Here is a 112,928-nt window from a genome sequence, read left to right as displayed (position 1 = left end):
CCCTCTGACCGCCAGGCGGAGTAGGCCATGCACGATCTCCAGGCCAAGGCCATCCTCTCTGCTGACAATGGGATGAATCTCTACCGGGGCTGTACCCACGGCTGCATCTACTGCGATTCCCGCAGCACATGCTACCAGATGGGCCACGGCTTTGAGGACGTGGCCGTGAAGCGCAACGCCCCGGAACTCCTGGAGGCTGCGCTGCGCCGCAAGCGCAGCCGCTGCATGATCGGCACCGGCGCCATGTCCGACCCCTATCTGCCGTTGGAGAAGACAGAGCGGCTGACCCGGCGCTGCCTGGAGCTGATCGACCGGTACGACTTCGGCGTCACGCTGCTCACCAAGTCGGACCTGGTCCTGCGGGACCTGGTCCTGCTGCGCAGCATCCAATCCAAGACGAAATGCGTGGTGCAGATGACGCTGACCACCTCTGATGAGTCACTGTGCCGCATGGTGGAGCCCCACGTGTGCACCACGGCCCGCCGGGTAGAGGTGCTGCTGCGGCTACGGGACGAGGGGATCCCCACAGTGGTCTGGCTCTGCCCCATCCTCCCTTTTTTAAACGATACGGAGGAGAATCTCCGTGGCCTCCTCTCCTGCTGCTTTGAGGCCCGGGTGGTGGGAATCGTGTGCTTCGGCATGGGCCTCACCCTGCGCTCCGGCAACCGGGAGTACTTTTACAGCCGGCTGGACGCCGATTTTCCCGGCCTGCGGCAGCGCTACGAACGCGCTTTCGGCGACAGCTATTTCTGCCCCAGCCCGCGCCACGGCTCCCTGATGCGCCTCTTTCACACCGAATGCGCCAAACGCGGCGTCCTCCACACACCGGAGAGCGTCTTTCAGTACCTCCGCCGGTTCGAGGACCGGCGGGATCAGTCCCAACTGCGGCTCTTTTGAATGGTCAAAAAAAAGAAGGAGGATTTTACCTCCTTCTTTTTTTATTTATCTTCCCATTCGCGCAGGCGGTCCAAAGCCCTCCTGCGCATCAGGAACACATAGAGAAGCTTGGATAAAAATGCCAACATATCAATCTGTTCCTGTGTCCAGAGCCGGTGGAGCACGCAGTCATCAAAGCCCACAAAGCCGCGGAACTTGCCGTCCTCAATGATGGCGCACTGCAGCATGGACAAGATGCCCTGGCTTTTCAGCTCATCCCGCTGACCTTCCGGCAGTTTTTTGATGTCCGGGCAGTAAAATATGCCGCCCTCGGTGAAGTTGTCCCGGTAGTCTGAATCCCCCTCCACATAGGGGTAGTTCTGAAGCTTCTCCTTCTCCGGCCGGATCCCCTCATTGCACCACTCGTAGGTATTGTTGCAGTGAAGCTCGTCGCCGCTGGTCTCAAAGATGTATACCCGGCTGACGTTGAAGGCCTTGCCCACGGTCGCCAGAATGGATTGAACCGCGTCGTCAAAATCTGCGGCGCTGTACAGCTTTTCAAAGGCACCTAAGATCAGATGATCCAGGTTGACGCCGGAGTACCCCTCCGAATCTATGCGGGTGCGGGCCACCAGCGGCTCGCAGGCGTCAGGCCACGTAGGCATGGAATCGCTGTAAACCTGCCAGCAGTTCTTCCCCGCGGCCTTTGCCCGGTAGAGCGCCTGGTCGGCATGGCCGAAGAGCGTGTCAAAGTCCTCACCATCCCCGGGAAAATAGGCGATTCCAATGCTGTAGGACAGCCGGACATCCTTGGTCTCCTCCCGCATCAGGGAGCGGATGGAGTCGATGATCTTCTGTGCCCGAACCTGGGCCACCTCCTTGGAGGGGATGGAGGGCATAAAAGCCAGGAACTCGTCACCGCCGATGCGGGAGAGCACATCTCCCTCCCGGAACAGCCCCGTGATGCGTTCAGCCATCCGGGCCAGCACCGCGTCGCCAAACATATGGCCAAACCGGTCGTTGATCTGTTTAAAATCGTCCACATCGATGATCAGCATGGCTGAGCTGTCCGTGGGTTCGCTGTGGTCAATGCTCCACTCCACCCGCTTGCGTCCGGCCTCCTTGTTATAGAGCTTGGTCAGCGTATCCCGCTCCGCCCGGTCCATCAGCTTTTGGGTGGCCCGCTTTTCATTGTCGATATCGGTTATGACGCCCACCACCTTCACCGGGTGGTGCTTGGCATCCAGCTGGGTGGTGGCCCGGACCCGGCACCAGCGGTACCGGCCGTTGGCCTCGGCAAAGCGCAACTCCGCCTGGATGTATCCCTCGCCGGCACAGGCCGCCTGAACCAAGGTGGAAATCTGCATGACGTCGTCCGGGTGGATGTGGGAGACAACCGGCAGCATCCGGCTGGCGTTCTCTGTGATGGGCTGGTAGCCAAATCGCTTCTCCCAGTTGGCCGAGACCATCATGCTGTCGGTGGCCACGTCCCATTCGAAGATGATGTCGTTGCTCTGGTTGAGAATGATCTCATGGCGATCCAGCGAGAGCCTCAGCTCCTCCTGATACTTCTTGGACTTTGTGATATCCAGCAAAATGGAGTAGAAGCACTCACTGCCATCCGCATCCACGGCAAGCAGGCAGTGGTCCAGTACCCAGATCAGCGCCCCGTCCTTTCGCACCAGCCTGTATTCGCCCTTATAGACCTTGCTGCTGTTGAGCTGTTCTTTCACCTGCGCGGCCATGGAGTCCCGGTCCGGTTCATACACCAACTCTATGTATCGGTTGTGGAAGCGCTCTGCAAGCTCCTGTTCCGTGTACCCCACCAGGTTCAAAAGGCCCTGGTTGAAGTAGCGTAACGTAAACCACTTGTCATTTTCACACTGATAGATACCCTCCAAGAGACAGTCGTAAATCTGGTTCTGTGTGAATTTCATCTGGGCGTAGTCGGCCTGAGTGTGCTCCGCCCTGCGCCAGATGATCAGCGCCTTGCGCTGGCGGGGGCTGTTCAAATCCACCCGGACCATCGTCGCCTCGTACCAGTCATAGGCCCCGGTGGCCCGGTTGAGCACCCGGTATCTTCTGGTCCGCTTCATTCTCCCCTCTGCAAAGAACTCCCGCCCGTAGGGCCCAAGGAGCTCCAGTACCATGTCCCGCTCCTCCGGATGCACAGCCGTCTGCGCAAAAGCGCGGATGGAGTCCTCGAACTGGGTACCGGAGCGCAGAGAAACAAAGCTGTCGTCCGAGAGATAGACCACATGGTAGACCCCTGTGTTGAAATCCACCTCCATCACTGTGGACCCGAGATACCGCAGCAGGGAAAAATACTTCAACTGCCCCTGCTCCAGCGTGTTGATCTCTGTGGTAAACTGCTCCCTCTCCGGTGAAGCCATCATGTCCTCCGAGGTCTCGGCAGGGCGGCCGTCGGCATACTCCCGGGAAAGCTGGGCAAAGGCGGCCTGGGCATTTTTAAAGCACTCCAGCAGGCGTGGCGAAAACGCGCCGCACTCCCCGTTGATAATCATGGTAAACGCCTGGGCCGGGGGAATGGCCTTTTTATAGACCCGATCCGTGGTGAGCGCGTCATAGCAGTCGGCAATGGCCACCACTTGGGCGCAGATTGGGATGTTGTCGCCCTTCAGCCCATCCGGATAGCCTCTGCCGTCCCATCGCTCATGATGATAGCGGCAGATGTTATAGGCATACCCGAGGTACTCCTTATCCTGCATCCGTTCCAGCCCGGCCAGGATTTCGCAGCCTTTGGTGGTGTGGGTTTTCATCACCTCAAACTCCTCCGGAGTCAGCCGGCCGGGTTTATTCAAAATGGAATCCGGTATGGCAATCTTGCCGATGTCATGCATGGAGGCCGCGTCGGCAATGATGGCAATTTCCCGGTCATGAAGGTCATATTCCTGATAGCTCCTGGCCACGTCCTCCAGCAGGATTTTGGTGAAGAGGCGAATCCGGCGGATGTGCTGCCCGGACTCCAGGCTGCGGGACTCGATGACAGAAGACATGGCGTCGATGAGCACGGAATTGGCCTGGCGCAGTCGGACGGACTGCTCTTCCACCAGCTCCTCTAACTGCAGCTTGTGGCGGCACAGCTCCACCACGTTGTTGACACGGCGCCGGACCACGTGGATCTCAAATGGTTTGCGGATGATGTCGGAAGCTCCCAAATCAAAGGAGCGTACCTCGCTTTCAGGCCGCTCCTCCGAGGTGATGACAACCACGGGAATCCGGGAGATCAAATCGCTGCGGTTCATCTCCTCCATCACCTGGTAGCCGTCCTTGATCGGCATCACAAGGTCCAGCAGGACCGCCGTGATCTGTTGCTGGTACTGCCGCAGAAACAGCAGTGCCCGTTCGCCATTTTCCGCCTCCAAAATATTATACTCATCCTCAAACATGCCGCGCAGAATCGCACGATTGATCTCCATATCGTCTACAATCAAAAGCGTGTCCCGTTTTGCCATTATCCATCCACCTCTTCTTCTCATTGCGGGAGCACTGTTTGCCCGGCATGTTTTCAGACCAATGATCTATTTCATTGTACCGCATCTTGCTGTAAAACACAATCGTCTCCAGCGATTTCCATACAGTCTTTTCCAGTTTCTTCACGCATTACACAAAAAAAGCCCGGCGCCGCAGCGCCGGGACGCAGGGTTCCCCGCTTATTTTCTGCCCTGACGCGGCTGCATGGGATAACAGTGATGCAGGAGGCTGCCTGACCAGAGATCCAGTGTCCGATAAAACACATCGGAGATCCGCTCGGCAATCCCTTCCGCCTGCGACGAATCCGAGTCGGAAACCATTACCAGAAACTGGCAGCTCGTATATTGGGTAAATACATCGCCGGACCGCAATGAGTTCTGAATGCTCTCCTGCAATACGTGCATCTGGGCCTCCCGCTGATGAAGGTCGGGAAATTCGCCCTTCCCGTCGGTGAGGGTGAAAAGCAAAATACACACAGGCATATTGACCCGCCGCATCCGGCGCTCCACAAACCGATAGATGCTTTTGAAGGTCTCATAGTCCTGGCAGTAGGCGCCGGGAATCATCTCCTGCTCAGACAACTCCTCCCGGATCCGCTCCATGTCAATGGCGATTCCCTTTTTGCTCATACCTTTATGCTCCTGTACAGAAAGAGTGGAAAACCGTTTTCTGGCCCGTTTCTTCTCCAGGAGGATTTGATCCGCCCGATCAAACAGCGTCTGGTAATCGTCCCCCTGCTCCGCCAGGGCCCCGGCCACAGTTACAGAGAGCTGGAACTCCTGGCCGTCCAGCTCCACAAACCGGAGCCGGTCCCGGATCTGAGCGCAGCGCTCCTCCACGAACCGCTCCTCCTGTGCAATGGGCATAAAGATCACAAACTCGTCTCCGCCCACGCGGCCCAATATATCGGTGCGAAACACCATGGACCTCAGCTTTGCAGCGATCTCCTCCAGCAGCCGGTCTCCCGTGATATGGCCGTACCGGTCGTTCACCTGCTTGAACCGATCCACATCCAGCACCAGCAAAACGCCGGCCTGGCGGTTGGACAATAGTTCATCCACGCATTCCTGGGTATATCCCCGGTTGCAGATTCCGGTCAGCCAGTCCAGGTGGGCCAGCTGCTCCAGGCGTTCATTCTCCTGTTTGAGTTTAGAAAGCTCCTGCTGCATACTGTCCTCCTTATCATCCGACTCTGTTCAGTTCCATTTTATTGCACGATTCGCCATTTGGCAAGAACCTCAAGAAAAAATCTCACATTTTGTTTTTCTCTTCCACCGATCCACACGGCCGGGTGAGCTCCAGGAAAAGTGACTGCGGATCGTCCACCAAAGCCGCTGGGTGCAGCGCCTCCAGCTCCGGCCGGTCCCGGAAGCCCCAGGACACCAGGATGCAGGGCAGCCCCGCGTTCCGCGCAGTCTGAAAGTCCACCTCCGAGTCCCCTACATACACCGTCCGATCCTTTGCGGCGCCCAGGGCCTTCATGGCCGCCTCCGCCATGTCCGGCGCCGGTTTGCGCCGCAGCCCCTCCTGCTGGCCCATGCAGACGGAAAGCCAGGGGAAAAACCGCCTGCCCAACTCCTCCACGGCCTCGTGGTCCTTGTTGGAGACCACCGCCATACGCAGCCCATGCCCCTTCAGCTGTTGCAGCAGCTCCTCCACCCCGGGATAGGGCCGGGTCTTCTGCTCACAGTGGGCCGTATAATAGACGCGGAACTCCTCAAACATCTCCTCGAACCCGGGATGCTCCATCCCACCGGGCACGGAAAGCTCCATCAATCGCCGCAGGCCGTTTCCCAGGAAGGACCGAAGCTCCCGCTCCTCCCAGGTGGGGCATCCATGGCGCTCCAGGATGAAGTTGACGCTGTCCTTCAAATCATCCAAAGTATTTAATAGTGTGCCGTCCAGGTCAAACAGCACAGTGTCGTATGCTCTCATAGGTTCCTCCCCTTTTTCGGCTTCTTTTATCCTACCATCGTCCCGCCGGCAGTGCAAGCCCTGCTGATAGAAAAGGCGCCGCCCGAAGGCGGCGTCTTTTTTAGATCAGGCGGCAGGCACATCCCCTCCGGCTTCAGCCGGAGTCTGGCCGGAATCACCGGATGGACCGCTGCTCTCGGGGTTCAGATAGGTTGCCCGGTAGATGGTGTAGATGGGCTCCTTTTCCAGGTTTGTAAACCGCTCAGGCTCCTGGAGGCGGTCATAGCCCAGCATCACCCAGTCTCCCACCTCCAAAAGGGCGGCGTGAGGGGCGTCTGCGGCGCTGATCCGGTAGTAGACCTGCCCCTGCTCCTCATAAGTCCCGGCGCCCAGGAAGTAGTTGGTGCTGCCGTCGATGACCGCGGTGCGGATGTCGGTGATCTCAAACTCCGCCGGACCCATGTCCTCTTCCCCTCCGGAAATCGTGGCGTCCTCTTTTTCAATGAGGTTGTTGTTCGCCAGCATCTGGCGGTAGTTGATCTCGCAGTCTGCCACCGTCTGCCCCGTGGCCACGATCTGATACTGCTCCACGTTGACCATGGCGTACATCTTCACGAGGCCCGCCGCATCCTTGAGCGCCATGAAATAGGTGGGCTGGTCGGCGATGTTCAGCAGCAGCGGGAACGTGGCGATATAGGACATCTGCTGGACCTGGCCCTCGGCGGAACGCATGGCGGATTCTTCGGTGGCGCCTGCCACAGAGTAAAAGCTCGTCTCCTTGGTCCGCTGGTTGCTCAGCAAAAAGCCGATGTTGGACTGATCCGAGGTGACGCTCGTCACGCCGGTGTACATATAGACGTCATCGCCGATGGCAATATAGTTGTAACCGTCTGTGGTGATGGTGACGTCCCGCTGGCCGAAGATGGAGTTGAAAAAGCCATTGTGGTACTGGCCGTAGTAGTCGTACTGCTGCATGATGAGCTCGGCCACATAGACCTGATCCACCCAGGAGGGAACCTCTTCATAATACTGGCTCTCCCCGGTGACCGCATTGACCAGCACGGCGCCCTTGATGTCCGTCCCGCCGAACAGCCCGATGCTCTTCACCATCCGGGGGCAGACCCACCAGGGCATCCCCTCCTCGTCGATTTCAAAGACCGGCTCGGCAAACATGAACGTAGGGTAGCCGAAACGCAGATGGCGGTACAAGTTGCGGCCCAGGTGCTCGGCCGTGGTGTATTTCATGCCCTCCTTCAGGCGCACCACCTCCACGTCCTGGCTCACCATATCCACGATCAGATAGGCGGGCAGCCCCTCGGACCGGTTGGTAAACCACTTGATGAGGTCTGCATACCCCAGGGAAGTCACACGGACGGGGCGGCCCTGGTAGTTGATCTGGGTGTAGTTGGGCAGCACCTCGAACTGGGAGACCATGTCGGCCAGCTCGCCCAACTTACGCGCACCCAGGCGGGCTGCGGAATCCCGGTCCACCATGGGGATCTGCCCATAGGAGATCTCGTCCACCTCCGCGGCAAAATCCCCGGTTTTAATCGGCAGCAGCTCACTGTAGCTGGCCGCGCGGAACACCACCCAGGAGGTCAGCGCGCCCACGGCAATGGTGGCCACCATGACAATGAGCACCAAAAAGGGTATGGTGCACTGTTTTTTGACAAAGCCAAAGTAGCCCTTTACCCCCTCTCCCTGGAAGCCGGAGGTAAAGAGGGCGCAGCCCACATACACCGCGCACAGCAGAAGCACGAACGTGTAAAACTCCTCCGCGTGGAGGTTCAGGGCCGGCAGGCGCAGGTAAAAATAGGCCGCCCCCACCACCAGGGTCACCACAATGTTGATGAGCACGCGGGTGGCCTTGTTGCCGATGGCCTTGCGGGGTTTGCGCTCTCTGGGCGGCGGCGGGGTAAAGCCCTGGCCGTCCGGGCCAAACCCACCATTCATATTGCCGAAATGAAAGTCAAAAGGCATTATTTTATTCCTTTCTATCTGGTTTTTTCAGTCAGGTATTGGTGAGTAGTATACGCTAATTTCCCCAAAAACACAAGGCATTTGCATTAACCTGAATCTCATTTTAATAGCAGGGTCGAAAAAGGCGCGAAATGCCGCCGGAAAGAATATCTCCGGCGGCTTCGCTTTTCACTTTTTCATACTGCTTTTTTTAGGTTGGCCTCTTTCTCTCCCTGGGCCTGAATGGCTCCGGAGCGGAACAGCGCCAGCTTGGCGCAGCCCGGCCCGATGAGCTCATAGAGTACCGAGGAGGCCAAAATTACGGTCAGCAGCAAATCGCCGATTCCCTCCGGCAGCACCCGCTTACCCAAAAAGGCAAGGCCGATGGCAACGCCGGCCTGGGGGATCAGTGCAAACCCCAGCCAGTCCCGGGTGCGGCGGTCTGTGCCGATGCAGCGGCATCCCAGATAAGCGCCCAGGTACTTCCCAAGGATGCGGATGACAAAGTAACCCACTCCCGCAAGGCCCACGGTCTTCAGCGCCATGACATCCAAGTTCATGCCGGAGACGATGAAAAACAAGCTAAGTACCGGAGGCGTAAATTCATCCACCTGGGCATAGAGGTCATGCTCTCCGGTGCGGTTGATATAGACCGCACTGCACACCATGCACGCCAGCAGCGGGGATACGTCGATCAGCGCACACACCCCGCACAGCGTCAAAAGCACCGCAATGGTCAAAATCAGGCGGTTCCCGCGGCTGCGCTTGGAGGTCAGAAGCACCGTCAGCAAAACCCCCAGCGCGGCGCCCATAGCCAGGGCCGCCACGTTCCACAAAATAGGCAGCAGCGCCGAGCGCAGGGAAATCCCCGCGCCGCCCATGGCATCCACCGCAGCGGAAGCGGCGCTGAAGGTCAAAAGGCACACGCCGTCGTCCAGGGCCACCACAGCCAGCAGCAGGTTGACAAAGGGCCCGTCGGCCCGGTATTGGCGGATGGTCATCAGGGTGCTGGCCGGCGCCGTGGCCGTGGCAATGGCGCCCAGCAGCAGGGAAAGCGCCATATCCTGATGGAACACGAAACGCATGGCCAGCGCCACCATTGCTCCGGGCAGCAAGGACTCCAGAAGCGTTACCAGGATCAGCCCCTTTCCCATGTCACACAGCGTCTCCCGGCGGAAGTACTGTCCCACTCCAAAGGCAATGAACGCCAGCGCCACGTCACTGACGAAGTCCATACGTTCAATGATCTCCGGCGGCACCAGGCCCAACAGATCCGGTCCAATGAGAATGCCCGCCAGAATATAGCCGGTCACGTCCGGCAGCTTCAATCTCTTGGTCAGTCGGGTCAAAACAAAGCCGGAGAGCAGAATGAGGGCCAGGCTCAGCAAAATGTCAGCCGGCTGCCGCATCACGATGTTTCCCATTTCTACTCCTCCTTGATCGCAGATTGATTTTTGTTCTGCGTTGTAGTATGATCTGTATACTCCAATATAGCTGCAATCACCTACAAGTCAAATTATAAAATATTCAGCTTCCATAAATTTTACTAATAAGGAGTGAGCCGCATGATTGACACCAAGCTTTACACGCTGCTGCGCGTATGCGAAACCGGCAGCTTTACCAAGGCCGCCGAGCAGCTGTCCCTGACCCAGCCTGCCGTCAGCCAGCACATCCGCCAGCTGGAACAGGAATTGGGCGTAAAGCTGTTTCATCGGGGCGGCGGCTCACTAAAATTGACAGCTGAGGGTGAAATAGCCACCCGTTATGCAAAGCGGATGATCGCCCTGGTCCATAACCTGCAGCGGGATATTCAGGACGAAAAGCAGCAGTTGACCCGGATTGTGGTGGGCCTGACCCACACCTCGGAGAGCAATCCGGTGGCCGAAGCGCTGGCCAGATATTGCAGCGAAAACCATGATGTAAAAATAATGCTTATTACTGATACCATAAAAAATCTTTATGCAAAACTGCGCACTTATGAGATTGACCTGGCCATTGTGGAGGGCCCGCTGACGGAACCTGGCTACAATTCCCTGCTGCTGGATACAGACAGCCTGGTGCTGATCGTGCCCAACAACCACTCGCTGGCCAAGCAGGGGATCGTGACTGTTGAGGAGTTGAAAAACCAGCGGATGATCCTGCGGCTGCCCAGCTCCGGCACGCAGAACCTCTTCCTCTCCCACCTGGAGAGCCGGGGCATTTCCATCGAGGAGTTCAACGTAGTGTTGGAAGTGGATAACATCGCCACCATCAAGGACTTGATCCGGCGTGGCTACGGTGTGTCCATCCTGGCCAAGAGCGCGTGCCTTGACGAGCTCAAAAAAGGAAAGCTCACCGCGCTGCCGGTGGAGAATTTGAGCATGATGCGGGAGATCAACATGGTCTACCACACAGACTTCGGCCATGACGACATCCTGCGGGACATCTCCCGCATGTACAACGACGTGGCCCGCCTCTATCTATAGTAAAAAAGCGCCGCCGGAGATTCTCCAGCGGCGCCTTTGCGTCTTATTTGCTGATGCACAGCTTGTTGTCTTCCACACTGAGGCGGGCGGTGTCGCCCTCCTTGAGGGTGCCCTCCAGCATCTGCTCGGCCACGGCGTCCTCCACCTTGCTCTGGATGCACCGGCGCAGGGGACGGGCTCCATAGATGGGGTCGAACCCCTCTTTGGCCAGCTCGGCGATGGCCTTGTCGTCGGCCTCCAGGCGGATGCCCATGGCCTCCATCCGCTTTGCCGTACTCTTGAGCATGCGGCGGGCGACCTCGGCGATGTCCTCCTGGCTCAGGCGGCGGAACACAATGGTCTCGTCGATACGGTTGAGGAACTCCGGCCGGAAGGTGCGGCGCAGCTCCTCCATCACGGCAGCCTTGACAGCCTCGAACTTTTTCTCCTCCCCGGCGTCCTTCTCCGGCGCAAAGCCCAGCCTGCCGGAATCGGCGTTGGTGATGGCCTTGGCGCCCACGTTTGAGGTCATGACGATCACCGTGTTCTTGAAATCCACGGTCCGGCCCTGGGAGTCGGTGATGCGGCCGTCCTCCAGGATTTGGAGCAGGATGTTCCACACATCCTCATGGGCCTTTTCGATCTCGTCGAAGAGCACCACGGAATAGGGCTTCCTGCGCACCTTCTCCGTCAGCTGGCCGCCCTCCTCATATCCCACATAGCCGGGAGGGGAGCCCACCAGGCGGGAGACGGTGTGCTTTTCCATATACTCGGACATATCGATGCGGATCATGGCCTTCTCGTCGCCGAACATGGCCTCGGCCAGGGTCTTGCAGAGCTCTGTCTTGCCCACGCCGGTGGGGCCCAGGAAGAGGAAGGATCCAATGGGGCGCTTGGGGTCCTTCAGGCCCACACGGCCCCGGCGGATGGCCCGGGCCACGGCCCGTACCGCCTCGTCCTGGCCCACCACCCGCTGGTGGAGTGTCTCCTCCATCTTGAGGAGCCGCTCCCCCTCGTCCTCCGTGAGGCGGGTTACCGGCACGCCGGTCCACTTGGACACAACGGCGGCAATATCCTCCTCGGTGACGGGGCGGCTGGTGTGCTGGCGGCGCTGCTTGTCCCGCTCGATCTCCATCTGCTCCTTGTAATCCTTTTCAATATCCCGCAGCTGGGCGGCCTTTTCAAAGTCCTGGGAGGTGACGGCCTCCTGCTTTTCCCGCTGGAGAACCGCCAGCTTCTCCTCCAGGGCCTTCAGGTCCGGAGAGACCTCCTCGCCCTTCATCCGCACCTGGGAGGCGGCCTCGTCCATCAGGTCGATGGCCTTGTCCGGCAGAAAGCGGTCGTTGATATACCGGGCGGACAGGCGGACCGCGGCCTCCAGCGCCTCGTCGGTGATGGTCAGCTTGTGATGCGCCTCATACTTGTCCCGCAGCCCCTTGAGGATTTCAATACTGGCCTCCTGGCTCGGCTCGCCCACCTGGACGGGCTGGAAGCGGCGCTCCAGGGCAGCGTCTTTTTCAATGTATTTGCGGTACTCGTTCAGCGTGGTGGCGCCGATGACCCGGATTTCACCACGGCCAAGGGCAGGCTTGATGATGTTGGCGGCGTCCACGGCTCCCTCGGCGGAGCCAGCGCCCACAATGGTGTGCAGCTCGTCGATGAACAAAATCACGTCTCCGGAGCGCTTCACCTCGTTGAGGGTGTTTTTGATACGCTCTTCAAACTCACCGCGGTATTTGGTGCCGGCCACCATGCCGGAGAGGTCCAGGGAGAGGATTTTTTTATCCAACAGCTCCTCCGGCACATCGCCCACCACGATCTTCTGGGCCAGGCCCTCGGCGATGGCCGTCTTGCCCACGCCGGGTTCCCCGATGAGCACCGGGTTGTTCTTGGTGCGGCGGGAGAGGATCTGGATCACCCGCTGGATCTCATCGTCCCGGCCGATGACCGGGTCCAACTTGCCCTCCCTGGCTGCTGCGGTCAAATCCCGGGTGAATTCCTTCAGCGTCTTGCTCTTGCCGTCGTCCTTGGTCCGGCTGTCGGCGGGGGGCTGCTGGCTGCGGGGCGCTTCATTCAGCTTCTGCATCACAGCGGAGTAGAGCTTCCGGGGATCCACGCCCGCGGTGCGCAGGATGCGGACCGCCATGTTGCTGCCCTCACGCAGCAATCCCAGCAACAGATGCTCCGTGCCCACATATCCGAATCCGCCCCGCATGGACTCCTCCACAGCGATTTCCACCGCCCGCTTTGCCCGGGGAGTCAGGCCCTGGGCCGGGTCGCTGCCGGGCAGGCCGGCTCCCACGCTCTTGCGGATCAGGTCGCGGACCATGTCCGCGGTCAATCCGGCGTCGGTGAGGCAGCGGTAGGCGATGCCCTCCTCCTCCCGGATCAGGCCTAACAGCAGATGCTCGCTGCCCACATAGCCGTGGCCCAGTTCGCCCGCTGCCTCCTGGGCATAGCGCAGGGCGTTTTCCGCCCGGGGGGTAAATTTATTTTCATTCATTCCGATTCACTCCTTTTTGGAAAGGAGAGGGGGAGTCCCCCCTCTCTTAGGTTTCCTGTTCCTTGGCGTGGATCTGATCCCTCAGCTCCGCCGCCCGCTCAAAGTTCTCGCTTTCAATGGCCTTTTGCATCTCCACCCGCAGGGCGTTCAGCTCCCGCTGACGGGATACCTGCTTCTGCTCCTCTTCGGAGACCAGGTGCTCGTTCTCCTGAGCGGCGGTCTGGCCGCTGCCCAGGGCCGGCATGGAAAAGAAATCCTGGAAAAAGCTGTCGCCCAGCAGTCCGCCGAAGCTGTCGCCAAAGAAGGACTCCCTTCCGCCGGCCAGCATGGGGGTGAACATGGAGGCAAAGCTCCTCTCAAACAGGTTCTGCATACTGGTGTAGCTGTCCTGGATCCTCCGGGTGTACCCTAACTTCTCCGCGCACTCCTGGCACAGATGCTTCTCTTCCACCTTGCCGTTGATATTGCTCTTATACACAAACGTAACTTCATTCTTGCCACAATTTTCGCACTTCATAATCCATACCTCCAATATATCATTACATATTGATTGACCAATTCATTTGACCTGCTACACAGCGTGCACCAGCACCTGTTTGACGATGGACGCCCGCAGACGGTCCCTGTCCTCCCGGGCCACGGACCGCAGCGCGTTGTCGCCGATGGCGATCAGCAGCGTCCGCCCCACGTCCAACTCCACCGCCCCGGATTCCACCAGGTTTCCCAAGATGGCCCGGGCCGATTTCAGATCCAGCTCGTCGCCGATGGAGTTGATGACCTGCATCAACAGCGTCTGGCGATCCACCCGCACTCGTGTGATGCGGATATACCCGTTGCCGCCCCTGCGGCTTTCCACGATATACCCGTGCTCCGGAGAAAAGCGGGTGGACATGACGTAGTTGATCTGGCTGGGCACACAGTTGAACCGCTGCGCCAAGTCGCTGCGCTGCAGCTCCAGTACGCCGTCGGCCTCCTCCAGACTGTCCTGGATAAAGTCCGCGATCAGATCGGAAATTCCCATTCGCTGTCCCGCCTTTCTGTTTCGGTCTTGTAATTTGACTTTGACTTTCTTTGACCTTGTTTCTGATTGTCAGTATACCACGTCGGCATCAAATGTCAAGGGGGAAAGTTTGACTTTCTTTGACCAATTTGAAAACAATTTGTGAATGGGTTTTTGTGAATCAAATAACGAAAACCGCTTGCAATTTTCAGGAATCATGATACAATTGAGAATACAAAAATTTATGGAGGTGCTTCCCATGGCTTACAAGATCACTTCTGCTTGCGTCAGCTGCGGTGCCTGCGCGGATGCCTGCCCCGCCGGCGCAATCAGCCAGGGCGATGATTCCTACATCATCGACGCCAGTGCCTGCTTGGACTGCGGTTCTTGCAGCGATACCTGCCCCAACGGCGCCATTGTTCCCGCTGAATAATCGGACAATACATAAAATACACCGTGGGGCTCCACGGTGTATTTTTGTTGCTTCCGCCTCTGTAATACTATATAATAAAGTAGTTTCATCCGCCGCCTCTGCCGATCCGCGGGGCGGCGATTCCAAATCCGGAGGGCTGCCATGGAGCGGATGGACCAGCTGTGGCCGGGAGGGCCGCGCTATTACTATGACGACGCATATTTTCCCCCGGGCACCGATTCCTTTCTGCTGGGCGCCTTCCCCCGCCTCCGCCCTGGAGAGCGGGTCTGTGACCTGGGCTGCGGCACTGGGCTTTTGGGGCTTTTGATGCTGGCCCGGGAGCCGTCCCTTCATGTCACGGGAGTGGACATCCAGCCTGGCCCCTTGGCCCTGGCCAGGAAAAGCGCCGCGGAAAGCCACTTCGACATGTCTTTTTTACAGGCCGACCTGCGCCATCCGGAACAGCTGCCGCCGGCAGGCAGCTTTGACCTGGTGGTCTGCAACCCACCTTACTTTAAACCGGACAGCGGCTTTGCCGCCCGGGGACAAGCCCGCCGGATCGCCCGGGCGGAGGAGACCGCCTCATTGGAGGAGGTCTGTGCCGCGGCGGCGCGGCTGCTGCGCTGGGGCGGGCGGCTGGCTCTGGTCTACCGGCCGGAACGGCTGTGCGATCTGATGTGCGCCCTGCGAGGCTGCGGCATTGAGCCCAAGCGGCTCCGGTGGGTGGAAAGCCGCATCGGCACCGCCCCTTCCCTGCTGCTTTTGGAGGGCCGGCGGGGCGGCGGGAGCGGCCTCACCACGGAACCGCCCCTGGTGCTCCGGGATCAGCTGGGCCGGGACACGCCGGAGGTAGATGCCATCTACTTTCGAAATCGAACAACGGAGGACGCACCCCTATGAGCGGAACACTGTACTTGGTCGCCACCCCCATCGGGAACTTGGGCGACTTCTCTCCCCGGGCCCTGGCGACCCTGCAGCAGGTGGATTTCATCGCCGCCGAAGATACCCGGGTCTCAGTCAAGCTGTTGAACCATTTCGGCGTCAAAAAACCCATGGTCAGCTACCACGAGCACAACCACATCAGCGCCGGGCAGACCATCCTCAACCGCCTTGTGGGCGGCGAGAGCTGCGCCCTGATCACCGATGCGGGCACCCCGGCCATCAGCGATCCCGGGGAGGACCTGGTCCGCCTTTGCGCAGCGTCCGGGGTCAGCGTGCTGAGCATCCCCGGCTGCTGCGCGGCCGTCAGCGCCCTGGCCGTCTCCGGACTCCCCACCGGGCGGTTCACCTTTGAGGGGTTTCTCACCACCAACAAAAAAAGCCGTCGGGAGCACCTCCAATCCCTGCTGAATGAGCGGCGCACCATGGTCTTCCACGAGGCGCCCCACAAGCTCTGCACCACCCTAACGGACCTGTGCGAGGCCTTTGGGCCGGATCGGAACATCGCCCTGTGCCGGGAGCTGACCAAGCTCCATGAGGAGACCATGCGCACCACACTGGGCGAGGCGGTCCGCTTTTACCAGGATCACGCGCCCAAGGGGGAATATGTCCTGGTCCTGGCTGGAGCGGAGCTTGCGCAGCAGCCGCAGTTTACCCTGAGCGACGGCGTGGAGCGGGTCATGGGCCTCAAGGCCCAGGGCGCGCGGATGAAGGACGCCGTCCGTCAGGCCGCCGAGGAGATGGAGCTCTCCCGCAACGAGCTCTATCAGGCCGTGCTGGAACGGGAGGGCAGTTGATTTCCCAGGGAATAATGTTCCTGCCGCAGCCGACATTCTATCAGAACGGGCCTGCCGCTTTAAATAAGCGGCAGGCCCGTTTCTCTTCAAAAAAAGCAGACGCCCAAGGCGTCTGCGATCTCACATATTCTTCATTTCTTTTAAACACTTCGGGCAAACATTTTTGCCCTTGAAAGTGGTAATCTCTTTCGTGCTGTCGCAGAAAATGCAGCTGGGTTTATATTTTTTCAGAATAACAGAGGACCCTTCCACATAAATCTCCAATGCGTCCTTCTCGGCAATGTCCAGTGTACGGCGCATTTCAATGGGCAGGACAATACGGCCCAGCTCGTCCACTTTTCTGACAATACCTGTCGACTTCATCCCTACGCTCCTTTCTCGCTCAACCGCGAATGCAAAACTCATACGGCCCTGTAAATTTGCATTAATGACAATATCATAGGCTGTCATATTTTGTCAACCTAAATCACGTAAAATTTGTAAAATATTCATATTTAGTTTTACATAACACAGGAGGAGTAATTTTATGGCAATGACCATTGTTTGGACTGGAATGGTCGTAATATCTTTAATTTTCGGAGCTTTTACAGGAAATATGAGTGCTGTCAGTGCAGCTGCTTTGGAAGGTGCAAAAAGCGCTGTGGAATTATGTCTTTCAATGTCAGGAATAATTTGTCTTTGGAGCGGGGTCATGGAGATTATGAACCAGGCGGGAATATCCGGCGCCCTCTCCCGGGCGTTCCGTCCGCTGCTGCGGCGGCTGATGCCCTGCGCCTGCCGGGATCCGGAGACCCTGGAGGCCATCTCCGCCAATGTCTCTGCCAACCTTCTGGGCCTGGGCAACGCCGCTACGCCCCTCGGCATCCGGGCGGCCCGCCGCATGGCGCGGGGAATGGAGGGAAAAGCCAGCGACGAACTGTGCCTGTTGGTGGTGATGAACACTGCCTCCATCCAGCTGATCCCGGCCACCATCGCCGGTGTCCGGGGCGCCTGCGGCTCCGCCTCGCCCTTTGACATCCTTCCCGCCGTGTGGCTGGCCTCCATCCTCTCGGTGACAGCGGGGCTCCTGGCCGCCAAACTCTTCTCCCGGTTCTGGAGGGCATGATGGACGTCTCTTCCTGGATTGTACCCTGCCTGCTGGCCTTTGTGGCCCTCTATGCGGCGGGCAAAAAAGTGGATGTCTACGGCGCGCTGACCCACGGCGCGGAGGAGGGGCTGGCCGTGACCGTCCGCATCCTGCCCGCCCTGGTGGGGCTGCTCACAGCCGTGGCCATGTTCCGCGCCTCCGGAGCCATGGAGTGCTTTGCCCAGGCCTGCGCCCCCCTGCTCCGGGCCATCGGCATCCCTCCGGAAACCACGCCCATGCTCCTGATCCGACCGGTCAGCGGCAACGGCGCCCTGGCGGTGGGCACGGAGCTGATGCAGACCTACGGCCCAGACTCTTACATCGGGCGGGTGGCCGCGGTGATGTTGGGCAGCACGGAGACCACCTTCTATACCATTGCGGTCTATTTCGGCTCCGCCGGCATTCATAAGACCCGCTACGCCATCCCCGCGGCGCTGGTGGCAGACCTGACCGGCTTCATGGCCGCCGCCTTTGCCGTGCGGCTTTTCTTCGGCATGTAAAAAAAAGAGGCGCGTACGCGCCTCTTTTAAAGCCTCTATCCAGCAAAGACCACCTGCACCAAAAGCATGTAGACCGCCGTTCCCCCCGCGATGGAGAGGAGCACATTGTTCTTCCAGCAGTGGAGCGCCACAATGGCGGCAATGGCAATCCCCTCCGGCAGGGCGTGGGGCGCAAGGCGGAGGGATACACCCTTCAGGCAGTAGACCACCAGAAGGCCCATCACCGCGGGCGGCAGCAGCTTCCCCAGGTCCCGCACCACGGCGGGGGGCTCCCGGTTCTCCGGGAACAGTAAAAAGGGCAGCCACCGGGTCACCTGCGTCCCGAGGGCCACAGCCAAAATGATGAGAAGCGTTTGAACAGGCGTTAAGTACACAGCTTTTTCCTCCCAATCAGCAGCGAGATCAGAATCAGCACCATGGCCGGGATCACCAGGTTGTCCGCGCCGAACACCACCAGGCTCACCGCGGTACAGAGCACGCCGATGACGGCGGAGGGCCGGTTTTCCCGCTTCTTCCACTGCTCTAAGAAGAGCACCACAAAAAGCGCCGTCAGTGCAAAGTCCAGCCCTGTGGTGTCAAAGGTCAGCAGCCCGCCCACCGCCGCGCCCAGCAGGGACCCGGCCAGCCAGTAGCCGTAGTCCAGCAGAGTGACGGAGAGGTAAAAATCCTTGGGCTCCACCCCTTCCGGCGGCTCCACCGTGGAAACGATGGAAAAGGTCTCGTCACAGAGCATGTAGACAAGAGGGAATTTAGCCTTCCCCAGGCCCTTGTACTTCTCCAGCATGCTCAGCCCGTAGAACATGTGGCGGGCGTTCACCATGATGCTCAAAAGGAAAGCCTGAAGCGGGTCGAACACCTGGGTCAGCAGCGTGATGGCCACAAACTGCATGCTGCCGCAGAAGGCCACCGCGCTCATCAGCCCGGTCCACAGCACCCCGTAGCCCCGGGTGGACATCAAAATGCCGTAGGCCACCCCCAGGCAGAGGAAGCCCGTCAACACCGGGATGGTGACGGGAAAGGCGGCGCGCAGCGCCTTTTGATACTGGGTTTTTCTCATAGTTCCTCCGAATAAGGCAGGGGATGTCTCCATCCCCTGCCGTTTTACTGGGTTTCCTCCTGCTCCCACACCACCGGGTTCCCCAGCTCCTCCACAAGGCGCAGAAAGTCGCACTTTCGGATGCCCATGGTGGCCGTGTTTCGGCAGGGGTGGAAATTCAGCAGTTCCTGTCCGTCCGCGTCCAGGACGGCGCGTTCCAGCACCAGGACCACGTCGTGCTCCCGGTTGTTGACGAGGCCCAGCGGGCTTACGGAGCCCGGCGTCAGCCCCAACTTCTCATAGAGCTCATCGGCGCCGGCAAAGGTGGGCCGGCGCCAGCCGGTGCTTTTTGCAAAGTGCCTGCTGTCCAGCTGGCGGTGGTCCTCCAGAACCACCAGGTAGAACCGGAGCGTCTTCTTATCCTTGATGAGAAGGCACTTCAGATTCAGCCCAGGCATCACCAGGCCCAATTGCTCCGCCTCCTCCACTGTGAAGAAGGCTTCGTGCTCATAGAGCTCATACCGGATGTTCAACCGCTTAAGCAGGGCCAGCAGTTCCTCCCCGCCCCGGTTTTTGCGCTGCTCCATAAAGTCCATTTACATCTTCTCCGGCGCGTCCACACCAATCAGCGCAAGCCCGTTGCGCAGGACGCTGCGGGTCAGGTCTGCCAGCTTCAGCCGGGCGGAAAGCACCCGGGGCTCCTCGCCCTTGATGCGGCAGGCCGTGTAGAACCGGTGGAAGCAGCCGGCCAGCTCCACCAGGTAACGGTTGATGTGGGAGGGGTCGTAGTCCCGGGCCGCCAGGCGGATTTCCTCACAGTAGGCAGAGAGCTGCTTGATGAGCGCGCGCTCCGTCTCACCGCTCAAAAGGCCCATATCCACATCCGCCATGGAGGGGACTTCCTCTCCCTCCCCTTTCAGCGCCCGCAGCAGCGAGCAGATACGGGCATGGGCGTACTCCACGTAGTAGATGGGGTTCTCCGAATCCTCCCGCACGGCAAGGCCCAGGTCAAAGTCCATCTGGGTGTCGGGCTTGGAGTTGAAGAACCAGCGGGCCGCGTCCACCGGAATCTCGTCCAGCAGGTCGCTGAGGGAGATGGCCTTTCCGGTCCGCTTTGACATGCGCACCACCTCGCCGTCCCGCAAAAGCTTCACCAGCTGCATCAGCACGATGTCCAGTTTTTCCGTCCCGTCCAGGCCCAGGGCGTCCAGTGCCCCCTTCAGCCGGGCCACATGGCCGTGGTGGTCGGCGCCCCAGACGTTGATGACCCGGTCAAAGCCCCGGACGGCAAACTTGTTGCGGTGATAGGCGATGTCGGCGGCAAAGTAGGTGTAGAAGCCGTTGGCCCGGCGCAGCACGTCATCCTTCAAGTCCAGCTTTTCAATCTCCGCCTCGCTTTTACCCGCCTTGCGGAGGTTTTCACGCATGATGTCGGCAGTCTTCAGCCACAGCGCGCCCTCTTTTTCATAGGTCCAGCCGGCGGCGCTGAGCTGCTCCGCCGTCTCAGCCACATAGCCGCTGTCGTGGAGGGAGGACTCATAAAACCAGTTGTCGTAGTGGATTTTGTAGCGCTCCAGGTCGGATTTCATCTTGGGCAGGTTGACGCTGAGGCCGAACTGGGCCAGGGTGTTGCGCCGCTCCTCCACATCCGCGCGGAGGAGCTTGTCCCCGTTCTGGTCATAGTACAGCTGGGCAAGCTCCCGGATGTCCGCACCCTGGTACCCGTCCTCGGGGAAGGGCACGTTCTCCTCCCCCTGGATGAGCTGGAGATAGCGGGCCTCCAGGGACTGGGCGAACTTGTCGATCTGGTGGCCGGCATCGTTGACATAGAACTCCCGGGTCACGTCCGCGCCGCACTTGGCAAGCACGGCGGCCAGCGTGTCGCCCAACACGCCGCCCCGGGCGTTGCCCATGTGCATGGGGCCGGTGGGGTTGGCGGACACGAACTCCACCATGATCTTCTGGCCGGAAAGCTGGCGGGAGGAGCCGTAATCCTCCCCCTCGCTCTCCACCGCCTTCAGGACATCCCGGTACCAGTTCTCACTGGCGCGGAAGTTCAAAAAGCCAGGACCAGCAATCTCCGCGGAGGTGAAATAGCTGCCGCTCAGGTCCATATGGTCCAGCAGCGCCTGGGCGATGTCCCGGGGCTTTTTCCGCAGTGCCTTGGACGCGGCCAGGGCAAAGGTGGTGGTGTAGTCCCCGTTGGCCGCGTCCTTGGGGATTTCCACCGGGGCCTCCTTCACCTCAGCTTCAGGCAGCGTCCCGTCCTCCACCGCGCTGCGGTAGGCCGCCATGGTCAGCTGGGCGATCTGGTCTTTCGCATTTTGAATCATATGAATCATTGGTTGCACCTCATTTGTGAATTTTCGTCCCTGCGGGACCGGTTATTTTTCCTTCACGGTGATATAAAAGCAGTTGCGTCCGGTGACGGAGTGCTCAATGGCAATGGAGTAGCGGATTTCCAGCGTCCCTCCCCGCTCGCTCATGCGGTTTTCCAACAAACTGGTGCTGATGTCCACGGTGAGCTCGCCGTAGAGCGTCTCATAGAGGGAGGTGTGCTGGACGCCCTGCTCAAAGACCATTTGGGAGTTGACGCTCCCGGACCGGGTCAGGATCACTTGCCTGCCCTTGATCTCAAAGGTGGTGGTGGTCCCGGTCATGCCGGTAAGCTCGCTTTCCTCATAACGGAGCACCAGTCCCTCCTCCGTTGGGAACAGCACGCCCTCCGTCATCAGCTCTGTGGCGTCCGGGTCCGCCTCTTCAAAATACTGCTCACCCCGGACGGTGATGAGTACCTCAGTACCGGTCGATGTCAATTCGGTTGGCTTCATGGTGCAGATCCTCCTGTAAAAACCAGGAGGCGATCTGTTCAAAGTCGTCCACCCGGTCGCTGACGTAATAGGTTGCCTCTCCCTGCTGACAGTCTCTCAGCAGGCCCCGGGCCTTCAGGGTGCGCTTGAGTTCAAAGGCGGACTCCTCGCCGGCGGAGATCAGCTCCACCCCATCCCCCATCACGCCGCGGATCACATCGCTCAGCAGCGGATAGTGGGTGCAGCCCAGGATCAGCGTATCGATCCCGCTCTCACGCATGGGTTCCAGATACTCCCTGGCCACCGTGTCGATGACCACGTCGCCCGGGCGGAAACGGCCGTTTTCCACCAGCGGCACAAAAAGCGGACAGGCCCTGGCCACCACCTCCACCTTTTTGTCCAGAGCCCCAATAGTGGTTTCGTAGACTCCGCTGCGCACGGAGGCGTGGGTGGCAATCAGGCCCACACGCCCGCGCCTGGTCACCTCGACCGCCCGGCGGCAGGTGGGCTCCACCACGCCAACCATCGGGAGGTCATTTTCCTCACGCAGCATCTCAAGCGACGTGGTGCTGACGGTGCCGCAGGCGATCAGGATGGCTTTCAAATCAAAGCTGCGCAAAAAGCGAACATCCTGCCGCGCGTACTTTAATATGGTCTCCCGGGACCGCCCGCCGTAGGGGACGCGGGAGGTGTCTCCAAAGTAAATGAGCTGTTCGCCGGGCAGGATCCGCCGCAGGGAACGGACCGCGCTCAGCCCGCCCAGGCCGGAATCAAATACGCCGATGGGTCGGTTATCCATAAGTCCCTCCAATGCCGGAAATATAGAGATCGCGGCATGGCCGCGCAACGCGTTCTGGCCAGCCGGCCTCCGGATAACCTGCATTCGCAGCCTCCGAAAGCCCTGCTGTTTCTTTTGTACCTTAAGTTCTATATTATACTATGTAGCTTTATCCCCGGCAAGTCAGATTTTAGGCTTTTTGCCCACTTTTTTATATGGCATTTTCCATGGAACTTTGCTATAATCATGTAATCATCCAACGACTGGTTCAATGAGGAGGTGTCCCAATGGAAATCAAGCTGACCGAAAAGCAGTACCGCTATCTGCTGGATTTGGTCTACATCGGCAACTGGGTCATGAACTCCACCCGGGAAAACGACCGCATCCGGGAATACGACGCGGTGGAGAGCCTGATTTTCTCCTATTGTGCAGAGCACAGGATGTCAAAGCTCATCGAGCTCTACGATGGGGAGATCATCCCCTCCAAAGCCTTTGCCGAGGGCGGTATCCACGAAGCCATCGCCAACTACGAGGACAACACGTTTTACGAGATTCTGGCGGAGGAACTGGCGCTGCGGGATATGGACGGCCAGCCTCTCACCCGTGAAAACTACAGTGAGCTGGTGGAGCGAATGGACGAATATCTGGGCGAGTTTGAGGAAAACGGAACGGATCACATCTCCGTGGATATGTGAAATCATTACATACAAAGGAGAAATCGAATATGGCAGAAAAGGCAAAAGTATATTTTGCGGATTTCCGGGCCGCGGACTTCCACGAAAATCTCCAGCAAAAGCTGTACCGCCTGATGAAGGCCGCCGGCTGCGGCGATATAGACTTTGAGGGCAAATATGTGGCCATCAAGCTCCATTTCGGCGAGCCCGGCAACCTGGCGTTCCTCCGGCCCAACTGGGCCAAGACGGTGGCGGACTTTGTCCGGGACCAGGGCGGAAAGCCCTTTCTCACCGACTGCAACACCCTCTATGTGGGCGGCCGGAAAAACGCGCTGGACCATCTGGACTCCGCCTACCTCAACGGCTTCTCGCCCCTCTCCACCGGCTGCCACTGCATCATCGCCGACGGCCTCAAGGGGAATGACGAGGCATATGTGCCGGTGGAGGGCGGCGAATACGTGAAGGAAGCCAAAATCGGCCGCGCCATTATGGACGCCGACATCCTCATCTCCCTCACCCACTTCAAGGGCCATGAAAACACCGGCTTTGGCGGTGTGCTGAAAAATATCGGCATGGGCAGCGGTTCCCGGGCCGGCAAGATGGAACAGCATAACGCCGGAAAGCCCTCTGTGGACAGCGACAAGTGCGTGGGCTGTGGCACCTGCCAGGAAATCTGCGCCCACGACGCGGCCGTGGTGGGGCCGGACGGCAAGGCCTCCATCGACCAAGGCAAATGCGTGGGCTGCGGCCGCTGCCTGACCCACTGCCCCATGGACGCGGTCTACGCCTCCAACGACGAGTCCAACGACATCCTCAACTGCAAGATCGCCGAGTACACCAAGGCGGTGGTGGACGGCCGTCCCTGCTTCCACATCTCCCTGGTGATCGACGTGTCCCCGCTGTGCGACTGCTACTGGCTCAACGACGCCCCCATCGTGCAGGACGTGGGCATGTTCGCTTCCTTTGACCCCATCGCACTGGACCAGGCCTGCGCTGACGCGGTCAATGCCCAGCCTCCGCTGCCCGGCTCCGCCCTGGACGGGGAAAACTTCCACGAGTGCGGCCACGACCACTTCCACTATATGCACCCGGACACCAACTGGGAGACCGCCCTGAACCACGGCGAAGCCCTGGGGCTCGGCACCCGGCAGTACGAACTTATCAAAATCTGAATCTCATGAAAAGAGGGCGGAGCGCCGGCTCCGCCCTCTTTTTGCCGCCATGGAATCAAACAAAACCTTCTTCTCTCATGTCCGGGTCAGTCCCGCAGCCGGGTCACTTCCCAGCGGCGGCCCCGGAACCGGAGCACAAAGGCCGCCATGCGCACCACCCAGTCGATGAACATGGCGTACCAGATGCCAAGCACGCCAAAGCCCCAGCTCCGGGCCATCACCACGCCGATGGCCACACGGAAAATCCACATGGACAGCGAAGAGGTGATCATGGTGAAGCGGGTGTCCCCCGCGGCCCGCAGGGCCTGGGGCAACGTGAAGGCCAGGGGCCAGATCGCAATACCCACCACGCCGTGCCAGATCAGGATGTTGGTGGCATAGGCCGAGGCCTCCGCCGATACGCCGTAGATGTCAATGATCAGCGGCAGCGCCGCAAGAATGGCCAGGTTTAAAAAGAGGCCGTAGATATAGTTCATCTTCAGCAGCCTCTTCGTGTAAAGCCGGGCCTGGTCGTAGCTGCCCGCTCCCACGCAGCGGGAGACCACCGTCACCATGGCAAGGCCCATGGCGTTGCCGGCGATGCACTGGAAAACGCCGATGGTATTTCCGATGGAGTTGGCGGTGATGGACGCGGTGCCGAGGCCCGATACGGTGGACAGCAGCAAAATCTTACCCAACTGGAACATGCTGCTCTCCACGCCGTTGGGCACGCCGAAGTGAAGGAAATTGCGGATCACCACGCCGTCATGGCTGCGGGGAATCCGCTTGACCTGGAGTGCGGAGCCCGGACGGCGCAGCAGCATCAGGATCATCCCGGCCGCCACCACCCGGGACACCAGCGTAGGGACAGCCACGCCCTCCACGCCCCGGTGCAGCCCGAAGATCAGCAATGCGTTGCCCGCCACATTGATGCCGTTCATCACCAGCGATACCTGCATGGAGATGTTGGAATTTCCCATCACCCGGAAAAGGGCAGCACCGGCGTTATAGAGCGCCAGGAAGGGGATGGAGGCCTCCACGATCAGATAGTAGGTGCCCGCGTAGGCGGCCACGTCCGCCTCCACCTGGCCGAACACCACGCCAAGGACGAACTGCTTGCACACATAGATCAAAACCGTCACCAACAGGGAGATTTCCAGCATAAAGAGCAGCAGCTGCTCGCCGGAGTGGCTGGCCTTATCCAGCTCCCTGCGGCCCATGTACTGTCCCACCACCACCGCACCGCCGGTGGCCAGGGCGGAAAAGGCGTTGATCAAAAGCACATTCACCGTATCCACCAAAGAGACGGCCGAAATGGCGGCCTCTCCCACCCGGGCCACCATCAGCGAGTCCGCCAGGCCCACGGTGATGGCCAGCAGCTGCTCAATGACCAGCGGGATAATCAGGTGGCGCAGGTCCGCCCTTGTAAAAAACGCGTCCTCCTGACGCAGTGTCTGTTCCATTGCTGTTCTCCCTTACCCGTTGAATTCCCGGGGGCTCATGTGGAATGTGCCCTGAAACGCCCGGAGGAATGTGGAATAGTCCCGAAACCCCGCCTGCTCCGCCGCCTTCATCACCGGCACGCCGGAGCGGATCATCTCCCCGGCCCGCAGCAGCCGCTTCTGGCTCACATACTGGTGGAGCGTGTAGCCCGTGGTCTCCTTAAAGCGGTGCATCAGATAGTAGCGGCTCATATAGAACCGGCCGGCAATGGCATCCACGGACAAATCCTCCTCCAGATGGGCGGCAATATAGCGCAGGATTTCCCCCATTTTGGGGTCCCGGCGGTAGCTGTCCGCCACCTCCACCGTCCGGTCCTTCCCCGCGTCCCGGTTGATGGCAACCAGCAGCTGGAGAAAGTAGGTGCTGGCCAGCAGCTCATGGCCGAACTCCCGGTCCCGCAGCGCGCCCTCTAACTCAGTCACCAGGCGCATATACTCCAGCCTCCGCTCCTTCCCCTCCCGCAGCAGGTGAAACCCCCGCTCCCGGGTCAGGTCAAAGCAGGCGGACAGGTCCTCCCCGCCATAGCTGTGCTGGGCCAGGTAACCGGCGTTGAGCCAGATCACAATGCGCTCATAGGGCTCATTGGGGTCGATGATGGGCACGTGGATCAGGTTGTGCTGCACCAGCAAAACATCCCAGGGCTTGAGGAAATAGGTGACGCCCTCCACCACATAAGTCACCTTGCCTCCAAGCAGCAAAATGATCTTGTCGAACTCATGGTAGTGGTAATCCAGCTTTTCCGCCCGGCTGTCCTTCAGGTGGAACAGCCGGAAGTTCTCATTGAGATAGCCCCGCTTTCCCACCTCGCTGCGGTCCAGCATCGCTGCCCCTCCCCTCGTCCGCCCCTTTGCCGCGGGCGGATGCTTTCCCATTCATCATATCGCACTCTTTGCAGGATTACAATCAGGCTTTTATCTAATTTTTACAAAAATACAGGGGGGTATTTAGTAAAAATGGGTTCAGGATTCATGGATTGTATTGCGGGTGCGCATCTGCTATACTGAGCAGGGAAGAAATTCGACAAGGAGCGTGAGTGCATGAGCCATGCCGACCAGGTATTTCTGGCCAACTGCCGGGAGATTTTGCAAAGCGGTGTCTGGGACACGGACCAGCAGGTGCGTCCCAAGTGGGAGGACGGAACGCCAGCCCACACCATCAAGAAGTTTGGCATCGTCAACCGCTATGACCTGAGCCGGGAGTTCCCCATCCTCACGCTGCGCAGGACCTACTGGAAAACCGCTGTGGACGAACTTTTGTGGATTTGGCAAAAAAAGTCCAACAACATCCATGACCTGAACGCCCACATCTGGGACGCCTGGGCCGACGAGAACGGCTCCATCGGCAAGGCTTACGGCTATCAGCTCGGCGTCCGCCACCGCTACCCGGAGGGCGAATTTGACCAGGTGGACCGGGTGCTCTACGACCTCAGGCACAATCCAGCCTCCCGCCGGATCATGACCAACCTCTACACCTTTGCCGACCTCCACGAGATGAACCTCTACCCCTGCGCCTACTCCATGACCTTCAACGTCTCCGGACGCACGCTCAACGGCATTTTGAACCAGCGCTCCCAGGACATGCTGGCCGCCAACAACTGGAACGTTGTGCAGTACGCGGTGCTGATGCATATGATGGCCCAGGTCTCCGGCCTGGAGGCAGGCGAACTGGTCCACGTCATCGCCGACGCCCACATCTACGACCGCCATGTGCCCATCATCCAGCGCATGCTGGACGCATCCCCCGCCCCCGCGCCTCTATTTCATATAGACCCGTCCGTCACGGACTTTTACGCCTTCACCCGGGACAGCTTTTCCCTGGAGGGCTATACGCCGTCTCCCTTTGAAGAGAAAATCCCCATTGCCGTATAAACCGTCTTTTATTCCACGGGAAGAATCCATACCGCCTGCCGTCCATCCGCGGTATATCAAAGGAGAGTCTCTATGAACGCAATTGTTGCAGTCAGTCAGAACTGGGCCATCGGCAGGGATGGCAAACTGCTGTTCCGCCTGAGCGAAGATCTGAAACACTTCCGCTCCCTGACGGAGGGCGGCACCGTCATCATGGGCCGCAAAACGCTGGAGTCCCTGCCCAAGGGGCAGCCCCTGGCCAACCGGGACAACATCATCCTCTCCGCCCAGCCCGATATTGAGGTGCCGGGCGCCGCGGTGGTGCACTCCTTTGACCAGGCGCTGGCCATGGTGCAGGGCCGGGACCGGGTCTTTGTCATCGGCGGCGGCTCCATCTACGCCAAGCTCCTGCCCTACTGCCAGCGGGCCTATGTCACCATGGTGGACGCCAAGGCCGACGCCGACACCTATTTCCCCAATCTGGACCGACACCCCGACTGGGAGCTTTTCAGTGCAAGCGAGCCTGTGGCCGACAACGGCTACACCTTCCGCTACCTGGAATATGTGCGGAAGGCTGGATAGCCCAGTTTTTGATCCGGAACGCAAAAGAGCGTGCAGCAGCTTGCTGCACGCTCTTTTTCCATTTTGGAACGGCTTTTAATCCCTGGCCGCCCAGCTGAGCTCATCCTCCGATGAGGCGTCGGGCAGCTCCATGCCCTCCTCCCAGAGGAGGACGGCGTCCTCACCCTGGCCGTACCAGGCCCTGGTGATCTCCGTATCATAGCCCCGTGAGCGGGCGTATTCATTCATGAGCGGCAGGTCCAGGACCAGGTCTGAGTCCCCTGTCTGGCCCACCATCATCCTCTTTTCCGTATAGAGCGCCCGCTTGGGCACAAAGTAGGCGTTGCCCTCCCCGTCAAACTCGAACCGGATCTCCCGGATCGCCTTGTCGTCGTTGACGGCCATGTGGTACAGCACCCGCCCGTCGGAGAGCTGGCGCACGTTGGTGATCGAAATGCTCTCCGGGTCCACCGGGAACCAGAACCCCTGCGTGGCCGCCAGAAAAGCCCCGGCTATCACGGCGCACACCGCCGCCGCGACAGCCGCCCCCCGCAGCTTTGCCTTCCACTTGCCCCGCTCCCACTCCCGGGAGATCGTCTTCAGCGCTGACGCCCCGTCGCCCGACCCGTGGCGCTTCTCCTCCGGCAGAGGCGAACGGAGCTCTTCCAGTTCCCTCCGGCAGCCGGCACATTCTTGAAGATGCGCTTCCACCGCCTCCCGGCTCTCGGGCGAGCACACATTGTCGCAGTACAGCGGCAGCAGGTCACGTACAATTTCACACTTCATTGCAGCCTCTCCTTTAATTTCCGCCGCGCCCGGAAATAGGTCACACGGGCCCAGCTCTCAGTTTTCCCGAACAGCTCGCCGATCTGGGCAAAGGGCAGTTCGCCGAAGGTGCGCAGGGAGAACACCTCCTTATAGGGCTCCTCCAAATCATGGAGCAGGCGGTGGAGCCTGCGGGCCGTGTCACGGTCGCACAAAGACTCCTCGATGCCCTCATCCCCCTCCTCCGCCCCCGCCTGCCGGAACCGTTTCTGCTCCCGGCAGGCGCTGAAATAGAGGTTCCTTGCGATCTGGCACAGCCACACCCGCAGCTGGCACTCCCCGCGAAAGCCGTCTATGGCGGTGAGAGAACGGAAAAAGGTCTCCTGGGTGATCTCCTCCGCCGCCGCCTCGTCCCTGGCCAGGGCCAGCGCATAGCGGTACACATCGGCAAAATACAGCCGGTAGACTTCTTCAAAATCCGGGATCTTCCTCACCGCCTTTCCTACATAAGAGCATCCAATGGGCCAAATGTTACAAAATAGTTTTGCCAAGTGCTGCAGGCTATTATATAATATCTGAAGCTGCTGTTCCAGCAGCTGAATCCCACAGGAGAAAGGAGTCACCCCATGGCCGACCTCAATACGGATGTGCGCTACATCAAGGGCATTGGCGAGCAGAAGGCCAAGGCCCTGGGAAAGCTTGGCATCTTCACGCTGCGGGACCTGATCTCCTACTTCCCCCGGGCCTATGAGGACCGCACCACCCTGCGCCCCATCAGCGCGCTGATTCCCGGGGAAACCGCCTGCGTCCAGGCCATGGTGGCCGCGCCGCCCACCCTTTCCCGCATCCGCCGGGGCCTGGAGCTGGTGAAGCTTCGGGCGGTGGATGAGACCGGCGCGGTGGACATCACCTATTTTAATCAGGCGTACCTGAAAAACAGCCTGAAAATGGGACAGACCTATGTGTTCTGCGGCCGGGTGGAGGGCACACTGCTGCACCGGACCATGACCAATCCGGTGGCGGAGCCGGAGGGCCGCCGGGAGCGGACCGGGCGCATCGTCCCCATCTATCCCCTGACCGCCGGTGTCTCCCAGCTGCTGCTGATCCGCGCCGTCCGCCAAGGGCTGGACGCCTGCGCCGGCAAACTGTCCGAGTTCCTCCCCGAGGAGGTGTGCCGGGAAAACGGGCTCTGCCCCATCGGCTGCGCCTATGAAAACGTCCACTTCCCCGCCTCTCAGGAAGCGCTGGAAGAGGCCCGCCGCCGCCTGGTGTTTGAGGAGCTGTTCCTGTTGGCCCTGGGCCTTTCCGGGCTGCGCAGCCGCCGCCAATCGCTCCTGGTGACACCCTGCCGCCCGGTGGATATGGAACCCTTCTACCGCGCCCTCCCCTTCTCCCTCACCGGCGCCCAGCGCCGCTGTGTGGAAGAGGCCCTGGCCGACATGTGCTCCGGCAGGCCCATGAACCGCCTGTGCCAGGGAGACGTGGGGTCCGGCAAGACCATGGTGGCCGCGGCCTGCGTCTACTTCACCGTACAAAACGGCGCCCAGGCCGCCCTGATGGCGCCCACTGAGATTTTGGCGGAGCAGCACTACCGGAGCCTCTCTCCCCTCCTGGAGTCCCTGGGCATCCGGTGCGTCCTGCTCACCGGCTCCGTCAAGGGCAAGGCCCGCCAGTCCATCCTTGAACAGCTTTCGGACGGGACGGCCCACTTTGTCATCGGCACCCACGCGCTGATCTCCGGGGATGTGGCCTACAAGGACCTGGGCCTGGTGGTCACCGATGAGCAGCACCGGTTCGGCGTTGCACAGCGCGCCGCCCTCTCCTCCAAGGGCCGCTCCCCCCACATCCTGGTCATGTCCGCCACGCCGATCCCCCGGACGCTGGCCCTCATCATCTACGGCGACCTGGACGTCTCCGTTATCGACGAGCTGCCTCCCGGACGGCAGAAGATCGATACCTTCGCCGTGGGCACCGGCTACAGGGAGCGGATCTACGCCTTTTTGCGCAAGGAGATCGCCCAGGGCCACCAGGCCTACATCGTCTGTCCACAGGTGTCGGAAAACGAGGAGATGCCGGACGACCGCAAGGCGGTGACGGAATACGCGCAGATGCTCCAGCAGGAGGTCTTTCCCGATCTGCGCATCGCCTTCATCCACGGCAAGATGAAGCCAAAGGAAAAGGAGGCGGTGATGTCCGGCTTCACCAGCGGGAAAACGGATATCCTGGTGTCCACCACGGTCATCGAGGTGGGGGTGGACGTGCCCAACGCCACAGTGATGGCGGTGGAAAACGCCGACCGCTTCGGCCTGAGCCAGCTCCACCAGCTGCGGGGCCGGGTGGGCCGGGGCAGCGCCAAGTCCTACTGTGTGCTGATCGCAGATCCAAAGACCGAGGAGGCCAGGCAGCGGCTGCGGGTCATAGCCAAAACCTCGGACGGCTTCCGCATTGCCGAGGAGGACCTGCGTCTGCGGGGCCCGGGCGACTTTTTCGGCCAGCGCCAGCATGGACTTCCCTCTTTGAAGATCGCCGACCTTTCCTGTGACATGGCCCTGCTGCTCAAGGCCCAGGCAGCGGCGGAGGAGCTGCTACGCGCCGACCCGGAGCTTACGCGCCACGGGGCCGTTAAGCGCCGGGTGCAGGAATTGTTTACCCAGAATGCGGACACACTGAACTGAAGATCACAGAAAGAAGCAATGCAATGAACAGACAAGTTTCCGAGAGCTACCCCATCGGCGTGCTGCTGGCCTTAGTCGGCGGTTTTTTGGACGCCTACACGTACCTCTGCCGCGGCGGCGTATTCGCCAACGCTCAGACCGGCAACATCGTTCTCTTTGGCCTGCACCTGGCCCAGGGGGAGTGGGGCCTCTCCCTATCCTACCTGGTGCCCATCGCCGCCTTCTTTTTCGGCGTATATGTGACCGAGTCCCTGAAGAGCCGGTACAAGGGGCGCAGGGGCAGGCTCCACTGGCGGCAGGTCACTGTGGCTGTGGAGTCCCTGGTGCTGCTGATCGTGGCCTTCCTTCCCCAGGGCGACTGGGACTCCCTGGCCAACATTTTGGTCTCCTTTGTGTGCGCCATGCAGGTGGAGAGCTTCCGCAAGCTCAGCGGCAGCCCCTACGCCACCACCATGTGCACAGGGAACCTGCGCAGCGCCACGGAGAACCTCTACCATTTCCGCCGCACCGGGGACGGTACGTTCCTCCGCCGGTTCCGGCAGTACGCGGGCATCATCCTCTTTTTCATCGCCGGCGCCGCCGTCGGGGCCCATGCCACCCGGCGCTTCTGCGCCGAGGCGGTGCTTTTCGGCCTCATCGGCCTGGCCGCCGTCTTCCTGCTGATGTTCCGGGAAGAGATGGATGAGACCGGGGAAGAGCAAAAATAGAAGGAAACGCGCCGCACAAACCGTTGGCTTGTGCGGCGCGTTCTCTTTAAAATACGCATTCGCAGGTGAAGCAGGGCTCGCCTGCCTGCCCCATCATGTAATAGCGGTCCTCCACCCGGTAGCCGGTGAGCCGCAGCTCCTCGCCCAAAGTGGCTTCGTGGTTGTAGTTGATGGAAAATTCCTTCAAGTCCCGCAGCTGGAGCTCCTCAGGCAGGAAGTCCCAGATGACGTTTCCGTAGTTGCCGCTGTAGAGATGCCCGTTCGCATCCAGGTCGGTAAAGCGCACCTTTCTTCGGCCGATCTCCTCCATGCCCTCCCTGGGCGCCAGCACCTTTTTACACTCCGGGCAGTCGATCTCCCGCTCCACCTCTGCGATGGGCTTTCCTGTAAAAAGGCCCGGCCGCAGGATTTTCCGGCTGTCCGGGTCCACCAGGATCCAACTGCTGCGCCCGGCGACGCAGGTCCGGCCCTCACGGTCGCTGAGATCGAAGCAGCGGCGCATATGCACGCCCCGCACTCCGTTTTCCCAGGTGGTCACCTTGAGGATGTCCCTGTTTTCCGGCAGGCGGTGGACTTTCAGCGTGATCCGGGCCAGCAAAAACACCTGGTGCATGTCCCGCAGCACCTCATAGGTCAGCCCCCGGGCGTCGTAGTCATAGCCGGCAATGCTGGCCATCATGCTCAGCATGGTGGAAAGCTTCATCTTTTTGCGCACGTCACAGCTGGCAAAGGTCAGCTCCTCCTCCCGGCTGAAGGTGGTTTCCGTCAATTCCTGTGTGAGATACTCCAATGTCTCTTCCTCTTATCCGTTTTTGTGCTGGGCATAAAACGCATCATAGTCCTTCAGCATCTCCTGAAGGAGGTTGGGGATGTCCAGCTCATAGGGGCAGCGGCTCTTACACACGTCGCAGTGGACGCACTCCTCGATCTTGTGCATCTTGGCGTACCACTCGTCGGTTATGTAGTTCTGATAGACCGCCCGGCGCAGCAGCATGGCCATCCGGGCCGCCTGGGGGATGTCAATGCCCACGGTGCAGGGCTGGCAGTACCCGCAGCTGCGGCAGAAGTTCTGGGCCAGTTCGGCGCGGTCCTTCTCAATCACCGCCGAGAGCTCCGGCGTCATCTTCGCCCCCCGCTCCCGCAGCTCCAGCCACTGGTCCAGCTCCCACTCATGCTGGATGCCCCAGATGGGCACCACGTTGTCGTACTGCTGCATGAAGGCAAAGCAGGCCTCCGCATTGGAGAGCATGCCGCCGGAAAGGCCCTTCATGGCGATAAAGCCCACGTCCTCCTCCCGGCAGCGGTTGACCAGCTCCACATCCTTGTCCGTGGCCAGATAGCAGAATGGGAACTGCATCGTCTCAAAGTTGCCGGAATCCAGCGCCTGGTGGGCCACGCTTAGGCGGTGGTTGGTGATGCCGATGTGGCGGACATACCCCTTTTGCTTGGCCTCCAGGGCTGCGGCAAACGGGCCGTCCGGGTCGTCGATATCCGGCAGCACCGCCGGGTTGTGGAACTGGAAGAGGTCGATATAGTCCGTCTTCATCCGCCGCAGGCTGGTCTCGATGTGCCGGCGCACCGTCTCCTTATCCGACCCGCCGCTCTTGGTGGAGATCACGATGTTGTGGCGGACGTCGGAGAGCGCCTCGCCGATCTTCTCCTCGCTGTCGCTGTAGGCGTTGGCCGTGTCAAAATAGTTGATCCCCCGGTCATAGGCCCGGCGCAGCAGCTTTTTGGCCGCGGCGTGGTCGATGCGCTGGATGGGCAGCGCGCCGAAGGCCGTCTTTGTCACCCAAAGCTCTGTTTTTCCCAATCTCACTTTTACCATAGTCTCTCTCCTCCCTCCGCCGCATTACTGCCGGCGGCTCAGCTCCTCTTCCTCCAGCTTTCGGTAGGCCACCTTGCCCACCAGGGTCTTGGGCAGTTCCTCCCGGAACTCGATCTCCGTGGGGATGGCGTATTTGGCGATGTGCTTGCGGCAGTGGGCCAAAATGGCCTGGCGGCAGGCCTCGGTGGGCTTGAAGCCCGGCTTGAGCATCACGAAAGCCTTGACCCGCTGAATCTTGATGGGGTCGGGCACGCCGATGACACAGCTCATCTGGACGTACTCCTGCCCGTCCAGGACGTTTTCAATCTGGGAGGGATAGACGTTGTAGCCGTTGGTGACGATCATGCGCTTGATGCGCTGGCGGAAGTAGACAAATCCGTCGGAGTCCATGATGCCCAGGTCGCCGGTGTGGACCCAGGTCATGCCGTCGGCGTGGGTGCGCAGCGTCTGAGCCGTCTCCTCCGGGTGGTTCACATACTCCACCATCACCGTGGGGCCTGCAATGCAGATCTCGCCCTCCTCACCGTAGGGCACCTCCTCTTCCGTCCCCGCCTTCACGATCTTATAGAACATGTCGGGGAAGGGCAGGCCGATGGAGCCCTCCCGGGCCTGGTGCATGGGCGTGAGGCAGCTGGCGGTAACGCATTCGGTGGTGCCGTAGCCCTCCCGAACCTGAACGGCTGCGCCGTGCTCGGCCAAAAAGGCGTCAAAGCGCTTTTTCAGTTCCACAGACAAGGAGTCGCCGCCGGAGAACACGCCCTTCAGACAGCTTAAATCCACGCCCTCCATCTGCTTCACCCGCAGCAGTGCCTCAAACAGGGAGGGCACGCCGGCGATGAGGTTGGGCTGGTACTTCTTCAGCAGCTCCGCGTAGGATTCCGGGGTGAACCTGGGGATCAGGATGCAGCGGCCGCCGTTGTACATCATGGAGTGGATGGATACGCCAAGCCCGAACCCATGGAACATGGGCATGATGGCCAGCATCTTGTCGCCGGGCTGGAAGAAGGTGTTGGTGGCGATGATCTGGGCCCCCAGGGCGTTGAAGTTCCGGTTGGTCAGCAATATGCCTTTGGTGGTTCCTGTGGTGCCGCCGGAATAGAGGATCACCGCCGGATCCTCGGCGTGGCGGTCTACCTTGTAAATCTCGATATAGTCCCCGCGGCGGAGGAAGTCCCTCCACTTGAGGACGTTGGCCCGGGCGGGGATGGGCTTGATCTTCCGCCCCTCTTTCAGATAGTAGCCAGCCCGGACCGCGCCGGGCAGCTCGTCGGCCGCACCGGTGACGATCAGGTTGGGCAGGTCCACCACCTTACGCAGCTTGGCAAACTTAGGGTAAAACTGATCCAGTGTGATAGCCGCCACGCTCTTGGAGTCCCGGAGGTAGAAGGCGATCTCGCTTTCGGCGGACAGGGGGTGGACCATGTTGGAAACAGCGCCCACCAGGTTCACCGCATAGAACATGACCAGCGTCTGGGGCATATTGGGCAGGCAGATCGTCACCCGGTCGCCCTCCCGGATGCCCATGGCCTTCAGCGCCCGGGCGCAGGTGTGTATCTTCTCCACAAGCTCCCGGTAGGTGCACTTGCTGCCCATATAGTCGTAGGCGATATAGTCTCCATAGCGGCGGGCCGTGTCCTCCAGGGCGCCCACCATGGTCTTTTCCGAATAGGTCAGCGTGGCCGGTACCTCTTCATCGTAGCTGCCGAGCCAGGGCGCTTTCACGCGGGGCACCTCCGCCCCTTTTTTCTCCCGTTTGGCTCCCTGGCCGGCAGCCTTGATCGCCGGTTCACTCATACTCTACTTCCTCCTTTGCAGGCCGCTCCAGAAGCTCCGGGTGCTGAAGCAGGTGTTTGAACAGTTTGATGGTTTTGGAATAATAATACCCGTCGGCAATGCGCTCATCCAGCGTAATGCCCACGTTCAGCGCGTCCCGCATCTCCACGTGCCCGTCGGCGTCGTAATAGGGGTACAGATGCTTTTCGCCGATGGTGACGAACACGGAGTTGGTTCCCCAGTTGTTCAGATGGTGGTAGGCGGCGTTGAGCTTGATGGAGCCCAGGTTGGAAATGAAAATGGTGGCGTAGTCCGGGTCCGTCTTCACCAGGCTCAACGGCGCCCTGCCGTGGTACTCCAACCAGTAGAGCATCCGGATCACGAAGCGCAGCAGCGGCCGGGGCAGCTTGCCCAAAAAATCCATACCGGCGGTGGAGTTGTCCACCGACTCCTCGTTCCGATAGGCCAAAACCTCCTTCTTGATCCGGTTATGTACATCGGTAACGGTGTCGTCCTCTTCGAATTTGATGAACAGCAGCGACTCCTTCGCCGTGTCGGAAAACTGCTTTTTCATCACAAAGGCGGCCGTCAGCTCGTTGCGCTGATACATACGGTTGCCGGAGATGAACCGGTTCATCCTGGGCCGCAGGGTGATCGTCTTCACCAGCGCCGCCAGGATCACATGGAAAAAGGTATATTTGAATTCCGGGTCCTCCCGGTTCTTTTGCTCCAAGAATGTGTTGACCTCCGTCAGGTCGATGAGCTCCTCGATAAACGCCTCGTTGTCTGCCCGGTTGGGCATCAGATAGGGGGTGAACACATGGAGCGGGTCAATGTCCCGCAGCCAGACGCCGTCCCGTCGATCGCCCCAGCGCACTTTTTTCTTCTCCACTGCCTCTCCTCTTTTCCCGCGCAATTCAATCTATTATTTGCGGTTGCTTTACACGCCCCGCCGGCGAATCGGATTTCCAGCGCTATGCGCCCTCGTCCGGACGGCCCTCCCGGCCTTCCGCCTCCGGCGGCAGCGCCTTTTCCTGCTCCGCCTTCAGGTAATCCCGCCCCTCTTCCTTGCGGCTGGGGATGAACTTGCTGGCCACCTTGCCTTTTCCCCGGCTCTTCACATAGAAATATCCGATGATGGAAAAGACCACCGCGCCGATAAAATTGACGAACAAATCCTTCATGGTATCCAGAAGGCCGATGTCCAGATAACCGCCCAGTCCCAGGGACTCCCCGTTGACCGCCGTGTCTGTGATCCCGGTGACGCCCACCACCGTATTGGTCCGGGTGGGGTCCAGGGCCACGGTGTAGATGGCGTGGAGGATGGTGTCCTTCTGCATGTCCGTGTGGAACACCAGATCCATGCCGCACTCAAAAAACTCCCACAAAACACCGATGGTCATGGAAAAGCAAAAGGCCACCACTGCCATAAACGCGGGAGACAAGTCGAAGGTCAGTCGCTCGTCGCTGTTGAGCAGCACCACCAGGGAAAATCCGATGGCGGCCGCCAAGAAGCCGTTTACCGTGTGGAGCATGGTGTCCCAGCCGGGAACCCGGACATAGAAGGAGCTGATCTCGCCTAAAATCTCCGCCGCAAAAATAAAACAGAGGATGATGATCTCCAGCGTGGTGGGCAGCTCGATGCGCAGGCCCACCTGCACGATGCTGGGCACATAGAGCAGCAGCAGCGTCAGCACGCAGAAGAAGACGCTTTCAAAATGCCCAAGAACGCACTGGCGGATCAGCGTTGCCACCACAAGCACGTGAAGAACCTTATAGGCGATGAAGGAGCTTTTGTGCTCCCGCAGCTCCATCTTGACCGCCGCTTTGAACTGTTGCCATCTCTTCTTCAACTGCGTGCTCCTCTCCCGTCCGCCGAGGCGTCATATGATTCAAAAATAATTAGGTGCCCCTCCCGTTCCGCCTTTCGCTGATCCTGCGGGGACCGGATGGTCCAGTTGACCTCCTGCACGCCCCGGCTGCGGCAGCACAGCCGGACCGCCCAACTGTTGCGGTCCTCAAACCGGTAGGACACAAAATCAGGGCGCGTCCGGAAATTGTACAGAAGGTAGCTCAGTGCAATGCGGCGCGTCCCGCTTAAGCCCGATGGGGATTTCATGAAATCCTGGGCCAGCTGGCCCCGAACCACCAGGGGCCGGTTCTCCTTCAGCCACAAAAGGCACCTGGGGTCAAAGCTCTCAACGCAGTAGGCCACGTGGAACCGGTCCAGCGTCTCGCAGGTCAGCCGCGTCAGTTCGTTCCAGTTGTCCCGGGCGCTCTTGAGCTCCACGATCAAGGGCGTCTTCCCCTCAAAGAGGGGCAGTACCTCCTCCAGCAGGGGGATCCGCTCCTCCGTACCCTCCAACCGGTAGCCTTTGAGCTGCTCCGCCGTCAGGTCTTCCACATCCGCCTCCACGCCGCAGGTCCGCTTCAGGGAGGAGTCGTGGATCACCGCCAGGCACTTGTCGCGGGTCAGATGTACGTCCAACTCAGCGCCAAAGCCATGCTCCACCGCCCGCCGGAAGGCCGCCAGGGAGTTTTCGGGGATCTCGGGCTTTTGATGATATCCCCGGTGGGCGTAGCGGAATTTCCGCAGGAGCTTCCACTGGGGGTGTCCCCGTCTTCCCTGGAGCAAAAACTCCAAAAGCAGCAAAACCGCCACCGCAGCGGCCACGACCCAGAACAGCTCTTTCACAGGCGCCTCCTCTTCCACGGCCAAACAGGCCGGAATTCAATACAGAGTGTATTGTACCCCAATTCTTCCAGTAATGCAAATCTTGATTGTTTCTTCCAAATAGGAAAAGAGAGAGCCGCTCAAAGGGCGTGCTCTCTCTTTTCATTGATTCAGTCCGCGTCAAATGCCTCTAACCCCAGCTTTGCCTCGGCCCGGGAGCAAGCGCTCAGCTGATATCCCTCAGCCTCTCCCAAATCTCCCGGATGTCCCGGTAGACGGCCGTGGGCCGGAGCTCCGACCGGGCCACGGTCTCCAATGTGGACTCCCCGGAGAGCACCAGTGCCGCGTCCACGCCGGCGTTTAACGCGCAGGCAATGTCGGTGTAAATCCGATCGCCGATGAGCAGGGTCTCCTCCGGCGCGTACCCAGTCCGCTCCATGGCCAGCAGGGCCATCTCCGGCTGCGGCTTGCCGATGACCTTTGGGCTGCGGCCGGTGGCCCGGCGGAGCATCTCACAAACGCTGCCGCAGTCAGGTACAGAGCCGTACCAGGTGGGGCAGACCCAGTCCGGGTTGGTGGCGATATAGTCCACTCCCCGGTTCAGCAAAATGCAGGCGTCCTCTAACTTTTGGAAGGTGAGCTCTGTGTCAAAGCCGCACAGCAGCGTATCCACCTCATCGCTGCGCACTCCGCTCACCTGGAAGCCCGCCTGACGCAGCTGAGACCGGAGCGACTCCGTCCCAAAGACGTAAAGCAGGCTTTGCTCCTTTCCCTGGCGGTGCAGGTATGCAATGGAGGCGTCCACCGAGGTGAGAAAATCCGACGGCGACGCATCCACGCCCAGCCGCGCCATCTTCTCCACATACGCCTCCACCCCCCGGGAGGAGTTGTTGGTCAAAAAAAGATACTTTCCCCCCAGGGACCGGACGCAGTCCAAAAACTCCCGCGCACCGTCAAAGAGGTGCTCATCCAGGTACAGCGTGCCGTCCATATCCAACAGGAACAGCTTCTTTTGGGATAGGTCCATGCCGTCCCTCCTTGCAATCAGTTGGTGTCAGCATACCATAAAGGGCCCTTGCTGACAAGCGGACACCAAATTCCTTGGAGATCTTCATGCTGGGCGGTAAAAAGGGCAGCGGCTTATGGTTTATTTGTGTCAGAAGGTACATACAGGCGGCAAGAATTTGGCACAGAGCCCGAGTACCTATGGGCCAGCCACCCCAGTTTCGCGGTTTTGCGGCACAGGGCAAAAGTGGTACGCGGTTATGATGGACGTCCGAAGGGAAAGCTGGGGCTGTTAGGGCTTCGCCGAAATCTTAAATGTGAAGTGCGCCCCGGCCTTAATTTGCTTTTTGCGCCAGCGCCCAGGGTTTCCCCCGGCTTACCATATGAACAAGGATCGCTGGGTCAGCATCCTGTTGGACAGTGCCTGAGGAGGAAGTGCGGGGCTCATTCAATTCAGCCACGAGCTGACTCTCCCAAAGGAAAAGAAGAGATAACATACTCCGCCCCAGCAGCCCACCGGTCACACGATTCTTTCGCGGCGGCCAACAGTGCCTTTATATTCTCTTGCTTTGCACGATTTTCACCGGCGATAAAATGCCTCAATGGCCTGGGCAAAAAACTCCGCCGCCCCATCTCCGTACCGTCCATCCACAGCCTGCCTGGTCCGCTGGTCCCGATAGAAGCGGGCCTGGGCCAGCATGGGCCCTTCCTCCTCCCTTGTCTGGGCGACCGTCTTCATAATAAGGGCGTATGCGCCAATGAGCCTGCGCACCTCCGGGGAGCCAGGACCGCGGCGCCGCTCCTGGATCAGCTTTTGCTGGAGTTCCTCCAATTGATCCTTGCAGCGCTCCGCCTCCTCTTTGCTGATGGGGTTTTTTACAGCGGAAAGGTACTCCTCTTTTCCCCCGTACCATTCCACCACCTTTGCATACTGCTGCTGCATAGCCTCTGAGGACAGGGCCGCTATGTAGCGATCCTTCCACTGCTCCACGCCGCCGAACTCACGGATGGAGTTTTGCCTGATGGGTTCGGGCATCCGGCCGAACATGGTTTGGAACAGCTCTGAGAGTTCCGCTTTGCTGAAAATTGTGAAGTCCATAGGATTCTCTCCCTCTAAAATCGTGTCAAGGCTGGAGATCAGCCGCTCCAGCCGTTCCTTCTTTGCCGCCAGCAGTTTCCGCTGCATGCGCAGGATTTGGTTCCGTTCCAGTTCCGGTGCTCTTAAAATGGATTGGATCTCCTTCAAAGGGACGTCGAACTCCCGGAAGAACAAAATCTGCTGCAAGGTCTCCAGGTCTTTCTCGTCGTAGAGGCGGTACCCCGCCCCACTTTTCACCGTGGGCGAAAGCAGCCCAATCTCATCATAGTAGTGAAGCGTCCGCACACTGATCCCCGTTCGCCCTGCCAGTTCTTTGACTGTCATCATTATTCCCGCCTCCTTTCCATCGATTTTAGACCATCACGCCCCGTGAGGGTCAAGTGTTTTTGAAACTTTTTTGTATGCGACCCTATCCGGGCGGCGGAAAAAGCGGCGGCACAGCGCTCCCGCCGTGCCGCCGCAAGGAATCAAAGAATTCATTTTTTGGCTACGTGTTTTTTCGGCTGATTGGCCGTCGGATCAGCAGCCCACGCAGGGCCTCCCAGTTGAAGGGGATCAGGGGATAGAGATACCCCGGCCCCACCAGGGGCTTGGTGGTGGCCACCAGCACCAGCGCACCTAAAAGCCCGAAGCCAAACCCCCACCATTCAAAAAGGGCGATCAAAACCAAGAGCACAAGCCGCACCAGCTTAAAGGCATAACCCAATTCAAAGCTGGGCTGGGCAAACGTGGCGATGGATACAAAGGCCATATAGACCAGCACCTCCGGCACCAGCCAGCGGGCCTGGACCGCAAAGTCGCCTAAGATCAGGGCGCCCAACATGGAAAAAGAGTTGGCCAGGGAACTTGGGGTATTGAGGGAGGCCAGCTTCAAAATGTCCACCAAAAACTCCACGATGAACAGCTGCAGCAGCAGCGATACGCCGCCGGGCTCCTCCACCTTCAAAAAGGCAAGGTACTCAGGAAGGTTCTCAGGATGGCTGGCCAGCAGATACCATACCGGCGTAATGATCAGGGACAGCAAAAACACCATGAACCGCACCAGCCGCAGATAGGAGCCGATCAGGGGCGGGAAATAAAAATCATTGGCCTCCTGGATAAAGTCGAAAAACGTGGTGGGCAGGATCATCACCGACGGTGAGTTGTCCACCAGCAGAAGGATCTCTCCCTCCATTACGCTGGCGGCTGCGGCATCAGGCCGCTCCGTATAGCGCACTTTGGGGAAGGGATTGTACCACTGTGGCGCCATCATGGACTCCGCCACGCTCTCCTGGCCCATGGAGATGGAGTTGACATCCAAGTTGGTCACTTTCTTCCGGATCTGGTCCAACAGTTTTTTGTCCACCCGGTCCTCCAGGTAGCAGAGGACTATATCCGTCTTGGAGCGGCCGCCCACCTTGTGATTTTCCATGGTCAGCCGCGGGTCCCGGATGCGGCGGCGGATCAGTGCCGTGTTGTGCAGCAGCGTCTCCACAAAGCCGTCGTGTGAGCCCCGGAGCACCTTGCCGTCCGCCGGCTCCTCCACGCTGCGGGCCGGATATTTTTTTGCGTCGATCAGCGCCGCGCCGCTGACCCCTTCCATGATAAGCAGCGTCTTGCCCAACAGCACCGACGTGACGATGTCGTCGTAGGAGAAGCTGACGTTGACCTCGCAGAACGTGACGAACCCGTCTGCAAATTCCTGCATCTCCTTGATGTTCTGAACCCGTTCCGGCGCAATATTAAGCCAGAAGGCACCCATCCGCTCCAGCACCGCGTCCTCGCCGTAGCCGTCCAGCACCCAGACCCGAACCCGGCGGCCGCCGATGATGAAGTCTCTTGAAACCATATCGTAGTTGCGCCCCACACCAAGAAGCTGATCAAAAATTTTCTGGTTGGCGGCAAAATCCTGTGAAAGCTGTTCCATCCGATCCCTCCCATTCAGGTTTAGTATGGAAACTCTCACAGGAATTATGCAAAAAAAGCGGCGTCCCAAGACGCCGCTTTCCCTTGATCTCCCTGCATGGAATCAGTCTTTCAAATCCCTTTGGAAGCAGACCTGGCCCTCCTTGCCGTACAATGCCACATCAAACCCGGCGTCGGACAGCAGCTGCGCCATATGTACAGCCTCCTCCAGCGCCGCGGTGGTATACACCACCTCCGGCATGGCATTCAGCACCTGGGCCGCACGGTCGGGGGTATACCCGCAGACCTCCCGCAGGGCGGCCACTGCTGTAGCGGCGCTGCTGTGCCGGCCCTGGACCGTCACCTTATACTCCTCCAGCACATAGCCACAGCCGGGGCAGGCCTGCACTGCATCCGGAATCTGTTTGCCGCATCTCGGACAGTTGTTCATAGCCATGATACCACCTCATCCTATTAGATTACTGCAAGTATATCACACTTTCCCTGCAAATAGCAATCCGAAGCTTTGAACTCCCTCTTACTTTTCGCAGACCCCGGTTCCCTTTCCAGCGCCTTCGTCAAACCAGACATCCTCTCAGGGGCAAAAACTATGATTTTGTCTCCTTCCGATACCAATGGATTTCCCGGATTGCAAGGCCCACAAACACAGCTGCCATCAAATAAGAGGCAAACGCAAAATCACCCAGCTTTGTCCTGACCCCAAACAGCCAGGCCCCAGCCATCGCCAGATCAAAGAGCACGGACATGCCATATACCCATTTATATCTGTAGCGCATAAGCATCCCCTCCCGTATGGCTCTTCACAGTATATCATCGGAGGTACCGGCAATCAACCGGACGGAAAGAAAAATAGATGCCGCCGTATCCTACGGCGGCATCTTCTCAAACCACTTTCTGGAAGTAATAAAACGTATCGTCCTGTCCGTTGGGCCGCATGCAGGCGGAAAGCATCTTCCGGGAGGCCTCATTCTCATGGAAGCACTTTGCTACAATACGCGCCAGGTGAACCTTATAGAGCCCCCACTCCGCCACGGCGGTAAAGGCCTCCGTCCCGTAGCCGTGGCCCGCGTACTCCGGGGCAATGCGGCATCCAAGTTCCGCGCCGCCCTGGTAGTCGAACCGGTACAAAATGGCCTCGCCGATCATCTTCCCATCCAGTCGCACGGCAAAATTGACGGCTCTGCGCTTTTCAAAGTCCGCCTGGGCAATGCGCAGGAAGCTGTCCTGACGCAGTTCCCCCTCCACGCCGGCAGGGTCGTCATAGCCCCACCAGCGGTTGCGGTCCCGGTCCATGCACAGCCTGTAGTAGGACTCCGCGTCCTCCTCCGTGATGGCGGAGAGCGTCAGCCGCTGCGTCCGCAGCTCCGGAATCTGGGGCACATGGATCAGTTCGTTGGTCGGCTCAAAGCAGTATTTCGGCGCCAGCTTTACCGGCAGGTACTGGAGCTTGGAGGTCCGCAGCCCCCGGTCGGCGGCGTCGTCCTCCCGGTTGATATAGCGCGCCCGTTCACTGTAGCGCGCACCGTCGGAAAAGGCCTGGGCAAAAGCCTGCACTGTGGCGGGATAAACCCCCTCATAGCCGTAGAGCGCCTTTTCGATGTGGACAATCAGCGTATCCCCGCAGCGCTCTCCCAGGGAAAGGGAGATCAGACGCCCATTCAGTTCCATGCCGCCCACACAGAACCAGGGCTTCCCCGCAAGGGCCATGGTCCGTTTGGCATAGCGCAGCTCGCTTTTCGCTTTCTCGTCCTCCTTGGTGAAGACTGCGTCGTAATCAGCCCAAAAGCCGTCGATGAGGGCGGAGTCGTCACGCGTCAGCACCCGGAAGGCGGCGTCGGGATAGGCAGCGCGGAATTTGTTGATGTGGTTGCGCTGGCCGGAGTACTTGCGGCCGGCAAACGTGCACAGCGCTTCCGCGTCATAGAGGTAGTCCCGCCAGGTCCGCAGGTTGCTGATCTTCACATAGGGATAGCGGGTCATCAGCCCCGCCGCCTTGCACTCCGGCACCACGGAGATCACCGGTGAGATTCCCTGTTCCAGGCACCAGGTCTCAATGGCCGTCAGCGCCGCCTCCTCGTCCCCCTCCGGGCCGGGCACAGGGTAGTCGAACACAGTCTGACCCTGGTGGAGGTTTTTCACAATCAGGCAGCCCGCCTCCTCCGCATACATGGGGTGGAGTTCGTCCCGCCACATCATTTTGGTTCCAACCGAGTATTCGCACAGCCCATAGAAGCAGTTGCGGTAATATATGCGGAGCTTGGCTCCGTCACTGTTCGTTACCTTCTTAAATATCAAAATAGTGCACCTTTTTCTTTCTATATTGCGCTTTCAAATCATTTCCTGACCGAAGGATGGATTTGCGCGGCAAGCCGCCGCCTCTTATCGGACTCAGCATACCATAAAGCCGGTGCTGAGCGAAGATGCAGCTGCAACAGTTAAAAATAACAATGCCCTTTTTCCATAGCATCCCGCATCCAGGGCAGAATATGCCCTTCCCTTTAACAGAGGCCTTCCAGGCAGCCATTCAGTTCAGCAATCATTATACCTCTGGCTTTACATCAAGTCAAATCTCCCTTGTTTTCCTGATTTTGTTGTTCTTTTCAGCCGGGAAATAGCCCAGCGGTTTAAAGGAACCAAGCACGGTCAACCGCAGCCCAGGGCATACCCATGGCTGAATCCAGAGGCGCGCAATCCTCCTCAGTCCACGGCATCCCGGAGCACTTCGTCCAAAAAAGCCCGCATGCGCGCAAAATCCGCTTTCGCTTGGGCGCCTCCCGCGAGGGCATAGCAGTGGCCCTTGTCCGGAGCCACCGTGAGATCACACCGGCCGCCCGCGTCTACAAGCCCCTGGCAGAGCCGCTCGGCGTCGGAGCGGAGCAGCTCCTCCCCGCCGGCAAAGAGCAGGGCGGGAGGCAGGCCGGCAAGGCCGCCGAAGAGGGGGGAAATGCTCCTCAGCACCCGCCCGCCTCCATATTGACCCGCCCACAGCGCCAAGTCCTCTCCGGACAAAAATCCGTCGAACCTTCCGGAGCAGCGGGTCAGGTCCACCCAGGGCGACAGGGCAATCCACCCCGCAGGCAGGGGAAGTCCGCTGTCCCGCAGCCGCTGGCAGAGGGCAAGGGCCAATCCACCGCCGGAGGAATCGCCCACAAATGCGGTTTTCTCCGGCGCAGTCCCCTCTTGCCAGAGCGCAAGACAAGCCTCCTCCGCATCCTCCAGCGCAGCGGGACAGGGATGCTCCGGTGCCAGGCGGTAGTCCACGCAGCGTACACGCCGGCCTAACTTGCCGGCCAGCAGTCCGGCCACCGACTCCATATAGGCTCCATCCCCGGACACGAATCCGCCGCCGTGGAGGTAAAGCAGGGTTCCCGTCCCCGCCTCGCTGACCGGCAGGAGATACCGTGATTCCCTCCGGCTCAGCCGCGCCAGCCGCCGGGCAACCGCCTGCTGGTGCGATTGCAGCGTGTCATTGCTCCAATTCATTCCGCCTCCCCCTTTTCCGATCCTTATTATATGCCAGAGGGCGCCTGCCCCGTCAAGATGGAAAAACGGGCTGCGGAATCCGCAGCCCGTTTCTTCATTTCATCCGCTCGATATAGGCCATGCCGTAGCAGCCCGGCCCGGCGTGGGTGCCGAGCACCGCGCCCAACTCATCCAGCACGCTGTTTTCAATATGGAAGGCTCTGCAGCATTTCTCCCGGTAGGCCGCCGCCGTCTCCAGCGCGTGGGAATGGGCAAAGGCCACGGGGTACTGGTAATCGATCAGATGGTGGTTCACAAAGCTGGTGGTGAACTCCAGAATCTTCTGCTTCCCCTTGACCTTTCCAATGGACTCCAGTTTCCCGTTTTCAATGGAGACCACCGGCGAAATGCCAAGCATGGTCCCGAATACCGCAGTGGAGGCGGGAATCCGGCCGCCCATTTTCAGATACTTCAGGGTGTTGACAAAGGCCACGAAACGCACCCGCCTTTTCAGCGACTCGATCCGCGCGGCAATCTCCCTGGCGCTGAGCCCCTGCTCCCGCATGGCGGCGGCCTGCCGGACCAGCAGCCCCAGCCCCACCGTCACATTCAGCGAATCCACCAGATGGATCTGCCTGCCGTCCAGCATCTCCCGGGCAATGCAGGCGGACTGGAAGGTGCCGCTCAGCTTGGAGGAGAGAAAGATGCCCACAATCTCATCCTCCCGGTTTTCCTCAAACACGTCGCAAAACTCCGCCGGGTTGGCCTGGGCGGTTTTTGGCAGCACCTTGACACTGGCCTGCTTCTCGTAAAAAGCCTCCTTGCTGATCTCCACGCCATCGCGGTAAATGCCGTCTTCAAAGATCACGCTGAGGGGGATCACCTCAATATTCAGTTCCTGCTGGGTCTTAAAATCCAAATCACAGGTGCTGTCGGTAATGATTCTGACTCCCATGGATACCTCCGTCATCTGCCGCTGCGTTCAGCGTGCAGGTACTTTGATTGTCAAACGATCTATCCCATCATAACAGGAAATGAAAAAAAATCAAGATATTTAGATTGACAAATTAATATTTTTTTGATTTAATCAGAATGTTATTTTGCAGGGAGACAGGAGGTGCGGAGTGTGGATCAGTTTGAACAGGAGTGCAATGACTTCCTGGTCAATGTGTTCGGCAGCATTTTAAAGGCGGAGGAGGAGATGATCCGCCGCAATCACGACGCGGACATCACCATCAGCGAGCTGCACCTGATTGCCGCGATGGGCCGCCGCCCGGGGGGCTGCACCGTCAGCGAGCTGGCCGCGGCGCTGGACATCACTGCCTCCTCCGTCACCATCGCGGCCAATAAGCTGATGGCCAAGGATTGTCTGCGCAAGCGGAAAAGCGAAAGCGACGGGCGTTCGGTCTACCTCACACTGACGCCCCGCGGCGAAAAGCTGTGCGCCTACCACGACAGCTTCCACCAGAAGATGGTGCAGGCCGTGGCCTCCCATCTGAATCAGGAGGAAAAGGCGGCGCTGATGTCCAGCATGGAAAAGCTCAGCGCCTTTTTTGAAGTTAAACACTTCCGGGCCCTTTTGGACGGGGAAGCTTAAAAAGCGCGGGACCGTACGGTCCCGCGCTTTTTTTCTTTTATCCTTTGAAGTGCAGGGTGAATGTGCTGCCCCGGCCCACCTCGCTCTCCACCTCCACGGATGCGCCCAAAAAGAGAGCGCCGTGCTTGACAATGGAGAGCCCCAGGCCGGTTCCTTTGCTGCTGCGGCTTTTGTCCACCCGGTAAAACCGCTCAAAAATTCGGCTTTGCTGGTCTTTGGGGATTCCGGTTCCGGTGTCGCTGACAGTGACCCTGGCGCCGTCCGCCTCTTTGCTCACCTCCACGGTGACGCTGCCGCCGGGGCGGTTGTAGGCCACGGCGTTGTCACAGAGGTTGTAGAGCATCTCCTCCACGATCTGGCGCACGCCGGGCACCGCCGCCGCTTCTCCCTCCACCCGGAGGGAAACCCGGGCGCGCTGTGCCGCGTCGGAGAGCTGCCGTGCCACCGACCGGCTCAGGGCCAGCAGCTCCACCTCTTCCCACTTGGCGCCGCTGTCGCCCTCATCCAGGCGGCTGAGCTTGATGATGTCTCCCACCAGGTCGATGAGCCGCTGGGCCTCTTTCCGGATGTTGCCTGCAAAATGGCCCACATCCTCGCTCTTCACCATGCCGTTTTCCAAAATCTCCGCCGTGCCCAGGATGGAGGTCAGCGGCGTTTTCAGTTCATGGGACACGTTGGCGGTGAATTCGCGGCGCAGCGCCTCCCGCTGCTCCTTCTCCGTCACGTCCAGAATCACCAGCACCGCGCCGGTGACCTGCCGGCCCTCCCGCACGGGGTTGGCGATGAGCTGCTCCACCCGGCCGTCCTGTTCCATGCGCTGCTCGCAGCGCCGGCCGGCCAAGGCGGATTCCACGGCGGAGCGCACCGCCCAGCTGCGGTTCAGCGCCAGGATGCTGGCTCCCTCCGGCGCCTGGGCCTCCAGAAGCCGCAGAGCCGCGGAGTTGTAGGACAGGATGTTGGTGGCCCGGTCGACGATCAAAAACCCCTCGCTCATGTTCTCCGTGATGGCAATGAACTCCTTCTGGCGGCGGCCCAGCTCCTCCATCTGCCTGCCGATCACCTCGTTCTGGCTGCGGATCCGGCCTAAGAGGGGCGCTAACTCGTCGTAGCATTCCCCCTCCCCGGGATGCTGGAGGTCCAGGGCGTTGATGGGCCGTATGATCTTCCGGGACAGCCGGGAAGCCAGGAACAGTCCCAGAACCAGCGCCGCTAAGAGAATGAACATGGCCGGCTGGAGCATTTGCAGCAGCAGCACCCACACGGTATACTTTTGGCTGGATACGCGCAGCACCGTGTTGTCGGAAAGGCGCTGGGCATAGTAGATGGTCTGCTGGGACAGCGTGTCAGAATAGCGGGAGGAGGAACCCGTTCCGCTCTCCAGCGCCTGCCGGATTTCCTCCCGGCCGGCGTGGTTTTCCATGGTGGAGGCGTCCTCCCGGTTGTCGTAAAGCACGCTTCCGTCGGCATCGACCCAGGTGATGCGGCTGTTACCGGGCTTCAGGCCCCGCAGGTAGCGTTCCCCCTCCATCAGCACGCCCTGGGCAATGTACCCGGTCTCCGTGGCCAGCTCCACCTCCAGCCGGGCGGTGAAATACTCATAGAGCACGCCCATAATCAGCGCCGTGGAGGCCAGCAAAACCGCCACGGAAGAGAGGACGATGGAGCGAAAGATTCGTTTTGTCATGCGCCTTCCCCTATTTTGTAGCCGAATCCCCGGACGGTCTCAATGTACGCGCCGCACGCTTTCAGCTTCTGCCGCAATGTGCGGATATGTACATCCACCGTACGGGTCTCCCCGTCAAAATCATATCCCCAGACCCGGTCGATGAGCTGGGCCCGGGTGAAGACCACGCCCCGGTTCTCCACCAGCAGGCAGAGGATCTGGAACTCCTTCTGAGTCAGCACGATGTCTTCCCCATCCACCCGGATTACATGCTTTTCCGGGCACAGATACAAGCTGCCCAGCCGGTATTCCCCAGGCGCCTTTTCCGTGCGGCGCAGGAGGGCCCGGATCCGGGACAGCAGCTCCAGCATGCCGAAGGGCTTGGCCACATAGTCGTCGGCCCCGGCGTCCAGCCCCACCACCTTGTCGTACTCCGTCCCCTTGGCCGTGAGCAGGATGATGGGCGTCTTCTCCGTGCCGGGCGCGGCGCGCAGCCGCTTGAGGATGTGAAGCCCATCCTCCTCCGGCAGCATCAAATCCAGGATCACCAGGGAGGGCGCTTTGTTCTCCACGGCCTTCCAAAACTTTGAGGGCAGGCCAAACCCGGCGGCCTCCATCCCCTGGCTCTTCAGCGTATAAATTATAAAATCCCGGATGCTCTCATCATCTTCCACCAGGTAGATCAATGACAAGCCCCCTTCCTTCTTGATCGCATGCTCAGATCAGCTGCTGGCCGTTGATCATCAGCTTAAACTGAAGCCCCAGCTTCTCCGCGGCCTTGCGGCAAAGGATCATGCGCTGCATGAAAATCTCAAAGTAATCCATCAGCGAGCCGTAGCGTGTGTCGACGCGCAGCCGCAGCCAGATGTAGGGCTGCTCGATCTCCAGCCGGGATTCCTCCACCGAGTAGTTCACCCGGTCGTGGATGTCAAACTGGGCCGGATCGGTGGCCCGGACACGGCTTCTGCGCACGTCCGACTTATCCGCCAGGATCAGCGCCGCTGCCACGGCGTTGACCGCCACGCCGGTCCCCTCGTCGTGGTTCCCGATGGCGGTGACGATGGTGGCGATCTCCTCCGGCGGGCAGTCCATGTGATCCAGGATGCGAAAGGCCATCACGGCACCGCTTTGGGAGTGGTCCGCCCGGTTGACCAGGTTCCCGATGTCGTGGAGGTATCCGGCGATCCGCGCAAGCTCCACCTCCCGGGCGGGGTAGCCCAGCGTCTCCAGGATATAGCGGGCCGTCTCGGCCACCTTGGTCACGTGGGCAAAGCTGTGCTCCGTAAAGCCAAGGGCAGCCAGGGACTCATCTGCCCGCTCAATATACGTGCGGATTTCCGGGTTATTTTTTACTTCTTCAAAGCTCAGCATGGAAGTCCTCCTCTACGCGGCGGAGCTTCCCCGCCGCCTTAACTTTTGGGATGGGTCCCAGTGAGGGAATACTCCACCCACTCGGCGATGTTGGTGGCGTGATCGCCGATGCGCTCCAGATATTTGGCCACCATCAGCAAGTCCAGCCCTAACTCCCCCTGGGAGCTGTCGGCGGCGATCAGGTCGATGATCTCCTTTTTGACCTCCAAAAACAGCGCGTCCACCTTATCGTCCTCGCCGTACACAGCCCGGGCAAGGGCCAGGTCCTTGTGGACAAAGGAGTCCACGCTGTCCGTCACCATGCGGATGGTTGCGCGGGCCATGTCGCCGATGTGCAGCCGACTGGAGGCGGACACCAGGTTCACATACCGGGTCAGCTCGGCGATGTCCTCGGCCTGGTCGCCGATGCGCTCCATGTCGGAGATCATCTTCAGCGCCGAGGAGATCACCCGCAGGTCCCGGGCCACCGGCTGCTGCTGCAAAAGGAGCTTCATGCAAAGGGACTCAATGGATCGCTCCTTGTCGTCGATCTCCCGCTCGGAAGCCTTGGCTGCCTCGGCCAGGGTTTCGTCGCCATCTAAGAGCGCCTTTGCCGCGGCAGAGATCGCCTCCTCGCAGAGGGCCCCCATGCGGATCAGCTCCACGTTCAGCAGCTCTAACTGCTGGTCAAATTGGTTCCTCATTATCCAAACCTCCCTGTGATGTAATCTTCGGTCCGTTTGTCCCGGGGCACGGAGAACAATTGTTCTGTCTCCCCAAATTCGATCACTTCTCCCAGGAGGAAAAAGGCGGTGCGGTCGGATATGCGGGCGGCCTGCTGCATGTTGTGGGTCACCATGACAATAGTGTAATCCTTTTTCAGCTCCAGGGCAAGGTCTTCTATCTTGGAAGTGGAGATTGGGTCCAGAGCGGAGGTGGGTTCATCCATCAGCAGCACCTCCGGCTGCACGGCCAGGGCCCGGGCGATGCACAGGCGCTGCTGCTGGCCGCCGGAAAGGCCCAGGGCGCTTTTTTTCAGCCGGTCCTTCACCTCGTCCCAGATGGCGGCGGAGCGGAGGGATTTCTCCACAATCTCGTCTAACTTCACCCGGGAGCGGATGCCGTGGGTGCGGGGGCCGTAGGCGATGTTGTCGTAGACGCTCATGGGAAAGGGGTTGGGCTTTTGAAACACCATGCCCACCCGCTTGCGCAGAGCCGGCACGTCCATGGAGCCATAGATGTCCTCGCCGTCCAATTCCACAGTGCCGGTGATGCGGCAGCCCTCCACCAAATCGTTCATGCGGTTGAGGGTCTTCAAAAGCGTGGACTTGCCGCAGCCGGAGGGGCCGATGAACGCCGTGACCTCGTTGGCCCGGATGTCCATATCAATGCCCTTGAGGGCTTTGAAATCGTGATAATAAAGCTCCAGATTCCGAATGGAGAGTTTATATTGATCCAAAGGAGTCACCTCTCTACTTTCTTGGCGGCGTAGGACGCCAGGGCGTTGATTCCCACCACCAGGATCAGGAGGACCACACCGGTGGCATAGGCGGCCTCCATGTGCAGCCCCTCGTTCCACAGCGCGTACATGTGGATGGCCAGAGTCCGGCCGGAGGAGGTCAGCCCCGCCACACCGGTGTCTGTGCCGGAGGTGAAGATCAGCGCCGCCGTCTCACCCACGATGCGGCCGATGGCCAGGATAACCCCGGAGGCAATGCCAGGCATGGCGGAGGGCAGCACAATGCGCCACACCGTCCGCAGCCGGCCGGCCCCCAGGCCGAAGCTCCCCTCCCGATAGAGGTCCGGCACCGCTGTCAGCGCCTCCTCCGTGGTGCGCATGATGGTGGGCAGCACCATGATGGACAGCGTCAGGATGCCGGAGAGCAAAGAGTAGCCGAACTTCAGGGCAATGGTAAACATCAGATAGCCGAACAGGCCATAGACAATGGAAGGGATGCCGGCCAGGGTCTCCGTGGTCAGGCGCACCAGCCGCACCAGACGGCTGCCCCGCTTGGCGTACTCCGCCAAATAGATGGCGGAGCCCACGCCCAGGGGCACCGCAAACAGGAGGGAGGTGAGCGTCACGGTGACGGTGTTGAGAATGGCCGGCAGCATGGAGCAGTTGTCGGAGGTATACTTCCGGGCAAAGAGCCCCGGTTTCAGATTGGGCACGCCCTTGATCAGGATGTAGACCACCAGGGATGCTAAGATCAGTACCGTAATCGCGGCTGAGATGCACACCAGGGCTCTCAACAGCTTAGAGCCGGTGTACCGGGCCGGACGGCGTTCAGATGCTGCAGAAGATGGGGTTGTCATTGGGCCTCTCCTTTCCGCTTCAGGCAGGAAAAGCACAGATTGATGAGCAGGATAAAGACGAACAGCACCACTCCCGTGGCAAAGAGGGCCTGGCGGTGGAGGTCCTGGGCATAGCCCATCTCAATGACGATATTGGCCGTCATGGTGCGCACGCCCTTGAGAAGGCCAGAGGGCATGGCGGTCTGGTTGCCCGCCACCATGATGACCGCCATGGTCTCGCCGATGGCCCGTCCCACGCCCAGCACCACCGCAGCCAGCACACCGGACCTGGCCGCCGGGAGCACGGTTGCAAACACCGCCCGCTCATGGGTGGCGCCCAGGGCCAGCGCGCCCTCATAATAGCTCTCCGGCACGGCCCTCAGCGCTGCTTCCGACACGCCGATCACGGTGGGCAGAATCATAATCCCCAAGAGGACCGACGCGGTCAGCATGCTCTTCCCGCTGCCGCCGAAGATGGTTTTCATCAGGGGCACCAGAGCCATCAGCCCGAAAAAGCCGTAGACGATGGAGGGGATGCCCGCCAGCAGATCCACCGCCGGCTTCATGATCCGATGGAGCCGGGGCGGGCAGAACCGGGCCATAAAGATGGCCGTCAGCAGGCCCAGGGGCACGCCCACCAAGATGGCGCCGGCGGTGACATAGACGCTGCCCAGGATCATGGGCGCGATGCCGAACTGGCCGTTTCCCGGCTTCCAGGTGGTGCCGAACAGAAACTGGACGATGCCAATTTCACGGATTGCCGGAAACCCGCTCTGAAACAGGAACATGCAGATCAGCGCGACGGCCAGGATGGACACGCAGGCTGTCAGCAGGAATACAAAACGCATCACGGTTTCCCGGATTGCTGTGTGCTTCAACGGATGATTCCCCCTTTTCCGGTGGTTCATAGAAAGGCGCAGGAGGACGGGCTTTCCTCCTCCTGCGGCCTTTCAGAGTCAGGCAACCTCGTTCCAGTCCGTGGTTTCTCCGGTGAAGATGGAGCGAACCTGCTCGCTGGTGAGGCCGTCGATGGGATTGTCGTTGTTGACCACAACCGCGATGCCGTCCATTGCGATGACGGTGGCGGTCAGGCCGGATTCAGTTTCACTGTCCTTCAGCTCCCGGGAGGCCATGCCGATGTCGCACAGGCCCTGGGCGGCGGAAGTCATGCCGGTGGTGGAATCGCTGGTCTGGAGCTCAATGGTGGCGTTGGGGTTCACAGCGGCATACGCTTCCTTCAGCTTTTCCATCACAGGGCTGACGGAGGAGGAACCGGCCACGGAGATGCTACCGGAGGGCTGGGTGCTCTTATAGGCGCCGGTGTTTCCCTGACTGATGCAGCCATGGTCTTCCACTACTTTCTGGCCATCCTCGCTCATGATGAAGTTGATGAAGTCCTGGGCAACCTCGGAGACATCCCCCTTGGTGGCAATGTTGAAGGGTCTTGCGACCTTGTAGCTGCCGTCCTTGACATTGTCCACAGTGGCCTCTGCGCCGTCGATCTCAAGGGCCTTGACATCCTGGTTCAGGGAACTCATGGACACGTAGCCGATGGCATACTCGTTGCCGCTCACCGTGGTGAGCATCACAGCGGTGGAATTGGTGATTTCAGCCTGGTCGGTGGTCATATCCACCTTGTTGCCGTCGGCGTCCTTTTGCTCAACGCCAAGCAGCTCGATGAACGCGCCCCGGGTGCCGGAGCCATCTTCACGGGAAATAACAGAGATGCCGCCGCTGAATGTACCGGATTCACTTCCGCCGGAAGAACCCGCACCGGCGCTGCCGGAGCCGCCGGACGCCGCGCCGTTGCCGCCGCAGCCGGAAAGCAGGGCCATCACCATGGTCAGTGCAAGCAGAACAGAACCTAACTTTTTCATCAGAACAATTACTCCTTTTGTTTTCATTTATGATTTCCTCTTTGGTCTGTCCTTAGTATAGAAGATCGAAAATAAAATCCGTTACCTGCCTTTTGTAAAATCTATGTAAAGCGCCGCTTTCTTTGTAAAATGCACTGTTTTCCATTGCTTAGTGTGTAAATTTTGTCCACTTGCACATACTATTTTACATACAAGTTGCAAAAACAACAGCATTTTCCCGCAAGGCGTGCTATATTCTTTCACAGGAACAGTGATTTACGATAGAAGCAGGAGGAATCCGGATGAAAAAGTATATCTGTGAGCTGTGCGGCTATGAGTACGATCCCGCGGTGGGCGATCCCGAGAACGGCGTTGCCCCGGGCACTGCATTTGAATCCCTGCCGGAGAACTGGGTCTGCCCCTTGTGCGGTGCGCCCAAGTCCGATTTTAAGGAAGCCTGATCTTCACTCCATTCTTTTTTCGCGAAAGCGCCGGGGAGAGTTCCCCGGCGCTTTCCAGTTTATTTGGACACTTCGATGACGCTGACGGGGCAGTTGGATGCGGCTTCCTCCACCGCGTCCATCTGGTCCGGCTGAGGTTCCTGGATCACTTCGGCCTGTCCGAAGTCGCCCAACTGGAATACCTCCGGGCAGGTGGCGGCGCACAGGCCGCAGCCGATACAGCCGGGTATGATGTTCACTTCCATAAGCTCTCCTCCTTTGCTTTCCATCAGTGTCTTCCAAACCTGATAAAATATACATCCCTCCATCGCCCTGCCAGTTCCAAAAGCACTTGGCCATTGGGACAGCGGCAGTACGCCTCCGGATGAGTTCACTAAAAGGCGAAAAAGCAGGGCAGCATGAAAAATCATGCTGCCCTGCTTCATTTGCGATCGTCTCTTTAATCTTATTGCTCCTCCAGCGCGTACAGCGCGGCTTTGGCGGCTGCCTGCTCCGCTTCCTTTTTGCTGTGGCCGCTGCCGCTGCCCACCACCTGTTCGTTGAGCAGCACCTCCGCAGAGAAGGTCTTGTCGTGATCGGGGCCCTCCTCGCCGGCCATCCGGTAGAGGAGCACCTGGTCCGGCTTGCGCTGAACCAGCTCCTGAAGCGCGGTCTTGTAGTCCTTGCGCTTCTCCACTTCCTCCTGCTCCCGCTTCAGGAGCACCCGGTGGATGAGCTGGGAGGCCGCGCTGATACCGCCGTCCAGATAGACCGCAGCAAACACAGCCTCCATGGCGTCGGCCAGGATGGAGGCGCGGGTGCGGCCGCCGCCGCTCTCCTCCCCACGCCCCAACTTCAGGTACGCTCCCAGGTCGATGGACTGAGCCACCTCATAGAGGCTCTGCTCACAGACCAGGGCAGCCCGGATCCGGGTCAGGTCCCCCTCCGGCAGGTCGGGGTTGGTGCAAAAGAGGAACTCCGCCGTTACGAATCCCAGCACAGAGTCCCCCAGGAACTCCAGCCGCTCATTGCTGCTCATGCCGGAGCCCCGGTGTTCGTTGGCGTAGGAGCTGTGATTCAGGGCCTCCGCCAGCAACGCTTGATTTTGAAATGTGTAGCCCAGTTTTTTCTCCAGACTCTCCACGCCATTCCCTCTTTTCCCGAAAAGGACACCCCGCTGCCGCGCGGGGTGTTCCGTTCTTACTTATTCAACTTGCTGGTGAGATAGCGAACGGTGTCACCCACAGTTTTCAGAGCGGTCAGCTCTTCTTCCTGGATCTCGCCGATATCGAATTCTTCTTCAATTGCCATGACCAGTTCAACCAGGTCCACAGAGTCGGCGCCCAGATCCTCCTCGAAGGAAGAATCCATGGTCACAGTCTCCGCCTCAACGGCAAACTGCTCCGCAATCAGGTCCTGCAGCTTTTTCAGAATCTCTTCCGGTGTCATCGTGTTCACTCCCTTCCTAAGGTCAATGGGGAAATCTTTCCTGAAAATAATACGGCATTGTCTCTGAGCTGTCAATAGATATTCCGGTGAAATTATGATTTTTCCACCCGCATCAGCTCTACATCCCGCTCCACATCGCCGATGAAGCCGCTTTGGGCAAAGTCCCTTGCCTGACGGACGGCATTTAAGATGGCAAGGGCGTCGGAGGCGCCGTGGGCCTTGATGACCGGCTTGGAAATGCCAAGGAAAGGCGTCCCGCCCACCTCGCTGGGATTGAGCATATCCTTGAACTCGTTGATGCACTCTTTCATCAATACGGCGGCGATCTTGGTGGAGGCGCTGCGTGCGAACATGCCCTTCATGGTCTCATAGAGGAATTTTCCCGTGCCCTCCAGGGATTTGAGCATCACATTACCGGAAAAACCGTCGGCCACAATGACGTCCGCGCCGCCCATCATGGCGGTAGAGCCCTCAATGTTGCCCACAAAGTTCAGCCGCCCTTCCCCGCTCAGCTCCTGGAGCCGGGCAAAGGTGTCCCGGCGCAGCTCATCGCCTTTTTCCGCCTCGGCGCCGATATTGAGAAGCGCCACGCGGGGCTTCTCGATCCCCATGACGTGCTGGGCGTAGTAGCTGCCTAAGAAGGCGAACTGCACCAGGTACTCCAGGGTACACTCGGCGTTGGCGCCGCAGTCGCACAGCACAGCCTTGCCGCCCATCACCGGTACCTGGGGCGCCATGGCGGCCCGGCGGATGCCGCGGATGCGCTTGACCACCAGCGTCGCCCCCGAGAGCAGTGCCCCGGTGGACCCGGCGGACACAAAGGCGTCGCCCTTCCCGTCCCGCAGCAGATTGAGCCCCACGGTCAAAGAGGAGTCCTTCTTGACTTTGAAGGCCGTGGCGGGGTCGTCGCTCATCTCCACCACCTCGGAGGCGTTGGCAATCTCCACCCCTTTGGGCAGTTCCTTCCTTCCGCACTCCGAAATGGCCCGCAGCACCGCCTCGGTCCTGCCGGTGAGGATGATCTCCACCCCATATGTTTCATTTGCCTGCAATGCGCCCCGGACAATTTCCAGCGGGGCGTTGTCTCCGCCCATGGCGTCTACAATAATCTTCAAATAGGTTCCTCCTCCGGCATACCTGCCAGCACGGTTTCCCGCATGGTTTCCACAATTTCAAGGGAGCGGGCGGAGAGCTCCGCGTTCTTGTTCCGCTTCCCCTTCACCCGGTGGTCCAGCGGCGGAATCAGGCCAAAGTTGATGTTCATCGGCTGGAAGTCGCGGACCGTCTCATCGCTGATATAGAGCCCCAGCGCGCCGATGGCGGTCTCCCTGGGGAAATCCGCCGGCTGAAGGCCCAAAAGGCGGCGCGCCGTCTCCACACCGGCCAAAAAGCCGGAGGCCGCAGATTCCACATAGCCCTCCACGCCGGTCATCTGTCCCGCAAAGGAGACCCGTGGCTCGCTTTTCAGCTGGTAGTAACGGTTCAGCAGGCGCGGTGAATCCAAATAGGTGTTGCGGTGCATCACGCCGTAGCGCAAAAAGGCGGCCTCCCGCAATGCGGGGATCATGGAAAAGACCCGCTTTTGCTCCGGGAACTTCAGGTGGGTCTGAAATCCCACCAGGTTGTACACGCTGCCCTGGGCGTTATCCTTTCGCAGCTGCACCACCGCATAGGGCTCCCTCCCGGTCCGGGGATCCCGGAGGCCCCTGGGCTTCAGCGGCCCGTAGCGCAGCGTGTCCACGCCCCGGCGGGCCATCACCTCCACCGGCATGCAGCCCTCAAAAACCTGCTGGTCCTCAAAACCGTGGACCTCCGCCTCCTGGGCCTGGGTCAGCTCCGCATGGAAGGCCCGGTACTCCTCCTCGCTGAGGGGGCAGTTGATATAGTCCGGAGTCCCCTTATCGTAGCGGGATGCAAAAAAGGCGGAGTCCATGTCCACGCTCTCAAAGCTGACCAAGGGGGCGGCGGCGTCAAAAAAGTGGAGGTCATGTCCCGGACCGATCAGCGCCTGAATGGCCTCTGCCATGGGCTCTGAGGTGAGGGGCCCTGTGGCCACGATCACCTCGCCCTCAGGCAGGGCGGTCACCTCCTCCGCGCGGACCCGGATGCGGGGGTGGGAGCGGACCTGCTCCGTCACCAGGGCGGAAAAGCCCTGCCGGTCCACGGCCAGCGCGCCGCCCGCCTCCACAGCAGTGCGGTCGGCACAGCGGAGGATCAGCGACCCAAAGCGCCGCAGCTCCTCTTTCAGCAGCCCCACCGCGTTCTCCAGCCCCGCGCCCCGGAGGGAGTTGGAGCAGCACAGCTCGGCAAAGTCCCCGCTTGTGTGGGCAGGGGTTCTCTTGAGCGGCTTCATTTCGCAAAGCGTCACGTCGATCCCCCGCTGGGCCAGCTGCCAGGCCGCTTCACAGCCCGCAAGACCGGCCCCGATTACAGTAACGGTCATAGAATTCGTTCCTTTTGATGCGCCGTCCAGCGCATATTCTCAATTTTCTGATTTGGCCGCAGCCTGAGAGGTTTCAGGGGCTCACTGCTCCTGCCCTTTGGCTGTGCTCTTTTTTGCGGCGCTCTTTTTGGCGCCGGTCTTGGCCGTCTTCTTGGCGCCGGCCTTGGCAGTTGCCTTTTTCTTCTCCTCGGCGGCCGGTTCCTTGGCGGACGCAGACTTTTTTGCGGTCTTCTTCTCCGCAGGCTCTTTTGCGCTCTTCTTTCCCGCTTTCCCCGCCGTCTTCTTCTCCTTGTTCTCCGGCGCTTCCCCGGAGGGTGCCTTCTCCGCGCCGCCATTTTCCCCGGATTCCGCGGTCTTTTTCTTGGGATAGCCCCGCTTGTCCTCCGGCAGGAAGTTGGCGCAGTCCGGGTTGACGCAGAAGGGCTTTTTGAAGCCCTTGCCGGACTTTTTGAACATGGTGTGGCCGCAGACCGGGCAGTCGTCCTTCACCGGCACGTCCCAGGTCATAAAGTCGCACTTGGTCTCCTCGTTCTTATCGGAGTTGTGCTCGCAGCCATAATAGGTGTAGCCGTTTTTGGAGGTCTTTTTCAGGATGCGGGAGCCGCACTTGGGGCAGCGGCCCGGCATCTCCACCACCAGGGGCTTGGTGAATTTGCACTCCGGATATCCGGGGCAGGCCAAAAAGCGGCCAAACCGTCCGGACTTGATGACCATGTTCCTGCCGCACAGGTCGCACTTTTCCTCAGACACCTCATCGGGCACCTTGATGCGGGTCCCCTCCAAATCCTTTTCCGCCTGGGTCAGGCTCTGCTCAAAACCGCCGTAGAAATCCTGCAGCAGGCTCTTCCACTGGGTCTGCCCCTCTTCCACGCCGTCTAACTTCTTCTCCATGTTGGCGGTGAACTTCATGTCGGCGATGTCCGGGAACTTTTCCCGCATCAAGCCGGTGACCACATGGCCCAGGGCGGTGATCTTCAGGTATTTCCCTTCCTTTACCACGTACTCCCGGTCCAAAATGGTAGACACGGTGGGCGCATAGGTGGAGGGCCGTCCGATGCCCTGCTCCTCCATGGCCCGGATCAGCGTGGCGTCGGTATAGTGGGCGGGGGGCTGGGTGAAATGCTGCTGGGGGTCGAACTTCCTGAGCTCCGTGACCTCCCCCTCCTGCAGCGCGGGAAGCGGCGAGGCCTTTTCCTCCTTCTCCTCATCCCGGCCCTCTTCGTAGACCGCAGTATAGCCGGAGAACTTGAGGCTGCTGGAGCTGGCGCGGAAACTGTGGCCGTTGGCGTCGATCTCCACGCTGACGCTGTCGTAGACGGCGTTGGCCATCTGGCAGGCCAAAAAGCGGCTCCAGATCAGGCGGTAGAGCCGGTACTGCTCGCCGGTCAAATCGCTTTTCACCATCTCCGGCGTCAGGTCGATGTTGCTGGGCCGGATGGCTTCATGGGCATCCTGAGCGCCCGCCTTTGCCTTATAGTGCCGGGCCGAATCCGGATAGTAGTCTTTGCCGTAACGGCCCAGGATGAAGTTTTTGGTGGCCTCCAGCGCCTCTTCGCTGATGCGCAGGGAGTCGGTTCGCATATAGGTGATGAGTCCCACGGTACCCTCACCGGTGATGTCCACGCCCTCATAGAGCTGCTGGGCGATTGCCATGGTGCGCCGGGGGGTCATGGCCAGCTTCCTGGAGGCCTCCTGCTGCAAGGTGGAGGTGGTGAAGGGCGGCGAGGGGGAGCGCTGTTTATCCGTCCGCTTCACGGATTTGACGGAGAAAACCGCGTCCTTTGTCTCCGCAATCACCGCGTCTACAGCCTCCTGGTTGGGAAGCTCCGCCTTCTTGCCCTTCCCGTGGTAGTGGGCCACAAAATTGGTGTGCTTTGCGTCCTGGGCCTCCAGGTGGGCATCCAGGCTCCAGTATTCCTCCGGCTGGAAGTTGGAGATCTCCGTCTCCCGGTCGTCCACCATGCGGGTGGCCACAGACTGGACGCGTCCCGCCGAAAGGCCCCGGCGGATTTTTTTCCACAGCAGCGGGGAGAGCTGATAGCCCACGATCCGATCCAGAATGCGGCGGGCCTGCTGGGCATCCACCAGGTTCTGGTCGATCTCACGGGGTTCCTCAATGCTCTCCTGCACCACCTTCTTGGTGATCTCGTTGAAGGTGACGCGGCGGGTCTTCGCGTCGTCCAGGTTCAAAAGCTCCTTCAGGTGCCAGGAAATGGCCTCCCCCTCGCGGTCGGGGTCGGTGGCCAGATAGACCATGTCGCTGGCTTCGGCGGACTTTTTCAGGTCGCTGATGATGTCTTCTTTTCCGCGGATGGGCTTGTAGACCGGTTCAAAATTGTGCTCAATGTCCACGCCCAACACGCTTTTGGGCAGATCCCGCAGGTGTCCCATGCAGGCTTTGACCTCATAATTTTTCCCCAGATATTTGCCGATGGTCTTGGCCTTGGCCGGGGACTCCACGATGACCAGGTTCTGTTTTGCCATAAGGGCCTCCAAATTTCATGTCGATCTATTCTGCAAGGGTCACGGAGCGGGCGAACCGTTTTCCGCTGCTCTGCGACACATAGTTGTCAATTTCAAGCATGGTGAGGGCGGTCAGCACGCGCCTTGCGCTCAGGCCCGTCCATTCGATGAGATCGTCCACCAGCATGGGCTCGTCGCCCAGGGTCTTTAAAATGCGGATCTGGTCGTCGGTAAGGCCCGCCTCGCTCAGGTGCAGCGTCTCACGGGCCGGCCGGGCAGGCGGAGCCGCCTGGCGGGCCTCGTAGCCTAAGTTCGCGGGCGCGTGGGGCTTTCCTGCCCTGAGTTTTCCCGGAAAATGGTGCTCATACTCCCGCAGCAAATCCCAGCTTTCACTCACCAGCCCCGCCCCGTCCCGGATCAGGCGATTGCATCCCGCGCTGGCCGGCGCGTCAATGGGGCCGGGCACGGCAAATACGTCCCTGCCCTGCTCCAGTGCGGTGGCGGCGGTGATCAGGGCGCCGCTGCGCTCCGGCGCCTCCACCACGAGGGTTGCCACACAGAGTCCCGAGAGGATGCGGTTGCGCACGGGGAAATGGCGGCCCGCCGGTTCCGTCCCCGGCGGATATTCCGACATCAGCACGCCGCTTGCGGCGATGTCCTGATAGAGGTACTCGTTCTCCGGCGGGTAGACCACGTCGATCCCGCCGCCCAGGACGCCTACCGTGACGCCTCCCGCACGGAGCGCGCCCCGAATGGCGGCGCTGTCAGCTCCACGCGCCACGCCGGAGACTATAACTGCGCCTTGGCTTGCCAGTTCATAACCTAACTTTTCGGCCGAGGAAATCCCATAGGGCGTGGCGTCCCTGGTTCCCACCACCGCCACGGCGGCCTCCTCGTCCAAAAGGGGCATGGTCCCCTTCGTGTACAAAAGGCACGGCGGGTCGTAGATGTTCTTCAGCCGGGAGGGATAGGCGGCATCCTGCATGGTCATGATGCGGATGTTCAGGCGCTGGCACTCGCCCAAAATCCGGTCCGTAGCGGAGAGATCCTTTTCCTCCAGCTCAGCCGCCATAACGCGGCTCATCCCCGGGACCTGGAGATACTCTCCGCTGTCGGAGAAATAGAGGTCCTCCGGGGAGCCGAAATGCTCCAAAAGCGCAAGGCGGACCTGGTTCGTCAGCTTTTTCTTTTCCGTCAGCCAAAGCCAATACTTTAAAGCAGCCATACTGCACCCCCGTCAGCAGTTTCTTGCGCACTCCCACAGCAGCACCGCTGCTGCTGCGGCGGCGTTGAGAGACTCACAGTGTTCGCTCATGGGAATCCGGACCGTAGCGTCGCAAAGGCGCAGCAGCTCCTCCGAGAGCCCCCGCCCTTCGCTGCCGACAGCGAGAGCCAAAGGCTGGCCGCAGTCCATCTCCCTGATATCCAGGGTATCGCTCCGCAGCGCTGCGCCATAGAGGCGGATACCGGAGCGCCGGAGAAGCGCCGCCGTCTCCGCAGCGCCTCCCCGCCAGACGCTGCAGCGGAACACGGCCCCCATGGTGGAGCGCACGGTCTTGGGGCTGTAGAGGTCCGCGCAGCCGTTCACCAGAAAGAGCCCGTCGCACCAGAAGGCGTCGGCCGTGCGCAATATGGTGCCCACATTTCCCGGGTCCTGGACCCCGTCTAACACCACATAGCGCTTTCCGGGAAGAGGCGCCTCCGGTGCTGGCCGCTGCGCCATGGCGCAGATGCTCAGCACGCCCTGAGGGGTCTGGGAGGGCGCGATGGAGCGCATGACGTCCTCGCTGACCTGGACCAGCCGCACCGGATCACCCAGCGGCGGCAGGGGCGTTCCGGCGGTACATACCACGGTATGCACACTCTCCGGCGCCCAGGCAAGCGCCTCCTCCAGCAGCTTTGGGCTGTCGCAGAGGAACTCTCCCCGGTCCCGGCGGTAGCTTCCGGAGGCGGCCAGCTTGCGGATATGGGTGCACAAGGGATTCTGTCTGCTGCTAATGGTCTCCATGTACCGCGCCTCCCTCATCATATACGAACTTGTGCAAAACCGGGGAACGGGAAGCCGGCAAACCGGCTTCCCGTATTTGCAGTTTATTTCTCTTCCTCAGCCTTTGCGCCCTTGCCGTCGGCAAGGGGCTTCATGGTCGGGAACAGGATCACGTCGCGGATGGTGTCGGTGCCGGTGAGCAGCATCACCATGCGGTCCACGCCCATGCCCATGCCGCCGGTGGGGGGCAGGCCGTACTCCAGGGCGTTGATGTAGTCCTCGTCCATCATGCTGGCCTCCTCATCGCCGCGCTCGCGCTGCTCCACCTGCTTCTGGAAGCGCCACTTCTGGTCGATGGGGTCGTTGAGCTCGGAGAAGGCGTTGGCCAGCTCCGCACCGCAGATAAAGAGCTCAAAGCGCTCGGTCAGGCGCTTGTCCTTGGGGCTGCGCTTGGTCAGGGGGGAGACCTCGACCGGGTACATGGTGATGAAGGTGGGCTGGATCAGCTCATCCTCCACCCGCTGGTCAAAGCACGCATACAGGGCGTTGCCCCAGGTGCGCTCGGCGGCGTCGTCCAGCTCCACGCCGATCTTCTCCGCCGCGGCCACTGCCTCGGCGTCGTCGGAGATGGCCATGAAGTCGATGCCGGTGTGCTGCTTCACCGCGTCAGCCATGGTCAGCCGGGGCCAGCCGGGCGTCAGGTCCACGTCGTGGCCCCGCCACTTGACCTGATAGGTGCCCCGCAGCTCCCGGGCGCCGCTGGTGATGATGCCCTCGGCAATGTCCATCATGGTATGGAAATCCGCATAGGCCTGGTAGAGCTCAATGGTGGTGAATTCCGGGTTGTGCTTGGGGTCCATGCCCTCGTTGCGGAAAATGCGGCCGATCTCATAGACCCGGTCCATGCCGCCCACAATCAGGCGCTTGAGAGGCAGCTCCGTGGCGATGCGCAGGTACATATCCATGTCCAGCGTGTTGTGGTGGGTGATGAAGGGCCGTGCGTTGGCGCCGCCGGAGATGGTGTTCAGCACCGGCGTCTCCACCTCCAGATAGCCCAGGTTATCCATGTAACGGCGGATCAGGGAAACGAACCTGGAGCGGAACTCAAAATTCTTACGGGACTCCGGATTGACGATCAGGTCCACATAGCGCTGACGGTAGCGCAGCTCCTGGTCCTGGAGGCCATGGAACTTCTCCGGCAGGGGGCGCAGGGATTTGCTCAGGAGGATCACGTCCCGGATGCGGACGCTCATCTCGCCCCGCTGTGTGCGGAACACCTCGCCGGTGACGCCCACGATGTCGCCGATGTCATACTTCTTGAACTCGTTGTACTGCTCTTCATCCATCTCATCCTTGCGGGCATAGAGCTGGATGCGGCCATCCCTGTCCTGCAGGTCGCAGAAGCTGACCTTACCCATGCCGCGTTTGCTCATCAGACGGCCCGCAACACGGACTTCCTGGCCCTCCATGGCGTCAAAATTCTCGCGGATCTTGCCGCTGGTTGCATTCCAGTCAAAAAAAGTCTGCTCAAAGGGGTCCTTGCCGGCGTCCTGCAAAGCCTTCAGCTTTTCCCTGCGAATCCGCAGAATATCGGAAAGCTCCTGCTGCTCGGCGTTCTGGTTCGTCTGATCTGCCATAGTATCGTCCATCCTTTACTTTTTTATCTTTCGATCTTCTTGACAATATAAATAAGCGTCCCCTTGGGGGCCTCCACACTGACTTCCGCGCCCTCTTTGGCCCCCAGCAGGGCCTTGCCGAAAGGCGACTCCTCCGAGATGGCACCGTGCATGGGATCCGCCTCCTGGGAGCCCACAATCTTATAGGGCGGCAGGTCCTTGCCGGTTTTTTTGTCGGTGACGATCACCTTGCAGCCGATGGTCACCTGGTTGGACGGGGCGTTGCTCTCGTCCACGATCACCACATGCTGCAAAATTTCCTCCAGCTCGGCAATGCGGGAATAGAGTTTGCCCTGCTCGTTTTTGGCCTCGTCGTATTCGCTGTTTTCACTGAGGTCGCCAAAGCCGCGAGCCACTTTGATCATCTCGGCCACCTCGTCGGAGCGGGTGGTCTTCAGATAGTTCAGCTCCTCCTGCAATTCCTGGAAGCGGGCCTCGCTCATTCTGTACTCTTTGTTCATGCACTCGGGTCCTTTCTGTTGTATGGTTTTCAAAAAACGCATCGCCCCCGCGGGAACATACTTATACTATTATATACCATGAATCATGGAGTGTATTATAGTGAATCCCTTCCGGATTGTCAAGCATTGGAACGCAAGGACTTCACTTCAATTTGATTTGCCCGCAGAATTCCAGTCTGGACCAGCGCCGCGGCCAGCTGTTCCTCCTCGCAGCCGGATGGAACCTTCATCTGCTCGGGCAGCCCCAGGACCCACCGCTCCTGGCCCCCCTCGTAGAGGGGCAGCACGCACCGGTTGTGCAGGCTCAGTTCCTCCCGGCGGTCGAAGAGCAGCAGGATATCCGAGCGCTCTATCTGCTCCACTGTGGGACGCTGCAGCACCGAAACGCCGTACTCCCGCTGAAGGCCGCGGCACATGGCCTCCGCTCCGTAAGGCACCGAGAGCAGGACATAGCGGTTGCGCAGACATAGCTCCGTCACCGCCCGCTGCAGATCGCCGCTGAGCCGGTCCCCCACCACGGCGGTGACGGCACTGCCCGCCGTCAGGCCAAGCTCCACCATGGCGCAGCGCACCGCCTCGGCGGCCAGCTGACGGTGCAGCGGCTGGGGGTCCACCGGCCGGACACCCCGCTTGAGAAACACCTCCGGATAGGGGAAGCCCTGGGGGAAAATTGCCTGCCGGATGCCGCCGCGCTGCATCGCCCTGGCGGCCCGGCCCGCCCAAAACCGGTTTTCCCGCCCGATCACCACCCGGTACACCCGCATCCCGCAGATCACCGCTTCTCCCGCCGATATGGAGTTTACCCGCTTCTCACCAGCCCATTCCACATAGCCAAACATATACCCGTCCTCCTTTTTGTCAGAAAAAAGCTCCCGCTCCATGTTATGGAGCGGGAGCCGGGGGTATGTGTATTTCTTACCAGGCCTTGACATAATCGGTCAGATAGTTCAGAGGGTTGACCCGGCTTCCGTTCTCCGTAATCTCAAAGTGGAGGTGGGGTCCGCTGGAGATGCCGGTGGAGCCGGTGATGCCCAGCACGTCTCCCTGGGCCACGCTCTGGCCCACGCTGACCTTCAGGCTGCTCATATGGCCGTAGAGGGTGGTGTTGCCGCTGCCGTGGCTGACCACCACGTAATTGCCGTAGGAGCTGCTGTGCTGGGCCACAATGACCGTGCCGGCCTTGGCGGCGTGCACCTCGGTGGTGTAGCCCACGCCGCCGATGTCCACGCCCTTATGGTTGGTGGAGGCGCCGGGGATGCCGGTGTAGCGGCTGCCCATGGGAGAGGTGATCCGGTGGCTGGGCACCGGCCAGATGTAGCCGCCCAGCGCCGCTGTGGTGGTCTGGCCCGACGCGGCCTGCTGGGCTGCCAGTTCCTTGGACTTCCTCATGATCTCCGCCTGGATGGCCTCCTCCTCGGCGTCGATCGCGTCCAGCGTGTCCTGATACTCGCTCTCATTGGCCTGAATCTGCTTAACCAGGTCGTCGGCAGCCTTGCGCTGGGTATTCAGCTCCGACTTCTTGCTCTCCAGGTCCGCCTTGGCGCTCTCCGAATCGGCCTTCTGCTGTTCCAAGTCCGCCTTCTTGGCAGAGATTTCCTCCTGCAGCGCCTTCAGGTCGTCGATGACCCGCTGGTCCGAATCCATGATCTCATTGATAAAATCCAAACTGGAGAGCAGGTCCGTAAAACTGGTGGCATCGAACAGCACCGACCAGTAGCTGACGGTCCCCCGCTCCTCCATGGCCCGCACCCGCTTGCAAAAGAGCTCATACTGGGCCGCCTCCTTCTCCTGGGCGTCCTCCAGTTCCTTTTGGGTCTGGGAGATCAATGAGACGTACGTGGCAATCTGCTGCTCCACGTTTGATATTTCATCGCTGATCTTGCCGATCTGCTGGTCCAGCAGGTTCTTTTTCTCCAGCGCGTTCGCCTTGTCGTCCGCAAGGGCGTCCAGCTTCTGCTGGAGCGCCTTTTTCTGGGCGGAGAGGTCGCTGGCGTCGCTTTTCAGCGCGTCGATGTCCGCCTGGGTGACGGCCATCGCCGGGGCTGCGGCCGTGGTCACCATCAGCACCACACACACGATGGCAGTCAAAATACGCAGTGTCTGTTTTTTCATCCGCAGCCCTCCTATACCTGCAAAAAGCGGCGAATCGCAGTCAGGCTTCCGCCCACGCCCACCAGCAGCCCGGTGCCGGCGAAGACCGCGGCCACCGGCTTCCACATGGTGGAGAAATCCACCACCTTCAAAAGCTGCATGGTGTCGGACCCGGCCACGCCCTTGGCCACAGCCTCATAGAGAAGCCACTGGAGCAAAAAGGCGATGACCGCGCCCATAAACCCGATCATCAGGCCCTCATAGACAAAGGGCCAGCGGATAAAGCCGTTGGTGGCGCCCACCATCTTCATGATCGCGATTTCATCCCGCCGGTCGAAGGTGGTGAGCTTGATGGTGTTGGAGATGATGAAGACGGAGACCACAAACAAAATCACGATCAGCGCCGCGCACACCACGCTGGCAATGTTGCGGACGGTGATGAAGCCGTTGGAAATCTCCTCATAGACATTGATCTTGGCAATGCCGCTGACCTCTTTGATCCGCTCGCCCGTCTCGCCCTGGAGCTTCAGGTCCGCCACGTGGACGGCGTAGCGGTGGCGGAAAATCTCCGGGTCCAGATCCTGGAACAGCGCCTCCTCCGGGTGCTCCTCCGCAAAGGAGGCCAGGGCCTCCTCCCGGCTGACAAAGGTAGCGGAGGTGACGTTGGGAATTGCCGTGAGCTTCTGCTCCAGCGCCCTGGCCTCCTCCTCGGAAAGGCTTTCGTCCACAAAGGCCAGAATCTCGTTCTCATTTTCCAGGTCCTTCAGATTTGCGTCGGCATTGACCGCCACCAGGGTGAAGGTGCCCATAATCAAAAGGCAGGCCACGGTGATGCCAACGGCGGCGAAGGACATGAAGCCGTGGCTGAACATATTGGACAGGCCCTCGTGAAAGAAGTAGCCGAAATCGTGTTTTCTCATTGCTGGGGCCCTCCATAATAGGCGTGTCCGTCGTTGACGATCTTTCCCTGTTCCAGGGCGATCACCCGCTTGGAAAAGCGGTCCACCAAATCCTTTTCATGGGTCACCACCACCACAGTGGTACCCAGGGCGTTGATCCGTTCCAGCAGCATCATGATTTCCAATGACCGGGCGGGGTCCAGGTTGCCGGTGGGCTCGTCGGCGATGATGGTGGCGGGGTTGTTCACCAGTGCCCGGGCGATGGCCACGCGCTGCTGCTCACCGCCGGAGAGCTCCGAGGGCAGGCGGCGGCCCTTGTTGTCCAGGCCCACCAACTCCAGTACATAGGGGATGCGGTTTTTGATCTCCTTGGGAGAGGCCCCCACCGCCCGCATGGCAAAGGACAGATTGTCGTAGACCGATTTTTTCTCGATCAGCCGGAAGTCCTGAAAAATGACGCCGATGGTGCGCCGCATCAGGGGAATCTGGCGCTGGGAAATGTTGTTCATGCTGAACCCGTTGACCATGATCCGCCCCGCCGTGGGCTCGATCTCAGCTGTCAGCAGCTTGATGATGGTGGATTTTCCCGAGCCGGAGGGCCCCACCATAAAGACAAACTCTCCATCCTCAATGGTCATGGTAATACCGCGGATCGCCTGGGCACCGTTGGGATACTCCAGCTCCACATCCTTCAAACGTATCATGCTTCTCCCTCACAGTATGGCATTCATAATCAACCAGCTGAACCTGAATCCTTTTAAACTCCGTTGGCGTTGGCGCCGCAGGCGGCCGCTGGCCTTTTGTCCAGTCAAAGGAAGCGCGCGTCATAGGCCGTTTTAAACGCCAGTCCCGCTCCGCTTCCTTAACCATATCGTTTTGTTCGACCACAATCCCTTGTAGTCGACATAATTCCATATCGTTCTTATTATATCGAAGTCTTTTTCCTTTCGCAACAGGGAACGTAAAAAAATCGCAAAAAAGATTCCGGTTTGGACGGTCCGTGCATATAAAAAAATTCCGCACGGCTTTTGCCGCGCGGAATCCTTCCTCAGGCATCGATCCCCCGGGAGGTCAGGTATTTCTTGACCATCAGGGCCACCTTGAAGGTGATGGCGTCGTCGAACTCACGCAGGTCCAAGCCGGTGAGCTTTTTGATCTTCTCCAGCCGGTAGACCAGGGTGTTCCGGTGGACGAACAGCTTGCGCGCCGTCTCCGACACGTTCAGGTTGTTGTCAAAGAACTTGTGGATGGTAAAGAGCGTCTCATGGTCCAGGGCATCGATGGGGTTTTTCTTAAATACCTCCTGGAGGAACATCTCACAGAGTGTGGTGGGCAGCTGATAGATCAGCCGGCCGATCCCCAGGTTCTCATAATTGACGATGTACTTCTCCGTGTCGAAGACCTTGCCCACCTCGATGGCGATCTGGGCTTCCTTGTAGGATTTCGCCAGCTCGCGCAGATGGTTCGCCACGGTGCCGATGCCCACGACCACCGTGCTCTCCGCCCCGCTGCGCAGCGATTCCTCCAGCGTGGAGGCCACTTTGTTCAGCTCCTTGATGCCGGCGCTCTCACCCACCTGGTGGATCAGCACCACGTCGCCCTCGCCCACACTGAGCACAAAATCGTTCTGGCGGTCCGGGAACTGGGCCTGCAGCACATCGATGGGCACGGACTCGCCCTTTTTCAAAGAGCGCACCACAAATACGCCCCGGGGCACGTCGGTGGCCACCCGCAGTTCCTTGGCCCGCATGTAGATATCCCCCAACATGATGTTGTCGGAGATGATGTCCTTGACAAAGGAGCCTCTGTCATGCTTTTCCTCATAATAGGCCTTGGCCGAATTGAGGGACACGGTGGACATGGCGCAGACCGTCCTGCTGATCTCATTGTCCCCGGAGACAAAAGCCGCATAGTCAAACTGTGCGCCCCAGCCCGCCAGGGCCTTGAAGGTCTTTCCGTCGGAGGTGATGATGGCGCCGTCGGCATTGTTGATGGCACTTACATAGTCGGGCCACCGCTGGCCGATCATGGAGAGTTCACTGCAGGCAATGACAATACCCTCGCCGTCGATCACACCTATGGTGCGATCCGTGTTTTCCTTCAGCTGCAGGACAACATTTTGAAAAATTCTTCCTGACATCTGTTCTCCTCCTCTTAAAAGGGCTCACAGTCCTTATTTGTGCAATCTGTCAACACAGATATTATAACGGGAAACTTGTCACAATGCAAGAAGTTTTTTCTTTTTTCAACAAAAAAACTTGGGGTTTTTTGTTGAACATTGGAAAAAATCCAACTCACCTTCCAAAATTTTTTAAGTTTTTTAATTCGTCCGATGACAAAAAACGAAAGGCTCCCGGGGAAAGTTTCGAATCTAACGTCAAATTGCCCATTCGCAGTCGTTTCAGGTATTTCACCGGTTTTCCCCTGTCGGCCAGCATCCGCTTGACCTGATGGAATTTCCCCTCCTGTAGCGTCACATAGCAGGTGTCCGGCGCGTCGCCGATGCGAAGCTGCGCCGGCATGCACCGGAGCCCGTCTCCCAGCGTCATACCCTCTGCAAAGGCCCTGCAGTCCGATGCGTCCACTTCCCCTTCCACCCGGGCATAGTAGACTTTATCCACATGGTGCCTGGGCGAGAGCAGCTCATGGGCCAGGGGGCCGTCGTTGGTCAGCAGCAAAAGCCCCTCCGTATCCTTATCCAGCCGCCCCACCGGGAAGAGGTTTCTCTTTTGCAGCTCCGGCGGCAAAAGAGAGAGCACCGTCCGCCCTTTGGCGTCCTCCGTGGCGGAGAGGACTCCCGCAGGCTTATTCATCATAAGATAGGTGTATTCCTGATAGTCGATCCGTTCCCCATCCAGAAGGAGTTCCGTTTCCTCCGGGTCAAACTTCTCATCCGCCGAACGCACCGGCCTTCCATCCGCCAGGATCCTGCCCTGGCGCACCAGCGCCTTGACCTCCCGGCGGGAATAAAGCCCGGTGGCGGATACAATTTTATCCAGCCGCAGTTTCTCCATCCGCTCGCCTCTTTCCATCCTTTTGGATATCATAGCATAAATTCAGGGGAAAAGTAATAAGGAATCTGTAGGAGGGAAGTTTTATGTGGATTGTTACGATGACCAAGCGAAAGGCCGTGATTTGGGTATTGTTGGGCGCTCTTGCTGCAATCGGCCTGATTTTGCTGAGCGGTGCGCTGCACCGTGAGGAGGGGCTGCCCATCCCTCAGCAGATTGAGACAAACGAACAGCGGGTGGCCTATCTGGAGTCCCTGGGCTGGGAGGTGGCTCCGGACCCGGTGGAAACCCTGGAGCTTTTGCTGCCCGAGGATGGGGCGGACACCTACGCCTCTTATAACGACCTCCAGAAACAGCAGGGGTTTGACCTGACCGACTACCTGGGCCGCCGGGTGGAGCGCTTTACCTATCGGATCACCAACTATCCCGGCGCTGCCTCCGATGTGCAGGCCAACCTCTATCTGTGCGCCGGGAATGTCATCGCTGGCGACCTCTTTATGGCCGGCGAGGATGGGTTCCAGTCTACCCTGCGTTTTCCGGACCAAGAGGGCGAGGGCTCCAGTTCCCGGTAGCATCTGTGACGAGCTCGGCGGTGGGTTACATGAAAAAAAGAGGAGCCAAAAGGCTCCTCTTTTTCAGGCAGACTAAAATTATTCGTTGATCTCGATGACAACGCCGGAGCCGACGGTACGGCCACCCTCACGGATAGCGAAACGCAGGCCCTTCTCAATGGCGATGGGGGTAATCAGCTCAACGTTCATATCCACGTTGTCGCCGGGCATGCACATCTCAACGCCCTCGGGCAGGGAGATGACGCCGGTGACGTCGGTGGTACGGAAGTAGAACTGAGGACGATAGTTGTTGAAGAAGGGGGTGTGACGGCCGCCTTCATCCTTGGACAGGACGTAAACCTGGCCCTTGAACTTGGTGTGGGGGTGAATGGAGCCGGGCTTGGACAGAACCTGACCGCGCTCGATGTCGGTCTTGGCAACGCCGCGCAGCAGAGCGCCGATGTTGTCGCCGGCCTCAGCGTAATCCAGCAGCTTGTGGAACATCTCAATGCCGGTGACGACGGTCTTCTTCTTCTCATCAGACAGGCCGACAATCTCGACTTCCTCACTCAGCTTCAGGACGCCGCGCTCCACACGGCCGGTTGCCACGGTGCCGCGGCCGGAGATGGTGAACACGTCCTCAACAGGCATCAGGAAGGGCAGGTCGTCGTTACGGGCGGGAGTGGGGATATAGTCGTCAACAGCGTCCATCAGCTCCTTGATGCAGGCATACTCGGGAGCAGCGGGATCGTTGGACTCGCAGACCAGGGCGTTCAGAGCACTGCCGCGGATGATGGGAATATCATCGCCGGGGAACTCGTACTTGCTCAGCAGCTCGCGGACTTCCATCTCCACCAGCTCGATCAGCTCCTCGTCGTCCACCTGATCGCACTTGTTCAGGAACACAACGATGGCGGGCACGCCCACCTGACGGGCCAGCAGGATGTGCTCACGGGTCTGAGCCATGGGGCCGTCGGAGGCGGCGATGACCAGGATGGCGCCGTCCATCTGAGCGGCACCGGTGATCATGTTCTTGATATAGTCGGCATGGCCCGGGCAGTCAACGTGAGCATAGTGACGCTTAGCAGTCTCATACTCCACGTGAGAGGTGTTGATGGTGATGCCGCGCTCCTTCTCTTCAGGAGCCTTATCAATGCTGGCGTAGTCGGTGAAGGAAGCGCCGCCCTGCAGGGACAGCCACTTGGTGATGGCAGCGGTCAGAGTGGTCTTGCCATGGTCAACGTGACCAATGGTGCCAATGTTGATATGGGGCTTAGTTCTTTCAAATTTCTGCTTAGCCATTTGAAAAATCCTCCTAACAAATTACGATTTCAAACATTCAGCAAGATAAAATACGTTATCGTTGCCATTTTACAGTAAATCGCGGGGAAAAGCAACAGTTATTTTACTGTTCGTTCTTCCCGGCGGAGCGGGTCTCCACAATCTTGTCCCGGATGCTCTTGGGGATTTCGATATAGTGGGAGGGCTCCATGGTGTACTGACCGCGGCCCTGCGTGCGGGACCGGAGATCCGTGGCATAGCCAAACATCTCGGCCAGAGGCACAAAGGCGTCGATCTGCTGTGCGCCGGGACGGGCTTCAAAGCCCTGGATCTGGCCGCGGCGGCTGTTCAGGTCGCCGATGACGTCGCCCATATACTCGTCGGGGACGATGACACAGACCTTCATGATGGGCTCTAACAGCGTGGGATCGGCTTTGCGCATAGCCTCCTTGAAGGCCATGGAGCCTGCGATCTTAAACGCCATTTCGGAGGAGTCGACTTCGTGGTAGGAACCATCGAACAGCGTGACCTTGACGTCCACAACAGGATATCCGGCCAGCACACCGCCCAGCATGGCGCCCTGGATACCGGCGTCCACGGCGGGGATATACTCCTTGGGCACGGCACCGCCCACCACGGCATTGACGAACTCATAGCCCTTGCCGGACTCGTTGGGTTCCACGTGGATCTTGACGTGGCCGTACTGGCCCTTACCGCCGGACTGGCGGGCATATTTGGTATCCTGATCCACAGCCTTCTTGATGGTCTCCTTGTAGGCGACCTGGGGAGCGCCCACATTGGCCTCCACCTTGAACTCGCGGAGCAGGCGGTCGACGATGATCTCCAGATGGAGCTCGCCCATGCCGGCGATGATGGTCTGGCCGGTCTCTTCATCGGTCCAGGTCTTGAAGGTGGGATCCTCTTCAGCCAGCTTCATCAGCGCAACGCCCATCTTCTCCTGACCAGCCTTGGTCTTGGGCTCGATGGCGACGCGGATGACCGGGTCGGGGAATTCCATGGACTCCAGAATGATGGGATGCTTTTCATCGCAAAGGGTGTCGCCGGTGGTGGTGTTCTTCAGGCCCACGGCGGCTTCAATGTCACCGGAGAACACCTCGTCGATGTCCTCTCTGTGGTTGGCGTGCATCTGCAGAATCCGGCCGATGCGCTCCTTCTGCCCCTTGGTGCTGTTGAGCACGGAAGAGCCGGTGGTCAAATGGCCGGAATACACACGGAAAAAGCTCAGGCGGCCAACGAAGGGGTCGGTCATGATCTTAAAGGCCAGGGCGGAGAAGGGCGCGTTGTCGTCGGAGGGACGCTCGTCCTCCTCGCCGCTGTCGGGGTTCACACCCTTGATGGCGGGAATATCCGTGGGGGAGGGCATGAAATCCACAATGGCATCCAGCAGCTTCTGCACGCCCTTGTTCTTGTAGGAGGTGCCGCAGGTGACGGGTACCATCTCATTGGCGATGGTGGCCTCACGGATGGCCTTGCGGATCCGGTCGGTGGGGATCTCCTCGCCGCCCAGATACAGCTCCATCAACTCCTCGTCCACCATGGCCACGGCGTCCATCAGCTTTTCGCGGTACTCGTTGGCCAGGTCCACCATGTCCTCAGGGATGGACTCCACACGCATGTCCTTGCCCAGGTCGTCGTAATAGACATCCGCGTTCATCTCGATCAGGTCCACAATGCCCTTGAAGGTGTCCTCCTTGCCGATGGGCAGCTGGATGGGCACCGCATTGCACTTGAGCCGGTCGTGGACCATACGCAGGACGTTGTAAAAATCAGCGCCCATGATGTCCATCTTGTTGACATAGATCATGCGGGGGACTTTGTAGTTGTCGGCCTGGCGCCACACGGTCTCAGACTGGGGCTCCACGCCGCCCTTGGCGCACAGCACAGTCACGGAGCCGTCCAGCACACGCAGCGAGCGCTCCACTTCCACGGTGAAGTCCACGTGGCCCGGGGTGTCGATGATGTTGATCCGGGTCTGGGGGAACTGGTTCTTGGAGCCAGTCCAGAAGCAGGTGGTGGCAGCGGAAGTGATGGTGATGCCGCGCTCTTGCTCCTGGGCCATCCAGTCCATGGTAGCAGTACCATCGTGGGTTTCACCGATCTTATAGTTCACACCGGTGTAGTACAGGATACGCTCCGTCGTGGTGGTCTTTCCTGCATCGATGTGGGCCATAATTCCGATATTTCTTGTATTTTGGAGAGGTGTTTTTCTTGGCATACTGTTCTCCTCTTACCAGCGGAAGTGTGCGAACGCCTTGTTGGACTCGGCCATCTTGTGCGTATCCTCACGCTTTTTCACTGCGCTGCCGGTGTTATTGGCAGCATCCATAATCTCGCCGGCCAGACGCTCCGCCATGGTCTTCTCACTGCGGGCGCGGGCATAGGCGGTCAGCCAGCGCAGACCCAGGGTCTGACGCCGTGCGGGGCGGACTTCCATAGGAACCTGATAGGTGGCGCCGCCCACACGGCGGGCCTTGACCTCCAGGCTGGGCATGATATTTTCCATTGCCTGAGTGAATACCTCAAGGGGATCCTTCTCAGTCTTTTCTTTCACTGTGTCGAAAGCACCGTAGACAACCTTCTGAGCAACGCCTTTTTTGCCGTCCAGCATGATGCTGTTGACCAGCTTGGTCACCAGTACGGAGCCGTAGATGGGATCGGGCAAGATTTCTCTTTTGGGAACATTTCCTCTTCTGGGCACTATGCTTCCCTCCTTCATAATAATCTATGATTTCATAGGTACTCGAAAGGCACCCGCCTTCCGTGAGCTGCCAAAGAGGACTGCTACTTTTATATCAGCCTATTCGGAACAGCTTTCAATTTTGTCCTTACTTGGACTTGGGTCTCTTGGCGCCGTACTTGGAACGAGCCTGCATACGGCCGGAGACGCCCTGGGTGTCCAGCGTGCCGCGGATGATGTGGTAACGGACACCAGGCAGATCCTTGACACGACCGCCGCGGATCATCACGACGGAGTGCTCCTGCAGGGAGTGACCCACGCCGGGGATATAGGCGGTGACTTCGTAACCGTTGGTAAGACGCACACGGGCGATCTTACGCAGTGCAGAGTTCGGCTTCTTGGGGGTCGCAGTTCTCACGGCGGTGCACACGCCTCTCTTCTGGGGAGAGGGCAGATCTGTGTTCTTGTTCTTCAAGGTGTTCAGACCATACTGCATGGCGGGAGAATTGGACTTGTAGGTAGCCTGTTCTCTTCCCTTTCTGACCAACTGATTAAAAGTAGGCATACTGTTCTCCTTTCTTTGATATTCTTGCCGGTGCAAAACGCATCAGGCTATATTTTTTGCGGAATACGGTAAAATATTCCGAAAAAAACTACTTCAGCAGGACCGCCACGGCAGCCCCCACTGAAATGCGGCAGGCGCGTCCCAGCTCGGACATGCTGTGGTCCTCCTCTGTGGGGACTCCCTGTTCGGCACAGCCGAGCCGCAGGCCCTCCAGCACGGCGGGATCGGCGTCACAGGCAAAAAACGCCTTGGCAGCCTTCCCTTCGGCGATGGCCCTGCGGGACTGTTTCACGCCAATGACCTTGTCCCGGGAGGCCAGTTCCTCCAACATGGAGCATTCCTCCTGATTCGCATGGCGAAATTCGCGGACAACATTCCGCGCGGATTAGAATTATATCATGCCTGGATGGGATCGTCAATAGAAATCCCGAAAAATTGTCCGGTTTGTCCGGGATTCGTCCGTATTTCCCCTTCCTCCCATTTTATCGGGAATTTACCATCCATATTTCTCCGGCGCCCCGGAGCGGCCGGATCGGTTCGAGGCGGGCCCGGGGTTCAAACTTTTTTTCGCCTTCCGCCGTCTATCCGGTACAGTCAACAATGTTTACAAGACGAAGGAGGAATCCGACATGAAACGAATCCCAGCCCTTTTTCCCCTTGCCCTGGCGCTGCTGCTTTTGGCAGCCTGCGGGCCCGCCCCTTCCGGGAGCGCATCGCAAAACGCAGCTTCCCTGGCCTCCTCGCAGGGGGATGGCAGTTCAGAGCCCGCCACCCTGGCCGAGCTGTACGGCGAGGACTATGCCGAGTTTATCGGAGATACCATTGAAATGCAGATGGGCAACCGCATGGAGAAGAATCCGGACATCAAGTATTTCCCCATCACGGAGGAAAAGCCCCTCACCGAATACGTCTCCATCGACGACTCAACGGAATTCCACCTCAGCGATGACGGCAACCCCGTCGTTGTCCTGCCCGCCGGCAGCGTCACCAGCGAGACCTTCGGCGCCCAGGAATTCATCCTGCCCAAGCCCTGATCCGTTTTGAACAACGCCCCGCAGCCTAAAAGGCCGCGGGGCGTTGTTGCATTTTGACAGCTTTTAGGAAGAGCAGCCGATGCGCTCCATCCTGCGGCCGCGGGGAACTCAGTCCACGTAGGCCTCTGCCAGCGCATCGGCCTGCCGGGGCTCCTCGCCGGGCACCAGTTCCTCCGCAAAGTTGCGGTAGGCGTCCAGGCCGGTTCCGGCAGGGATCAGCTTGCCGATGATGACGTTCTCCTTCAGGCCCACCAGGTGGTCCACCTTGCCCTTGATGGCGGCCTCGGTCAAGACCTTGGTGGTCTCCTGGAAGGACGCGGCGGAGAGGAAGGAGTCCGTGGCCAAAGAAGCCTTGGTGATACCCATCAGCAGCTGGGTGGCCTGGGCCTCCCGCAGGGGCTCACCCTGGTCGTTGGTCTCGCCGGCGGCGTTGCGGCGGCGGATCTCCTCGTTGGCGTCGGACAGCTCCAGCACATCCACCATGGAGCCGGAGAGCAGCCTGGTGTCGCCGGAATCCTCCACCCGGGCCTTGCGCATCATCTGGCGGACAATGACCTCGATGTGCTTATCGTTGATGTCAACGCCCTGCTGGCGGTACACGCGCAGGACTTCCTGGATCAGGTAGTTGTACACGGCGCCCTCTCCCCGCAGGCGGAGCACTTCGTGGGGGTTCAGCGCGCCGTACATCAGCGCGGTGCCCTTCTCGATCACGTCTCCATCCTTGACCAGCAGACCCGTGTGGGGCACAGAGTAGGTGCGGGTGTCGCCGTCGTCGGCGGTGATGGTGATATCCAGCAGGCTGCCCTTGGTGGCCTCTTCGAATTTGACCTTGCCGCCGATCTCCGCCAGCTGGGCCATCTTCTTGGGCTTGCGGGCCTCGAACAGCTCCTCAACACGGGGAAGACCCTGGGTGATGTCGCCGCCGGCCACGCCGCCGGTGTGGAACGTACGCATGGTCAGCTGGGTGCCGGGCTCGCCGATGGACTGGGCGGCGATGATGCCTACGGCCTCGCCGGGGCCCACGGGCTTGGAGGTAGCCAGGTTCATACCGTAGCACTTGGCGCACACGCCGCTGTGGGCGCGGCAGGTCAGCACCGTGCGGATCTCCACGGAGGTGATGCCATGGGCCTCCAGCAGCTTGGCGTCGGACTCATCCATCATCTTCTCATGGGAGATCAGCACCTCGCCGGTCTGGGGATCCAGGATGTCGTGGACCGGATAGCGGCCCCGGATGCGGTCGGAGAATTTCTCGATCACCTGGCCGTTTTCGCTGATCTCGCTGACCACGATGCCGTGGTCCACGCCGCAGTCCTCTTCCCGGATGATGACGTCCTGGGAGACATCCACCATGCGGCGGGTCAGGTAACCGGAGTCTGCGGTACGCAGGGCGGTATCGGCCAGGCCCTTACGGGCGCCTCGGGAGGAGATAAAGTACTCCAGCACGCTCAGGCCCTCACGGAAGTTTGCCTTGATGGGGATTTCGATGGTCTTGCCGGCGGTGTTGGCCATCAGTCCGCGCATGCCGGCCAGCTGGCGGATCTGCTTCATGGATCCGCGGGCGCCGGAGTCGGCCATCATATAGATGGGGTTGTAGCGGTCCAGGCTGGCCTGCAGGGCGTCGGTGACGTCGTTGGTGGTCTTCTCCCACTCCTTCACCACCTGGCGGTAGCGCTCGTCGTCGGTCATGAAGCCCATCTTATACTGGTTTTCAATGTCAAGGACGCGGTCCTCGGTCTCGTTGATGAGCTCGTACTTCTTGGCGGGCACGGCCATGTCCGCGATGGAGATGGTGATGGCTGCGCGGGTGGAGTACTTGTAGCCCGTGGCCTTGATGGCGTCCAGCACCTCGGCGGCCATGGTGAAGCCGTGCTTCTGAATGGTCCGGTCCACGATCTGGCCCAGCTGCTTCTTGCCGCACTGGAAGGTGATCTCATAGTCGCACACGTGCTCGGGATCGGTGCGGTCCACAAAGCCCAGGTCCTGGGGCAGGTTGCGGTTGAAGATGATCCGGCCGATGGTGGTGCCCACCACCCGGGTGTAGGTGGCTCCGTCCACCGTGCAGGTACGGCGCACCCGGATGGGCGCATGGATGCCCACCGCGTGCTCGTTGTAGGCCATCATGGCCTCGTCCTCGTCCCGGTAGACCGGGGGATGATATTCCTCCGGCTCCTCACCGGCGGGATACATCTGGGACATGGCGTCCTCCACACGCTCCATGGTCAGGTAGTAGGAGCCCAGCACCATATCCTGAGTAGGCACGGTGACAGGCCCGCCGTCCTGGGGGCGGAGCAGGTTGTTGGCGGAGAGCATGAGGATACGGGCCTCGGCCTGGGCCTCGGCGCTGAGGGGGACGTGAATGGCCATCTGGTCGCCGTCGAAGTCGGCGTTGAAGGCGGTGCAGTTCAGGGGATGCAGCTTCAGCGCGCGGCCCTCCACCAGCACCGGCTCAAAGGCCTGGATGCCCAGACGGTGCAGGGTCGGGGCGCGGTTGAGCATGACGGGGTGGTCCTTGATGATCTCATCCAGGGCGTCCCACACCTCGGTCCGGCCCTTATCCACCATCTTTTTGGCGGACTTGATGTTGTTGGCGCTGCCGTCCTCCACCAGCTTCTTCATGATGAAGGGCCGGAACAGCTCCACGGCCATTTCCTTGGGCACGCCGCACTGGTAGATCTTCAACTCGGGGCCGACCACGATGACGGAGCGGCCGGAATAGTCCACGCGCTTGCCCAGCAGGTTCTGGCGGAAGCGGCCCTGCTTGCCCTTGAGGAGGTCGCTCAGGGATTTTAAGGCCCGGTTGTTGGCGCCGGTGACCGCCCGGCCGCGGCGGCCGTTGTCGATCAGGGCGTCCACGGCCTCCTGAAGCATCCGCTTTTCGTTGCGGACGATGATGTCCGGCGCGTTGAGCTGGATCAGGCGCTTTAAGCGGTTGTTGCGGTTGATGACCCGGCGGTAGAGGTCGTTCAGGTCGGAGGTGGCGAACCGGCCGCCGTCCAGCTGGACCATGGGCCGCAGCTCCGGAGGGATCACCGGAAGCACGTCAATGATCATCCACTCGGGCTTGTTGCCGGAGAGACGGAAGGCATCCACCACCTCCAGGCGCTTGACCACCCGGGCCTTCTTCTGTCCGGAGGCGTCCTTCAGCTCCGCATGGAGCTCCTCGGAGAGCTTCACCAGGCCGTTGAGGGACTCCAGTTCCGCCTCTTCCTCCTCGGTGCGGTCCTTCTTATCCAGCAGCTCCAGCTTGCGGCGGCTCTGCTCAACATCCAGGCCAACGGTGCAAAGCAGCTTTTTCACCGCCTCGGCGCCCATGCCGGCGTCAAAGTCGTCCTCGTACTTTTCCCGGAAGTCCCTGTACTCCTTTTCCGAGAGGATCTGGTTTTTCACCAGGGGCGTGTCGCCGGCGTCGGTGACAATATAGGCGGCAAAGTAAAGCACCTTCTCCAGAATGCGGGGAGAGATGTCCAGCAGCAGCCCCATGCGGGAGGGAATGCCCTTGAAATACCAGATGTGGGAGACCGGGGTGGCCAGCTCGATGTGGCCCATGCGCTCACGGCGGACCTTGGCCCGGGTGACCTCCACGCCGCAGCGGTCGCAGATCTTGCCCTTGTAGCGGATTTTCTTATACTTTCCGCAGTGGCACTCCCAGTCCTTGGTGGGCCCGAAAATCCGCTCGCAGAACAGCCCGTCCCGCTCCGGCTTCAGGGTGCGGTAGTTGATGGTCTCCGGCTTTTTCACCTCGCCGAAGGACCACTCATGAATCATTTCAGGGGAGGCAACCCCGATTTTTATCGCGTCAAAAGCAACCTCGCCGGCGGCGCCGACATTGCTCATATCGCTCATATGCAAATCCTCCTTATTCTCATTCAGAAACGGACGATTTCTAAATTATTCTTCGTCCAGGCCGTCTTCCAGGGGTTCGTCGTCCCCCTCTTCCACATCTTCGATGTCAAAGCCGGATTCCTGGAACTCGCTGTCGTCGGCGAAGCTGCGGTTGCGTTCATCCTCGGCGTCCATCCGGGCCAGATTGAAGGTGTCCATGGCGTCCTCATCCTCTTTGAGGTCGATGAGGTTGCCGTTGCGGTCCAGCACCTGGATGTCCAGGCACAGGGACTGCAGCTCCTTGACCAGCACCTTGAAGGATTCAGGCACGCCGGGAGTGGGCACGTTGTGGCCCTTGACAATGGCCTCATAGGTGCGGACACGGCCGGTGACGTCGTCGGACTTCACCGTCAGGATCTCCTGGAGGGTGTAGGCCGCGCCATAGGCCTCCAGGGCCCACACTTCCATCTCACCGAACCGCTGGCCGCCGAACTGGGCCTTGCCGCCCAGAGGCTGCTGCGTCACAAGGGAGTAGGGGCCGGTGGAGCGGGCGTGGATCTTGTCGTCCACCAGATGGTGCAGCTTGAGGAAGTAGACATAGCCCACGGTGACCTTGTTGTCAAAGCGCTCGCCGGTTCGGCCGTCGAAGAGCCAGCTCTTGCCCTCGGGGTCCAGGCCGGCCTCCGCCAGCGCGGCGGAGATGTCCTCCTCCATGCTGGCGCCGTCGAAGATGGGGGTGGCCACCTTCCAGCCCAGCTTGTGGGCCGCGTAGCCCAGATGGACCTCCAGCACCTGGCCGATGTTCATACGGGAGGGCACGCCCAGGGGGTTCAGCACGATGTCCAGCGGCGTGCCGTCGGGCAGGAAGGGCATATCCTCCTGGGGCAGCACACGGGAGACGACGCCCTTGTTGCCGTGGCGGCCGGCCATCTTGTCACCCACCTGGATTTTTCTGCGCTGTGCGATATAGACACGGACCACCTGGTTGACGCCGGGGCCCAACTCGTCGCCCTTTTCACGGGTGAAGACCCGGGCATCCACGATGATGCCGGACTCGCCGTGAGGCACTTTCAGGGAGGTGTCGCGGACCTCCCGGGCCTTTTCGCCGAAGATGGCCCGCAGGAGCCGTTCCTCGGCGGTGAGGTCGGTCTCGCCCTTGGGGGTGACCTTGCCCACTAAGATGTCGCCGGAGTGGACCTCGGCGCCGATGCGGATGATGCCGTTCTCGTCCAGGTCCTTCAGGGCGTCCTCGCCCACGTTGGGAATATCCCGGGTGATCTCCTCGGGCCCCAACTTGGTGTCGCGGGAGTCAATCTCATACTCCTCGATGTGGATGGAGGTATACACATCCTCCCGGACCAGCCGCTCGTTGAGCAGTACGGCGTCCTCGTAGTTGTAGCCCTCCCAGGTCATGAAGCCCACCAGGATGTTGTGGCCCAGGGCGATTTCGCCCTGATCGGTGGCAGGCCCGTCAGCCAGGACGGTGGGGTCCTCCATCTGGCCGTTTTCACCCATCCGGGCACCGTGGACCCGCTCGCCCACATCCACGATGGGACGCTGGTTGATGCAGGTGCCGTGGTTGGACCGGAGGAACTTGGTCAGCTTATACTCCTTGGTCTCGCCGCTGTCGTACTTGACGGTGACGTGGCGCGCGTCCACGGATGCGACCTCGCCGTCGCCCTCGGCCAGCACCGCCACCTCGGAGTCGATGCAGATCTTGTGCTCCATGCCGGTGCCCACGATGGGGGCCTCCGGGCGGAGCAGAGGCACTGCCTGGCGCTGCATGTTCGCGCCCATCAGGGCACGGTTTGCGTCGTCGTTGGGCAGGAAGGGGATCATGGCCGTGGCAATGGAGACCATCATCCGGGGAGAGACGTCGATATAGTCCACCAGCTCACGGTCCACCTCGATGATTTCATCCCGGTGGCGGCAGGTGATACGGGGGTTGATCAGGCAGCCGTTTTCGTCCGTGGGCTCTGTGGCCTGGCCGACAATATACTGATCCTCCACATCGGCGGTCATGTAGGTCACCTCGTCGGAGACCTTGCCCGTCTCGTGATCCACAGCCCGGTAGGGCGCCTCGATAAAGCCGTACTCGTTGATCCGGGCGTAAGTCGCAAGATAGGAGATCAGGCCGATGTTGGGTCCTTCAGGGGTCTCAATGGGGCACATGCGGCCGTAGTGGCTGTAGTGGACGTCGCGGACCTCCATGTTGGCCCGCTCCCGGGAAAGGCCGCCGGGGCCCAGGGCACTGAGGCGGCGCTTGTGGGTCAGTTCGGCCAGGGGGTTGGTCTGGTCCATGAACTGGCTCAGGGGGCTGGAGCCAAAGAACTCCTTGATGGCCGCGGTGACCGGGCGGATGTTGATGAGGCTCTGGGGCGTGACGATATCCAGGTCCTGGATGGTCATGCGCTCACGGATGACCCGCTCCATCCGGGAAAAGCCGATGCGGAACTGGTTTTGCAGCAGTTCGCCCACGCAGCGCAGGCGGCGGTTGCCCAGATGGTCGATGTCGTCCTTGGTGGAAAGGCCCGCCGCCAGGCCGTTCATGTAGTTGACGGAGGCCAGGATGTCGTCCACGATGATGTGCTTGGGCACCAGCTCGTCGACCCGGCTGCGCAGGGCGTCCTTCAGCTCCTCGCCGGCAGCGCCGCTGTCCAGAATCTCACGCAGCACGTCATAGCGCACCCGCTCCTTGATCCCGCACTCAGCCAGGGGATCGAAGTCCACGTAGCGCCCCAAGTCGCACATGTGGTTGGAGAAGACCTTCATGGGCTTCCCGTCCACCTCCACCGTCACCTCATAGACGCCGATGTCGTCCAACTCCCGGGCCTCGGCGGTGGTCAGCACATGGCCGTCCTCAAAGAGGAGTTCACCGGTGGCCGGATCGGCCACGGGATAGAGCAGCTTCTGGCCCGCCACCCGGTGCCACAGGGAGAGCTTTTTATTGAATTTATACCGGCCCACGATGGACAGGTCGTAGCGCCGGGGATCGAAGAACAGGTTGTGGATCAGGGTCTCGCTGGCCTCCACCGTGGGGGGCTCGCCGGGGCGGAGCTTGCGGTAAATCTCCAGCATGGCGTCCTCATAGGTGGTGCAGGGGTCCTTCTCCAGCGTGGCGGCCACACGGGGATCATCGCCGAAACGCTCCAGAATCTCCTCGTTGGTCTTCAGCCCCAGCGCCCGCAGCAGGCAGGTGATGGGCAGCTTGCGGTTTTTATCGATGCGGACCCAGAACACCTCGGAGGCGTCGGTCTCATACTCCAGCCAGGCGCCACGGTAGGGGATCACCGTGGAGGTCAGCAGCGGCAGATCGGTCTTCAGGTCGATCTCCTTGCCATAGTAGACGCCGGGGCTGCGGACGATCTGGGAGACCACCACGCGCTCGGCGCCGTTGATGACAAAGGTGCCCGACTGGGTCATCAGCGGGAAATCACCCATGAAGATCTCCTGCTCCTTGATCTCCTCGGTCTCCTTATTGCGCAGGCGCACTTTCACCTTCAAAGGCGCAGCATAGGTGGCGTCCCGGGCCTTGCACTCCTCCACATCGTACTTGGGCGCCTCGTTCATCGTGTAGTCGATGAACGTCAGCTCCAGATTGCCGGCGAAATCGGTGATTGCCGCCACATCGGCAAACACCTCCCGCAGCCCGGTGTCCAAAAACCACTGGTAGGACTTCTTCTGAATTTCCAGAAGATTCGGCATGGGCATGACTTCCTCGTACCGGGCAAAGTTCTTGCGCAGAGTCTTCCCGTAATACTTGTCTTTGGCCATCTTGTTCTTCACCTTTCTTCATAGACTTCAGCGGCGCAGCGCCGCCTTGCCTGTATCTGCACGCATGTCCGCCAGCCAAGCCCGTACATTTTTGATACGCGCGGGCTTGTTGTTACATTTCGAACAACTTCCTCTTGCTTTTTCCCACACCCTGTGGTATCTTTGACATGTAACGTGGCAGGAGATACATTTCTGCTCTGAAACATAAGCGCTTTATGATACCATGTAATTTTTGGTTTGTCAAGAGATTTCAGTGTAAGGTCCGGATTTTTTCCGGATTTTTTTCTTTTTCGGCAAGAAAAGGCGTAGTGAAAAGCAAAACCGGCTGCGGGAACCAGCTGACTATGGAGGCGCCCCGATCCGCTTCGGACGGCAATCTGCCTTGCTTTCGATACAGTGCAAAAAGCTCCGGAAACGACAATTGTCGTTTCCGGAGCTTTTTGCCTTATAGACGCCCATGAGAAATCCGGGCGCTTTTGCTGTTTCTCAGTCGTACAGCTTTTCGTCCTCGTAGTCGTCGTACTCCGACTTACGGCTCAGCCGGCACTTTGCGTTTTTGCAGCCCTCGCCGATGTCGCTCCAGCTGCCCACGATCAGGCAGACGATCGCCGCAAGACCCAGGCTGGCCGCAATGATCTTCAATACGAAACGGGCCGTCTTGTTCATAGCCACTCCTCCTGTTGTCCACTGCTTCTTTTTTCAGCATTTTGTTTGATGATTCAGTATACACGATTCCGCCGAAAAATACAATGGTTTTTTCGCCGCCGCGCTTTCTCCCGGTTATCGTGCGGGGACGATCTCCAGCCAGTATCCGTCGGGGTCGGAGATGAAGTAAATCCCCATGTCCGGATTTTCAAAGCACACGCAGCCCATCTGGCGGTGCTTTTCCAGCGCGGCCTCAAACTCGTCGGTGCAAAAGGCCAGATGGAACTCGTTCTCCCCCAGGTCATAGGGCTGGGGATGACCCTTCAGTTCCGTCAGCTCCAGCTGGTGGCTGCTCTCGGGGTTGCTGAGGTAGACGATGGTGAACCCTTCCCCCTCGATCCGGCGCACCTCCTCCAGCCCCAGGGCCTCCTTGTAAAAGGGCAGGCTTTTGGCCAGGCAGGCCACATTCAGGTTGTTGTGTACCATTTGAAAACGCATTGCATAGTCCTCCTTTAGTAAAATAGGGGCCGATGGCGGCGCGCCACATGGTCCACGATCTCCCCGGCCGCCTGCTTGTTGATCTCCCGCCTCTGGCAGGCCTTCATGGCCTCCCTGGCGTCCTGGTCGTCCAGCAGCAGCTTTGCCTGCCGGGCGATGTTCTCCGGGTCCGTGGCAAACCGGGCCAGGCCGTGTCTTGTGAAAAAGTCCACATTCTCCTCCTCCCAGCCCGGGATCGGGGTGGTGAGCACCGTGGGGATTTCACACACGGCAGACTCCGTGGTGGAAAGCCCGCCGGGCTTGGTGATGAGCACGTCGGAGGCGTCCATATAGAGCGGCACCTCACGGGTGTAGTCCAGCACGGTGACGGCATCGGCATACTCCGAGCGCAGCGTCTCCTTCAATTTTTCGTTGTTGCCGCCCATCACGTAGATCCGGGCCTTTTCGCTCAGCAGCCGGTAGAGCGCCAGCACCTGGCCCTCCGCGTCCCCAAACCCCATGGAGCCGGTCATCACCAGCACGATCTTCCCCTCCTCCGGCAACTCCAGGATGCGCCTGGCCTCCGCCTGGGAGCGGCGGGTGACGAACCGCTCCACCACCGGGATGCCAGAGGGCACAATACGGGAAAAGGGCACGCCAGCCTCCAGGAACTTCCCCCGCAGCGCCACATGGGGGATGAAATACCCGTCCATCTCCGTCTCGTGGACATAAGGGGCGCAGCTATAGTCCGTAGCCACGAAATAGGCCGGCACATCAGAGCGGATATGCCTTTTGATGTGGGTCATGGTCAGAGCCGGGAACACATGGGTGGCGATGACCGCGTCGTAATGGCGCCCGCTCAGGTACATCCACAGCTTGTCCGCATACCGGGCATTGGCCCGGTAGCAGCCGGAGGGCTTTTTCCGCCAGGCGTCCTTCTCCGCCAGGTAGTTCCCCACCTCAAAGAGGTAGGGCGCGTGGAGGGCGCCCTGGATGTGGATTTCGGAGATGGCCCGGGACTTCCAGGGCGCGTCGATGGAGAGGGCGTCCACCATGTCTCCCTCCATCCCCCGCCTGTGGGCCGCCTCCAATATGGCGCGGCCAGCGGAGTTATGCCCCGCGCCGTTGTTGCTGGATAAAACCAAAAGCTTCATGGAGCTCCTCCCTCCCGTTTCCGGGCGGTTTGATAAAGCCGTGCCAGGCGCGGCCGGTTATAGCGCTGAATCATGATGAAGGGCAGGTTGGAAAGGCCGTACAGGGCCGCCGCCCAGACGTTCAGGGGCGGCTCCATAGTCACAAGCATCACGGGGCTCACCGCAAGGAGCAGCCAGTGGATCAGCTCAGCCACGCAGGTCTCCTGGACCAGCCGCAGAAGATGGGCTGCGGAGCGGTCCCCGCCCAGTTTTTTCCGCACGGTGGATTTGACAAACCTGCTCTTGTCGGGCAGGCGGTCCTTCCATTTTTCAATCTTCAGCCTGGAATAGAATTCCCCATTTTTCTCCCACCTATAACTGCGATAGGGGAACCGGTCATAGTGAAACCGGTCCCGGGGCAGCGACTCGCCAAAAACATGCATAAAAATGCCTACGGCGGCCACGGTCAGCACAAAGTGCCCGATCTGTCGTTTCAGCAAGCTTCTCATCCCTTCTCACATCAGGCCCGCTTGCCGGCATCTGGAAGCAAGCCATAGCCGGACGGCCCGTATAAAAAATAGCGTAAAACGTTATTTTTTATCATATCAAATCAGGCGGCCCTTTTCAATCCAAATCACGCCGCCCCCCTTCAGGGCCTTCCAGCGCCCTTCCGCAGGCTATTTTTTCTTTCGGAGAGAATTGCATCATTTGTAAAAGGGTGGTAAACTGGAAAAAAACATTAAAAGGATAAGAAGATGGAAAAGGAAGAGAAGGTAAAAACTTACGAAATGGATATGTGCACCGGCGTTGTCTGGAAAAAGATGCTGGTGTTCGCATTTCCGCTGGTGTGCTCCAACGTACTGCAGCTGCTGTTCAACGCGGCGGACATTGTGGTGGTGGGCCGGTTCGCCGGCGACAACTCTCTGGCGGCGGTGGGCTCCAACTCCTCTTTGATTCACCTGCTCACCAACCTCTTTGTGGGCCTGTCCGTCGGCGCCAATGTGCTGGCGGCCCGGTCCTTCGGCTCCCACGACGACAAAACCCTCAGTGAGATCGTCCACACAGCCATGCTCATGAGCATTGTCAGCGGCCTCTTTCTGGCGCTGGCAGGCTCCCTTGGCGCACGGCAGGTGCTGATGTGGATGAAGACGCCGGATGAGGTGCTGGGTCTTGCTGCCCTCTACCTCCGGATTTACTTTTTGGGCATGCCCGCCACCATGATCTACAACTTCGGCAGCGCCCTGCTCCGGGCGGTGGGCGACACCAAGAGGCCGCTGAACTATCTGACGGTGGCCGGCGTGGTCAACGTGGTGCTGAACCTGTTCTTTGTCATTGTGATGCACCTGGATGTGGCGGGTGTGGCCATCGCCACCGTGGTCTCCCAATGCATCTCCGCCTTTTTGGTGATGCGCTGCCTGATGCGGGAGAGCGGCGGCATCCGCCTGGACCTCAAGCTGCTGCACATCTATAAAAACAGCTTCCTCCAAATCATCAAAATCGGGCTGCCCGCCGGGTTCCAGGGGATATTGTTCTCCATTTCCAACGTGGTCATCCAATCCTCCGTGAACACTTTCGGCGAGGTGGTGATGGCCGGAAACTCCGCCGCCAACAACATCGAGAATTTTGTCTACTTTGCCATGAACGCCTTTTACCAGGCCTCCATTTCCTTCACGGGCCAGAATTACGGCGCCGGACAGTACAAACGGATCTACCGGATCCTGCTGGCCTCCCAGGCCTTTGTGGTGATTCTTGGCGTGGTGTTCGGAAACCTGGTGTACCTCTGCGGCACGCCGCTGCTGCAGATTTACAGCAAGAGCCCCGCCGTCATCGCCGCAGGACTCGACCGCATGAAGATCATCGCCAGGACCTATGCCCTGGGCGGTATGATGGACGTGATGGTGGGCTGCCTGCGGGGCATCGGCTACTCCATCATGCCCATGATCGTCTCCCTTGTGGGCTCGTGCCTGCTGCGTTTGGTTTGGATCTCCACAGTCTTCCAGATTCCCCAGTACCACACCATCGAAACCGTATATATCTCCTACCCCATCACCTGGATCATCACACTCACCGCCCACATCCTCTGCTTCCTCTGGGCCATGCACCGCCTGGAGCGCCGTGCTGCCCAGCCGGATGAACCGGACGATCCGGAACCGCCGGAAGGGCCGGAGGTCCCGGCAATAGACTCCTGATCAAAAGGCCGCCCCAAGGGGCGGCCTTCTCTTGTCCTGCGTTTTTGATTCACCGATGAGGGGCAAAGGCCGTCACAGGCCGAGTGGAAGCGGCGTGGGCATCAGATGAAAAACACCGCGGCAGGCTGACTGGCGTCACACACACGCTGGGCGCGCGCATCCAGTTCGCGCCACGTTCACCATTTGTGCCTGCAGTTTTTACAGCGATACTGCGCCTGGGCCCTCTTGCTGGCATAGCCGAAGAAGAAAGACGTCATGCCCCGCACGGCGGGATCGATGGGTTCCACACATACGCTGCCGCATTTGGGGCAATGGAGGGCATTCTCACTTCCCGCCTCCGGCCCACACTGGCCGGACTGGGCCGGCTTCTCATTTCCCGAACTGTCTCCCATAACAGCCTCCTTTTGCGGCTTTTCCGCATTTTTCTTCAGTATAGCACGGTCTGATTCCCTTGTCCACGAAGCGTGGATTGATTTTGCAGCCATCTTCCGCTACAATCAGGCAAGAGGTGAACAATCATGGATGCAAAGCGAAAAAAGGAGCTTTTGGAGGCATATCAAAACCGCCGCCCGGACATGGGAGTGATTTCCCTGCGCTGCACCGCCACCGGGGAATCCTTCCTTGGGATTTCCAAGGACATCCCCGCAGGGTTCAACAGCGTCTGCTTCAAGCTGTCCTCCGGCGGGTATCCCAACCGGCGCCTCCAGTCGCTGTGGAACCAGTACGGCGAGGCAGGGTTTGAGCGCGCCGTGCTGCGCACGCTGCAATACGACGATCCCCATAAGGATCACATGCCGGAGCTGGAAAAGCTTCTGAGCCTGTGCCTTGCTGCAGACCCCCAGGCGTCGCTGCTCTGGAAGTAGCGTCCGCCGGAAAGGAATGAAATGGATTATCAAAAAGTCGGGCAGCTGATCGCCCAGCTGCGCAGGGAAAAGGGGCTGACCCAGCGCCAGCTGGCGGAGCGGCTCCATATCAGCAACAAGACGGTCTCCAAATGGGAGTGCGGACAGGGGTGCCCCGACCTCTCTTTGTGGGACGGCCTCTGCGCCCAGCTGGGCGCAGACCTCCACAAGCTGCTCCAGGGAGAGCTGTCCCCCAACCGGCCTGACGTGGGAAAGCTGGACCGGACCCGGTTCTATGTCTGCCCCGTCTGCGGCAACATCCTGATCAGCACGGGCCGGGCCTCCCTCTCCTGCTGCGGCCGGAAGCTGAGCCCCCTGACGGGCGCCCCCTGCACGGAGGAGCACCGCCCCAGCGTGCGGGAATCGGACATCGACTACTACGTCACCTTCCCCCACCCCATGGAAAAAGACCACTTCATCGCCTTTGCAGCCCACGTCCACGACAATAAGGTGCTGCTGGTGCGGCTCTATCCGGAGCAGGGCGCGGAAGTCCGGCTGCCAATGACCGGGCGGGACGGAACGCTGTATCTCTACTGCACAAAACACGGCCTGCAAAGCTGCCCCTTCCCTGATAGAGGGTAAGCCGCCGGGTAAACAAGCGTGCCGCCTATCAAGGCGGCACGCTTGTTTCATGATGGGACCATATTTTTCCCTCTACAGGACCAGAGCCTCCAAAAGCAGCACCACCGCGCAGCAGGAGACGGCGACCTGAAAGAGGCTCCGGCCAAACCAGGCCGCCAGGATGCCGGCGATCAGCGCGGCCGCACCGGAGATAGGGCTTTGAGTTGCCTCTAAAATGGCAGGGAAGGTCATGACTGCCAGTGTGACGTACGGGACGTAGTATAAAAACGACTGGAGGAATTGGCTGCTGATCTGCTTCCGTAAAAGGGTCAGCGGCAGCACGCGGACTCCATAACTGACCGCGGCCATAATCAAAATATAGACGTAGGGATTGCGGGTCACGCCTCTTCCTCCCTTCTGGGAAACAGGACCGCGGCTCCGGCCGAGAGCAGCACCGTCAAGAAAATGGTGCGCGTCCCGCCGGAGACCTCCGAGACCAGGGGCAGGCGCGCAGCGGCATAGCTGAACAAAAAGCAGACGCCCACCAGCCCGGCAATCACCCTGCTCGTTCTGGCCGGCGGGATGATCACCGCCAAAAACATCCCAAAAAGAGCCACACTGAGGGCGCTGACCAGCCGCGGCGGCATCAGGTTGCCCGCAATGCAGCCAAGGGCCGTCCCCACCGCCCAGAGGGGCGACGCTGCCACCACGGACCCGTATGAGTAATTTGGATTGAGGGGCCCGGGCCGCGCAATGGAGATGGCGAACAGCTCATCCGTAATGTCAAACGCCATCAGCAGGCGGTGGGGCCAGCGTATCCCGCTCTTCACCCGCTGGCTTATGGCGGCGCTCATCAATAGGTATCTGGCGTTTGCAATGAAGGTCATCACCGCCACCTCCAGATAGGCGGCCCCCGCCCCGATCAGGGCAAATCCGGCGTATTCCCCGGCGGACGCGTTGCAGAGGATGCTTGCCAAGAACCCCTGAAACGGCGTCAGTCCCGCGTTCCTTGCGGCAATCCCCAGGGAAAAGGCGACGGCAAAATAGCCGAGCCCAATGGGAAATCCGTCCTGCATTCCCTCCCGGAACACCTCCAGATTGCCCTTTGCCCTCAACGAATAGCAGTCGCTGTTCCCGCTCATCTTCCATCCACTCCTTCTCCCGTTCCATCGGCTTGCTCATATAGTATAATCCAACTATTTACATCGGTAAAATTAATGTTTATAATCATATGATAAGCATATCCGATTCAGCAAGGAGGGGTATAGGAGATGATTTCCCGGTACGGCGTATTCTGCAAGGTGGTGGAACTGAGCAGCTTCACCAAGGCCGCGGAGCTCCTGGGCTATTCCCAGAGCTCCGTCAGCCAGACGGTGCGGGTGCTGGAGCAGGAAATCGGCGTTACGCTGATCGAGCGCAGGAAAGACGGAGTCCGTCTGACGCCGGACGGCGCGCAGTACTACCCGTACCTGCTGGCCATCCATACGGCAGAAAAAGCGCTGGTGGAAAAGCAGGGGGAGATGGCGGGCCTGAAGAACAGCACCATCACCATCGGCACCTTCACCAGCATCAGCCGGACGCTGCTCCCCTCCCTTATGAACTCCTTCCAGCAGCGCTATCCGGCAGCCACCTTTGTGCTGCGTCAGGGCGACTATACCAGCATCGGGAAATGGATCCGGGAGGGCAGCGTGGATTTTGGGTTTGTCAACCAGGACGCGGTGGACGGAGTGGAACTGTCCGTACTCTATGAGGATGAAATGATGGCCGTGCTGCCGCCCGGCCATCCCCTTGTCAAACAGAGGGCGATCTCCCTTGGCGAACTGGCGGCCGAGCCCTTCATCCTGTTGGATGAAGGGGAGTACAGCGTCCCGTTGGCCGCCTTTGCACGGCAGCGGCTTACCCCTCGGGTCAAATACAAAGTATATGACGACTACACCATCCTTGCCATGGTACGGCAGGGGCTCGGCGTGTCCCTGGTATACCAGCGGGTGGTGGAGGGATTTGAGCAGGGCCTGGAGATCCGTCCGGTCCGGGAGACGCCGAAGCGGATCGTCGCCCTTGCCTGGAAAAACAGGAAGACCATGCCCTATGCCGCCCGGCAGTTCGCCGATTTTATCCTCAGGCGCACAGCGGGAAACGGTTGACAAAAAGGCCGCAGTCCTTAAGGACTGCGGCCTTTTGATTCCATTACTCCGGCAGCAGCAGTGCCACCGTCTCCACGTGGGCCGTACCGGGGAACAGGTCCACCGCGGCGGCTCGGGCCATGGGATAGCCCAGCACTTTGAACCGCTTGGCGTCCCGGGCCAGCGTGGCCGGGTCGCAGGAGACATAGACGATCCGCCCGGGCTGCATGCCCGCCACCGTGTCCACCACACCCGCTGCCAGGCCCTTCCGGGGCGGGTCCACGCAGATCACGTCGGGCCGCAGCCCCTCTTTGAGCAGCCGCTCCGACACATCCGAGGCGTCACCGCAGAAAAATTCCGCGTTGTCCACGTGATTGCGCCGGGCGTTCTCCCGGGCGTCCTCAATGGCCTCGGGCACGATCTCCGCCCCGATGGCCCGTTTGGCCCGGCCGGCCAGGCACAGCGTGATGGTGCCGATGCCGCAGTACAGATCCAGTGCCGTTTCCTCCCCCGTCAGGGCCGCAAAGTCCAGCGCCTTGCCGTAAAGCCGCTCCGCCTGGGGCGTATTTACCTGATAGAAAGAGGGCACGGACAACTGGAAGGTGAGGCCGCACATGGTGTCCGTCAGGACCTCCGAGCCCCACAGCGTGCGGTAGCTCTGGCCAAGGATCACATTTCCCGGACGCTTGTTGACGCCCAACACCACGCCCACCGTGGCGGGGGCGGCAGAGCGGACCTCCTCCACCAGCTCGGCTTCATGGGGCAGCTTCTCCCCGTTGACCAGCAGGCAGCAAAGGCTTTCGCCCCGGCGGTTGACCCGCACGTAGACATGGCGGACCAATCCTGTGCCTGTGGATTCATCATACCCGCAAACGCCCCAGCGCTTCATCCAGGCGCGGACGGCGCCGGCGGTGTCGTCCGCCGCCGGGTGCTGGATCAGGCAGCGCTCCACCGGGACCACGTCATGGCTGCGGGCTCGGTAAAACCCCACGCTGCCCTGGGCGGAGACCGGATACTGGCTCTTGTTGCGATAGTGCAGTGGCTCCTCCGCCCCAAGGATTTCCTCCACCTCCACGTCCAGGCCGCCCAAGCGGTTCAGTGCATCCTGGACCCGCCGGCGCTTGGCCCGGAGCTCCTCTTCGTAGTCCATGTGGCGCAGGCCGCAGCCGCCGCAGCGGCCGTACCAGGGACAGTCCGGCTCCCGTCGGTGGGGGGAGGGCTCCTCCACCGTCAGCACCTTGGCAAAGGCGCAGTTTTTCAGCACCTTTAGGATCTGGACCTCGCAGGCCTCCCCCGCCAGAGCCGCGTGGACAAAGACCGCCATGCCGTCGATCCGGGCCACTCCCAGCCCCTCGCTGGTATAGCCTTCAATGCGCACGCGGTGGATGGAGTTTTTGATCAAACGTCCCATTTCTCAATCAGCTTACGCAGCGAATCCGCAAAGGAGGCAAGACTCTTGTTGTCCCGGCCCCGGCTGCGGCGGATGAGCTCCATGAGCATCTCGCCCACGGACACCAGGCTCTGGTAGGCCGAGGAGGTCTTGGGCGCGCCGTCGAAGGGCTTTGCCTTCCGCTCGGGCAGATAGCCCACCTCGATCTGGCGGTTGGCCGCCAGGTCATAGACCTCGGTATACTGGGGGGCGTGGGCCTCAAAGCCCAGGCCGCAGAGCGTCTGGGCGAAGAAGGGCGCCACCTCCCGGTCGCCGTGCACCACGAACACGTGCTCGGGCTTTGGGGCCTTGAAGTCCTGGATCCAGCCGAGCAGATGGTCCCGGTCGGCGTGGGAGCTAAGGCCATGGAAGTTGACGATCTGGGCTTTGACGGCGATCTCCTCGCCGAAGAGCTTGACGCTCTTGGCCCCCTCCAGAAGATGGCGGCCCAGGGTGCCCTCTCCCTGATAGCCCACAAACACCACCGTGCACTCCGGCCGCCAGAGGTTGTGCTTCAGGTGGTGGCGGATGCGGCCCGCGTCGCACATGCCGGAGGCGGAGATGATGACCTTGGGCGTCCGGTCCTCGTTGAGGGCCTTGGACTCCTCGCTGGTCTCCGTCATGCGGAGGTTGGTGAAGTTGAACATGTGGGTGCCGTCCTTCACCAGCTTCAGCGCGTCGTCGTCCAGGTAGCCCTGGAGGTCCCCGGTGAAGATGGTGGTGGCCCGCTTGGCCAGGGGAGAGTCGATGTACACCGGGAAATCCGGATTGGACTTGACCATATGCTGGTCCTTGATCTCCCGGATGAAATACAAAAGCTCCTGGGTGCGGCCTACGGCAAAGGAGGGGATGATGACGTTGCCGCCCCGGGCCATGGTCTCGTCGATGAGCTTTGCAAGGTCGTCGGTATAGCTCCACACCTCCGTGTGGTTGCGGTCGCCATAGGTGGACTCCATCACCACGTAGTCGGCGCCCTGGAAATGGACCGGGTCGCGGATGATGGGCTGCTTGATGTTGCCCAGGTCGCCGGAGAAGACGATGCGCTTTTTCACATCCCCCTCCTTAAGGTCCATGGCGATGCAGGCTGAGCCCAGCAGGTGTCCGGCATCCACAAACTCCACCTCAACGCCCTCGCACAGCTCCACCACCTGGCCGTATTCGCAGGTGGTTACATACTCCTGTACCCGCTGGGCGTCCTCGATGGTGTAGAGCGGTTCCACATGGGCTGCGCCGGACCGCTCGCCCTTGCGGTTTTTCCACTCGGCGTCCTGCTCCTGGATGTGGGCGGAATCCAGCAGCATGATGTTCAGCAGTTCCGCGGTCAGCCGGGTGGTCAGGATCCGGCCCTTAAACCCCTGCTTGACCAGCATGGGGATGCGCCCCGAATGGTCGATGTGGGCGTGGGTCACCAGCAGGTAGTCGATGCTCCCCGGGGCGAAGGGCAGGCTCTGGTTGTCCACCTCGTCCCGCCCCTGCTGCAGTCCGCAATCCACAAGAATCTTCTTGCCGTTTACCTCCAGGCAGTGACAGCTGCCGGTTACGCATTGGTCTGCTCCGTAAAAGCTCAGCTTCATGGGTCGTCCTCCTTATTTTGATGGAACCGCAGCCTTCGGCCGCGGTTTTGATTCCTCCCGGACACGCCCGGAACCGGACTGCTGCCCCCGGCTCAGCCGGCGGCAGTCGTTCAGGCTGGACAGCCATGGTGGAAAACAGCGCTCTGCGCTATTTTTCCATAGTGTAACACCTTTCCCCCGCAAGAGCAAGTAATTGCCCGCATTCGCCCCGCACCGCCTCCGGCGCCCGGCAGCTGGGCCGCCTTCTTCCCCTTGACGATACATGCCTCCCTGCCGGAGGGCGATCTCTCTGCTCCGCAAGCCTAAGAGGGGAGAGGCCCGCCTCTCCCCCCTTTATTCAATCTTCAGAAAAATAGTAATCCAGGTACATCCGCAGCAGCGTGTCATCCTTCGGCGTCAGCTCCCGCTTTCCGTCCGGCAGGTCGGTCCCGCTGTTCAGCGCATCCGCCAGGCCGCTCAGTGGGCCGCACAGCTCCTCAATCCGCCTGGTGTTGTCCGCACCGTCATAGGTCTCCTGAAAATCCGTCAGCGTCCCATCGGACGAAAGGGTGATGCGGACAGGGTTTCCCGCTCCGCCGCTACTGCTGTAAACCGGATGTTTGAGGTCCTCAAGGCCTGTACCCAAATCGTAATAATAGAGCTTCAAAAAGCCGCAGACGTAGTTCCGGTCGCCGTTCTCTCCCCCGTACTCTCCAAAGTACTCCCTTTGCCTGATTCGACGGCAAAGAAGCCTTGCTCCGTCTCCTGGTTCCTGAGCCCATAGCAGGCCAGTGTTTGCAGGGCGTCCGTCTCCCTACGGTAATTGTCGGGCCACCAGCTCAGGAACTCCTCGGAGAGTCCTTCAAGGGGCGTCTCCGGCGTGTAGAGGAAAAACGTCTCTCCGCCCGCTATCCCAAAGGGGTCTGAGGCCACATACCGGATTTCCTCCTCGATCCACTCCTTGCCCGGCTCATCTGTCACTTTGATCTCTCCTAATTTCATGGAGTACGTGGTGTCATCCACCTGTTTGATCTCTTCAAACCGGCCGCTGAACGCACAGACGTAGACCGAGCCTTTGGAATAGCCCTCGCCGCTCTCCCCCATCTCAGAATCGCTGTACTGCCCTGCGAATGAGCCGTCCCGGTTCAGAGTGAGTTCAGTTCCCCATGCGCCGGCACCGCTGGCAAACACGAACTCCAGCGGCAGCGCATCCGGGAGCGGCTCCCCCTGCTCCGCCGGTTCTCCATCCTCCTTCGGCGCGGAACCATCCTCCCGGGGTTCCGTCTGCCCATTCGTTCCGCATCCGCTCAAAACACTCAGAAAAAGGGCCAAAGCAATCAGCGTGAGCAGCACGCGCTTTCCATGTCCTCCGATTGTCAACACAATGCACCTCAAATCTTTTTTCTATGCGCGATTTGCGTCCATGTTACCATGTTCCAAAAGTCAATTCAATTGACATCCGGTTACAATTTTACCAAAAACAGTTACAGCTTCCCACAGTACTCCCGAAAGAGTGCGTGACTTTTTTCCCCTCATATAGTATAATTTTAAAATTCCTGCAAATATTGGAAAAGAGAGTCGAATTCGCCTGATCCCCACAGGCATATCTGGAGGACATTGATCATCATGGAGATTTCCTATATCACCCTTGACCCCACCAAAAACATCACGCTGCTGGTTCGAACGACTGTGCCCCGCTCCGCCCAGCCGTCGGTGGCACAGCTGCTGCTGCGCAGCAACCCCGACGCGGAGCAGGTGGGGTTTTTGGAGAGCGCTTCGGCCCGCGGCGCCAGGGCCCGGCTGCAGATGATGGGCGGTGAGTTCTGCGGCAACGCCGCCATGTCCCTGGCCGCGCTGCTGGCCTGGGAGGATGGCCTGGCCAGCGGCGATGCGGCGGACATTCCCATGGAGGTCTCCGGTGAATCCGGGATTTTGACCTGCCATGTCCAGATGGGGACCGAGTGCTGTCTGGGCACGGTGGACATGCCCCTGCCAGAGCGCATCCGGGAGATCGACGTGGTGGCCGGGGACCGGATGCTCTCCTGTCCCGCCGTTTTTTTCCCCGGCATCGTCCACTGCATCGTGCCCGCCGGCGCGCTCACCCACCCCCAGGCGGAGGACGCAGTCCAGCTGCTGTGCGCCACTTTGAAGGCCGACGCCGCCGGCATCCTGCTCTTTGACGAGGACGCCCTCTCCTTCTCCCCCCTGGTCTATGTGGCCGCCACCCACACCTCCGTGTGGGAGCGGGGCTGCGGCAGCGGCAGCGCCGCCATCGGCTGCTATCTGGCCCAGCGCACCGGCGCGCCCTACACCGTGGCCCTGCGCCAGCCGGGCGGCATCATCGAGGTCCGCGCCGGATGGAAGGATGGCAGGGTGGACACGCTGACCATCACCGGTGAGGTGCGCAAAGGGGAAAGCGGCAGTTTGGTCCTGCCCCTGAACGGATTCTTTTCTCAATTGTGAACTTTTTTCCCCATGGCCGATTTTTCTTTGCATTCTACAGGAACTTGTGATATGCTACACTTGCTATTTTATCGGATACCTATTAAAATAACAAATCTGTTGATTACTCTGTCCCGCGCATACGGGATTGGAAAGGATGTTTTCATAAAATGGGTCTTTTCAGGAAAGTCTTCGGAACCTACAGCGACCGCGAGCTGAAGCAGATCTATCCCATTGTGGATAAAATCGAGGCCATGGCTGACGAATACCACGGTCTGACCGACGCGCAGCTCAGCGCAAAAACAGCACAGTTCAAAGAGCGCCTCCAGAATGGGGAAACGCTGGACGATATTCTTCCCGAGGCCTTTGCCACTGTCCGGGAGGCCGCCGACCGTGTACTGGGGCTTCGGCCCTACCGGGTACAGCTGGTGGGCGGTATCGTTTTGCACCAGGGCCGCATCGCCGAGATGAAGACGGGTGAAGGCAAGACTCTGGTGGCCACGCTGCCGGCTTACCTGAACGCCCTCTCCGGAAACGGCGTACACATCGTCACCGTCAACGACTACCTGGCCAAGCGCGACAGCGAATGGATGGGGAAGGTCCACCGCTTCTTAGGGCTCAAGGTGGGCCTCATCATCCACGGTCTGGACAACAAGCAGCGCAAGGCCGCCTATGACGCCGACATCACCTATGGCACCAACAATGAGATGGGCTTCGACTATCTCCGCGACAACATGGCCATCTATGCCCAGGAGCAGGTCCAGCGGGGCCACTCCTTTGCCATCGTGGACGAGGTGGACTCCATCCTCATCGATGAGGCCCGCACCCCGCTGATCATCTCCGGTATGGGCGACAAGTCCACCCAGCTCTACGACATGGCGGAGATGTTTGTGGCCCGGCTGAAAAAGCAGGTGGTCACCGAGGTGGACAACAAGGAAGAGGAAGCCTCCGACATCGACGCCGACTACATCGTGGACGAAAAGGCCCGCACCGCCATGCTCACCGCCCGGGGCATCTCCAAGGCGGAGGAGTTTTTCCATGTGGACAACCTCTCCGATCCGGAGAACTCCACCCTGGCCCACCACGTCAACCAGGCCATCAAGGCCCACGGCGTGATGAAAAAGGATATTGACTATGTGGTGAAGGACGGCGAGGTCATCATCGTCGATGAGTTCACCGGACGCCTGATGTTCGGCCGCCGCTACTCCGAGGGGCTGCACCAGGCCATCGAGGCCAAGGAGCACGTCACCGTGGCCCGGGAGAGCAAGACCCTGGCCACCATCACCTTCCAGAACTACTTCCGCCTCTACCGCAAGCTCTCCGGTATGACCGGTACGGCCCTGACGGAGCAGGAGGAGTTCGCCACCATCTACAACTTAGACATCATCGAGGTGCCCACCAACCGGCCCAACGCCCGCGTGGACAACCAGGATGTGGTCTATAAAACCGAAAACGGCAAATACCGGGCGGTCATCAACCAGATCAAGGAATGCCACGCCAAGGGCCAGCCCGTTCTGGTGGGCACCGTGTCCATTGAAAAGAACGAAAACCTCTCCAAGATGCTGGTCAAAGAGGGCATCCCCCACAACCTGCTCAACGCCAAAAATCACGAGAAGGAAGCGGAGATCGTGGCCCAGGCCGGCAAGTTCGGCGCCGTCACCGTGGCCACCAATATGGCCGGCCGCGGCACCGACATCATGCTGGGCGGCAACGCCGAGTACCTCTCCAAGGCGGACCTGCGCAAGGCCGGCTTCAGCGACGAGGTGATCGCCGACGCCACCGGCTACGCCGAGACCGACAACGAAGAGATTCTGGAGGCCCGCAAGCTCTATTCCGAGCGCATGGCCGCCCATAAGCAGGACATCGACGCGGAGGCGGACCAGGTCCGCGCCGCAGGCGGCCTCTTTATCATCGGCACGGAGCGCCACGACTCCCGCCGCATCGACAACCAGCTCCGCGGCCGCGCCGGCCGCCAGGGCGACCCCGGCGAGACCCGGTTCTACATCTCGCTGGAGGACGACCTGATGCGCCTGTTCGGCGGTGAGCGCATCCAGGCCATGATGGAGAAGGTGGACCTGGACGAGGACACCCCCATCGAGAGCAAGATGCTCACCCGCGCCATTGAAAACGCCCAGACCACCGTCGAGTCCCGCAACTTCCAGTCCCGTAAGTCGGTGCTGGAATACGACGATGTCATGAACAAGCAGCGTGAGATCATATACTCTCAGCGTCAGAAGGTCCTGGACGGCATGGACATCCAGCCCATTATCCAGGGCATGGTCTCCACCGCCATCGAAAACCACGTCAACCACGCTTTCGGGGAGCAGACGGCGCTGGACATCGCCGGCTACCGGGAAATGCTCCGCAGCCTGGAGGGCACCTACTTCCCCAAGTACGCGGTGAAGCTGAGCGAGGAGGAAATCGCCGATAAGACCGCCCAGGATTTCATCGAGCTGTTCCAGTCGGAGGCCGTCAAGTACTACGAGCAGAAGGAGCAGGAGATCACCTCCCCCATCATGCGGGAACTGGAGCGCGTGGTCATGCTCCGTGTGGTGGATGAGTACTGGATGGAGCACATCGATGCCATGGACGACCTGAAGCAGGGCATCCGCCTGCGTGCCTATGGCAACGTTGACCCGGTCATCGCCTACAAGCAGGAGTCCCTCAGCATGTTCGAGGAGATGATCGCCGCCATTCAGGAGGAGACCGTGCGGCGCCTCTACTCCGTGCGCCTCAAGAGCAACGAGGAGGTCAAGCGTGAGCGCGTGGCCAAGGGCATGGTGGAAAATGTGGGCGGCGACGGCACCGCGCCCAAGAAGCAGCCCCGCAAGGTCCAGAAGATTGGACGCAACGATCCCTGCCCCTGCGGCAGCGGCAAGAAGTACAAGAACTGCTGCGGCCGGTAAACCTGGGCGCAGACTTCGATCAGGAGGCGCCTATGACCTTTACCATGCGCACGGTGGGGCAGCCCACCTTCCTCACCTCCCCCCTGTTGGACCGCTGCGGCGGCGTCGCTCACGGCTTTTCCACCCGCCTCGGAGGCGTCAGCGTCCCGCCCTGGGACAGCCTCAACTTAGGCGTGGGCCGCGGCGACGACATGGACCATGTGCTGGAAAACTACCGCCGGTTCTGCGGCGCCATCGGTGTGGACGCCGGACGCACGGTCCTATCCCGCCAGGTCCACGAGGACCATGTGCTGATCGCCTCGGAGAAGGATGCAGGCAAAGGGCTGTTCCGGGAGCGGGACTACCTCACCGACGCCATCATCACCAATGTGCCGGGCCTTGCCCTGACGGTCTTTTCCGCCGACTGCGGCACCGTTCTCCTCTATGACCCCGTCACCAGGTGCGTGGGCGCTGTCCATGCCGGATGGCGCGGCGTGGCCAACGGGGTCCTCCGCAAAACCGCTTTGGAGATGGGCCGCGTCTACGGCGCAAAGCCAGAGGACCTGCGCGCAGCATTCGGCCCTTCCATCGGCCAGTGCTGCTTTGAAACCGACGACGACGTCCCCCAGGCTATGCGCGCCGCCTTCGGCAATGAGGCCGAGCCCTTTTTCCAGCGCCGCGGCCCAAAGTGGCATGTGGACCTGAAAGGGCTCAATGCCCGGTGGCTGCTGGACCTGGGCGTCCCCTCCGGCCAGGTGGACATCTGCGATCTCTGCACCGCGTGCCGGACAGACCTCTTCTGGTCGTACCGCAAGGTGGGGAATGTCCGGGGCGCTCAGGCGGCCATGATCGCGCTGAATTGACAACCGGGCGGCAGGGAGCTTTTCTCCTGCCGCCCTTTCTTTGGAGGAATACCATGAGACGAATCCGCCTGAGCGCCATCGTGCTGGCAGCTGCCCTTTTGCTCAGCGGCTGCTGGAGCGAAGGAGAGACTCTGCCCGGCGACACCACCGTGATCGACTCCAGCGCTGAGCCTCCGGAGGTGGAGGAGCCTGCCGCCCTGCCGGAGCAATTTGCGCTGCCCTACCTGCCGGATCAGACACTGGATCCCATCACCTGCGCCGACGGGATCCAGCAGACAGTGGGCGCCCTGCTGTACGAGGGGCTCTTCCGTCTGGACGAGACTTTCGCGCCCCAAAACTCCCTCTGCGACGAGTTCAGCTATCAGGCTGAAACGCTGACCTATACCTTTACCCTGCGCACCGGAGTGACCTTCAGCGACGGCTCCGGGCTCACCGGCGAGGACGTGGCCGCCCAACTGAACCGTGCCCGCACCTCAGATCGCTACGCCGCCCGCTTTGACGACGTCGCTTCCATCACAGGCAGCGGCAACGTGGTGACAGTGGTGCTCTCCTCCGCCAACACCTCCCTGCCCTCCCTGCTGGACATCCCCATCGTCAAACATGGCACAGAGGGCAACACAGTGCCCCTGGGCACCGGCCCCTACCTCTATATGACCGATGAAAACGGCCCCTATCTCCGGGCGAACCCGGCCTGGTGGGGCGCCAAACCCGCTCCGGCGGAGCGGATTGAGCTGGTGGAGTCCCCGGACATGGACACCACGCTCTACCAGTTCACCTCCCACGAGATCCAGCTCATCACCGCCGACCTCACCGGGGCCAAGACCGTCAGCACCACGGGGAGCATCACCTTCAGCGACACCGACACCACGATCCTACAGTACGTGGGGCTGAATGTCTCACGCACCCTGCTCTCCGACGCGGCGGTACGCCGGGCGCTGAGCCTGGGGATCAACCGCCCCACGGCGGTCAGTGCCTTTTTGTCCGGCCACGGCACGCCGTCCCAGTTCCCCATCTCCCCAGCTTCCAGTCTCTATCCCACTGGCCTGGAGCGCGCCTACTCCTATGAGGACTTTGAATCGGCCCTGAATACAGCCGGCCTGAACAGCGGGGCCCACCACACACTGACCATGCTGGTCAACGAAGAGAACCCCTTTAAGGTGTCGGTGGCCAAGTATATCGCCTCCTCCCTTTCTGTCTGCGACCTGACGGTGGAGGTGGAGGTTCTGCCCTGGGAGGAGTTTACCGCGGCCCTATCGGCCGGACGGTTCGACCTCTACTATGGTGAAGTCCGCCTCAGCCCGGACTGGGACCTCTCATCCCTGGTGGGCACCGGCGGAACGCTGAACTACGGCCGCTACAGCGACGCGGCCACGGATCAGCTTCTGAGCGCCTACGGTGCGGCCGAAAGCCGCGAGAGCGCCATGGACGCCCTTTGCCGCCATCTTCAGTATCAGGCGCCTATCCTCCCGGTGTGCTTCAAGACCACCTCCGTCCTGACCCAGTCCGGTGTGATGGAGGGCCTCTCCCCCACCGCCACCGATCCCTTCCACGGCCTGGAGGGGTGGGCCATCCACCTGGCCCAATAGCTGTCCATCAGGGTGAAGGCGCAAAAGAGACAGGGGAAGCTCCCCTGTCTCTTTTCAATCAATACCGGCGAACAACCGCCATAACCTTGCCCAAAATCCGGGCATATGTTCCGTCAATGGGCTGATAGGCCTCATTTTCCGGCAGCAGCCAGGTCTGTCCGTTTTTCCGGGACAGCCGCTTGACCGTGGCCTCATCCTCCAAAAGCGCCACCACGATCTCGCCGCTCACGGCATCGGGCTGCTGGCGCACCACCACCAGGTCCCCGTCTAAGATACCTGCGTTGATCATGGATTCACCCCGCACCCGCAGGGCAAAGCACTCGCCGCCCCGGCCGCCGGTGTCAAAGGTCAAATAGTCCTCAATGCACTCCTCCGCCAGGATCGGGCTGCCGGCCGCCACATTGCCCACAATGGGAATCTGGTGTTCCGCTTCCTCCTGAGGGAGTAGAGTTGCAGCCGGCTCCGGAACCGCCTTTTTCGGCGATGCAACCAGCGCCAGGGCCCGGCCCTTGCCCGCGCTTTTTTGCAGCACACCCAGCTCCTCCAGGTGCTTCAGATGGAAGTGGACCGTGGAGGGGGATTTTAAGCCCACTGCGTCGCCGATCTCCCGCACGGAGGGCGGATAGCCCTGATCCTGTACAAAGGATTCAATAAAATCGTAAATTTTCTGCTGCATCTTAGAGAGCACCGGCATCCGACTACCTCCCGCTTCTTTTTGTTTTTTTCAGTGTACCACAGCTGCATTTAAAAAGCAAACATTTGTTTCATACATTGTAAAAAACTTTTCCGCACATGCCCGAAAATCTGAAAAAAACTGCTTTTCCCACTTGAAAATCAGAGTTTTCTATGGTAACATTTAAGTCTGTGATATGTCTGCGTTCGCGCATGGATTAAAATTTTTTGGAGGGTTATCCATTATGACTTTGGCAATTACGATTCTTCAATTGCTCTGCGGCCTGGCCATTACTCTGATCGTCCTGTTCCAGTCCGGTAAGAGCGCCGGCCTGTCCGGCAGCATCGGCGGCGTGGCCGATTCCTTTATGGCGAAAAACCAGGCAAAGACCATGGATGCCAAGCTGGCCCGCGCCACCAAGTGGGTGGGTGCTGTTTTCATTGTGCTGACCCTGGTTCTGAATATTCTCCAGTAAGTCTCTTTGCTTTCCCGGGCCGTTTGCCTTTTAAAAAGGCAAACGGCCTTTTTTTATAAAGACCCGCAATAGAGCGTCCCGCCCACGGTATTTTAAAAAATTTTCTCTTTTTGAAGAAATGTCTCCGGGCGGATCGTATCATAGACAGCGCAGCGCAGCAGGGAGGTGGCCGGCTACGACAAATGAATCCTTTGACCAGCTGGTCATCCAATATGAACGGCTTGTCTACACCGTCTGCCGCCAGATGGTGCAGGACAGTGCCGCAGCGGAGGACCTGACCCAAGAGACCTTCCTCTCCGCCTATACCCACCGTGACAGCTGTCCGGAGGGATACGCCAAGCAGTGGCTGGCCCGGATCGCCGTCAATAAGGCAAAGGACTACCTGCAAAGCGCCTACCGCCGCCGCACGGTCCTGCCCGGCGATGACGCACTGCCCCTGGCCACCGCCCCGCCTCTGGAGTCCCAGGCCATCGCCCGCAGCGAGGCATCCGCCATTGCGAATATGATCCGGGCGATGAAGGAGCCATACCGCCGGGTCTGCGTTATGGCCCTTTTGGAAGAAAAAAAGCCGGAGGAAATCGCTTTGGCCTTGGGCAGACCCGTGAAAACCATACATACGCAGCTCTCCCGCGGCAAGCGGCTGCTGCGGGAAGAATTGGAAAGGAGGGAGCGCAATGGAACTATTTCATGAAAATGGGCATCTGACGGATGAGGCCCTGTCCGCTTTGAAATGCGGCAGAGCACTCAGTGATCTCTCCCGGCTGGAGATCGCCGAGCACCTTGCCTACTGCGACGTGTGTCTGATGCGATATACCGATCTTTTGGCGGAAACTGAACTGGAGATGCCCATGCGCTCCTGCCATGGCGGGCTGTGGCACCGGATCCGCCTGCGCTCCATCCGTATCCTGACCAGCCGCTACGCCACGGCGGCCGCCGCGCTCATCATCGTGTTCTCCCTCTGGGGATTCGGCATCTTTGGCGGCATCGTGGAGCGCTCCAGTCAGCTCTCCCAATCGGACACGACCTTTACGCAGAACCTGGGCAGCTGGCCCCAGCAATGGAATGACTCGCTCAATTCCATCTTTGACAAATTGGACGGCGCGTTCAGCGCCTTTTCCGGAAACAGCAATCACAATTGGAGGGAAACAAATCATGAATCGTAAAAGTGGAATCCTCTTATTTCTCTGCGCTTGTATCCCTGGCTGCGGCCAAATGTATCAGGGATATATGAAGCGGGGCGTATCCCTGTTGGGGATATGCTGTGCCATCATCGGCGTCGCGTCCTTTCTCAACATCGGGGAACTGGCTATTTTGCTGCCGGTGATCTGGGTCTACGCCTTCTTTGACAGTTACAACCTCCGCAATCAGCCGGAAGACGACATGCAGAGCGATGAGTACCTGTTCGGATTGTCCGAGTTGGACAGTCAGCGCCTCAGTGCCCTGTGCATGCGGCGCCACAGCATCATCGGCTGGGTGCTGGTCGGCCTTGGCATCTATGTATTCTACAATACGGTGATTGACCAGCTGATGGACCTGCTCGTCAATTACTGGGACGGCTTCTGGTGGATCCGGAGCCTTGTGATGTACACCCTGCCCAGGACCGTGGTCACCATTTTGATCATCTGCCTTGGCATCTGGTTCATCCGCGGCCCCAGGAACAATGAGGACGAGGAGGACTACTCCTTTATCCCTCCGGAGCAAAGCGAAACACAGCAAAGCGCCGATCCTGTGGGTGAGCCGGCCGGACCGGCGGCCATCACGCTGACCCAGGACAGCCACAAGGAGGCGAATCAGGATGAATGAGTCCGCTCCCGTCCAAGAAAAGGAGCCCGGTGTCCGCCGGGTGGGCACGTTTACCATGGGCTTGGTCCTGGTGGTCTCCGGAGTCTTTATGCTGATTTCCATGTTTTTTCCAGAGCTTGACCTGCGCTGGGTTCTCCAGGCGGCCCCCCTGGCTCTGGTGAGCCTGGGGGTGGAGACGCTGCTGGCCTCGCGGCGCCGCTGCCGGATCAAATACGATTGGGTGGGTATGCTGCTCTGCGTCCTGATCGTCTGCACGGCTCTTGCCCTCTACACTGCGGCCTGGTGTTTCGTCCATTATCCAGATCACTTCTATTGCTTTTAAAGGGACTGGTCGGCGGAGACGTACATGGTGCCCGCTTGAGGCGCCACGCCGTTCAGGGCAAGGAGTTCCTCCACGGTGACAAATTCATAGCCCTGGCCCTGCAAGGTATCCACAATCCGCAGTGCCGCGTCCACAGAGGTGGGATAGGTGTCGTGAAGCAGGATGATGGAACCGGGCTTGACATGGTTTAAAACTGAGGAGACCACCCGGTCCGTATTTTGATACTTCCAGTCCTCCGGGTCCACAGACCACTGTACCATAGGCACGGTGATCCAGCTCCGCTCCCGCTGGTTGATCAGGCCATAGGGCGGGCGAAGCCAATACGTATCCTCCCCCAACAGCTCTTTCAGCACTTGGTCCGTGTGACGGATTTCCTCCTGCGCCGCACTTTGATTCATGCCTTCGATCTTCACGTGGGACCAGGTGTGGTTGCCCACCTGATGCCCCTCGGCCTTCATCCGCTGCACCACATCCGCGTTCTCTTCAATCTGCTCACCGATCAGGAAAAACGTGGCGCTGGCCCCCCGCTCCCGCAGCCCATCCAAAAGCCGCTCCGTAGTGATGCGCCGGGGGCCGTCGTCGAAGGTCAGCGCCACATAGTATGTGACCTCCACATCCGCCTCGCCGGAGGCAGCGGCATCGGGCTCAGGGCTGGGAAACATCAGCACAAAAAGCAGAAAAACAATCATCAAGATACGGCGCATGACAAGACCTCCTCACAAATTCGGCTTTCGTAGTTTGTGACGGCGGCATATAAATAAACCGGGAGATTTCAACAAAAATCTCCCGGCTTTTCTATGTTTTATATGGGTTGGAAAAATAATACAATCACATGGCGAGGGTTGAGCACTGCATGCCCATAGAATCCGCTGCCTGCATGATGCGCTCCATTGCGTTGATGATGAAGGGCGTGCTCCGATTCCCGCTTTGATTTATGCCGAAATCTGGTATAATAGCGTAAAGCACTGCTGTTTTGCAGTGCGGGCAAATTTTTTTGGTTCCCTGCAATAAAACACGGTTCCCGCGCATTTCTCAGATGACAGGAGAAAGAAAACATGTGGATCGCAATGGGACCCCAGACAACAGAACAGGCGGGCAGAGCGGAACAAGAGGAACTGGAAAGGCTGTTGGCCGGCATTGCCCAGGGTGACCGGGAGGCCCTGGCGGAGCTGTACTGCCGTACCCGGGCGGCAGTCTATGCAATGGCCCTCTCCTTCCTGAAAAACGCCCAGGATGCCCAGGACGTGACCCAGGACGCCTTTGTCCAGGTCTGGGATCACGCGCCCCAGTACCGCCCCCAAGGGTCTCCCATGGCATGGCTGCTGACCATCGCCCGGAACCTGTCGCGGATGCGTTTACGCCAGGGCGATCGCCGCTCAGAGCTGAGCGAGGAAGCGTGGGACGCCCTTCCCGCGGCTGAAAGCGGGCTCTCACCTGAGGACCGTCAGATGCTCCAGGGCGCACTGGGCGCCTTGGGAGATCAGGAGCGGCAAGTGGTTCTGCTCCACGCGGTCGCCGGCTTAAAGCACCGGGAGATTGCCGCCGTACTGGAGCTGCCCCTGGCCACTGTCCTGTCCAAGTATCACCGTGCGCTGAAAAAAATGAAAGTCTTATTGGAAGGAGGAGAGGACCAATGACGGATCAGGAACTGGAACAGCGTCTGAAAGAGGCCGTAGCCCACGCGGCGCCCAACGATCTGGATGTGCTCCTCTCCCGCTGTGAGACGCGGAAAGGAACTGTGATCCCTATGAAAGCAAAGAAAACCCCCATGATACGCGTTTTGGTCGCCGCCTGCCTTGCCCTGGTGCTGATCGGCGGAGGCGGCGGGCTGTTCTATCAGCAGGCCTATGCGGTGGCCTCCGTGGTATCCTTGGATGTCAACCCCAGCATTGAGCTGAGTGTAAACCAGCGTGAAACAGTGCTTGCCTGCACCCCGTTGAACGATGAAGCGGTGGAGATCCTGTCGGATATGGACGGCGGCCGGGATCTGAAAGGCACCAAATTGGACGTGGCGGTCAACGCCATTGTGGGTTCCCTGGTGCGCCACGGATATCTTGGGAGCGTATCCTCCGCCATCCTGATCTCCGTGGAGGACAAGGACCAGGCCCGCGCCGCCCAGCTGCAGCAGGAGCTGGAGGTTTCCGTAGGCTCCCTCCTTGAAACGAATTCCGCCAATGCGGCCGTCCTCAGCCAAACCCTGACCCAGGATGCCGGGCTGGAACAGCAGGCCAGACAGCACCACATCTCCACCGGAAAAGCCGCCCTGGTCAACCAGGCCATCGGGCTGAACAGCTCTTTGAAGTTTGAAGACCTGGCGGCGCTGAGCGTGGAGGAGCTGAAGGACCTGGTGGAGGCCGGCGCGCCCGGCATGCCAATCGGCAAAGCAGAGGCCGCTTACCTGGCCCAAGCCTACGCCGGGGTTTTGGAGGTGAACAGCGTCACCTATGAGGTGGACCCGGAGTTGGATGACTCTCCCGCCCACTATGAGGTGGATCTCTATACACAAGCAGGTGAATTTGAATACAAAGTGGATTCTTACGCCGGAAAAATACTGTCTGGAAAGGCCAACATCCTTGCCGGCGCCCAGGAAAGCGCCGGAACCTCCGGCACTGCACCCGGCTCCGGGGATGCGTCCCAGGGGCGGGACCGGGCTCTGGCGGCCGCTTTGCAGCACGCCGGACTGAAGGAGTCCCAGGTGAGCGGCCTCACGGTAGAGCGGGATGAGGACGACGGTATTCTCTCCTATGATATCGAATTCCGGACCTCCTCCGCCAAATATGAGTATGAGGTGGACGGAAGCGGGAATGTGCTGAAGTATGAAAAAGAGGCGTTTGCCCCCTCCTCCGGCAGTGACATCGGGCGGGAGAAGGCCAAGTCCATCGCCCTGAATCACGCCGGGCTGAAGGAGTCCCAGGTCACGGAACTGAAGCTGGACTGGGAGGACAACGCTTATGAGGTGGAGTTCCGCTCCGGCAGCACGGACTATGAGTACAAGATCGATTCCTCCTCTGGCAGCATCCTGCACTATGAGCAGGAACAGGACGATTGATCCTGCATAAAGGGACTGGGAGCGGCCATGGCCGCTCCCAGTCCCTGCTCTCAAAACACAAAACAAAAGCCCTTTGCTATGCGCTCCATGTCACATAGCAAAGGGCTTTTTGTTGAATGGACTTTATTTCACCAACTCGATGATGGCGGTCTCAGCGGCATCGCCGCGGCGCACGCCGGTGCGCACAATGCGGGTGTAACCGCCGTTGCGCTCTGCATAGGTAGGAGCAATCTCCTTGAACAGCTTCTTGCAGACATCCTCACGGGTGATAAAGCTCAGCGCCTGGCGATAGGCGGCCAGGTCGTTCTTCTTACCCAGCGTAATCATCTTTTCAGCCATGGGCTTGATCTCCTTGGCGCGGGTGACGGTGGTCTCCATCTTGCCGTTGTCCAGGAAGTCGGTGACCTGCTGGCGGAGCATGGCCCTGCGCTGGTCGGTGGTTTTGCCAAGCTTACGGGTTCCGGGCATTTGAGTTCCCTCCTTATCAGGAATTTTGTGGCTTCATCAGGGCGTACCTGATGCTCAGTTGTTATCGTCGTCGGCCAGGGACAAGCCCATCATGGCCAGTTTGTTGATGACCTCTTCCAGTGACTTGCGGCCCAGGTTGCGCACCTTCATCATTTCATCCTCCGTCTTGGAAATCAGGTCCTCCACGGTGTTGATGTTGGCACGCTTGAGGCAGTTGAAGCTGCGGACGCTGAGATCCAGCTCTTCGATGGTCAGCTCCAGCACCTTATCCCGCTGTGTCTCGGCCTTTTCCACCACGGTGGGCTTGCTGCCCACGCTCTCACTGAGGTCAGTGAAGAGGGTGAAGTGGTCACAGAGGATCTTGGCTCCCAGGGACACAGCGTCCCTGGCGGAGATGGTACCGTCGGTCCACACTTCCAGAGTCAGCTTGTCGAAGTCGGTCAGACTCCCAACGCGAGTGGGTTCCACCGTGTAATTGACCTTATACACAGGGGTATAGATCGAGTCCACGGGGATCACGCCGATCACCGGCTGCTGGGGCTTGTTGTGATCGGCAGAAACATAGCCGCGGCCATGGGACAAAGTGATCTCCATGTTCAGCGTGGCGCCGTTGTCCAATGTGGCGATGTGCATGTCGGGGTTGAGCACCTCCACCTCGCCGTCACTCTTAATGTCGCCGGCAGTCACTTCACAAGGGCCAACTGCCTCAATATAGACTGTCTTGCCGCCGTCGCTGTGAAGCTTGGTCAGCAGGCCCTTGATGTTCAGGACGATCTCCGTCACATCCTCTTTGACACCGGAAATGGTGGAAAACTCATGCTGCACCCCGGCGATCTTGATGGATGTGGCCGCGGTTCCGGGCAAGGACGAGAGCATGACGCGGCGCAGCGCGTTGCCCAACGTTGTGCCGTAGCCGCGCTCCAGCGGCTCCACCACGTACTTGCCATAGGTCGCATCACCCGGAGTCTCGATGCACTCGATTTGGGGCTTCTCAATTTCAATCATGCAGTTACCCTCCTTCGTCGCATGACGGCGCAATACGGCATTGCGCCGTTAAGAATGGTTTTAATGATCGAGGGTTTCCTCCTATTACTTGGAGTACAACTCAACGATGAGGTGTTCCTCGATGGGAAGATCAATATCCTCTCTCGCGGGTACTGCAATGACTTTTGCCACATTGTTGTTCTTATCCATCTCCAGCCACTTGGGGATCACGCGGGAACCATTGGCCTCCAGAGAGCCCTTGAACTTTTCAATGCTGCGGGAATTTTCAGCCAGCGCAATGACCTCGCCGGGCTTCACCAGGTAGGAAGGGATGTTCACCTTCCGGCCGTTGACGGTAAAGTGGGCGTGGCGGACCAGCTGACGGGCCTCGGCGCGGCTCATGGCAAAGCCCAGGCGATAGACCACGTTGTCCAGACGGGTTTCCAGGATGGACAGCAGGTTCTCGCCAGTCATGCCCTGACGCTTGTTGGCCATTTCAAAATACTCATGGAACTGGTTCTCCAGGACGCCGTAATAGCGCTTGGCCTTCTGCTTTTCGCGCAGCTGCACGCCATATTCAGACAGCTTCTTGTTTCTTGCGTTGCCATGCATGCCAGGAGCGTAGCCACGACGCTCGATGGAGCACTTATCCGTATAGCAGCGGTCGCCCTTCAGGAAGAGCTTTTGGCCTTCTCTGCGGCACAGGCGGCAGACTGCTCCGGTATATCTTGCCATAATGCTT

114 protein-coding genes (1 of these 114 only partly in view) are annotated in these 112,928 nt (G+C 60.0%); 34 read left to right on the top strand and 80 right to left on the bottom strand.

Annotated elements, in window-relative coordinates; translation table 11 throughout:
* A protein-coding gene (locus H8790_RS02000) for a VOC family protein (RefSeq protein WP_187333433.1) crosses the window boundary here: on the top strand, positions 1-24 show its end. It extends 456 nt beyond the left edge of the window; 24 of the gene's 480 nt are visible here — the last part of the coding sequence; its start codon lies beyond the left edge, outside the window; its stop codon occupies positions 22-24.
* Between the two features lie 3 nt (positions 25-27).
* Positions 28-897 (top strand): SPL family radical SAM protein, encoded by an 870-nt coding sequence (locus tag H8790_RS01995; protein ID WP_187333432.1) that lies wholly within the window; start codon positions 28-30, stop codon positions 895-897.
* Positions 898-938: 41 nt separating this feature from the next.
* Here H8790_RS01995 and H8790_RS01990 read toward each other — a convergent pair whose 3' ends face one another.
* From H8790_RS01990 to H8790_RS01970, 5 genes are all read right to left on the bottom strand, one after another.
* A complete protein-coding gene (locus tag H8790_RS01990; protein ID WP_187333431.1) occupies positions 939-4,352 on the bottom strand; it encodes a sensor domain-containing diguanylate cyclase/phosphohydrolase in 3,414 nt (1,137 codons plus the stop codon).
* Positions 4,353-4,550: 198 nt separating this feature from the next.
* Positions 4,551-5,540: a GGDEF domain-containing protein gene (locus tag H8790_RS01985; RefSeq protein ID WP_187333430.1), complete on the bottom strand. Its 990-nt coding sequence runs from the start codon at positions 5,538-5,540 to the stop codon at positions 4,551-4,553.
* 82 nt (positions 5,541-5,622) lie between these two features.
* Positions 5,623-6,306, bottom strand: coding sequence for an HAD family hydrolase (locus tag H8790_RS01980; RefSeq protein ID WP_187333429.1), 684 nt, complete (start codon positions 6,304-6,306; stop codon positions 5,623-5,625).
* Positions 6,307-6,411: 105 nt separating this feature from the next.
* Entirely contained in the window at positions 6,412-8,265 is a 1,854-nt protein-coding gene (locus H8790_RS01975; protein WP_187333428.1) for a CvpA family protein, read from the bottom strand.
* 176 nt (positions 8,266-8,441) lie between these two features.
* Positions 8,442-9,668, bottom strand: a complete 1,227-nt coding sequence (locus H8790_RS01970) for a cation:proton antiporter (protein WP_187333427.1) — start codon at positions 9,666-9,668, stop codon at positions 8,442-8,444.
* 141 nt (positions 9,669-9,809) lie between these two features.
* Between H8790_RS01970 and H8790_RS01965 the strand changes: the two genes are divergently transcribed.
* Entirely contained in the window at positions 9,810-10,709 is a 900-nt protein-coding gene (locus H8790_RS01965; RefSeq protein ID WP_187333426.1) for a LysR family transcriptional regulator, read from the top strand.
* Positions 10,710-10,752: 43 nt separating this feature from the next.
* Here H8790_RS01965 and H8790_RS01960 read toward each other — a convergent pair whose 3' ends face one another.
* The 3 genes from H8790_RS01960 to H8790_RS01950 are packed head-to-tail and all read right to left on the bottom strand — an operon-like array spanning position 10,753 to position 14,212.
* Complete coding sequence (locus tag H8790_RS01960) at positions 10,753-13,191, bottom strand: ATP-dependent Clp protease ATP-binding subunit (RefSeq protein WP_187333425.1); 2,439 nt, start codon at positions 13,189-13,191, stop codon at positions 10,753-10,755.
* A 46-nt stretch (positions 13,192-13,237) separates the two neighbouring features.
* Positions 13,238-13,708 (bottom strand): UvrB/UvrC motif-containing protein, encoded by a 471-nt coding sequence (locus H8790_RS01955; RefSeq protein WP_187333424.1) that lies wholly within the window; start codon positions 13,706-13,708, stop codon positions 13,238-13,240.
* Positions 13,709-13,762: 54 nt separating this feature from the next.
* Positions 13,763-14,212, bottom strand: a complete 450-nt coding sequence (locus H8790_RS01950) for a CtsR family transcriptional regulator (RefSeq protein ID WP_187333423.1) — start codon at positions 14,210-14,212, stop codon at positions 13,763-13,765.
* A gap of 238 nt (positions 14,213-14,450) precedes the next feature.
* Here H8790_RS01950 and H8790_RS01945 point away from each other — a divergent pair, with 238 nt between their 5' ends.
* From H8790_RS01945 to rsmI, 3 genes are all read left to right on the top strand, one after another.
* Positions 14,451-14,624, top strand: coding sequence for a DUF362 domain-containing protein (locus tag H8790_RS01945; protein WP_243208539.1), 174 nt, complete (start codon positions 14,451-14,453; stop codon positions 14,622-14,624).
* A 141-nt stretch (positions 14,625-14,765) separates the two neighbouring features.
* Positions 14,766-15,503, top strand: coding sequence for a tRNA1(Val) (adenine(37)-N6)-methyltransferase (locus H8790_RS01940; protein ID WP_187333421.1), 738 nt, complete (start codon positions 14,766-14,768; stop codon positions 15,501-15,503).
* Positions 15,500-16,339, top strand: a complete 840-nt coding sequence (gene rsmI / locus H8790_RS01935) for a 16S rRNA (cytidine(1402)-2'-O)-methyltransferase (RefSeq protein WP_187333420.1) — start codon at positions 15,500-15,502, stop codon at positions 16,337-16,339. Before H8790_RS01940 ends, rsmI begins: the two co-directional genes overlap by 4 nt.
* Positions 16,340-16,459: 120 nt before the next feature.
* On the opposite strand, the gene H8790_RS01930 is transcribed toward rsmI, so the two are convergent.
* The gene (locus tag H8790_RS01930) at positions 16,460-16,702 is read right to left on the bottom strand and encodes an AbrB/MazE/SpoVT family DNA-binding domain-containing protein (protein ID WP_187334209.1); all 243 of its coding nucleotides are present in this window, start codon (positions 16,700-16,702) and stop codon (positions 16,460-16,462) included.
* Between the two features lie 163 nt (positions 16,703-16,865).
* Between H8790_RS01930 and H8790_RS01925 the strand changes: the two genes are divergently transcribed.
* Positions 16,866-17,444, top strand: coding sequence for a nucleoside recognition domain-containing protein (locus H8790_RS01925; RefSeq protein WP_187333419.1), 579 nt, complete (start codon positions 16,866-16,868; stop codon positions 17,442-17,444).
* Positions 17,444-17,965, top strand: coding sequence for a spore maturation protein (locus H8790_RS01920; RefSeq protein WP_187334208.1), 522 nt, complete (start codon positions 17,444-17,446; stop codon positions 17,963-17,965). Before H8790_RS01925 ends, H8790_RS01920 begins: the two co-directional genes overlap by 1 nt.
* Positions 17,966-18,000: 35 nt before the next feature.
* On the opposite strand, the gene H8790_RS01915 is transcribed toward H8790_RS01920, so the two are convergent.
* The 6 genes from H8790_RS01915 to murI are packed head-to-tail and all read right to left on the bottom strand — an operon-like array spanning position 18,001 to position 22,610.
* Positions 18,001-18,339 carry a branched-chain amino acid transporter permease gene (locus H8790_RS01915; protein WP_187333418.1) on the bottom strand — a complete coding sequence of 113 codons (339 nt, stop codon included), beginning with the start codon at positions 18,337-18,339 and terminating at the stop codon, positions 18,001-18,003.
* The gene (locus tag H8790_RS01910; protein WP_187333417.1) at positions 18,330-19,022 is read right to left on the bottom strand and encodes an AzlC family ABC transporter permease; all 693 of its coding nucleotides are present in this window, start codon (positions 19,020-19,022) and stop codon (positions 18,330-18,332) included. The genes H8790_RS01915 and H8790_RS01910 overlap by 10 nt, the downstream gene beginning before the upstream one ends.
* Positions 19,023-19,066: 44 nt before the next feature.
* Complete coding sequence (locus H8790_RS01905) at positions 19,067-19,597, bottom strand: prolyl-tRNA synthetase associated domain-containing protein (RefSeq protein WP_187333416.1); 531 nt, start codon at positions 19,595-19,597, stop codon at positions 19,067-19,069.
* Positions 19,598-21,343 (bottom strand): arginine--tRNA ligase, encoded by a 1,746-nt coding sequence (argS, locus tag H8790_RS01900; RefSeq protein ID WP_187333415.1) that lies wholly within the window; start codon positions 21,341-21,343, stop codon positions 19,598-19,600.
* A 42-nt stretch (positions 21,344-21,385) separates the two neighbouring features.
* On the bottom strand, positions 21,386-21,832 hold the full coding sequence (locus H8790_RS01895) for a DUF1934 domain-containing protein (RefSeq protein ID WP_187333414.1): 447 nt from the start codon (positions 21,830-21,832) through the stop codon (positions 21,386-21,388).
* Positions 21,798-22,610: a glutamate racemase gene (gene murI / locus H8790_RS01890; RefSeq protein WP_187333413.1), complete on the bottom strand. Its 813-nt coding sequence runs from the start codon at positions 22,608-22,610 to the stop codon at positions 21,798-21,800. The genes H8790_RS01895 and murI overlap by 35 nt, the downstream gene beginning before the upstream one ends.
* Positions 22,611-22,876: 266 nt before the next feature.
* Between murI and H8790_RS01885 the strand changes: the two genes are divergently transcribed.
* Positions 22,877-23,284, top strand: coding sequence for a hypothetical protein (locus H8790_RS01885; RefSeq protein ID WP_187333412.1), 408 nt, complete (start codon positions 22,877-22,879; stop codon positions 23,282-23,284).
* A gap of 29 nt (positions 23,285-23,313) precedes the next feature.
* Complete coding sequence (locus H8790_RS01880) at positions 23,314-24,435, top strand: DUF362 domain-containing protein (protein WP_187333411.1); 1,122 nt, start codon at positions 23,314-23,316, stop codon at positions 24,433-24,435.
* A gap of 86 nt (positions 24,436-24,521) precedes the next feature.
* On the opposite strand, the gene H8790_RS01875 is transcribed toward H8790_RS01880, so the two are convergent.
* On the bottom strand, positions 24,522-25,877 hold the full coding sequence (locus H8790_RS01875) for an MATE family efflux transporter (RefSeq protein ID WP_187333410.1): 1,356 nt from the start codon (positions 25,875-25,877) through the stop codon (positions 24,522-24,524).
* A gap of 12 nt (positions 25,878-25,889) precedes the next feature.
* A complete protein-coding gene (locus H8790_RS01870) occupies positions 25,890-26,738 on the bottom strand; it encodes an AraC family transcriptional regulator (RefSeq protein ID WP_187333409.1) in 849 nt (282 codons plus the stop codon).
* Between the two features lie 216 nt (positions 26,739-26,954).
* On the opposite strand from H8790_RS01870, the gene thyA reads away from it, so the two are divergent.
* Positions 26,955-27,785, top strand: coding sequence for a thymidylate synthase (thyA, locus tag H8790_RS01865; RefSeq protein WP_187333408.1), 831 nt, complete (start codon positions 26,955-26,957; stop codon positions 27,783-27,785).
* Between the two features lie 72 nt (positions 27,786-27,857).
* Positions 27,858-28,346 carry a dihydrofolate reductase gene (locus H8790_RS01860; RefSeq protein WP_187333407.1) on the top strand — a complete coding sequence of 163 codons (489 nt, stop codon included), beginning with the start codon at positions 27,858-27,860 and terminating at the stop codon, positions 28,344-28,346.
* 75 nt (positions 28,347-28,421) lie between these two features.
* On the opposite strand, the gene H8790_RS01855 is transcribed toward H8790_RS01860, so the two are convergent.
* The gene (locus tag H8790_RS01855) at positions 28,422-29,111 is read right to left on the bottom strand and encodes a zf-HC2 domain-containing protein (RefSeq protein WP_187333406.1); all 690 of its coding nucleotides are present in this window, start codon (positions 29,109-29,111) and stop codon (positions 28,422-28,424) included.
* Positions 29,108-29,575: an RNA polymerase sigma factor gene (locus H8790_RS01850; RefSeq protein WP_187334207.1), complete on the bottom strand. Its 468-nt coding sequence runs from the start codon at positions 29,573-29,575 to the stop codon at positions 29,108-29,110. Before H8790_RS01850 ends, H8790_RS01855 begins: the two co-directional genes overlap by 4 nt.
* Before the next feature lie 90 nt (positions 29,576-29,665).
* Between H8790_RS01850 and recG the strand changes: the two genes are divergently transcribed.
* Together recG and H8790_RS01840 are read left to right on the top strand one after the other, a co-directional pair.
* Positions 29,666-31,765, top strand: coding sequence for an ATP-dependent DNA helicase RecG (recG, locus tag H8790_RS01845; protein ID WP_318646875.1), 2,100 nt, complete (start codon positions 29,666-29,668; stop codon positions 31,763-31,765).
* Positions 31,766-31,788: 23 nt separating this feature from the next.
* A complete protein-coding gene (locus H8790_RS01840) occupies positions 31,789-32,472 on the top strand; it encodes a YoaK family protein (protein ID WP_187333404.1) in 684 nt (227 codons plus the stop codon).
* Between the two features lie 46 nt (positions 32,473-32,518).
* Here the strand turns inward: H8790_RS01840 and H8790_RS01835 are convergent, their stop codons facing one another.
* The 7 genes from H8790_RS01835 to H8790_RS01805 form a co-directional block, all read right to left on the bottom strand.
* The gene (locus tag H8790_RS01835) at positions 32,519-33,262 is read right to left on the bottom strand and encodes an acyl-[acyl-carrier-protein] thioesterase (protein WP_187333403.1); all 744 of its coding nucleotides are present in this window, start codon (positions 33,260-33,262) and stop codon (positions 32,519-32,521) included.
* A 12-nt stretch (positions 33,263-33,274) separates the two neighbouring features.
* Positions 33,275-34,300: an aldo/keto reductase gene (locus tag H8790_RS01830; RefSeq protein ID WP_187333402.1), complete on the bottom strand. Its 1,026-nt coding sequence runs from the start codon at positions 34,298-34,300 to the stop codon at positions 33,275-33,277.
* Between the two features lie 24 nt (positions 34,301-34,324).
* On the bottom strand, positions 34,325-36,094 hold the full coding sequence (locus H8790_RS01825) for an AMP-binding protein (RefSeq protein ID WP_187333401.1): 1,770 nt from the start codon (positions 36,092-36,094) through the stop codon (positions 34,325-34,327).
* A complete protein-coding gene (locus H8790_RS01820; protein ID WP_187333400.1) occupies positions 36,087-36,965 on the bottom strand; it encodes a 2-oxo acid dehydrogenase subunit E2 in 879 nt (292 codons plus the stop codon). The genes H8790_RS01825 and H8790_RS01820 overlap by 8 nt, the downstream gene beginning before the upstream one ends.
* An 82-nt stretch (positions 36,966-37,047) precedes the next feature.
* The gene (locus H8790_RS01815; RefSeq protein WP_243208538.1) at positions 37,048-37,926 is read right to left on the bottom strand and encodes a hypothetical protein; all 879 of its coding nucleotides are present in this window, start codon (positions 37,924-37,926) and stop codon (positions 37,048-37,050) included.
* Entirely contained in the window at positions 37,923-38,768 is an 846-nt protein-coding gene (locus H8790_RS01810; RefSeq protein ID WP_187333399.1) for a glycerophosphodiester phosphodiesterase family protein, read from the bottom strand. The genes H8790_RS01815 and H8790_RS01810 overlap by 4 nt, the downstream gene beginning before the upstream one ends.
* Positions 38,769-38,973: 205 nt before the next feature.
* Positions 38,974-39,774, bottom strand: coding sequence for an HAD-IIA family hydrolase (locus tag H8790_RS01805; RefSeq protein ID WP_187333398.1), 801 nt, complete (start codon positions 39,772-39,774; stop codon positions 38,974-38,976).
* A gap of 295 nt (positions 39,775-40,069) precedes the next feature.
* Between H8790_RS01805 and H8790_RS13800 the strand changes: the two genes are divergently transcribed.
* Positions 40,070-40,180 carry an MmcQ/YjbR family DNA-binding protein gene (locus H8790_RS13800; RefSeq protein ID WP_243208537.1) on the top strand — a complete coding sequence of 37 codons (111 nt, stop codon included), beginning with the start codon at positions 40,070-40,072 and terminating at the stop codon, positions 40,178-40,180.
* Positions 40,181-40,332: 152 nt separating this feature from the next.
* Here H8790_RS13800 and H8790_RS01800 read toward each other — a convergent pair whose 3' ends face one another.
* The 7 genes from H8790_RS01800 to H8790_RS01770 all read right to left on the bottom strand — a co-directional run bounded on the left by H8790_RS01800 (position 40,333) and on the right by H8790_RS01770 (position 47,173).
* Complete coding sequence (locus H8790_RS01800) at positions 40,333-41,178, bottom strand: MerR family transcriptional regulator (protein WP_187333397.1); 846 nt, start codon at positions 41,176-41,178, stop codon at positions 40,333-40,335.
* Positions 41,179-41,338: 160 nt separating this feature from the next.
* A complete protein-coding gene (locus tag H8790_RS01795; protein WP_187333396.1) occupies positions 41,339-42,757 on the bottom strand; it encodes a spore germination protein in 1,419 nt (472 codons plus the stop codon).
* Between the two features lie 102 nt (positions 42,758-42,859).
* Positions 42,860-43,192: a zinc ribbon domain-containing protein gene (locus H8790_RS01790; protein WP_187333395.1), complete on the bottom strand. Its 333-nt coding sequence runs from the start codon at positions 43,190-43,192 to the stop codon at positions 42,860-42,862.
* 151 nt (positions 43,193-43,343) lie between these two features.
* Positions 43,344-43,532: a hypothetical protein gene (locus H8790_RS01785; RefSeq protein WP_187333394.1), complete on the bottom strand. Its 189-nt coding sequence runs from the start codon at positions 43,530-43,532 to the stop codon at positions 43,344-43,346.
* A gap of 106 nt (positions 43,533-43,638) precedes the next feature.
* Positions 43,639-45,051, bottom strand: coding sequence for a GNAT family N-acetyltransferase (locus H8790_RS01780; protein ID WP_243208536.1), 1,413 nt, complete (start codon positions 45,049-45,051; stop codon positions 43,639-43,641).
* A 402-nt stretch (positions 45,052-45,453) separates the two neighbouring features.
* A complete protein-coding gene (locus tag H8790_RS01775; protein ID WP_187333393.1) occupies positions 45,454-46,239 on the bottom strand; it encodes an alpha/beta hydrolase in 786 nt (261 codons plus the stop codon).
* A 94-nt stretch (positions 46,240-46,333) separates the two neighbouring features.
* On the bottom strand, positions 46,334-47,173 hold the full coding sequence (locus tag H8790_RS01770) for a DegV family protein (RefSeq protein ID WP_187333392.1): 840 nt from the start codon (positions 47,171-47,173) through the stop codon (positions 46,334-46,336).
* Between the two features lie 171 nt (positions 47,174-47,344).
* Between H8790_RS01770 and H8790_RS01765 the strand changes: the two genes are divergently transcribed.
* Entirely contained in the window at positions 47,345-47,815 is a 471-nt protein-coding gene (locus H8790_RS01765; RefSeq protein ID WP_187333391.1) for a MarR family winged helix-turn-helix transcriptional regulator, read from the top strand.
* Positions 47,816-47,852: 37 nt separating this feature from the next.
* Here the strand turns inward: H8790_RS01765 and H8790_RS01760 are convergent, their stop codons facing one another.
* The 8 genes from H8790_RS01760 to H8790_RS01725 form a co-directional block, all read right to left on the bottom strand.
* Positions 47,853-49,499, bottom strand: coding sequence for a sensor histidine kinase (locus H8790_RS01760; RefSeq protein ID WP_187333390.1), 1,647 nt, complete (start codon positions 49,497-49,499; stop codon positions 47,853-47,855).
* On the bottom strand, positions 49,496-50,164 hold the full coding sequence (locus H8790_RS01755) for a response regulator transcription factor (RefSeq protein WP_187334204.1): 669 nt from the start codon (positions 50,162-50,164) through the stop codon (positions 49,496-49,498). Before H8790_RS01755 ends, H8790_RS01760 begins: the two co-directional genes overlap by 4 nt.
* Before the next feature lie 31 nt (positions 50,165-50,195).
* Entirely contained in the window at positions 50,196-50,849 is a 654-nt protein-coding gene (locus H8790_RS01750) for an HD domain-containing protein (protein WP_187333389.1), read from the bottom strand.
* A 38-nt stretch (positions 50,850-50,887) separates the two neighbouring features.
* Entirely contained in the window at positions 50,888-51,532 is a 645-nt protein-coding gene (gene phoU, locus H8790_RS01745; RefSeq protein WP_187333388.1) for a phosphate signaling complex protein PhoU, read from the bottom strand.
* Positions 51,532-52,287 (bottom strand): phosphate ABC transporter ATP-binding protein PstB, encoded by a 756-nt coding sequence (gene pstB, locus H8790_RS01740; RefSeq protein WP_187333387.1) that lies wholly within the window; start codon positions 52,285-52,287, stop codon positions 51,532-51,534. The genes phoU and pstB overlap by 1 nt, the downstream gene beginning before the upstream one ends.
* Positions 52,288-52,292: 5 nt before the next feature.
* A complete protein-coding gene (gene pstA, locus H8790_RS01735; RefSeq protein ID WP_187333386.1) occupies positions 52,293-53,144 on the bottom strand; it encodes a phosphate ABC transporter permease PstA in 852 nt (283 codons plus the stop codon).
* On the bottom strand, positions 53,141-53,971 hold the full coding sequence (gene pstC / locus H8790_RS01730; protein ID WP_243208612.1) for a phosphate ABC transporter permease subunit PstC: 831 nt from the start codon (positions 53,969-53,971) through the stop codon (positions 53,141-53,143). The genes pstA and pstC overlap by 4 nt, the downstream gene beginning before the upstream one ends.
* Positions 53,972-54,079: 108 nt before the next feature.
* Positions 54,080-55,000, bottom strand: a complete 921-nt coding sequence (locus tag H8790_RS01725; protein WP_187333384.1) for a substrate-binding domain-containing protein — start codon at positions 54,998-55,000, stop codon at positions 54,080-54,082.
* 281 nt (positions 55,001-55,281) lie between these two features.
* On the opposite strand from H8790_RS01725, the gene rd reads away from it, so the two are divergent.
* Positions 55,282-55,440 (top strand): rubredoxin, encoded by a 159-nt coding sequence (gene rd, locus H8790_RS01720; protein ID WP_187333383.1) that lies wholly within the window; start codon positions 55,282-55,284, stop codon positions 55,438-55,440.
* Between the two features lie 59 nt (positions 55,441-55,499).
* On the opposite strand, the gene H8790_RS01715 is transcribed toward rd, so the two are convergent.
* From H8790_RS01715 to H8790_RS01640, 16 genes are all read right to left on the bottom strand, one after another.
* The gene (locus tag H8790_RS01715) at positions 55,500-55,685 is read right to left on the bottom strand and encodes a ferredoxin (RefSeq protein WP_187333382.1); all 186 of its coding nucleotides are present in this window, start codon (positions 55,683-55,685) and stop codon (positions 55,500-55,502) included.
* 200 nt (positions 55,686-55,885) lie between these two features.
* A complete protein-coding gene (gene rnc, locus H8790_RS01710; protein ID WP_187333381.1) occupies positions 55,886-56,563 on the bottom strand; it encodes a ribonuclease III in 678 nt (225 codons plus the stop codon).
* 56 nt (positions 56,564-56,619) lie between these two features.
* On the bottom strand, positions 56,620-56,868 hold the full coding sequence (gene acpP / locus H8790_RS01705; protein WP_187333380.1) for an acyl carrier protein: 249 nt from the start codon (positions 56,866-56,868) through the stop codon (positions 56,620-56,622).
* A 92-nt stretch (positions 56,869-56,960) separates the two neighbouring features.
* Positions 56,961-57,983, bottom strand: a complete 1,023-nt coding sequence (plsX, locus tag H8790_RS01700; RefSeq protein WP_187333379.1) for a phosphate acyltransferase PlsX — start codon at positions 57,981-57,983, stop codon at positions 56,961-56,963.
* Positions 57,980-59,311, bottom strand: a complete 1,332-nt coding sequence (gene trmFO, locus H8790_RS01695) for a methylenetetrahydrofolate--tRNA-(uracil(54)-C(5))-methyltransferase (FADH(2)-oxidizing) TrmFO (protein ID WP_187333378.1) — start codon at positions 59,309-59,311, stop codon at positions 57,980-57,982. Before trmFO ends, plsX begins: the two co-directional genes overlap by 4 nt.
* 81 nt (positions 59,312-59,392) lie before the next feature.
* Positions 59,393-61,795, bottom strand: a complete 2,403-nt coding sequence (gene topA, locus H8790_RS01690) for a type I DNA topoisomerase (RefSeq protein ID WP_187333377.1) — start codon at positions 61,793-61,795, stop codon at positions 59,393-59,395.
* Positions 61,796-61,820: 25 nt separating this feature from the next.
* The gene (dprA, locus tag H8790_RS01685; RefSeq protein WP_187333376.1) at positions 61,821-62,999 is read right to left on the bottom strand and encodes a DNA-processing protein DprA; all 1,179 of its coding nucleotides are present in this window, start codon (positions 62,997-62,999) and stop codon (positions 61,821-61,823) included.
* Between the two features lie 12 nt (positions 63,000-63,011).
* Entirely contained in the window at positions 63,012-63,782 is a 771-nt protein-coding gene (locus tag H8790_RS01680; RefSeq protein ID WP_187333375.1) for a TrmH family RNA methyltransferase, read from the bottom strand.
* Positions 63,783-63,865: 83 nt separating this feature from the next.
* On the bottom strand, positions 63,866-65,398 hold the full coding sequence (lysS, locus tag H8790_RS01675) for a lysine--tRNA ligase (protein WP_187333374.1): 1,533 nt from the start codon (positions 65,396-65,398) through the stop codon (positions 63,866-63,868).
* A 23-nt stretch (positions 65,399-65,421) separates the two neighbouring features.
* A complete protein-coding gene (gene greA, locus H8790_RS01670) occupies positions 65,422-65,898 on the bottom strand; it encodes a transcription elongation factor GreA (protein WP_187333373.1) in 477 nt (158 codons plus the stop codon).
* 119 nt (positions 65,899-66,017) lie between these two features.
* Positions 66,018-66,737, bottom strand: a complete 720-nt coding sequence (locus H8790_RS01665; RefSeq protein WP_187333372.1) for a hypothetical protein — start codon at positions 66,735-66,737, stop codon at positions 66,018-66,020.
* 76 nt (positions 66,738-66,813) lie between these two features.
* On the bottom strand, positions 66,814-68,010 hold the full coding sequence (locus tag H8790_RS01660; protein WP_187333371.1) for a murein hydrolase activator EnvC family protein: 1,197 nt from the start codon (positions 68,008-68,010) through the stop codon (positions 66,814-66,816).
* A gap of 11 nt (positions 68,011-68,021) precedes the next feature.
* On the bottom strand, positions 68,022-68,909 hold the full coding sequence (ftsX, locus tag H8790_RS01655) for a permease-like cell division protein FtsX (protein WP_187333370.1): 888 nt from the start codon (positions 68,907-68,909) through the stop codon (positions 68,022-68,024).
* Entirely contained in the window at positions 68,906-69,592 is a 687-nt protein-coding gene (gene ftsE / locus H8790_RS01650) for a cell division ATP-binding protein FtsE (protein WP_187333369.1), read from the bottom strand. The genes ftsX and ftsE overlap by 4 nt, the downstream gene beginning before the upstream one ends.
* 344 nt (positions 69,593-69,936) lie before the next feature.
* Positions 69,937-71,028, bottom strand: coding sequence for a PucR family transcriptional regulator (locus H8790_RS01645; protein ID WP_187333368.1), 1,092 nt, complete (start codon positions 71,026-71,028; stop codon positions 69,937-69,939).
* A gap of 154 nt (positions 71,029-71,182) precedes the next feature.
* The gene (locus H8790_RS01640; protein WP_187333367.1) at positions 71,183-71,902 is read right to left on the bottom strand and encodes a pseudouridine synthase; all 720 of its coding nucleotides are present in this window, start codon (positions 71,900-71,902) and stop codon (positions 71,183-71,185) included.
* A gap of 83 nt (positions 71,903-71,985) precedes the next feature.
* On the opposite strand from H8790_RS01640, the gene H8790_RS01635 reads away from it, so the two are divergent.
* Entirely contained in the window at positions 71,986-72,471 is a 486-nt protein-coding gene (locus H8790_RS01635) for a DUF4830 domain-containing protein (protein WP_187333366.1), read from the top strand.
* A 78-nt stretch (positions 72,472-72,549) separates the two neighbouring features.
* On the opposite strand, the gene tuf is transcribed toward H8790_RS01635, so the two are convergent.
* From tuf to H8790_RS01610, 5 genes are all read right to left on the bottom strand, one after another.
* Positions 72,550-73,752 (bottom strand): elongation factor Tu, encoded by a 1,203-nt coding sequence (gene tuf, locus H8790_RS01630; protein ID WP_187333365.1) that lies wholly within the window; start codon positions 73,750-73,752, stop codon positions 72,550-72,552.
* A 103-nt stretch (positions 73,753-73,855) separates the two neighbouring features.
* Positions 73,856-75,967: an elongation factor G gene (gene fusA / locus H8790_RS01625; protein ID WP_187333364.1), complete on the bottom strand. Its 2,112-nt coding sequence runs from the start codon at positions 75,965-75,967 to the stop codon at positions 73,856-73,858.
* Between the two features lie 12 nt (positions 75,968-75,979).
* Positions 75,980-76,450 (bottom strand): 30S ribosomal protein S7, encoded by a 471-nt coding sequence (rpsG, locus tag H8790_RS01620; protein WP_187333363.1) that lies wholly within the window; start codon positions 76,448-76,450, stop codon positions 75,980-75,982.
* A gap of 127 nt (positions 76,451-76,577) precedes the next feature.
* On the bottom strand, positions 76,578-76,994 hold the full coding sequence (gene rpsL, locus H8790_RS01615; RefSeq protein ID WP_187333362.1) for a 30S ribosomal protein S12: 417 nt from the start codon (positions 76,992-76,994) through the stop codon (positions 76,578-76,580).
* 88 nt (positions 76,995-77,082) lie between these two features.
* Positions 77,083-77,325, bottom strand: a complete 243-nt coding sequence (locus H8790_RS01610) for a ribosomal L7Ae/L30e/S12e/Gadd45 family protein (protein WP_187333361.1) — start codon at positions 77,323-77,325, stop codon at positions 77,083-77,085.
* A 298-nt stretch (positions 77,326-77,623) separates the two neighbouring features.
* Between H8790_RS01610 and H8790_RS01605 the strand changes: the two genes are divergently transcribed.
* Positions 77,624-78,028 (top strand): DUF3298 domain-containing protein, encoded by a 405-nt coding sequence (locus tag H8790_RS01605; RefSeq protein ID WP_187333360.1) that lies wholly within the window; start codon positions 77,624-77,626, stop codon positions 78,026-78,028.
* Between the two features lie 108 nt (positions 78,029-78,136).
* Here the strand turns inward: H8790_RS01605 and rpoC are convergent, their stop codons facing one another.
* From rpoC to H8790_RS01575, 6 genes are all read right to left on the bottom strand, one after another.
* On the bottom strand, positions 78,137-81,862 hold the full coding sequence (rpoC, locus tag H8790_RS01600; protein WP_187334203.1) for a DNA-directed RNA polymerase subunit beta': 3,726 nt from the start codon (positions 81,860-81,862) through the stop codon (positions 78,137-78,139).
* 54 nt (positions 81,863-81,916) lie between these two features.
* On the bottom strand, positions 81,917-85,624 hold the full coding sequence (gene rpoB / locus H8790_RS01595) for a DNA-directed RNA polymerase subunit beta (RefSeq protein WP_187333359.1): 3,708 nt from the start codon (positions 85,622-85,624) through the stop codon (positions 81,917-81,919).
* A gap of 486 nt (positions 85,625-86,110) precedes the next feature.
* Positions 86,111-86,290, bottom strand: a complete 180-nt coding sequence (locus tag H8790_RS01590) for a hypothetical protein (protein WP_187333358.1) — start codon at positions 86,288-86,290, stop codon at positions 86,111-86,113.
* Positions 86,291-86,404: 114 nt separating this feature from the next.
* On the bottom strand, positions 86,405-86,767 hold the full coding sequence (locus H8790_RS01585; protein ID WP_187333357.1) for a VOC family protein: 363 nt from the start codon (positions 86,765-86,767) through the stop codon (positions 86,405-86,407).
* Positions 86,768-86,781: 14 nt separating this feature from the next.
* The gene (locus H8790_RS01580; RefSeq protein WP_187333356.1) at positions 86,782-87,900 is read right to left on the bottom strand and encodes an MGDG synthase family glycosyltransferase; all 1,119 of its coding nucleotides are present in this window, start codon (positions 87,898-87,900) and stop codon (positions 86,782-86,784) included.
* Positions 87,897-88,379, bottom strand: a complete 483-nt coding sequence (locus H8790_RS01575; RefSeq protein ID WP_187333355.1) for a glycosyl-4,4'-diaponeurosporenoate acyltransferase CrtO family protein — start codon at positions 88,377-88,379, stop codon at positions 87,897-87,899. Before H8790_RS01575 ends, H8790_RS01580 begins: the two co-directional genes overlap by 4 nt.
* A 255-nt stretch (positions 88,380-88,634) precedes the next feature.
* Between H8790_RS01575 and H8790_RS01570 the strand changes: the two genes are divergently transcribed.
* Positions 88,635-90,068, top strand: a complete 1,434-nt coding sequence (locus H8790_RS01570) for an MATE family efflux transporter (protein WP_187333354.1) — start codon at positions 88,635-88,637, stop codon at positions 90,066-90,068.
* A 176-nt stretch (positions 90,069-90,244) separates the two neighbouring features.
* On the opposite strand, the gene H8790_RS01565 is transcribed toward H8790_RS01570, so the two are convergent.
* Positions 90,245-90,460: a hypothetical protein gene (locus tag H8790_RS01565; RefSeq protein ID WP_187333353.1), complete on the bottom strand. Its 216-nt coding sequence runs from the start codon at positions 90,458-90,460 to the stop codon at positions 90,245-90,247.
* 126 nt (positions 90,461-90,586) lie between these two features.
* On the opposite strand from H8790_RS01565, the gene H8790_RS01560 reads away from it, so the two are divergent.
* The gene (locus tag H8790_RS01560) at positions 90,587-90,931 is read left to right on the top strand and encodes a GIY-YIG nuclease family protein (protein WP_187333352.1); all 345 of its coding nucleotides are present in this window, start codon (positions 90,587-90,589) and stop codon (positions 90,929-90,931) included.
* A 21-nt stretch (positions 90,932-90,952) separates the two neighbouring features.
* Positions 90,953-91,552 (top strand): helix-turn-helix domain-containing protein, encoded by a 600-nt coding sequence (locus H8790_RS01555; protein WP_187333351.1) that lies wholly within the window; start codon positions 90,953-90,955, stop codon positions 91,550-91,552.
* 72 nt (positions 91,553-91,624) lie between these two features.
* Here H8790_RS01555 and H8790_RS01550 read toward each other — a convergent pair whose 3' ends face one another.
* Both H8790_RS01550 and H8790_RS01545 read right to left on the bottom strand, forming a co-directional pair.
* A complete protein-coding gene (locus H8790_RS01550; RefSeq protein ID WP_187333350.1) occupies positions 91,625-91,933 on the bottom strand; it encodes an AzlD domain-containing protein in 309 nt (102 codons plus the stop codon).
* Positions 91,930-92,673 carry an AzlC family ABC transporter permease gene (locus tag H8790_RS01545; RefSeq protein ID WP_243208535.1) on the bottom strand — a complete coding sequence of 248 codons (744 nt, stop codon included), beginning with the start codon at positions 92,671-92,673 and terminating at the stop codon, positions 91,930-91,932. The genes H8790_RS01550 and H8790_RS01545 overlap by 4 nt, the downstream gene beginning before the upstream one ends.
* Before the next feature lie 129 nt (positions 92,674-92,802).
* Between H8790_RS01545 and H8790_RS01540 the strand changes: the two genes are divergently transcribed.
* Positions 92,803-93,675 (top strand): LysR family transcriptional regulator, encoded by an 873-nt coding sequence (locus tag H8790_RS01540; RefSeq protein WP_187333349.1) that lies wholly within the window; start codon positions 92,803-92,805, stop codon positions 93,673-93,675.
* A gap of 43 nt (positions 93,676-93,718) precedes the next feature.
* On the opposite strand, the gene rlmD is transcribed toward H8790_RS01540, so the two are convergent.
* From rlmD to H8790_RS01520, 4 genes are all read right to left on the bottom strand, one after another.
* Positions 93,719-95,065, bottom strand: coding sequence for a 23S rRNA (uracil(1939)-C(5))-methyltransferase RlmD (rlmD, locus tag H8790_RS01535; protein WP_187333348.1), 1,347 nt, complete (start codon positions 95,063-95,065; stop codon positions 93,719-93,721).
* Positions 95,053-96,657: an MBL fold metallo-hydrolase RNA specificity domain-containing protein gene (locus H8790_RS01530; protein ID WP_187333347.1), complete on the bottom strand. Its 1,605-nt coding sequence runs from the start codon at positions 96,655-96,657 to the stop codon at positions 95,053-95,055. The genes rlmD and H8790_RS01530 overlap by 13 nt, the downstream gene beginning before the upstream one ends.
* Before the next feature lie 337 nt (positions 96,658-96,994).
* Complete coding sequence (locus H8790_RS01525) at positions 96,995-97,303, bottom strand: hypothetical protein (RefSeq protein WP_187333346.1); 309 nt, start codon at positions 97,301-97,303, stop codon at positions 96,995-96,997.
* Positions 97,300-98,019 (bottom strand): hypothetical protein, encoded by a 720-nt coding sequence (locus H8790_RS01520; RefSeq protein ID WP_187333345.1) that lies wholly within the window; start codon positions 98,017-98,019, stop codon positions 97,300-97,302. Before H8790_RS01520 ends, H8790_RS01525 begins: the two co-directional genes overlap by 4 nt.
* A gap of 243 nt (positions 98,020-98,262) precedes the next feature.
* On the opposite strand from H8790_RS01520, the gene H8790_RS01515 reads away from it, so the two are divergent.
* The 4 genes from H8790_RS01515 (at position 98,263) to H8790_RS01500 (ending at position 104,412) form a co-directional block, all read left to right on the top strand.
* Positions 98,263-99,099 carry a hypothetical protein gene (locus H8790_RS01515; RefSeq protein WP_187333344.1) on the top strand — a complete coding sequence of 279 codons (837 nt, stop codon included), beginning with the start codon at positions 98,263-98,265 and terminating at the stop codon, positions 99,097-99,099.
* 149 nt (positions 99,100-99,248) lie between these two features.
* The gene (gene secA / locus H8790_RS01510; protein WP_187333343.1) at positions 99,249-101,984 is read left to right on the top strand and encodes a preprotein translocase subunit SecA; all 2,736 of its coding nucleotides are present in this window, start codon (positions 99,249-99,251) and stop codon (positions 101,982-101,984) included.
* Positions 101,985-102,016: 32 nt separating this feature from the next.
* Positions 102,017-102,826, top strand: coding sequence for a peptidoglycan editing factor PgeF (gene pgeF / locus H8790_RS01505; RefSeq protein WP_187333342.1), 810 nt, complete (start codon positions 102,017-102,019; stop codon positions 102,824-102,826).
* Positions 102,827-102,879: 53 nt separating this feature from the next.
* Positions 102,880-104,412, top strand: a complete 1,533-nt coding sequence (locus tag H8790_RS01500) for an ABC transporter substrate-binding protein (protein ID WP_187333341.1) — start codon at positions 102,880-102,882, stop codon at positions 104,410-104,412.
* A 58-nt stretch (positions 104,413-104,470) separates the two neighbouring features.
* On the opposite strand, the gene lexA is transcribed toward H8790_RS01500, so the two are convergent.
* Positions 104,471-105,106: a transcriptional repressor LexA gene (gene lexA / locus H8790_RS01495; protein ID WP_187333340.1), complete on the bottom strand. Its 636-nt coding sequence runs from the start codon at positions 105,104-105,106 to the stop codon at positions 104,471-104,473.
* Between the two features lie 223 nt (positions 105,107-105,329).
* Here lexA and secG point away from each other — a divergent pair, with 223 nt between their 5' ends.
* The 5 genes from secG to H8790_RS01470 all read left to right on the top strand — a co-directional run bounded on the left by secG (position 105,330) and on the right by H8790_RS01470 (position 107,685).
* Positions 105,330-105,560, top strand: a complete 231-nt coding sequence (gene secG / locus H8790_RS01490) for a preprotein translocase subunit SecG (RefSeq protein ID WP_187333339.1) — start codon at positions 105,330-105,332, stop codon at positions 105,558-105,560.
* Positions 105,561-105,678: 118 nt separating this feature from the next.
* Entirely contained in the window at positions 105,679-106,251 is a 573-nt protein-coding gene (locus tag H8790_RS01485) for an RNA polymerase sigma factor (protein WP_187333338.1), read from the top strand.
* The gene (locus H8790_RS01480; RefSeq protein ID WP_187333337.1) at positions 106,235-106,723 is read left to right on the top strand and encodes a hypothetical protein; all 489 of its coding nucleotides are present in this window, start codon (positions 106,235-106,237) and stop codon (positions 106,721-106,723) included. Before H8790_RS01485 ends, H8790_RS01480 begins: the two co-directional genes overlap by 17 nt.
* Positions 106,724-106,772: 49 nt before the next feature.
* Entirely contained in the window at positions 106,773-107,363 is a 591-nt protein-coding gene (locus H8790_RS01475) for a hypothetical protein (protein ID WP_187333336.1), read from the top strand.
* Positions 107,356-107,685 carry a hypothetical protein gene (locus H8790_RS01470; RefSeq protein ID WP_187333335.1) on the top strand — a complete coding sequence of 110 codons (330 nt, stop codon included), beginning with the start codon at positions 107,356-107,358 and terminating at the stop codon, positions 107,683-107,685. The genes H8790_RS01475 and H8790_RS01470 overlap by 8 nt, the downstream gene beginning before the upstream one ends.
* Here the strand turns inward: H8790_RS01470 and H8790_RS01465 are convergent.
* Positions 107,682-108,389 (bottom strand): polysaccharide deacetylase family protein, encoded by a 708-nt coding sequence (locus H8790_RS01465; protein WP_187333334.1) that lies wholly within the window; start codon positions 108,387-108,389, stop codon positions 107,682-107,684. The genes H8790_RS01470 and H8790_RS01465 overlap by 4 nt on opposite strands.
* A gap of 351 nt (positions 108,390-108,740) precedes the next feature.
* On the opposite strand from H8790_RS01465, the gene H8790_RS01460 reads away from it, so the two are divergent.
* Both H8790_RS01460 and H8790_RS01455 read left to right on the top strand, forming a co-directional pair.
* Positions 108,741-109,322, top strand: coding sequence for an RNA polymerase sigma factor (locus H8790_RS01460; RefSeq protein WP_243208534.1), 582 nt, complete (start codon positions 108,741-108,743; stop codon positions 109,320-109,322).
* On the top strand, positions 109,319-110,734 hold the full coding sequence (locus tag H8790_RS01455) for an anti-sigma-I factor RsgI family protein (protein ID WP_187333333.1): 1,416 nt from the start codon (positions 109,319-109,321) through the stop codon (positions 110,732-110,734). Before H8790_RS01460 ends, H8790_RS01455 begins: the two co-directional genes overlap by 4 nt.
* 123 nt (positions 110,735-110,857) lie before the next feature.
* Here H8790_RS01455 and rplQ read toward each other — a convergent pair whose 3' ends face one another.
* From rplQ to rpsD, 3 genes are all read right to left on the bottom strand, one after another.
* Positions 110,858-111,202 (bottom strand): 50S ribosomal protein L17, encoded by a 345-nt coding sequence (gene rplQ, locus H8790_RS01450; RefSeq protein WP_187333332.1) that lies wholly within the window; start codon positions 111,200-111,202, stop codon positions 110,858-110,860.
* A 54-nt stretch (positions 111,203-111,256) separates the two neighbouring features.
* Positions 111,257-112,207, bottom strand: coding sequence for a DNA-directed RNA polymerase subunit alpha (locus H8790_RS01445; RefSeq protein ID WP_187333331.1), 951 nt, complete (start codon positions 112,205-112,207; stop codon positions 111,257-111,259).
* An 84-nt stretch (positions 112,208-112,291) separates the two neighbouring features.
* The gene (gene rpsD, locus H8790_RS01440) at positions 112,292-112,921 is read right to left on the bottom strand and encodes a 30S ribosomal protein S4 (protein ID WP_187333330.1); all 630 of its coding nucleotides are present in this window, start codon (positions 112,919-112,921) and stop codon (positions 112,292-112,294) included.
* Between the last annotated feature and the right edge of the window lie 7 nt (positions 112,922-112,928).

It is taken from the genome of Oscillibacter hominis, assembly GCF_014334055.1.
Lineage (GTDB): Bacteria > Bacillota > Clostridia > Oscillospirales > Oscillospiraceae > Oscillibacter > Oscillibacter hominis.
This window is presented reverse-complemented; position numbering and strand designations above follow the sequence as displayed.

Excerpts from the sequence above, each read along its gene's own strand:
- H8790_RS01995 (WP_187333432.1), top strand. The coding sequence starts at position 28 with ATGCACGATCTCCAGGCCAAGGCCATCCTCTCTGCTGACAATGGGATG.
- H8790_RS01990 (WP_187333431.1), bottom strand. The coding sequence starts at position 4,352 with ATGGCAAAACGGGACACGCTTTTGATTGTAGACGATATGGAGATCAAT.
- H8790_RS01985 (WP_187333430.1), bottom strand. The coding sequence starts at position 5,540 with ATGCAGCAGGAGCTTTCTAAACTCAAACAGGAGAATGAACGCCTGGAG.
- H8790_RS01980 (WP_187333429.1), bottom strand. The coding sequence starts at position 6,306 with ATGAGAGCATACGACACTGTGCTGTTTGACCTGGACGGCACACTATTA.
- H8790_RS01975 (WP_187333428.1), bottom strand. The coding sequence starts at position 8,265 with ATGCCTTTTGACTTTCATTTCGGCAATATGAATGGTGGGTTTGGCCCG.
- H8790_RS01970 (WP_187333427.1), bottom strand. The coding sequence starts at position 9,668 with ATGGGAAACATCGTGATGCGGCAGCCGGCTGACATTTTGCTGAGCCTG.
- H8790_RS01965 (WP_187333426.1), top strand. The coding sequence starts at position 9,810 with ATGATTGACACCAAGCTTTACACGCTGCTGCGCGTATGCGAAACCGGC.
- H8790_RS01960 (WP_187333425.1), bottom strand. The coding sequence starts at position 13,191 with ATGAATGAAAATAAATTTACCCCCCGGGCGGAAAACGCCCTGCGCTAT.
- H8790_RS01955 (WP_187333424.1), bottom strand. The coding sequence starts at position 13,708 with ATGAAGTGCGAAAATTGTGGCAAGAATGAAGTTACGTTTGTGTATAAG.
- H8790_RS01950 (WP_187333423.1), bottom strand. The coding sequence starts at position 14,212 with ATGGGAATTTCCGATCTGATCGCGGACTTTATCCAGGACAGTCTGGAG.
- H8790_RS01945 (WP_243208539.1), top strand. The coding sequence starts at position 14,451 with ATGGCTTACAAGATCACTTCTGCTTGCGTCAGCTGCGGTGCCTGCGCG.
- H8790_RS01940 (WP_187333421.1), top strand. The coding sequence starts at position 14,766 with ATGGAGCGGATGGACCAGCTGTGGCCGGGAGGGCCGCGCTATTACTAT.
- rsmI (WP_187333420.1), top strand. The coding sequence starts at position 15,500 with ATGAGCGGAACACTGTACTTGGTCGCCACCCCCATCGGGAACTTGGGC.
- H8790_RS01930 (WP_187334209.1), bottom strand. The coding sequence starts at position 16,702 with ATGAAGTCGACAGGTATTGTCAGAAAAGTGGACGAGCTGGGCCGTATT.
- H8790_RS01925 (WP_187333419.1), top strand. The coding sequence starts at position 16,866 with ATGGCAATGACCATTGTTTGGACTGGAATGGTCGTAATATCTTTAATT.
- H8790_RS01920 (WP_187334208.1), top strand. The coding sequence starts at position 17,444 with ATGGACGTCTCTTCCTGGATTGTACCCTGCCTGCTGGCCTTTGTGGCC.
- H8790_RS01910 (WP_187333417.1), bottom strand. The coding sequence starts at position 19,022 with ATGAGAAAAACCCAGTATCAAAAGGCGCTGCGCGCCGCCTTTCCCGTC.
- H8790_RS01905 (WP_187333416.1), bottom strand. The coding sequence starts at position 19,597 with ATGGACTTTATGGAGCAGCGCAAAAACCGGGGCGGGGAGGAACTGCTG.
- argS (WP_187333415.1), bottom strand. The coding sequence starts at position 21,343 with ATGATTCATATGATTCAAAATGCGAAAGACCAGATCGCCCAGCTGACC.
- H8790_RS01895 (WP_187333414.1), bottom strand. The coding sequence starts at position 21,832 with ATGAAGCCAACCGAATTGACATCGACCGGTACTGAGGTACTCATCACC.
- murI (WP_187333413.1), bottom strand. The coding sequence starts at position 22,610 with ATGGATAACCGACCCATCGGCGTATTTGATTCCGGCCTGGGCGGGCTG.
- H8790_RS01885 (WP_187333412.1), top strand. The coding sequence starts at position 22,877 with ATGGAAATCAAGCTGACCGAAAAGCAGTACCGCTATCTGCTGGATTTG.
- H8790_RS01880 (WP_187333411.1), top strand. The coding sequence starts at position 23,314 with ATGGCAGAAAAGGCAAAAGTATATTTTGCGGATTTCCGGGCCGCGGAC.
- H8790_RS01875 (WP_187333410.1), bottom strand. The coding sequence starts at position 25,877 with ATGGAACAGACACTGCGTCAGGAGGACGCGTTTTTTACAAGGGCGGAC.
- H8790_RS01870 (WP_187333409.1), bottom strand. The coding sequence starts at position 26,738 with ATGCTGGACCGCAGCGAGGTGGGAAAGCGGGGCTATCTCAATGAGAAC.
- thyA (WP_187333408.1), top strand. The coding sequence starts at position 26,955 with ATGAGCCATGCCGACCAGGTATTTCTGGCCAACTGCCGGGAGATTTTG.
- H8790_RS01860 (WP_187333407.1), top strand. The coding sequence starts at position 27,858 with ATGAACGCAATTGTTGCAGTCAGTCAGAACTGGGCCATCGGCAGGGAT.
- H8790_RS01855 (WP_187333406.1), bottom strand. The coding sequence starts at position 29,111 with ATGAAGTGTGAAATTGTACGTGACCTGCTGCCGCTGTACTGCGACAAT.
- H8790_RS01840 (WP_187333404.1), top strand. The coding sequence starts at position 31,789 with ATGAACAGACAAGTTTCCGAGAGCTACCCCATCGGCGTGCTGCTGGCC.
- H8790_RS01830 (WP_187333402.1), bottom strand. The coding sequence starts at position 34,300 with ATGGTAAAAGTGAGATTGGGAAAAACAGAGCTTTGGGTGACAAAGACG.
- H8790_RS01825 (WP_187333401.1), bottom strand. The coding sequence starts at position 36,094 with ATGAGTGAACCGGCGATCAAGGCTGCCGGCCAGGGAGCCAAACGGGAG.
- H8790_RS01805 (WP_187333398.1), bottom strand. The coding sequence starts at position 39,774 with ATGGACCTATCCCAAAAGAAGCTGTTCCTGTTGGATATGGACGGCACG.
- H8790_RS01800 (WP_187333397.1), bottom strand. The coding sequence starts at position 41,178 with ATGATGACAGTCAAAGAACTGGCAGGGCGAACGGGGATCAGTGTGCGG.
- H8790_RS01795 (WP_187333396.1), bottom strand. The coding sequence starts at position 42,757 with ATGGAACAGCTTTCACAGGATTTTGCCGCCAACCAGAAAATTTTTGAT.
- H8790_RS01790 (WP_187333395.1), bottom strand. The coding sequence starts at position 43,192 with ATGGCTATGAACAACTGTCCGAGATGCGGCAAACAGATTCCGGATGCA.
- H8790_RS01785 (WP_187333394.1), bottom strand. The coding sequence starts at position 43,532 with ATGCGCTACAGATATAAATGGGTATATGGCATGTCCGTGCTCTTTGAT.
- H8790_RS01775 (WP_187333393.1), bottom strand. The coding sequence starts at position 46,239 with ATGAATTGGAGCAATGACACGCTGCAATCGCACCAGCAGGCGGTTGCC.
- H8790_RS01770 (WP_187333392.1), bottom strand. The coding sequence starts at position 47,173 with ATGGGAGTCAGAATCATTACCGACAGCACCTGTGATTTGGATTTTAAG.
- H8790_RS01760 (WP_187333390.1), bottom strand. The coding sequence starts at position 49,499 with ATGACAAAACGAATCTTTCGCTCCATCGTCCTCTCTTCCGTGGCGGTT.
- H8790_RS01750 (WP_187333389.1), bottom strand. The coding sequence starts at position 50,849 with ATGCTGAGCTTTGAAGAAGTAAAAAATAACCCGGAAATCCGCACGTAT.
- phoU (WP_187333388.1), bottom strand. The coding sequence starts at position 51,532 with ATGAGGAACCAATTTGACCAGCAGTTAGAGCTGCTGAACGTGGAGCTG.
- pstA (WP_187333386.1), bottom strand. The coding sequence starts at position 53,144 with ATGACAACCCCATCTTCTGCAGCATCTGAACGCCGTCCGGCCCGGTAC.
- pstC (WP_243208612.1), bottom strand. The coding sequence starts at position 53,971 with ATGCGTTTTGTATTCCTGCTGACAGCCTGCGTGTCCATCCTGGCCGTC.
- H8790_RS01725 (WP_187333384.1), bottom strand. The coding sequence starts at position 55,000 with ATGAAAAAGTTAGGTTCTGTTCTGCTTGCACTGACCATGGTGATGGCC.
- rd (WP_187333383.1), top strand. The coding sequence starts at position 55,282 with ATGAAAAAGTATATCTGTGAGCTGTGCGGCTATGAGTACGATCCCGCG.
- H8790_RS01715 (WP_187333382.1), bottom strand. The coding sequence starts at position 55,685 with ATGGAAGTGAACATCATACCCGGCTGTATCGGCTGCGGCCTGTGCGCC.
- acpP (WP_187333380.1), bottom strand. The coding sequence starts at position 56,868 with ATGACACCGGAAGAGATTCTGAAAAAGCTGCAGGACCTGATTGCGGAG.
- trmFO (WP_187333378.1), bottom strand. The coding sequence starts at position 59,311 with ATGACCGTTACTGTAATCGGGGCCGGTCTTGCGGGCTGTGAAGCGGCC.
- topA (WP_187333377.1), bottom strand. The coding sequence starts at position 61,795 with ATGGCAAAACAGAACCTGGTCATCGTGGAGTCCCCGGCCAAGGCCAAG.
- dprA (WP_187333376.1), bottom strand. The coding sequence starts at position 62,999 with ATGGCTGCTTTAAAGTATTGGCTTTGGCTGACGGAAAAGAAAAAGCTG.
- H8790_RS01680 (WP_187333375.1), bottom strand. The coding sequence starts at position 63,782 with ATGGAGACCATTAGCAGCAGACAGAATCCCTTGTGCACCCATATCCGC.
- lysS (WP_187333374.1), bottom strand. The coding sequence starts at position 65,398 with ATGGCAGATCAGACGAACCAGAACGCCGAGCAGCAGGAGCTTTCCGAT.
- greA (WP_187333373.1), bottom strand. The coding sequence starts at position 65,898 with ATGAACAAAGAGTACAGAATGAGCGAGGCCCGCTTCCAGGAATTGCAG.
- H8790_RS01665 (WP_187333372.1), bottom strand. The coding sequence starts at position 66,737 with ATGTTTGGCTATGTGGAATGGGCTGGTGAGAAGCGGGTAAACTCCATA.
- H8790_RS01660 (WP_187333371.1), bottom strand. The coding sequence starts at position 68,010 with ATGAAAAAACAGACACTGCGTATTTTGACTGCCATCGTGTGTGTGGTG.
- ftsX (WP_187333370.1), bottom strand. The coding sequence starts at position 68,909 with ATGAGAAAACACGATTTCGGCTACTTCTTTCACGAGGGCCTGTCCAAT.
- ftsE (WP_187333369.1), bottom strand. The coding sequence starts at position 69,592 with ATGATACGTTTGAAGGATGTGGAGCTGGAGTATCCCAACGGTGCCCAG.
- H8790_RS01645 (WP_187333368.1), bottom strand. The coding sequence starts at position 71,028 with ATGTCAGGAAGAATTTTTCAAAATGTTGTCCTGCAGCTGAAGGAAAAC.
- H8790_RS01640 (WP_187333367.1), bottom strand. The coding sequence starts at position 71,902 with ATGGAGAAACTGCGGCTGGATAAAATTGTATCCGCCACCGGGCTTTAT.
- H8790_RS01635 (WP_187333366.1), top strand. The coding sequence starts at position 71,986 with ATGTGGATTGTTACGATGACCAAGCGAAAGGCCGTGATTTGGGTATTG.
- tuf (WP_187333365.1), bottom strand. The coding sequence starts at position 73,752 with ATGGCTAAGCAGAAATTTGAAAGAACTAAGCCCCATATCAACATTGGC.
- fusA (WP_187333364.1), bottom strand. The coding sequence starts at position 75,967 with ATGCCAAGAAAAACACCTCTCCAAAATACAAGAAATATCGGAATTATG.
- rpsL (WP_187333362.1), bottom strand. The coding sequence starts at position 76,994 with ATGCCTACTTTTAATCAGTTGGTCAGAAAGGGAAGAGAACAGGCTACC.
- H8790_RS01610 (WP_187333361.1), bottom strand. The coding sequence starts at position 77,325 with ATGTTGGAGGAACTGGCCTCCCGGGACAAGGTCATTGGCGTGAAACAG.
- H8790_RS01605 (WP_187333360.1), top strand. The coding sequence starts at position 77,624 with ATGAAACGAATCCCAGCCCTTTTTCCCCTTGCCCTGGCGCTGCTGCTT.
- rpoC (WP_187334203.1), bottom strand. The coding sequence starts at position 81,862 with ATGAGCAATGTCGGCGCCGCCGGCGAGGTTGCTTTTGACGCGATAAAA.
- rpoB (WP_187333359.1), bottom strand. The coding sequence starts at position 85,624 with ATGGCCAAAGACAAGTATTACGGGAAGACTCTGCGCAAGAACTTTGCC.
- H8790_RS01590 (WP_187333358.1), bottom strand. The coding sequence starts at position 86,290 with ATGAACAAGACGGCCCGTTTCGTATTGAAGATCATTGCGGCCAGCCTG.
- H8790_RS01585 (WP_187333357.1), bottom strand. The coding sequence starts at position 86,767 with ATGCGTTTTCAAATGGTACACAACAACCTGAATGTGGCCTGCCTGGCC.
- H8790_RS01580 (WP_187333356.1), bottom strand. The coding sequence starts at position 87,900 with ATGAAGCTTTTGGTTTTATCCAGCAACAACGGCGCGGGGCATAACTCC.
- H8790_RS01570 (WP_187333354.1), top strand. The coding sequence starts at position 88,635 with ATGGAAAAGGAAGAGAAGGTAAAAACTTACGAAATGGATATGTGCACC.
- H8790_RS01565 (WP_187333353.1), bottom strand. The coding sequence starts at position 90,460 with ATGGGAGACAGTTCGGGAAATGAGAAGCCGGCCCAGTCCGGCCAGTGT.
- H8790_RS01560 (WP_187333352.1), top strand. The coding sequence starts at position 90,587 with ATGGATGCAAAGCGAAAAAAGGAGCTTTTGGAGGCATATCAAAACCGC.
- H8790_RS01555 (WP_187333351.1), top strand. The coding sequence starts at position 90,953 with ATGGATTATCAAAAAGTCGGGCAGCTGATCGCCCAGCTGCGCAGGGAA.
- H8790_RS01545 (WP_243208535.1), bottom strand. The coding sequence starts at position 92,673 with ATGAGCGGGAACAGCGACTGCTATTCGTTGAGGGCAAAGGGCAATCTG.
- H8790_RS01540 (WP_187333349.1), top strand. The coding sequence starts at position 92,803 with ATGATTTCCCGGTACGGCGTATTCTGCAAGGTGGTGGAACTGAGCAGC.
- rlmD (WP_187333348.1), bottom strand. The coding sequence starts at position 95,065 with ATGGGACGTTTGATCAAAAACTCCATCCACCGCGTGCGCATTGAAGGC.
- H8790_RS01530 (WP_187333347.1), bottom strand. The coding sequence starts at position 96,657 with ATGAAGCTGAGCTTTTACGGAGCAGACCAATGCGTAACCGGCAGCTGT.
- H8790_RS01515 (WP_187333344.1), top strand. The coding sequence starts at position 98,263 with ATGGAGATTTCCTATATCACCCTTGACCCCACCAAAAACATCACGCTG.
- secA (WP_187333343.1), top strand. The coding sequence starts at position 99,249 with ATGGGTCTTTTCAGGAAAGTCTTCGGAACCTACAGCGACCGCGAGCTG.
- pgeF (WP_187333342.1), top strand. The coding sequence starts at position 102,017 with ATGACCTTTACCATGCGCACGGTGGGGCAGCCCACCTTCCTCACCTCC.
- H8790_RS01500 (WP_187333341.1), top strand. The coding sequence starts at position 102,880 with ATGAGACGAATCCGCCTGAGCGCCATCGTGCTGGCAGCTGCCCTTTTG.
- lexA (WP_187333340.1), bottom strand. The coding sequence starts at position 105,106 with ATGCCGGTGCTCTCTAAGATGCAGCAGAAAATTTACGATTTTATTGAA.
- secG (WP_187333339.1), top strand. The coding sequence starts at position 105,330 with ATGACTTTGGCAATTACGATTCTTCAATTGCTCTGCGGCCTGGCCATT.
- H8790_RS01485 (WP_187333338.1), top strand. The coding sequence starts at position 105,679 with ATGTCTCCGGGCGGATCGTATCATAGACAGCGCAGCGCAGCAGGGAGG.
- H8790_RS01480 (WP_187333337.1), top strand. The coding sequence starts at position 106,235 with ATGGAACTATTTCATGAAAATGGGCATCTGACGGATGAGGCCCTGTCC.
- H8790_RS01475 (WP_187333336.1), top strand. The coding sequence starts at position 106,773 with ATGTATCAGGGATATATGAAGCGGGGCGTATCCCTGTTGGGGATATGC.
- H8790_RS01470 (WP_187333335.1), top strand. The coding sequence starts at position 107,356 with ATGAATGAGTCCGCTCCCGTCCAAGAAAAGGAGCCCGGTGTCCGCCGG.
- H8790_RS01465 (WP_187333334.1), bottom strand. The coding sequence starts at position 108,389 with ATGCGCCGTATCTTGATGATTGTTTTTCTGCTTTTTGTGCTGATGTTT.
- H8790_RS01460 (WP_243208534.1), top strand. The coding sequence starts at position 108,741 with ATGTGGATCGCAATGGGACCCCAGACAACAGAACAGGCGGGCAGAGCG.
- H8790_RS01455 (WP_187333333.1), top strand. The coding sequence starts at position 109,319 with ATGACGGATCAGGAACTGGAACAGCGTCTGAAAGAGGCCGTAGCCCAC.
- rplQ (WP_187333332.1), bottom strand. The coding sequence starts at position 111,202 with ATGCCCGGAACCCGTAAGCTTGGCAAAACCACCGACCAGCGCAGGGCC.
- H8790_RS01445 (WP_187333331.1), bottom strand. The coding sequence starts at position 112,207 with ATGATTGAAATTGAGAAGCCCCAAATCGAGTGCATCGAGACTCCGGGT.
- rpsD (WP_187333330.1), bottom strand. The coding sequence starts at position 112,921 with ATGGCAAGATATACCGGAGCAGTCTGCCGCCTGTGCCGCAGAGAAGGC.